Origin of the sequence: Streptomyces sp. NBC_01471, assembly GCF_041438865.1 — a bacterium.
Classification (GTDB): Bacteria; Actinomycetota; Actinomycetes; order Streptomycetales; family Streptomycetaceae; genus Streptomyces.
The window spans coordinates 3,385,293-3,500,635 of the sequence record NZ_CP109450.1 but is presented as its reverse complement, the minus strand read 5'-3'; the positions used below and the strand labels follow the sequence as shown (position 1 = coordinate 3,500,635).

Annotated in this window: 101 protein-coding genes, 2 tRNA genes and 1 pseudogene (2 of these 104 cut by a window edge); 49 read left to right on the top strand and 55 right to left on the bottom strand. The window is 69.7% G+C overall.

Annotated features, from left to right (window positions below):
• The 3 genes in view from OG285_RS15325 to OG285_RS15315 are tightly spaced (at most 38 nt apart) and all read right to left on the bottom strand, a layout consistent with a single transcriptional unit that may run on beyond the window.
• On the bottom strand, positions 1-445 hold the 5' portion of the coding sequence (locus OG285_RS15325; protein WP_371791256.1) for a tetratricopeptide repeat protein. Its footprint begins 872 nt before the window's first position; only the first 445 of its 1,317 coding nucleotides appear in the window; its start codon is at positions 443-445; its stop codon lies off the left edge, out of view.
• Positions 446-483: 38 nt separating this feature from the next.
• On the bottom strand, positions 484-1,209 hold the full coding sequence (locus OG285_RS15320) for a class F sortase (RefSeq protein ID WP_371791255.1): 726 nt from the start codon (positions 1,207-1,209) through the stop codon (positions 484-486).
• Positions 1,206-2,888 (bottom strand): DUF4331 domain-containing protein, encoded by a 1,683-nt coding sequence (locus OG285_RS15315; RefSeq protein ID WP_371791254.1) that lies wholly within the window; start codon positions 2,886-2,888, stop codon positions 1,206-1,208. The genes OG285_RS15320 and OG285_RS15315 overlap by 4 nt, the downstream gene beginning before the upstream one ends.
• Before the next feature lie 612 nt (positions 2,889-3,500).
• Here OG285_RS15315 and OG285_RS15310 point away from each other — a divergent pair.
• Together OG285_RS15310 and OG285_RS15305 are read left to right on the top strand one after the other, a co-directional pair.
• A complete protein-coding gene (locus OG285_RS15310; RefSeq protein ID WP_371791253.1) occupies positions 3,501-5,243 on the top strand; it encodes a nickel/cobalt transporter in 1,743 nt (580 codons plus the stop codon).
• Between the two features lie 14 nt (positions 5,244-5,257).
• Complete coding sequence (locus OG285_RS15305; protein ID WP_356826234.1) at positions 5,258-5,599, top strand: hypothetical protein; 342 nt, start codon at positions 5,258-5,260, stop codon at positions 5,597-5,599.
• 528 nt (positions 5,600-6,127) lie between these two features.
• Here the strand turns inward: OG285_RS15305 and OG285_RS15300 are convergent.
• From OG285_RS15300 to OG285_RS15285, 4 genes are all read right to left on the bottom strand, one after another.
• Entirely contained in the window at positions 6,128-6,328 is a 201-nt protein-coding gene (locus tag OG285_RS15300) for a hypothetical protein (RefSeq protein ID WP_371791252.1), read from the bottom strand.
• Positions 6,325-6,912, bottom strand: a complete 588-nt coding sequence (locus tag OG285_RS15295; RefSeq protein ID WP_371791251.1) for a hypothetical protein — start codon at positions 6,910-6,912, stop codon at positions 6,325-6,327. Before OG285_RS15295 ends, OG285_RS15300 begins: the two co-directional genes overlap by 4 nt.
• A 188-nt stretch (positions 6,913-7,100) precedes the next feature.
• Positions 7,101-9,257, bottom strand: a complete 2,157-nt coding sequence (locus OG285_RS15290; RefSeq protein ID WP_371791250.1) for a hypothetical protein — start codon at positions 9,255-9,257, stop codon at positions 7,101-7,103.
• A gap of 429 nt (positions 9,258-9,686) precedes the next feature.
• Positions 9,687-10,214: a hypothetical protein gene (locus OG285_RS15285; RefSeq protein ID WP_371791249.1), complete on the bottom strand. Its 528-nt coding sequence runs from the start codon at positions 10,212-10,214 to the stop codon at positions 9,687-9,689.
• Positions 10,215-10,407: 193 nt separating this feature from the next.
• Here OG285_RS15285 and OG285_RS15280 point away from each other — a divergent pair, with 193 nt between their 5' ends.
• The gene (locus tag OG285_RS15280) at positions 10,408-10,614 is read left to right on the top strand and encodes a hypothetical protein (protein ID WP_371791248.1); all 207 of its coding nucleotides are present in this window, start codon (positions 10,408-10,410) and stop codon (positions 10,612-10,614) included.
• Between the two features lie 252 nt (positions 10,615-10,866).
• Here the strand turns inward: OG285_RS15280 and OG285_RS15275 are convergent, their stop codons facing one another.
• The 7 genes from OG285_RS15275 to OG285_RS15245 all read right to left on the bottom strand — a co-directional run bounded on the left by OG285_RS15275 (position 10,867) and on the right by OG285_RS15245 (position 17,244).
• Complete coding sequence (locus tag OG285_RS15275) at positions 10,867-11,910, bottom strand: serine hydrolase domain-containing protein (RefSeq protein WP_371793542.1); 1,044 nt, start codon at positions 11,908-11,910, stop codon at positions 10,867-10,869.
• A 157-nt stretch (positions 11,911-12,067) separates the two neighbouring features.
• Positions 12,068-13,189: a glycosyltransferase family 4 protein gene (locus OG285_RS15270; RefSeq protein WP_371791247.1), complete on the bottom strand. Its 1,122-nt coding sequence runs from the start codon at positions 13,187-13,189 to the stop codon at positions 12,068-12,070.
• Positions 13,186-13,722, bottom strand: a complete 537-nt coding sequence (locus OG285_RS15265) for a deoxycytidine triphosphate deaminase (RefSeq protein WP_371791246.1) — start codon at positions 13,720-13,722, stop codon at positions 13,186-13,188. The genes OG285_RS15270 and OG285_RS15265 overlap by 4 nt, the downstream gene beginning before the upstream one ends.
• Entirely contained in the window at positions 13,719-14,258 is a 540-nt protein-coding gene (gene dcd / locus OG285_RS15260) for a dCTP deaminase (protein WP_371791245.1), read from the bottom strand. The genes OG285_RS15265 and dcd overlap by 4 nt, the downstream gene beginning before the upstream one ends.
• The gene (locus OG285_RS15255; protein ID WP_371791244.1) at positions 14,255-15,490 is read right to left on the bottom strand and encodes a metallophosphoesterase; all 1,236 of its coding nucleotides are present in this window, start codon (positions 15,488-15,490) and stop codon (positions 14,255-14,257) included. The genes dcd and OG285_RS15255 overlap by 4 nt, the downstream gene beginning before the upstream one ends.
• On the bottom strand, positions 15,487-16,770 hold the full coding sequence (locus OG285_RS15250; RefSeq protein WP_371793541.1) for a UDP-N-acetylglucosamine 1-carboxyvinyltransferase: 1,284 nt from the start codon (positions 16,768-16,770) through the stop codon (positions 15,487-15,489). The genes OG285_RS15255 and OG285_RS15250 overlap by 4 nt, the downstream gene beginning before the upstream one ends.
• A 39-nt stretch (positions 16,771-16,809) precedes the next feature.
• A complete protein-coding gene (locus tag OG285_RS15245) occupies positions 16,810-17,244 on the bottom strand; it encodes an ATP-binding protein (protein ID WP_371791243.1) in 435 nt (144 codons plus the stop codon).
• A gap of 176 nt (positions 17,245-17,420) precedes the next feature.
• Between OG285_RS15245 and OG285_RS15240 the strand changes: the two genes are divergently transcribed.
• Both OG285_RS15240 and OG285_RS15235 read left to right on the top strand, forming a co-directional pair.
• On the top strand, positions 17,421-18,692 hold the full coding sequence (locus OG285_RS15240; RefSeq protein WP_371791242.1) for a helix-turn-helix domain-containing protein: 1,272 nt from the start codon (positions 17,421-17,423) through the stop codon (positions 18,690-18,692).
• The gene (locus OG285_RS15235) at positions 18,689-19,246 is read left to right on the top strand and encodes a flavoprotein (RefSeq protein ID WP_371791241.1); all 558 of its coding nucleotides are present in this window, start codon (positions 18,689-18,691) and stop codon (positions 19,244-19,246) included. The genes OG285_RS15240 and OG285_RS15235 overlap by 4 nt, the downstream gene beginning before the upstream one ends.
• On the opposite strand, the gene OG285_RS15230 is transcribed toward OG285_RS15235, so the two are convergent.
• The 5 genes from OG285_RS15230 to OG285_RS15210 all read right to left on the bottom strand — a co-directional run bounded on the left by OG285_RS15230 (position 19,247) and on the right by OG285_RS15210 (position 24,551).
• On the bottom strand, positions 19,247-20,944 hold the full coding sequence (locus tag OG285_RS15230) for a mobilization protein (RefSeq protein ID WP_371791240.1): 1,698 nt from the start codon (positions 20,942-20,944) through the stop codon (positions 19,247-19,249).
• A gap of 4 nt (positions 20,945-20,948) precedes the next feature.
• On the bottom strand, positions 20,949-21,335 hold the full coding sequence (mobC, locus tag OG285_RS15225) for a plasmid mobilization relaxosome protein MobC (RefSeq protein ID WP_371791239.1): 387 nt from the start codon (positions 21,333-21,335) through the stop codon (positions 20,949-20,951).
• A 330-nt stretch (positions 21,336-21,665) separates the two neighbouring features.
• Positions 21,666-22,640 (bottom strand): DUF2637 domain-containing protein, encoded by a 975-nt coding sequence (locus tag OG285_RS15220; RefSeq protein WP_371791238.1) that lies wholly within the window; start codon positions 22,638-22,640, stop codon positions 21,666-21,668.
• 298 nt (positions 22,641-22,938) lie between these two features.
• On the bottom strand, positions 22,939-23,637 hold the full coding sequence (locus tag OG285_RS15215; RefSeq protein WP_371791237.1) for an ATP-binding protein: 699 nt from the start codon (positions 23,635-23,637) through the stop codon (positions 22,939-22,941).
• Positions 23,634-24,551 carry a hypothetical protein gene (locus OG285_RS15210; protein ID WP_371791236.1) on the bottom strand — a complete coding sequence of 306 codons (918 nt, stop codon included), beginning with the start codon at positions 24,549-24,551 and terminating at the stop codon, positions 23,634-23,636. The genes OG285_RS15215 and OG285_RS15210 overlap by 4 nt, the downstream gene beginning before the upstream one ends.
• A 625-nt stretch (positions 24,552-25,176) precedes the next feature.
• Here OG285_RS15210 and OG285_RS15205 point away from each other — a divergent pair.
• The 3 genes from OG285_RS15205 (at position 25,177) to OG285_RS15195 (ending at position 27,457) form a co-directional block, all read left to right on the top strand.
• The gene (locus OG285_RS15205) at positions 25,177-25,428 is read left to right on the top strand and encodes a helix-turn-helix domain-containing protein (protein ID WP_371791235.1); all 252 of its coding nucleotides are present in this window, start codon (positions 25,177-25,179) and stop codon (positions 25,426-25,428) included.
• Between the two features lie 118 nt (positions 25,429-25,546).
• Positions 25,547-25,909, top strand: coding sequence for a DNA-binding protein (locus OG285_RS15200; RefSeq protein ID WP_371791234.1), 363 nt, complete (start codon positions 25,547-25,549; stop codon positions 25,907-25,909).
• 30 nt (positions 25,910-25,939) lie between these two features.
• A complete protein-coding gene (locus tag OG285_RS15195; RefSeq protein ID WP_371791233.1) occupies positions 25,940-27,457 on the top strand; it encodes a LacI family DNA-binding transcriptional regulator in 1,518 nt (505 codons plus the stop codon).
• Between the two features lie 43 nt (positions 27,458-27,500).
• Here the strand turns inward: OG285_RS15195 and OG285_RS15190 are convergent, their stop codons facing one another.
• Together OG285_RS15190 and OG285_RS15185 are read right to left on the bottom strand one after the other, a co-directional pair.
• Positions 27,501-28,043, bottom strand: a complete 543-nt coding sequence (locus OG285_RS15190) for a hypothetical protein (RefSeq protein WP_371791232.1) — start codon at positions 28,041-28,043, stop codon at positions 27,501-27,503.
• 254 nt (positions 28,044-28,297) lie between these two features.
• Complete coding sequence (locus OG285_RS15185; protein ID WP_371791231.1) at positions 28,298-29,590, bottom strand: hypothetical protein; 1,293 nt, start codon at positions 29,588-29,590, stop codon at positions 28,298-28,300.
• A 283-nt stretch (positions 29,591-29,873) separates the two neighbouring features.
• Here OG285_RS15185 and OG285_RS15180 point away from each other — a divergent pair, with 283 nt between their 5' ends.
• Positions 29,874-30,293, top strand: a complete 420-nt coding sequence (locus tag OG285_RS15180) for an STAS domain-containing protein (RefSeq protein ID WP_371791230.1) — start codon at positions 29,874-29,876, stop codon at positions 30,291-30,293.
• A 20-nt stretch (positions 30,294-30,313) separates the two neighbouring features.
• On the opposite strand, the gene OG285_RS15175 is transcribed toward OG285_RS15180, so the two are convergent.
• The 4 genes from OG285_RS15175 to OG285_RS15160 all read right to left on the bottom strand — a co-directional run bounded on the left by OG285_RS15175 (position 30,314) and on the right by OG285_RS15160 (position 33,830).
• A complete protein-coding gene (locus OG285_RS15175) occupies positions 30,314-31,612 on the bottom strand; it encodes an SLC13 family permease (RefSeq protein WP_371791229.1) in 1,299 nt (432 codons plus the stop codon).
• Between the two features lie 12 nt (positions 31,613-31,624).
• On the bottom strand, positions 31,625-32,083 hold the full coding sequence (locus OG285_RS15170; RefSeq protein WP_371791228.1) for a CBS domain-containing protein: 459 nt from the start codon (positions 32,081-32,083) through the stop codon (positions 31,625-31,627).
• Positions 32,070-33,320 (bottom strand): cation:proton antiporter, encoded by a 1,251-nt coding sequence (locus tag OG285_RS15165; RefSeq protein WP_371791227.1) that lies wholly within the window; start codon positions 33,318-33,320, stop codon positions 32,070-32,072. The genes OG285_RS15170 and OG285_RS15165 overlap by 14 nt, the downstream gene beginning before the upstream one ends.
• A gap of 276 nt (positions 33,321-33,596) precedes the next feature.
• Positions 33,597-33,830 (bottom strand): hypothetical protein, encoded by a 234-nt coding sequence (locus tag OG285_RS15160; RefSeq protein WP_371793540.1) that lies wholly within the window; start codon positions 33,828-33,830, stop codon positions 33,597-33,599.
• 548 nt (positions 33,831-34,378) lie between these two features.
• On the opposite strand from OG285_RS15160, the gene OG285_RS15155 reads away from it, so the two are divergent.
• Positions 34,379-36,058, top strand: coding sequence for a chloride channel protein (locus tag OG285_RS15155; RefSeq protein WP_371791226.1), 1,680 nt, complete (start codon positions 34,379-34,381; stop codon positions 36,056-36,058).
• Positions 36,059-36,079: 21 nt separating this feature from the next.
• On the opposite strand, the gene OG285_RS15150 is transcribed toward OG285_RS15155, so the two are convergent.
• Positions 36,080-36,577 (bottom strand): nitroreductase family deazaflavin-dependent oxidoreductase, encoded by a 498-nt coding sequence (locus OG285_RS15150; protein ID WP_371791225.1) that lies wholly within the window; start codon positions 36,575-36,577, stop codon positions 36,080-36,082.
• 290 nt (positions 36,578-36,867) lie between these two features.
• On the opposite strand from OG285_RS15150, the gene OG285_RS15145 reads away from it, so the two are divergent.
• The 6 genes from OG285_RS15145 to OG285_RS15120 all read left to right on the top strand — a co-directional run bounded on the left by OG285_RS15145 (position 36,868) and on the right by OG285_RS15120 (position 42,738).
• Positions 36,868-37,866: a PP2C family protein-serine/threonine phosphatase gene (locus tag OG285_RS15145; RefSeq protein ID WP_371793539.1), complete on the top strand. Its 999-nt coding sequence runs from the start codon at positions 36,868-36,870 to the stop codon at positions 37,864-37,866.
• Positions 37,867-37,920: 54 nt separating this feature from the next.
• The gene (locus tag OG285_RS15140; protein ID WP_371791224.1) at positions 37,921-38,451 is read left to right on the top strand and encodes a MarR family winged helix-turn-helix transcriptional regulator; all 531 of its coding nucleotides are present in this window, start codon (positions 37,921-37,923) and stop codon (positions 38,449-38,451) included.
• Between the two features lie 214 nt (positions 38,452-38,665).
• Positions 38,666-39,889: a permease gene (locus OG285_RS15135; protein ID WP_371793538.1), complete on the top strand. Its 1,224-nt coding sequence runs from the start codon at positions 38,666-38,668 to the stop codon at positions 39,887-39,889.
• Between the two features lie 328 nt (positions 39,890-40,217).
• Entirely contained in the window at positions 40,218-41,507 is a 1,290-nt protein-coding gene (locus OG285_RS15130) for a molybdopterin-dependent oxidoreductase (RefSeq protein ID WP_371793537.1), read from the top strand.
• A 2-nt stretch (positions 41,508-41,509) separates the two neighbouring features.
• Positions 41,510-42,019 carry a hypothetical protein gene (locus OG285_RS15125; RefSeq protein ID WP_371793536.1) on the top strand — a complete coding sequence of 170 codons (510 nt, stop codon included), beginning with the start codon at positions 41,510-41,512 and terminating at the stop codon, positions 42,017-42,019.
• Positions 42,016-42,738 carry a class I SAM-dependent methyltransferase gene (locus OG285_RS15120; protein WP_371791223.1) on the top strand — a complete coding sequence of 241 codons (723 nt, stop codon included), beginning with the start codon at positions 42,016-42,018 and terminating at the stop codon, positions 42,736-42,738. Before OG285_RS15125 ends, OG285_RS15120 begins: the two co-directional genes overlap by 4 nt.
• A 118-nt stretch (positions 42,739-42,856) precedes the next feature.
• Here the strand turns inward: OG285_RS15120 and OG285_RS15115 are convergent, their stop codons facing one another.
• The 3 genes from OG285_RS15115 to OG285_RS15105 are packed head-to-tail and all read right to left on the bottom strand — an operon-like array spanning position 42,857 to position 46,616.
• Positions 42,857-44,215, bottom strand: coding sequence for a tetratricopeptide repeat protein (locus OG285_RS15115; protein WP_371791222.1), 1,359 nt, complete (start codon positions 44,213-44,215; stop codon positions 42,857-42,859).
• Positions 44,212-44,937: a class F sortase gene (locus OG285_RS15110; protein ID WP_371791221.1), complete on the bottom strand. Its 726-nt coding sequence runs from the start codon at positions 44,935-44,937 to the stop codon at positions 44,212-44,214. Before OG285_RS15110 ends, OG285_RS15115 begins: the two co-directional genes overlap by 4 nt.
• Positions 44,934-46,616, bottom strand: coding sequence for a DUF4331 domain-containing protein (locus OG285_RS15105; RefSeq protein WP_371791220.1), 1,683 nt, complete (start codon positions 46,614-46,616; stop codon positions 44,934-44,936). Before OG285_RS15105 ends, OG285_RS15110 begins: the two co-directional genes overlap by 4 nt.
• A gap of 592 nt (positions 46,617-47,208) precedes the next feature.
• On the opposite strand from OG285_RS15105, the gene OG285_RS15100 reads away from it, so the two are divergent.
• From OG285_RS15100 to sigK, 3 genes are all read left to right on the top strand, one after another.
• Positions 47,209-48,936, top strand: a complete 1,728-nt coding sequence (locus OG285_RS15100) for a nickel/cobalt transporter (RefSeq protein ID WP_371791219.1) — start codon at positions 47,209-47,211, stop codon at positions 48,934-48,936.
• Positions 48,937-48,950: 14 nt separating this feature from the next.
• The gene (locus tag OG285_RS15095; RefSeq protein ID WP_371791218.1) at positions 48,951-49,292 is read left to right on the top strand and encodes a hypothetical protein; all 342 of its coding nucleotides are present in this window, start codon (positions 48,951-48,953) and stop codon (positions 49,290-49,292) included.
• Positions 49,293-49,416: 124 nt separating this feature from the next.
• The gene (gene sigK / locus OG285_RS15090; protein WP_371793535.1) at positions 49,417-49,986 is read left to right on the top strand and encodes an ECF RNA polymerase sigma factor SigK; all 570 of its coding nucleotides are present in this window, start codon (positions 49,417-49,419) and stop codon (positions 49,984-49,986) included.
• 192 nt (positions 49,987-50,178) lie between these two features.
• Here sigK and OG285_RS15085 read toward each other — a convergent pair.
• Together OG285_RS15085 and OG285_RS15080 are read right to left on the bottom strand one after the other, a co-directional pair.
• Positions 50,179-50,252, bottom strand: a tRNA-Pro gene (locus OG285_RS15085).
• Positions 50,253-50,365: 113 nt separating this feature from the next.
• A complete protein-coding gene (locus tag OG285_RS15080; protein ID WP_356826194.1) occupies positions 50,366-51,304 on the bottom strand; it encodes a metallophosphoesterase in 939 nt (312 codons plus the stop codon).
• Positions 51,305-51,381: 77 nt separating this feature from the next.
• On the opposite strand from OG285_RS15080, the gene OG285_RS15075 reads away from it, so the two are divergent.
• The gene (locus OG285_RS15075; RefSeq protein WP_356826192.1) at positions 51,382-51,846 is read left to right on the top strand and encodes a GatB/YqeY domain-containing protein; all 465 of its coding nucleotides are present in this window, start codon (positions 51,382-51,384) and stop codon (positions 51,844-51,846) included.
• 184 nt (positions 51,847-52,030) lie between these two features.
• Here OG285_RS15075 and OG285_RS15070 read toward each other — a convergent pair whose 3' ends face one another.
• A complete protein-coding gene (locus OG285_RS15070) occupies positions 52,031-54,292 on the bottom strand; it encodes a transglycosylase domain-containing protein (RefSeq protein WP_371791217.1) in 2,262 nt (753 codons plus the stop codon).
• Positions 54,293-54,704: 412 nt separating this feature from the next.
• Between OG285_RS15070 and OG285_RS15065 the strand changes: the two genes are divergently transcribed.
• Positions 54,705-55,052 carry a WhiB family transcriptional regulator gene (locus OG285_RS15065; RefSeq protein WP_164258855.1) on the top strand — a complete coding sequence of 116 codons (348 nt, stop codon included), beginning with the start codon at positions 54,705-54,707 and terminating at the stop codon, positions 55,050-55,052.
• Positions 55,053-55,135: 83 nt separating this feature from the next.
• On the opposite strand, the gene OG285_RS15060 is transcribed toward OG285_RS15065, so the two are convergent.
• Entirely contained in the window at positions 55,136-56,593 is a 1,458-nt protein-coding gene (locus OG285_RS15060) for an ArsA-related P-loop ATPase (RefSeq protein WP_371791216.1), read from the bottom strand.
• Entirely contained in the window at positions 56,590-57,549 is a 960-nt protein-coding gene (locus tag OG285_RS15055) for an ArsA-related P-loop ATPase (RefSeq protein ID WP_356826186.1), read from the bottom strand. Before OG285_RS15055 ends, OG285_RS15060 begins: the two co-directional genes overlap by 4 nt.
• A gap of 71 nt (positions 57,550-57,620) precedes the next feature.
• On the opposite strand from OG285_RS15055, the gene OG285_RS15050 reads away from it, so the two are divergent.
• From OG285_RS15050 to OG285_RS15035, 4 genes are all read left to right on the top strand, one after another.
• Entirely contained in the window at positions 57,621-57,782 is a 162-nt protein-coding gene (locus tag OG285_RS15050) for a DUF4177 domain-containing protein (RefSeq protein WP_164258849.1), read from the top strand.
• Complete coding sequence (locus OG285_RS15045) at positions 57,779-58,246, top strand: RidA family protein (protein WP_356826184.1); 468 nt, start codon at positions 57,779-57,781, stop codon at positions 58,244-58,246. Before OG285_RS15050 ends, OG285_RS15045 begins: the two co-directional genes overlap by 4 nt.
• Positions 58,247-58,429: 183 nt before the next feature.
• Positions 58,430-59,299: an NUDIX hydrolase gene (locus OG285_RS15040; protein ID WP_371791215.1), complete on the top strand. Its 870-nt coding sequence runs from the start codon at positions 58,430-58,432 to the stop codon at positions 59,297-59,299.
• 94 nt (positions 59,300-59,393) lie between these two features.
• The gene (locus OG285_RS15035; RefSeq protein WP_356826180.1) at positions 59,394-60,224 is read left to right on the top strand and encodes an MBL fold metallo-hydrolase; all 831 of its coding nucleotides are present in this window, start codon (positions 59,394-59,396) and stop codon (positions 60,222-60,224) included.
• A 71-nt stretch (positions 60,225-60,295) separates the two neighbouring features.
• Here OG285_RS15035 and OG285_RS15030 read toward each other — a convergent pair whose 3' ends face one another.
• Entirely contained in the window at positions 60,296-61,978 is a 1,683-nt protein-coding gene (locus OG285_RS15030) for an IS1182 family transposase (RefSeq protein WP_371791214.1), read from the bottom strand.
• A 158-nt stretch (positions 61,979-62,136) separates the two neighbouring features.
• Positions 62,137-62,811, bottom strand: a complete 675-nt coding sequence (locus OG285_RS15025; RefSeq protein ID WP_164258843.1) for a Crp/Fnr family transcriptional regulator — start codon at positions 62,809-62,811, stop codon at positions 62,137-62,139.
• A gap of 330 nt (positions 62,812-63,141) precedes the next feature.
• Here OG285_RS15025 and nth point away from each other — a divergent pair, with 330 nt between their 5' ends.
• The 4 genes from nth to OG285_RS15005 all read left to right on the top strand — a co-directional run bounded on the left by nth (position 63,142) and on the right by OG285_RS15005 (position 67,958).
• Positions 63,142-64,242 carry an endonuclease III gene (nth, locus tag OG285_RS15020; RefSeq protein ID WP_371791213.1) on the top strand — a complete coding sequence of 367 codons (1,101 nt, stop codon included), beginning with the start codon at positions 63,142-63,144 and terminating at the stop codon, positions 64,240-64,242.
• Positions 64,243-64,405: 163 nt separating this feature from the next.
• Positions 64,406-65,116 carry a CoA pyrophosphatase gene (locus OG285_RS15015; RefSeq protein ID WP_371791212.1) on the top strand — a complete coding sequence of 237 codons (711 nt, stop codon included), beginning with the start codon at positions 64,406-64,408 and terminating at the stop codon, positions 65,114-65,116.
• 120 nt (positions 65,117-65,236) lie between these two features.
• Positions 65,237-66,442, top strand: a complete 1,206-nt coding sequence (locus tag OG285_RS15010; protein ID WP_371791211.1) for a MarP family serine protease — start codon at positions 65,237-65,239, stop codon at positions 66,440-66,442.
• 88 nt (positions 66,443-66,530) lie between these two features.
• Positions 66,531-67,958 (top strand): 6-phospho-beta-glucosidase, encoded by a 1,428-nt coding sequence (locus OG285_RS15005; RefSeq protein ID WP_371791210.1) that lies wholly within the window; start codon positions 66,531-66,533, stop codon positions 67,956-67,958.
• Between the two features lie 103 nt (positions 67,959-68,061).
• On the opposite strand, the gene OG285_RS15000 is transcribed toward OG285_RS15005, so the two are convergent.
• The 7 genes from OG285_RS15000 to OG285_RS14970 all read right to left on the bottom strand — a co-directional run bounded on the left by OG285_RS15000 (position 68,062) and on the right by OG285_RS14970 (position 78,304).
• Complete coding sequence (locus OG285_RS15000; protein WP_266854825.1) at positions 68,062-68,244, bottom strand: hypothetical protein; 183 nt, start codon at positions 68,242-68,244, stop codon at positions 68,062-68,064.
• Between the two features lie 210 nt (positions 68,245-68,454).
• Positions 68,455-69,381: an alpha/beta hydrolase gene (locus tag OG285_RS14995; protein ID WP_356826170.1), complete on the bottom strand. Its 927-nt coding sequence runs from the start codon at positions 69,379-69,381 to the stop codon at positions 68,455-68,457.
• On the bottom strand, positions 69,378-69,896 hold the full coding sequence (locus OG285_RS14990) for a phage holin family protein (protein WP_356826168.1): 519 nt from the start codon (positions 69,894-69,896) through the stop codon (positions 69,378-69,380). Before OG285_RS14990 ends, OG285_RS14995 begins: the two co-directional genes overlap by 4 nt.
• A 160-nt stretch (positions 69,897-70,056) precedes the next feature.
• Complete coding sequence (nhaA, locus tag OG285_RS14985) at positions 70,057-71,505, bottom strand: Na+/H+ antiporter NhaA (RefSeq protein ID WP_371791209.1); 1,449 nt, start codon at positions 71,503-71,505, stop codon at positions 70,057-70,059.
• Positions 71,506-71,858: 353 nt separating this feature from the next.
• The gene (gene acs, locus OG285_RS14980; protein ID WP_356826164.1) at positions 71,859-73,823 is read right to left on the bottom strand and encodes an acetate--CoA ligase; all 1,965 of its coding nucleotides are present in this window, start codon (positions 73,821-73,823) and stop codon (positions 71,859-71,861) included.
• Between the two features lie 286 nt (positions 73,824-74,109).
• A complete protein-coding gene (locus OG285_RS14975) occupies positions 74,110-76,797 on the bottom strand; it encodes a bifunctional SulP family inorganic anion transporter/carbonic anhydrase (RefSeq protein WP_371791208.1) in 2,688 nt (895 codons plus the stop codon).
• 517 nt (positions 76,798-77,314) lie between these two features.
• Entirely contained in the window at positions 77,315-78,304 is a 990-nt protein-coding gene (locus OG285_RS14970; protein WP_371791207.1) for an ATP-binding protein, read from the bottom strand.
• Positions 78,305-78,406: 102 nt separating this feature from the next.
• Between OG285_RS14970 and OG285_RS14965 the strand changes: the two genes are divergently transcribed.
• A complete protein-coding gene (locus OG285_RS14965) occupies positions 78,407-79,267 on the top strand; it encodes an oxidoreductase (RefSeq protein WP_356826158.1) in 861 nt (286 codons plus the stop codon).
• 367 nt (positions 79,268-79,634) lie between these two features.
• On the opposite strand, the gene OG285_RS14960 is transcribed toward OG285_RS14965, so the two are convergent.
• Positions 79,635-80,480, bottom strand: coding sequence for an HAD family hydrolase (locus OG285_RS14960; RefSeq protein ID WP_371791206.1), 846 nt, complete (start codon positions 80,478-80,480; stop codon positions 79,635-79,637).
• A 496-nt stretch (positions 80,481-80,976) separates the two neighbouring features.
• Here OG285_RS14960 and ssd point away from each other — a divergent pair, with 496 nt between their 5' ends.
• The 7 genes and pseudogenes from ssd to OG285_RS14925 form a co-directional block, all read left to right on the top strand.
• On the top strand, positions 80,977-82,080 hold the full coding sequence (ssd, locus tag OG285_RS14955; RefSeq protein WP_371791205.1) for a septum site-determining protein Ssd: 1,104 nt from the start codon (positions 80,977-80,979) through the stop codon (positions 82,078-82,080).
• Positions 82,081-82,106: 26 nt separating this feature from the next.
• Complete coding sequence (locus OG285_RS14950) at positions 82,107-83,267, top strand: TadA family conjugal transfer-associated ATPase (protein ID WP_371793534.1); 1,161 nt, start codon at positions 82,107-82,109, stop codon at positions 83,265-83,267.
• On the top strand, positions 83,228-84,109 hold the full coding sequence (locus tag OG285_RS14945; RefSeq protein WP_371791204.1) for a type II secretion system F family protein: 882 nt from the start codon (positions 83,228-83,230) through the stop codon (positions 84,107-84,109). The genes OG285_RS14950 and OG285_RS14945 overlap by 40 nt, the downstream gene beginning before the upstream one ends.
• A gap of 23 nt (positions 84,110-84,132) precedes the next feature.
• The gene (locus OG285_RS14940; RefSeq protein WP_371791203.1) at positions 84,133-84,909 is read left to right on the top strand and encodes a type II secretion system F family protein; all 777 of its coding nucleotides are present in this window, start codon (positions 84,133-84,135) and stop codon (positions 84,907-84,909) included.
• Between the two features lie 190 nt (positions 84,910-85,099).
• Positions 85,100-85,372 (top strand): DUF4244 domain-containing protein, encoded by a 273-nt coding sequence (locus tag OG285_RS14935; protein ID WP_371791202.1) that lies wholly within the window; start codon positions 85,100-85,102, stop codon positions 85,370-85,372.
• Positions 85,373-85,511: 139 nt separating this feature from the next.
• The gene (locus OG285_RS14930) at positions 85,512-85,919 is read left to right on the top strand and encodes a TadE family type IV pilus minor pilin (RefSeq protein WP_371793533.1); all 408 of its coding nucleotides are present in this window, start codon (positions 85,512-85,514) and stop codon (positions 85,917-85,919) included.
• Positions 85,916-86,212 (top strand): annotated as a pseudogene (locus OG285_RS14925) (Rv3654c family TadE-like protein); the annotation flags it as partial. The gene OG285_RS14930 and the pseudogene OG285_RS14925, both read left to right, overlap by 4 nt.
• Before the next feature lie 40 nt (positions 86,213-86,252).
• Here the strand turns inward: OG285_RS14925 and OG285_RS14920 are convergent.
• Entirely contained in the window at positions 86,253-88,865 is a 2,613-nt protein-coding gene (locus OG285_RS14920; RefSeq protein ID WP_371791201.1) for a DEAD/DEAH box helicase, read from the bottom strand.
• 80 nt (positions 88,866-88,945) lie between these two features.
• Between OG285_RS14920 and OG285_RS14915 the strand changes: the two genes are divergently transcribed.
• From OG285_RS14915 to OG285_RS14865, 11 genes are all read left to right on the top strand, one after another.
• The gene (locus tag OG285_RS14915; RefSeq protein WP_003967428.1) at positions 88,946-89,299 is read left to right on the top strand and encodes an STAS domain-containing protein; all 354 of its coding nucleotides are present in this window, start codon (positions 88,946-88,948) and stop codon (positions 89,297-89,299) included.
• Positions 89,300-89,383: 84 nt separating this feature from the next.
• Complete coding sequence (locus OG285_RS14910) at positions 89,384-89,851, top strand: ATP-binding protein (RefSeq protein ID WP_356826142.1); 468 nt, start codon at positions 89,384-89,386, stop codon at positions 89,849-89,851.
• A gap of 296 nt (positions 89,852-90,147) precedes the next feature.
• Complete coding sequence (locus OG285_RS14905) at positions 90,148-92,553, top strand: sodium-translocating pyrophosphatase (protein WP_371791200.1); 2,406 nt, start codon at positions 90,148-90,150, stop codon at positions 92,551-92,553.
• Between the two features lie 232 nt (positions 92,554-92,785).
• On the top strand, positions 92,786-93,355 hold the full coding sequence (locus tag OG285_RS14900; protein WP_356826138.1) for a small secreted protein: 570 nt from the start codon (positions 92,786-92,788) through the stop codon (positions 93,353-93,355).
• 148 nt (positions 93,356-93,503) lie between these two features.
• The gene (locus OG285_RS14895) at positions 93,504-95,015 is read left to right on the top strand and encodes a methyltransferase (RefSeq protein ID WP_371791199.1); all 1,512 of its coding nucleotides are present in this window, start codon (positions 93,504-93,506) and stop codon (positions 95,013-95,015) included.
• Between the two features lie 177 nt (positions 95,016-95,192).
• Positions 95,193-95,390, top strand: coding sequence for a hypothetical protein (locus tag OG285_RS14890; RefSeq protein WP_371791198.1), 198 nt, complete (start codon positions 95,193-95,195; stop codon positions 95,388-95,390).
• A 345-nt stretch (positions 95,391-95,735) separates the two neighbouring features.
• A complete protein-coding gene (topA, locus tag OG285_RS14885) occupies positions 95,736-98,582 on the top strand; it encodes a type I DNA topoisomerase (RefSeq protein WP_356826132.1) in 2,847 nt (948 codons plus the stop codon).
• A gap of 210 nt (positions 98,583-98,792) precedes the next feature.
• Entirely contained in the window at positions 98,793-102,131 is a 3,339-nt protein-coding gene (tmk, locus tag OG285_RS14880) for a dTMP kinase (protein ID WP_371791197.1), read from the top strand.
• Between the two features lie 170 nt (positions 102,132-102,301).
• Positions 102,302-103,513 carry a DNA polymerase III subunit delta' gene (locus tag OG285_RS14875; protein WP_371791196.1) on the top strand — a complete coding sequence of 404 codons (1,212 nt, stop codon included), beginning with the start codon at positions 102,302-102,304 and terminating at the stop codon, positions 103,511-103,513.
• 128 nt (positions 103,514-103,641) lie between these two features.
• Positions 103,642-105,210: an alpha/beta hydrolase gene (locus OG285_RS14870; RefSeq protein ID WP_371791195.1), complete on the top strand. Its 1,569-nt coding sequence runs from the start codon at positions 103,642-103,644 to the stop codon at positions 105,208-105,210.
• 97 nt (positions 105,211-105,307) lie between these two features.
• A tRNA-Thr gene (locus OG285_RS14865) sits at positions 105,308-105,381 on the top strand.
• A gap of 127 nt (positions 105,382-105,508) precedes the next feature.
• Here the strand turns inward: OG285_RS14865 and OG285_RS14860 are convergent.
• The 5 genes from OG285_RS14860 to OG285_RS14840 form a co-directional block, all read right to left on the bottom strand.
• Entirely contained in the window at positions 105,509-106,399 is an 891-nt protein-coding gene (locus OG285_RS14860) for a peptidoglycan-binding protein (RefSeq protein WP_371791194.1), read from the bottom strand.
• A 116-nt stretch (positions 106,400-106,515) separates the two neighbouring features.
• Entirely contained in the window at positions 106,516-106,779 is a 264-nt protein-coding gene (locus OG285_RS14855; RefSeq protein ID WP_356826123.1) for a hypothetical protein, read from the bottom strand.
• Entirely contained in the window at positions 106,766-107,050 is a 285-nt protein-coding gene (locus tag OG285_RS14850; protein ID WP_356826121.1) for a hypothetical protein, read from the bottom strand. Before OG285_RS14850 ends, OG285_RS14855 begins: the two co-directional genes overlap by 14 nt.
• Before the next feature lie 72 nt (positions 107,051-107,122).
• Positions 107,123-107,986, bottom strand: coding sequence for a peptidoglycan-binding protein (locus OG285_RS14845; protein ID WP_371791193.1), 864 nt, complete (start codon positions 107,984-107,986; stop codon positions 107,123-107,125).
• Positions 107,987-108,171: 185 nt separating this feature from the next.
• A complete protein-coding gene (locus OG285_RS14840) occupies positions 108,172-109,620 on the bottom strand; it encodes a phage tail protein (RefSeq protein WP_371791192.1) in 1,449 nt (482 codons plus the stop codon).
• Positions 109,621-109,741: 121 nt separating this feature from the next.
• Here OG285_RS14840 and OG285_RS14835 point away from each other — a divergent pair, with 121 nt between their 5' ends.
• The gene (locus tag OG285_RS14835) at positions 109,742-109,867 is read left to right on the top strand and encodes a hypothetical protein (protein ID WP_371791191.1); all 126 of its coding nucleotides are present in this window, start codon (positions 109,742-109,744) and stop codon (positions 109,865-109,867) included.
• Here the strand turns inward: OG285_RS14835 and OG285_RS14830 are convergent.
• The 5 genes from OG285_RS14830 to OG285_RS14810 all read right to left on the bottom strand — a co-directional run.
• On the bottom strand, positions 109,864-110,610 hold the full coding sequence (locus OG285_RS14830; protein WP_371791190.1) for a hypothetical protein: 747 nt from the start codon (positions 110,608-110,610) through the stop codon (positions 109,864-109,866). The genes OG285_RS14835 and OG285_RS14830 overlap by 4 nt on opposite strands.
• Before the next feature lie 3 nt (positions 110,611-110,613).
• Positions 110,614-111,738, bottom strand: coding sequence for a hypothetical protein (locus tag OG285_RS14825; RefSeq protein WP_371791189.1), 1,125 nt, complete (start codon positions 111,736-111,738; stop codon positions 110,614-110,616).
• Positions 111,739-111,748: 10 nt separating this feature from the next.
• Positions 111,749-112,954: a hypothetical protein gene (locus OG285_RS14820; protein WP_371791188.1), complete on the bottom strand. Its 1,206-nt coding sequence runs from the start codon at positions 112,952-112,954 to the stop codon at positions 111,749-111,751.
• Between the two features lie 110 nt (positions 112,955-113,064).
• Positions 113,065-114,018: a phage tail protein gene (locus OG285_RS14815; RefSeq protein ID WP_371791187.1), complete on the bottom strand. Its 954-nt coding sequence runs from the start codon at positions 114,016-114,018 to the stop codon at positions 113,065-113,067.
• A 196-nt stretch (positions 114,019-114,214) separates the two neighbouring features.
• Positions 114,215-115,343, bottom strand: partial view of a hypothetical protein gene (locus OG285_RS14810; protein WP_371791186.1) — the 3' portion only. 155 nt of this gene lie beyond the right edge of the window; the window shows 1,129 of its 1,284 coding nt (coding positions 156-1,284); the start codon falls outside the window, past its right edge; its stop codon occupies positions 114,215-114,217.

Below are 115,343 nucleotides of genomic sequence, written 5' to 3'. Positions count from 1 at the left end.
TCCCGTACAGCGGGGAGCTGTACGGGTTGACGGCGACGGCTTGCTCGGCCCAGTCCAGGGCTTGGGTGAAGCGGTGGCGGCCGGCTTCGAGTGCGGCCATCCCGCCCATGGCGGTGAAGTTGTCCTTCTTCTGGCTCGCCAGTGAGCGTGTGAGGACGCCTTCGGCCTTGGGGTAATACGTCGGGTCGGCAGTGGATTTCGCCTGCTGGACGTAGTCAAGGCCGAGAGTCGCCAGGGCCACCGCATCGCGTGGCGCCGTCCGCAGGTGCTGTTGGAGCCCGGCGATGTCCGCCGCCAACGGGTCGGCACCTGCGGTGGGGCCACTCGCCGCGCCGGCTGACCCTGCGCTCCGATCGCTCTGCGTCGCGTTCCAGGGGGCGAGCGCCAGGCCGCCGCCGAGGAAGAGGCCCACGCCGAGGACGGTGACGGTGCCGGCTGCCAGCAAGGTGCGACGCCGTGAGAGGTGTCGGGGACCAGAGGTGTTCAATTCCCGCTCCGGGTGGGGGTGGTGTGTCCTGGGGTGGTGAGGGTGGCGAAGACGACCACGTTGTCGCGGTATCCGCCGTGCTCCCGGTCGTAGGTGCCGCCACAGGTGATCAGCCGCAGGGCCGGGGCTCCGGTGGTGACGTAGACCTTGTCGTCGGGGAAGCCGTTCTTGTCGTACTGGCGCAGGGCCCGGACGGTGAAGGTGACGTGGGAGCGGTCGGCGCGGTCGATGGTTATCTCGTCGCCGGGGCGCAGGGCGGAGATGTTGTAGAACGCGGCGGGGCCGGTCATTGAGTCGACGTGGCCGACGAAGACCGCTGCTCCTGGGTCGCCGGGGCGGGGGCCGTCGCTCCACCAGCCGACCTGGCCCGGGTCGCCGGGTACGTCGAGGTGTCCGTCCTGGCCCACGTCGAGGCCGGTGAGGGAGTGGTCCAGGCTGATGCCCGGTATTCGTATGCGCTCGGGAACGGCCGCGGGCGATCCGGGTGAGGTCGGTGCGGTCTGCGGTGGCGGGAGGGCCCCGATGTCGGCCGCGGTGTGGCGGGGAGCCGGCTGTGTGCTGACGAGCGCGGAGGTGCCCGCGCCGGCCAGGCCCATGCCGGCGGCGACGGCGATGGCCGCGATCAACCGCCGGGGACGGGCCGGGTGGAAGCGGTGGATGCGCCGCGGCCGCCCGTCCTCCGCGGGGGAGGACGGGCGGCCCGGTTCGGCAGGGGTGCTCACATCCGGCTCGCACGCCGACGGCGCAGGACCAGTGCTCCGGCCAGGGCCAGCAGCGCGCCACCGGTCAGAGCCGTCACCGCTACGACGGGGAAGCCACCGGTGAGAGCGGTCCCGCCCAGCCCTGCCCCGACGCCACCGTCGGGGTGGAGGGAGTCGGCCTGGTTGACGGCGGCCGTATTGGGGAGCGCCACGTACGGGAACGATGAGGTCGGCTGACGGTAGGGGGCGTTGACGGCGTCCCCGGCGGCGAGCGCCGGCACGATCTTGCCCGACTGGGCGGCGCCCTCCAGCGCCTGGAGCTCGATGTCGACGACATCGTCGTTCAGGCGGCGGCCGTTGGGGAAGCCGGCCAGGTCCTTGGCGAGCACACCCAGCCGGTTGGGGTTGGCCGTCGTCGGGACGGCCATGTTCAGCCGCAGTTCCTCGGACGGGACGAAGCCGCTCTTCTTCACATCCGCGTTCAGCAGCTGCGAGTTGAGGTCCGCCTGGATGGGACCGCACGCCTTGCAGATCCCGGACAGGAAGATCTCGGAGAGATCCTTGCGGGGAGTCGCGGGAGCGGGGACGCCGTAGATGCTCTGGATGAGCTTGGGCACGATCGGATCGAGGACCGCGTTCACCACCGGTGTCACCGTGTGGTCCGTGTCCGGGGCGATCGAGTTGAAGGCGTCCTTGTACTTCAGCGGGACGACCACCTCATTGACCAGAGGATTTCCGAGCCGCGAGACCTGGTGCCACCCGGCCTGCCCCTGGTCGGGCGAGGGCGGACCGCCCTTGGAGTCACTGCCCACAGCCTGCGAACCCTCATTGCCCTTGCTGCTCTCCGCGCCCTTGCCGGAGGAGACGGCCGCACCCTTGCGGTCGGTGGTGGACCACACGCCGATGACGGGGTTGCGGGTGGCGTCGCCGTTGAGCGCCAGGTCCTTTTTCGGAACCTGGAGGGCGATGGTGTTGACGTTGTACCCGGCGAGCGTGTTGTGGCCGCTCTCCTTCAGGTTCCCGCCGTACAGCAGGTCGAAGACCCGCAGGTCGAGGAAGAACGGGTCCGATGCCTGTCCGGCGTAGGTCTGGCCGCCGTTCGGCAGCGACACCGTGGCCTGCTTGCGCAGGGACGCGTAGTCGGGCATCGACGCCTTGCCGACGTTCGAGGGAGCGGCGGGCGCGTCCTTGAGGAGCGTCTTGGTCTGACCGCCGGCGTCGGTCGAGGTCAGGGTGTACGTCTGGCGGAAGTTCAGAGTCTCGTCGTTGAGAGTCTTCACGACGCCCGTGTTGTACAGGAACTGATTCGCGGAGTCACGGATGTGGTCGGTGAACGCCCAGGTGTACGTGGTGTCCGGCTTGCCGTTGCCGTCGTTGTCGATCTTGATGTTGTAGCGCGCGTCATTGGCGAACGGATAGAAGTTCGGGCCGCCGTTGGGCTCCTCGAACGGGATCCAGTTGGCCACCAGCGTCACGGTGTCCGCGTTGTCGGGGCTGGTGAAGGCGTAGACGTCGGTGTTGTCGGCCTTCGGGTCGCCCGCGGTCAGCGGCGCCTCGCGGTGGCTGGAGGCGGAGCTTACGCCGGGCGCGAGTCCCGCCACGGTGCCGGCTGTGACGAGAGCGAGTATGCCGACGGACGCGAGTACGCCCTCGGCACGGCGGACCGCGGGCCGTCTGAGAGGCAGGCGGAAGGGCTGCATGATTGATCCGTTTCCGGTGGAGCCGTGCCTCCGGTGACAGGGGTCGCGGCAGCGTGCGGGAGGACGCTCGAAGCCCCACACGGACCACCTCGGGCGAGCCTGATGCTGACGTCGGGACTCAGCAAAGGTGTCTGCACTCAGCGAAGGTGTCCGCAATGCGGCTTAAGCTACGAATAAATCACCATGAACGACACCAGGCCGCCACGCTTGAGAGCCGAACGGGGCTACTCCGAAGCTCAAATGAACCCGGCCCGCCGCCGGCACCCCCGGGAGCAGTGCGGCGATACGCGTGGCGGCATTCGCCTTCCGTGCGCAGAGCCGGATCGCACTTCCTTATTGCGACCCTTGCGCAATAAGGCCGCAGGTGCACCTCTTCATCGGCTGCGAGGGCGACAAGAGGGGCCGACCGGGTGCTCCCGGTGCGCCAGGCGAGTGGAGGAACCGCTACCACCGGCGCGCGTACGGCAGAACCGGTAAGGAGTCAGGGTGTTGCTCCCGGCCGCCCGTCAGGTGTCCGGCCGTCACGAGTGACGCCTCGCGCACCCGGCTCCTTGCGGCCGTAGCGGTCTCGGACCGGCGCGGCCCACCCTCGGACGCCCCAGGAGGCAGACCATGACGCACCGCCGGCCCACCTGGCGAGTGGCGGCTGCGGTCGGCGGTGTCCTGTGGCTGCTCGGCGCATCGGCCCCCACCGCGCAGGCCCACCCCCTGGGTAACTTCTCCATCAACCACTACACCGGTTTCACCCTGCACCCGGACCACCTCGACGTCCTGGCTGTCACTGACACCGCGGAGATCCCGACCCTCCAGGCCGCACCGCGCGTCGACGCCGACGGCGACGGCACCCAGAGCCCCGCCGAACGCGCCGCCTGGGCGTCCGCCCGCTGCGCCGAGACGGCCGGAAACCTCAAAGTCACCGCCCCGCAGCGGCTGCACTGGCAGGTCGCATCGGCCACCTTCGCGTACCGGCCCGGACAGGCCCGTCTGCGGACCAGCCGGCTCGAATGCCGTTTCAAGGTGCCGCTGGACCTGACCGGCGGCCCGGTGGCTCTGCGGGTCGCGACCGGTGCGGACCGGACCAGGGTCGGCTGGAACGAGATCACCGCGAAAGGCCAGGGAGTGCAGCTCAAGCACTCCTCCGTGGCCCAGATGTCTTCCTCCGACGAACTGCGCGACTACCCCCGCGACTTGCTCCAGACACCGCGCGGAGACTTCAGCGCGCAGATCACCGCAGTCGCCGGCGACGGCCCCTCGCTCACCGCTGGGGCCGGATCCGGAGCCGGACAGGACGGTGGGCTCACCGGGCGGGTGGAGGCGCTCTCCCGGCACCTGACGTCACTCGCCGGGGCCCAGCGCCTGACCGTACCGGTCGGGCTGCTCGCGGTCCTGCTCTCCGTGGTCCTGGGCGCCGGACACGCGATGCTGCCCGGCCACGGCAAGACCGTCATGGCCGCCTATCTGGCGGGGCGGCGGGGCCGTACCCGTGACGCCATCACCGTCGGCGCCACCGTCACCATCACCCACACCGCGGGTGTCCTGGTCATCGGGTTGTGCCTGACCACGTTCTCCTCGCTCGCGGGCGACACCGTGCTGGGCTGGCTCGGCGTCGTCAGCGGTGCGCTGGTGGCTCTGGTCGGCGCGGGGCTGGTGACTGACGCCGTACGACGCCCACGGCGAACCGGCACACCGGGCCACGTGGCGGACGTCCCGTCACCAGGCGGCCCGCAGCCTGTGCTGGTCGGCGCGACCGAGCAGCCCGAGGCGGCCATCACCGCCGAGGCCCCGCACGCCCACACCCACGCTCATGGCCACACCCACCACCACGGTCTCGCACATGAGCCGGACCAGCCCCATGCGCACGAACCTCATCACGAACCGGCCCACAGCCACTCGCATCACGACACCTCGCACAGCCACACCCACGACCACAGTGACGGTCACGATCACAGTCATGCGGTGCCGCACCGCCACGGTCTGCTCGGGCGCCCCCACACCCATGCACCCATCAGCGCCGACGCTCAGCCCTTCACCCTCCGCGGACTGGTCGGCCTCGGCATCGCAGGCGGACTGGTCCCCAGCCCCTCCGCCCTGGTCGTACTCCTGGGCGCCATCGCCCTGGGCCGCACCGCTTTCGGCGCCACCCTCGTGCTGGCGTACGGGCTCGGCATGGCCGCCACCCTCACCGCGGTCGGCCTGCTGCTCGTCAAGCTCGGCAGCAGAGCCGGCAGACTCACCGACCGCCCGGTGTTCGCACTCGTCCGACGCCTGGCTCCGCACATGGCGATCCTGACCGCCTTCCTCGTCCTCATCGTCGGACTCGGCCTGATGGTCCGCAGCCTGCCGCCCGTCCTGTGACACCGGGAGCCCCCGTGAAAACCCCCCGCATCGCGTCCCTCAGCACCCTGCTCGCCATCCTGGCCCTCAGTGGTTGCTCGTCCACGCACGGCGGCTCGCTGGACGCCCAGTCCGGCACCCCGTCCCCCACCTGTCTGGTACATCAGACGAAACAACCCGCGAGCCGCTACACCGCCGGCTCCCGCTCCGATCCGCGCTCCGTCCTGGAACTGATGCACTACTACACAGCCAACGGGACCAAGACCTACTGCGACGGGAAGCCTCCCACCCGCACAGACCGACGCTGGATGGACCTCTACGGCAAGCTCGGCGGAGCACCGGGCCACCTATCCGCGAAGGATCACCGAGCGAGGTGAAGGGACGAAGCGCAGGCAGGGGAAATCTGCCGGGAGGCCCTGACCGAGGTCCGGCGCAAAGAGGTCCTGGAACTGGGAACTAGGAAATGGGAACTGGAGCGACCGCGCGCTGGGGACAAGCCGACCAAGATCTTCTCCCAGACCCCCCAACGATCTCCGGAGACGCAGGAAGGGCCTGACCCTCAGAGAGGATCAGGCCCTTGACCTGGTATTTCAGCTGTCGGGGTGGCGGGATTTGAACCCACGACCTCTTCGTCCCGAATGAGGTTCGAGCAAGATCGCTACCTGCGGGTCTTGCGAATCAGCAGGTCAGGGGATTGGTCTGAGTTGGTGCGGCGGTGTCTCGGTTGGCCTCCGAGGGAAGATCGTCTCCCAGATTTCTCCCAGGTGTGGAGGGCTGCGCACTTTTGGGTGCGTCTGGGCAACGTTTGCTGGCGCGAGTTTGCAGCTTCCGTCGGCCCGGGTGGCGATGGGGCGCCTGCCTGGCTGCGGGGTTCACGTTGGGAGATCGGGGAACACCGGATGCGGTCATGGTGGCTCGGTCACCTCCGTGGGGTCCTCCGGGAGATGGCCGTACAGGCGGTACCCCATCTCGTCAGGGTGCCGAGTGACGCGGGCCTGCCGCCAGGCTGCCTCGTACGACATACGTCCCTGGTTCTGGGTATGGAGCCGCACCGCCAGCAGGCTGGTGACCGGATCGAGAAGCCAGCGCAGGAGCATCACCTTCACTGGAACTCGCCGGCTATGGCGGTGAGGGCACGGGAGGCGTCCTCGTCACCGAACGCCTCGACGGTGCCTGCGAGTAGGACGAGTAGTTCCTTGCATCCTTCGGGGGTCAACTTGCTGACGAAATCGTGTATCACCTGAGCGACAACGACCCACCGCTGTCCGGGTTGCCACTGTCTGACTGTGCGGACCAGATCTTCGAGATCCGTACCGGCTGGCGGTCCGCCGAGGCGGGGCCAGTTCTCGGCTGAGCCTTCCAGAGCGGTGTAGAGCCGGGCGGCGGCGGGGCTGGCGAGGATGTGATCTTGGAGGAAGTCCTCGCGTGCTTTGGCCTGGCGACGGGCCAGCTCGTCCAGCTCTAGTTCGCGGCGCAGCAGCTCTTCCTGGCGACGGTGGTTCTGCTGCAGCTGTTCCGCGGCGAACGCGGCCTTCCGGGTTGATTCGTCCACCTCGATGCTCACGGTGGCACCCACGACGATTACGCCCACGCCGCCGAGGGGCAGGGCTTCGGCGAGTGCGGTGCCAATGTCCTGCTCGGCGGCGTCAGGACGGAGGACATCGCAGGCGGCGGCCGCCTCATCGATCACGGCTCTGACGAGCTGCCCGACTGCGTACGGAGACCCAGGGATGTGGGTGTCGTCCCGGCGCCGCCAGGTCGCTCGGACATGTGCGCAGAAGTGAAGCGTTGGGTCCGCGCTGCGTGGCCGGTCGGAGAAAGTGCAGACCCAGGTGGCGCCGCCCGGCTGGGAGGCGCCTTCGGGGGCGGGGCGGCGCTTCATTCGGCTTCGTGCTCCTCTGACTTGTCTGCCTCGGGGTGTTCCTGCAGCAGAAGCTTCTGGACCTTGGCCAGGTCGGCGTCGAGGAGAGAGGAGAGTTCGAGCTTCAGGCTTGCCCGGTCGGGCGAATACGGGCGGTCTTCGCTCTGGACCCACACCTGTGAGCAGGTACGCAGGGCCTCGCGCAGGGTCGGGCCTTCAGGGCCGCGGACGTCCACGGCCTGGCGAAGGGTGTCGAGGACGATCGGTCGTAGAGGGGGTCGCTCAAGGGCCGCATCGAGCCACAGGAAGATGGCCCGGTCGAGTTCGCGATCCCCCGCCGCGCCAGTCGCCTGACGCAGGAGAGTGCGCCACCCGGTGACAAGGCCGGCGACTGGAGGGCGGAAGTCTTCCTCTTCGTCGGCGTCCGGGCTGGTGTCGCTGTGGAGCACCAGCGGCACTCGGTCGGCTTCTGGTGCAGACGACGCGGCGAGAGCCGTGAACGTTCGGTGGCCGACGGTGTCCCGGATCTTCTCGTCACCGCACCAATCGACGACGTACCCGAAGAGCGTCTTCCGGACGGAGGTGTCCGCCCACAGCACCCGGATCGCTTCGCGCAGGCTGTCCACGACCTCCGTCAGCCCGATGTTGGCCACGTTCTTCAGACGGCGTAACGCCTTCCCGGTGTGACGCCGCCCGAACTGTCCGGTGCAGACCTCGACGACTGCCTGTTGGAGTGAGGGCTCTTTGCGCTTGGCCCATGACAGCAACAGGGAGTGCACGTACGGAGCGCTGGCTGCGTGGATCGCTGCGTTGTCGAGCAACTTCACAGCCAAGGGCCACAGCTCCTTGTCTGTGCCGTGGGCGTACCAAGCCGTGACAATCTCCTCTAATGGGTCTTGTCTGCGATGGCGTACGGCCCAGCGCAGCGCGAACTCACTGATGCGGCCTGCCAAGGCACGGCGGGCGTCCTTGGTGATGGTCTCCAGGGCTTCCTTGTTTGTTCCTGTGTCGTCGATGGGGACCTGGGCGAGCCACTTCAAGAAGGAGGTGCGGGCCAGCGGGCGATCGTTCCAGAAGTACTCGATCGCGGCGTCGTCCCAGTGCGCGCGGTTGAAATGGAGGGTCCCGTCTTCCTTGCGCCGCGCATCGATGGCCTTGGTCATGGCGATCACGCCCGGAGCCTGTTGCCCGTGGACGGGGACAGGGGTGTCGCGTTTGTCGAGGGTGTCGGTCAATTCGGCAGCTTTGGCGTACACATGGCCCACCGGGTCGCCGCGCAGGACCGCTGCGGTCAGGAGGAAGTTCCGTTCGAAGCTGGTCCGGACGCGGTTTTCTGGTTCGTGCCACTCGTAGAGCGCGTCCTCCCAGTTGCTGAGGACGGCCTCTACATTGGCGATCTGTTCGTCTAGGGAGCGGCGCCGCTCGGCAGAAGCCTGCTGCGCCGAATCGCGGGCTACGTCAGAGACGTCATCGGCCGCGAGTCGCTCGGCCTTCCGGTGCTCATCGAGCATGAGGGGAGTGACGTTCAAGATGTCCGTGGGTGTCATGCCGCCGATGAGGCGGCGTATGCCGGTGCTGCCGAGCCAGGTACTGACCGGGAACGCTGGCTCCTGTGCCAGCAGCCAGCGTGTGGCGATGTCGTGGGGGTGGATCTCGCCCAGATCCGGCGCGGCACTCGGCGGTGCACCGTGGCTGATTCGTCGCCACTGTTCCGGACGGGTCAGGACGATGAGTCGGTTGTCCCGTCGGGCCAGCTGCTCACCGAGCTTTCCCAGGCCGGAACCGAATGTGCCGGCTACCTGGAAGCCGTCTTCGTCTGGCGGGAGTTCGAGCAGGAAGCCGCACCGGTGGTCATGAGGCAGGCGTCGCGCGGGGAAGTGCTGGGAGCCGCCGAAGGAGAGTGGGCGTGCCTCTGTGATCAAGCCTTCTTCCACGAGCTGGTCGAGAAGGGCGTATGCAGTCGTGGTTCTGCTGCTGCTCGGCGGGCGGTTGATAACCAGTACGGAACCCGAAGGCCGCAGGATCTCAAGGGCCTGGGTGAAGGGGCTACTGGTCCGGTCTGTGTCCTCGGAGCGGGGCTTGGCATAAACCCTCCGGATCACTGCCAAGTATTCAGCGTCGATGGGCGCGTCTGCGTCCAGGGTCTGCTCGAACACGTATTTCGTGCCGATCATCTCGCCCAGGTTGATTAACGCGCGCTGGAGCGTGGCCGCCTGCCCGACGGCCTCGATCGCCTCGGGGGACGGTGGTGCCGTCCTGCCCTGCTCAGTTTCTCGCTGTGCTGCTGGTTCAGGGCTGTTCGGTGGGATGGCAGGGGGATACGACGGGAGCGCGGGTCCTGACTCTGAGCTCGCCAGCGCGGTCACCTCGGGGCGAGCGCGTGCTGCAGACTCGGCATTGGTCTCTGAGACTGCCGCGGGTGCGTCGGCGGAGGCGGCGGGGCCCTCCGTACGGTTGGTCTGGCCTTCGTCGCTGTACCGGTCGATTGGCGGTGGAAGCACGCGCGAATCTTCGGCAGCGCTGTACGGGTTTCCGGTAGCCGGAACGGACTGCTGCCGGGTGAAGTCGTGCTCATTGTCTAGAGCCATCGGTTGCGCCGCCTCTCAGCCGATGGTTCCGTCGATTTCGACGCCGACCTGTTCCGCCGCCGCCGCAATGACCTTCGCGGACTGGTCCACGCGCACGCGGCCCGTCCTGGAAATGTCCTGTGCGCGTACACCGACCTGGTTGCCGGTGAGTTGTTCCGCGCGCTGCGTGACGGAGACGCCGGGGCGCGAGGGCCGCTCCTCCTCGTCGCCGAAGGGCAGTTGTCGCCCGTAGATCTCCTCCAAGTCCAGGCGGAGTGCACCCAGCAGATCCCTGAGCCCCGGATCGTCTGCCTGCAGCAGCGCCGGACGTGTCAGATACACCTGGAGTGCACCGCGGGCCTCGGTGATGCGCTCGATCCGTACAGAGGAAAGTTCAGCCGGTCGGACGGCCAACGGACCTACCTGGCCTTCGACGTGCTCCGGTTCCTCCACGGGAACCCGACCCGCACGCCGATCGAGGACCGCTCCGGCTCGGTCGAACAGGAACTTGACCGCCTCAGTGAGTGCGGTGCCGGCAAGCATGGGAAACGTCAGTGGATCCACGGATGTGCCCTCCCCGTTGATTGCGCGTCCCGCTGTGTACGCGGGCGCAAAACCTGACTGACGGTACGGTTGGTGTCACTCAGAGAGAAGAGTTGTTCCGGTCGCCCACGGTGATGTCCCGAATGCGCCTGGCGTTCATGTGTGCGATGCCCTTGACGTGGGCGTGGTTCGATAGCGCCCGGCCGATATGCATATGGCAGACGCACTTCCGGCCGGAATCATGCGGAATGGCCCGCACGCGAGCTTCTTGGCGTGGCCGAAACGCGGAAAAGGAGCGTCCTTCACCTACACCGGCAGCAGCAGCGCAGAGGTCAGCGAAGAGCTGTGCAGCGATAGTGCCGCAAAGCTGTCCAAGGGCATCGGGAAGGTCTTCGACGCGATGCTCTCCTGCCCCTCCTAGCAGGTGACATTGGGCAGCACTGTCATCGACATGGGCACTCAGAAGTCGGCCGCGCCGAACTCGGCGACGGACAGTGGAGCCAACTGCTCGCCTTCTCCGCAGGCGGGTAGCGCAGCGTCGTCAAGCAGACGGCGATCCGCGCTAGCAACATCCTGGTGGTCGTCTATGGTGCTCCTGGCCTGGTCCCATCTGGCGACGGCTGTCGACAGGCTCACCCCGCAAGGGGCGCATGCCCGCCATGCCGCCTTCGCGTCAGTCGAAGGCCAGTCCGCGGAAGGTATTGCGGATGTCCGTCAGAGGCTGGCGGTCGCGGGTGTAGTAGAGCTTGTTGGTCAGGAGCAACGCCCATCGCCGTTGACGGGGCGAGATCCACATGCCGGTGCCGGTGAAGCCGTAGTGGACCCAGACGTCGTCGGAGGCGACGGTGCCGGGCGCGGGGTGCCAGAACAGTCCGCGTACGGGTTCCAGGGCTCCGGTCTGGACGGTCAGTGATTCTGCGGTCCAGGCCGGGCCGAACCCGGCGCGTGCAGGGGCGGTCGCGGGTTCGATCATGTAGTGCAGGAATGCGGCGAGGTCGTCGAGGACCGTGAAGACGCCCGCGATTCCGCATGCTCCGCCCAGCAGGCGGGCGGAGAAGTCGTGGGCGACGCCCTTGAGGTGTGTATCGATGTCTTGGTCGAGTTCGGTCGGCGCGCAGCGGGCGGCGACCTCGACTGGCAGCGGCCCGAAGCGGGTGGAGTGCATCCCGAGTGGCTGCCAAGTCCGTTCCGCGGAAATGCGGCTGAGGCTCTCGCCGGAGAGATGTTCGGCGAGGTAGCCGAGGACGAGGGCGGCTCGGTCGGTGTACTCGACGGCCTCGCCGGGCTGGCGGTGCGAGGCTTCATGCAGGACGCCGTCGCGGATGTCCTGGGTATCGGTGCCGTAGAGGTTCTTCAGCTGGGCCCGCAGTGGGAGGCCGGCGGTGTGGGTCAGTAGCTGTCGGGCGGTGGCCGCTCCGAGCGGGTATCCAATGACTTCGGGCCAGAAGGTGTCGAGCGAGATGTCGAGGTCGAGCTTGCCGTCCTCCCAGAGAGCACCGATCGAGGACCAGACGGCGAGGATCTTGGTGAGGCTAGCGGCATCGAAGACGGTGTCCAGGCGCATCGGAGCATCCGGCTCGTCGGGGTCAAGGACGCCTGTCGTGCCCGACGCACTGATGCCGACGGCATCGCCAATGGCCCACACAGCGCCTGGGTAGACCTTGTCTCGGACGCCTTGCCCCAGCAGCTGCTCGATGCGATCGGTGCGGTACGTCATGGTCTCCCTGTTCGCAGTCGGCATCCAGTCGTCAGCGTAGTGACGCGGGTGAAAGGTTCGGGGATGCTTCCGCCTTGGTGTCGGGTGACAACCAGGGACAGCGTGAGGCTGCGACCAAGCATCGGCTCTGCCGCAGCCTCGATCTGCCGGCCCCGCATTAGGTGAGCTGCTGACCAAGTGTGGTCAGGTCCTGAGCGGTCGCCGAGAGTGGATAGCGGGCGGCGTTCGCGTAGCCCGCCTGCCGAAGTGCGGGCAGTAGGCCCGGCGCGGTGCGCAGCCGACCCAGGTCGCGGGCGAGCGCGGCGGAGTGGGTGAAGTCGGTGGCCACTCCGGACGTGGCAAGGACCTCGTTGAGGCCGGGCACGGGCTGGTAGAGGACGGGCAGACCGCACGCTTGGGCCTCCAGCGCGACCAGCCCCATGGCCTCCAGGGTGGTGGACGGTATGGCCAGTACGTCGTGCTCGGTGAAGGTCCTCCACAGCTGTGGACGGCGGAGCCAGCCGAGATACCGGGCCCGTACTCCGGCCCGTTGAAGCAGCGGAGCCACGGCGTGGAACTGAGGTTGGGGGGCGGCGATGCTCAGCTCGATACCTGGTATCGGCGCCAGACTCCTGATCAGGTGCTCGACACCCTTCTCGACCGTCAGCCGCCCCGCGTACAGAACCCGCAGGTGACTGGCCGAGATTCGGGCGGGCCGGGTCGGCGGATCGGTGAGCAGATGGTCGGGAATGCCCCAGGGGATGTGGACGATCTTGCGGCGGTCGGCTTGCGGGGCGAGTTTGAGCAGGCGGTCGGCCATGGCATTGGTGGGGACCGCGATGGCGTCGGCCGCCCTTGTTGTCTCCTGCAGGACTTGGAGTTGGCCCCGGTGAGCTTCGGCGAAGATCAGGTCGGTGCCATGGACCAATGCGATCCTGGGGTGCGATGGCAGAGCCCGGGCTAACGCGGGGGTGGCGCCGAACGTGAGGTGCTGCAGATGCAGTACGCCGACCTGCGCTGGGTTGATCGCGGCAAGCAGGGCCTGGCGCAGGGCTGCGACGTAGCGGTTGAAGCCGGCGCCTTCCAGACACTTCCCCGAGACTGCCAGCAGGTCGAGCCCGGCCGGGAGACGGGGCCTGTGGCCGACAGGCGCCAGCATGAAGGCCCGTGCGGGGATGAGGGGATTGTCTCCCGTGTAGAGGTTTAGGAAGAGTTCGACGCTGCCGCCAGGACTTCCGGCCGGGAGGTCCAGGAAGGTGGCGGCCAGCGGACCTGTGGCCGGGCGTACGGCGGAACTCACAGCGCTCCTTGGGGGATCTCTTCGTACAGGCGGGAGATGTCGATGCCGTTCGTGGCCGCGTACTTGGCGCGTTGTTGCTGGTAGCTGGCCGGGGCGCCGAGGGCGGTGAGGAAGACGAGCTTGCCGAAGGTCATTCCCGGATAGATCCGGGCGGGCTTGGCTGCTCGGATCTCCAGGGTCCAGCGGATCGCGTGGCCCTGGTGGCCGAGCGGTGCGGAGACGTGGACCCAGATACCGAGGGCGCCGATGGTGCGGTCGCCGTTGAGTAGCTGTGCATACGTGTCTGAGCCGGTCTTCTCCAGAGTGACGCCGAGGTAGAGCGCTCCGGGATTCAGGACCAAGCCGGTGACGGGGATGGATTGTTCCGTGTACGCGGTGGGAGCGGCGGCATCCAAGTCGCCGTTACAGGTGCGGAGCGTATCGCCCAGCCGCCAGTCGTAGGCGTTGGGGGAGAGACGCGTGGGGTCGTAAGGGGAGATGGTGATCTCTCCCGCGGTGATGGCGGCGGCGATGGCGGGGCCCGTGAGAATCATGAGGCGACTGCCTGGATGCGTGCCGCGTCCCGCCAGTACCGAGAGGACTGCGGGCCGGAGGCACCCTGGTACTTGCCGCGGTAGAGGTCGACGTCACCAGTGGAGACGAAGAACATGATCTGCCCGATCTTCATGCCCGCGTAGACCCGCAGCGGGCGGATGGGCGAGAGCATCAAGGTCCACTGGCCGTGGAAGCCGATGTCTCCGATCGGCGCGGTGATTTCGACGAACAGGCCGAGGCGCCCGACCGAGGAGCGGCCGAAGAGCAGGGGGACGAAGACGTCGGAGCCGACCTCCTCGACGGTGTGGCCGAGGTACAGCTCGCCGGGCTGGAGGACGTACCCGTCCTCGCCGATCAGGACCGAGCGCGTGAGATTGACTTGGTGGGCGTCGATCACCTTGGCGGTGTACGTCAGCAGAGTCGGAGCGAGGCGGACGTTGTAGCTGTTGGGGTTCGTCTGGTCCGGAGTGAAGGGGGTGATCCGTAAGCGTCCGTCGGTCACGGCAGCGTTGATCTCAGGCCCGGTGAGGATCATTGCTCGCCTCTTTCTTGGGACTCGGTGGGGTTGGGGATTGGGGCAGTCAGGACGTGGCGTACGGCCTGACCGAGCCGGATACCTGCTGGGTGGGTTCGCCCGCCGAGGCAGGTGTCGGCGAGGTAGTCGGTGGTCAGTACGGTGCGGATCGCCGAGGGCAGGGGAGCAGGGGCGACGATCAGGGGACCGACCCGTTCGGTGAGGCGGTCGAGCAACTTGTCGTGGTCCTGGGCGTGTTGCTCGGGGAGGAAGGCGTGCACGAGCTGGTTACCGAAGGGCTCGATGGCCAGCAGATTCCCGACGGTGAGAGTGGTGCCGAGCTCCACGGAGCGCAGGGCGGTCTCGTTGAGCACGACCGCGTCAGCGCCGAGACCGCAGTGCAGTCGGCTGGCGATCTCTTCAAGGAGCCAGCGGCGGTCCAGGGGCGCGTTTCGGAAGGGCTCGTCCAGCGTGCCGAGGGGGCTCCGGAGCTGCTGTCCGACGGTCGCGATCTCGTCCAGCAGTGCGGTGAGGTGGCGGGGAGTGGCAGAGGCGTCAGGGAAAGCGCAGGTGCGGGCGGCCCAGCCGCTTCCAACGGGCTCGGCAGCGGCGTACCCGACTCCGAGTTCGCGTCCCTTGACCACGAGCGTGTCGCCGACGTGCACGGGGCCGAGGGTGTCGCTGTGGCAGTGCCCGGCGAAGACGACGTCGGCAAACGGGCAGGCGGCGGCCAGTTTCAGATCCTCCTTGAAGCCGGAGTGGGACAGCACTATCCAGGCGTCGGCGCGGTGGTGGTGCTCCAGCATCACCTCGCGCAGGGCCTGGGCTGGATTGCTGACGCGGTGGTCGGCGCGTTGGCCGACGGGGATGGTGTGGAACGCCTGCGGGCCCATGACGGCGGTGATTGCGACTCGGCGTCCGCCGATGTCCTGGATGCGTACGCGGTCGAAGAGCGGATTGCCGCTGTCGTCGCTCGTGTTCGCGCACACCGTCATCTGCTGGAGCTGCGGCTCGAAGTAGTGCGGCCAGCCGTGGTTTCCGGGCGCGATGAGGTCGTACAGGGTGGTGAGGGCTTCGCGTTCGATGCGTCCCTTGCCGAGGTGGTAGTAGCCGCTCCCCTCGAAGAAGTCGCCGCAGTCCACGATCAGGCTGTCGGGCCTGGCAGCGTGGAGGTAGGTGAGCATCGGGGTGGCCGAGTCGAACGCGGAGTGGACGTCGGTCGTGGCGATGATCTGCCGGAGTTGCCGGTTCACGGGAGTACCTCGCAGATGTCCGCTCCGAGGGTATGCAGCTTGACGGGCAGGTCGGCGTGGCCGCGGTGGAGCTGTTCGAGGCCGCCGAGCGTGGTGACGCCGTGAGCGGTGAGGCCGGCGATGAGGAGGGCGGAGCCTGTGCGGATGTCGGTGGCCTCCACTCCGGCACCGGTCAGCTGCTGTGGACCGGTGAAGCGGCACTGGGTGGGCGACAGCTCGTCGATCGTGGCGCCCAGGCGGGTGAGCTGGGGCAGCAGGTTGCCGTGGCGGCCGGGGTTGATGTCGTCGGCGAACAGGTGGTTGCCGGGGAGAGTGAGGGCCAGGGCAATCAGCGGTGGTTCGAAGTCTGCGTCCAGACCGCCGGGAGACAGGGATGCAATGGCTCGCAGCGGGCGGCCGGTGGGCTGGGCGCCCTCGGCCTGGACGGCGAGGGTGCCGTTCTGGGCCTCCGCGGGTATGCCGAGCCAGCGCAGTGCGTTGACCAGGGGCGCGATGTCGTCACTGTGTACGCCGAGGATCTGTGCGTTGCCGCCGGTCACCGCGACGGCGCAGGCCAGGGTGCCGGCCTCGATTTTGTCCCCGGGTACCTTCCACACGAGGGTGTCGCCGGAAGCGGAACGAGGCGGCTGAAGCGCAATGATGGTCTCGCTGATCCGGCACTCCCATCCGGATGTCTTCAACGCCTCCACGACGCTCAGTACTTCGGGCGACAAATTCGGTTGCCCCAGGCGCAGCGGCCGATCGGCGACGACCGCGCGGAGGAGGGCAGCGATGGTCGCGCCGCGAGACCGGAAGGGCAACATGATCGACACCGTGCCGTGTCCACCCACGGCCGCCTCTACGAGGTAGCCATGGTCATCGACAGTCGAGCGGTCGCCGAAGCGCTCATACACCTTGAAGTGCTGCTCCATCCCGCGTTCTCCGATGGCGCAGCCGCCCGGCCACGGCAGACGGGCTCGTCCGTATGCGCCGAGCAAGGCCGGAACCAGGTAGTACGAGGCCCGGATGCGGGCAGCGACCTGGGGATCCGGATCCGGCTGCAGTTTGTCGCTCGGCAGGATCACCGCGGTGTGGGGGTCGCTGACCGGGCGGGCCGCATGCCAGCCGGACTGCTGAAGAAGGGTGAGCATCGTCTCGACATCTGTGTTCGCCGGGACATTGCTCAGGTGCACAGGGCGGTGCATGGCCGCCGCGGCGGCCAGCAAGGGCAGGGCCGCGTTCTTCGATCCGTCAACGGTCACCGCGCCGGCAAGCGGAATGCTCGGTCGCACGGCGACCACTTCGGCGGCGACTGGGGGAATGCGTACGGCTGGCAACAGTCAACTCCTCTGTTGGGGTGTATGTGTTGCGACGGCAAGGAGCGGTGCACTGAACGCGAATTCGGCCCAGCAGCGCTTGCCTGAAGGCAGCGGGTCGAATCCGTGGCGGTCCGCGAGTGCGGTGACGAGGAACAGGCCGCGTCCGCCTTCGTCGTCCGTATCCGGCAGGCTGACTTCGGGGATGTCGGAGCTGGTGTCGATCACCGCGATCCGCAGTGCCTTGTTGTTGAGGGCGGCACTGGCCGCGATCGGGCCTCCGGGCGCGTGTCGAACCGCGTTCGTGATCAGCTCCGAGGCCACCAGCTCTGCCGCGTCCAGGACTTCAGACCCCAGGAGGGTGCCCCAAGCTCGTATCTCCTCCGCGATCCGTCGACGCGCGGACGCGGCACCGGCAGATGTGCCGGAGACGGAAATCCGGATGTGGTGCGCTTCCATGAGCGGCCTCCTGGATGGGTTCGGCCGCTCCACGTAACCGCTCCACCGGTCCTTCGAACCAGGACGTGTGCCGGTGCTGCATCGTCTATGCAGAAGCTGCATCACGGCGAACCACCAGTCCATTAGGCTCGGTTGAGCAGGCAGGATCGGCGACGGCGGGAGGAGCTGTGGCACAGATGGCCGAAGCGCAGAGCGAAGCGAGGCGGATCGGTGAAGTGATCCGTCAGGCACGCGTATTACAGCGGCGCTCGCAGAAGGACGTCGCCTCTGTCCTGGGATATCACCAGTCCAAGGTGAGCCGCCTGGAAAATGGCAGGGGCGCGGACGACGTCCGCATGCTGCGCGAGGTCGCGCAGGTGCTGGCGATTCCTACGCACCGCCTCGGCCTCGCCGCCGCTTCGGACATCAGCCCCTCCGATCCCGAGACAGAGGACATGCGCCGCCGTACCGTTCTCGCCGCCGGCATCGCCACGCTCGCGGCGCCGACCATCCCCTGCGCCGCCCACCAGGACCTGGTCCAGTCACTGCTGCCCGGAGCGGCCCGTCTGACGGCCGAACCGGTGCCGGATCTCCAGAACCTGCGGGGCCAAGTAGCCGACGTACGCCGCCTCTTCTGCACATGTGATTACACCCGGCTGGAGGGCGCGCTGCCTGTCTTGATCGGGCAGCTGCGACAGGGCACCAGAGATGCTCCTGGCTCGATTGACCTGTCCGGTCTCCTTGCCACGGCGTACCAGACCTCGGCGAGCCTGCTGCTCAAACAGAGCGACCAGGGCAATGCCTGGCTCGCGGTCGGGCGCGCCATGGCCGAGGCCGAACGCTCCGGCGACCCTGTCGTCCTCGCGTCCAGCGTCCGCGTGCACGCTCATGCCCTGGCCCGCGACAGGCACACCGCCCAGGCCGTCGCGCTCGTCCGCCACACCGCCGACCAGCTCACGGGCTCCTATGACCAGCGCTCCCCGAAGTACCTCGCGGCGCTCGGCCTGCTGCTTCTGCGCGGGGTCACCGCCGCCAGCAGCGGGGGTGACCGATCCGCCACGCAGGACTTCCTCACCGAGGCGAAGGACGTCGCCCGTTATGTCGCGCTCGACAGCCCCGATGCCTGGGCCAACTTCAGCCCGACCAACGTCGCCCTGCACGGACTCAGCGCGGCCGTCGTCTTTGGCGACGCGGGCGTCGCCCTGGACACCGCCCGACCTCTCATGCGCCGCCACATTCCCGTCCCCGAGCGCCGTGCCGCCCTGTGGATCGAGGCCGGCCGTGCCTACAGCCAGCAGGGCCGCCTGGCTGATGGCTACCAGGCCCTCCGTATCGCTGAGAGCTGTGCGGCCCAGGACATCCGACGCCCGGCCGTCCGCGAGCTGGTGGCCGACATGGCCGCCCGCGACCGCCGTCGTACGCTGCCTGAACTGCACCGCTTCAGTCGTCAACTGGGAGTCCCCGCGTGAGTGATCAGCCGGACCGGCAGACCAGGAAGCCCTTCTTGTACGTCGTCGTGTGCGCCTCCGGCATCGCCGGCGATGCCAGCAGGCTGATCACCGCAGCCCAGGAGACGAATTGGGACGTGGGCGTCGTTGCCACCCCGCAGGGCCTCGGCTTCATAGACGCCGAGGCGGTCGAGGCCCAGACCGGCTTCCCGATCCGCTCGGCCTGGTGCTCGCCCGGCGACCCTCGCCCGCTGCCGTCGGCCGATGCCATCGCGGTGGCCCCGGCCACCTTCAACACGATCAACAAATGGGCTGCCGGGATCTCGGACACCCTGGCACTGGGCATCCTGTGCGAGGCGTACGGCTTCGGTATCCCGACGGCCGTCCTGCCGTACGTGAACTCGGCGCAGGCCGCTCATCCCGCGTACAGCCAGAGCCTGGAGCGGTTGAGCGGGATGGGTGTCCTGATCGGCTCGTACGAACCCCATAAGCCGAAGGCTGGCGGCGGGGCGGACCGCTTCCGTTGGGAGGAGGCGCTGGAGCTACTGACTCCCGAGACGCCCGCACCGGCCTGATCAGCGCCGCCGTACTGATGGTGCCTGCGGAGGTGGGGCGGCTGCTGCCGGGTGGATCGGGGCGGCGCGCTGTGCAGTGCCCCGGGCCCTGGTTGCCTGGGCCCGGGGGCCAGGGGCGTGGCGTTCGCTGAGTCGGCGGATGCGCCAGGTCAGCGCGCGAGCGGGGCTGTGGGCGTCATCCAGGGTGCGGTGGCCGAGCGCCTGGTCCAGGACGATGGTCGCGTTGTGTCCGGCTGCCTCCGCTTCGGCGAGGACGGTGGTGAGTGCTTCCCAGGAGGGGTCGTTGAGGATGCGTTCGGCGTGTTCTGGCACGGCCTCCTGGAGGTGGTGAGCGAAGCGGCGCTTCATCTGGGCGCTGGGGGCGCGTCGCGCGAGGCCCGTAAGGATCGGCTCGGAGACCTGCGCGTATGCGGTCTGCAGGTGGACGAGGGCCTGTTCGGATGCCGCCTCCTGCTGGGCGTGCTGGTGTGTGCGGTGCCAGTGCATCGCGAACGCCACCGCTGTGAGCACGGTGTCCAGGAGCATTGCGAACCCGGCCCCGTCGCCGTCCGTGGGCCGGTCGCGCCAGATCGCTTGGACGCTGCGGCGCAGGACGCGGGTGCTGTCGAGGTCGGCGGCGATGCGGGAGCGGGTGGCGCGCTCGAAGATGGTGGCGGCTTCTTCGAGTTCGGCCTTCGCCGCGGCCGGTGCGGTGATCGTCAGGAGGTCCAGCGTCGCGCCGAGCGCGACCAGTTGCCCCTGGGCCGTCGGGTCGTCGTTCTGGGTGAGGTGGTGGGGGATGCGTTCGGTGGCGGCGGTGGCCTGGTGCCACGGGTCCCCCGGCCGGATGATGACCGGATCGGGGCTGGTGATGGCGAGGCTTTTGCGGATCTTGGGGAGGGACAGGTCGGGGGCGAGGGTGGAGCCCGCGTAGAACACCGGCTCGCCCTTGTCGTTGGTGTCGTCGGGCAGGGCGAAGTTACAGCCGAGTGCGTCGCCCGACGGACCAAGCTTGAAGCGCACGGTGACGCCCGTCGCCTCCAGCAGAGCGAAGAACTCGGTTTCGTCGGATGCAGCGGCGATGGCGCGGCGCACCCGCAGCCGCAGGACGTCACGGCTGGCGGCTTCCTGGCCCAGGCGCTTGGCCTTGAAGTGCTCCTTGCTCGTGGGGCGCTTGGCTCCGGTGCCGTCACCCGGCTTCAACCGCCTGAGCCCGTAAACGACTTCGATCTCGCGGGCCTCGCGCTGGACGGCACGCTGGTCGTAGCCGCGCTCGGGGCGGCGGCCGTCCTGGCGGACGAGGGTGGCGGCGATGTGTATGTGGTCGTCGGCGTGGCGGACGGCCACCCAGCGGCAGGCTTCCTCGTCCCCGGCCGGGGCGATGCCGGCGGCGGCCACGATGCGACGGGCGATGTCGGCCCACTGGGCGTCGGTGAGGAAGGGGTCCTCGGGCGCGGCGCGGACGGGGCAGTGCCACACGGTGTCCTTGGGTGCCTTGTCACCGAGCATCTTCACGGGCTGGTCGAGTTGGGTGACGAGCTGGGCCATCGCGTCCTTCTGGTCGCGGTGGGGGCTGCGGCCGGGGTCGGGTGCGAAGCCGTTCCAGGACGCCACGAGGTGCGGGTCGACGTGCTCGTTGGCCCGGCCCTTGCCGAAGAGATAGCCGATCGTGCGGTGCGTGGTGTTCGGGCCCGAACTGAGGATGATCTTGGGTATCACCCGCTCACCGCCCCTCAGTGACCTGAGCGATGGCGGTGTCCAGCTCTGCGACGGTCGCCTCGACGCGTTCCAGGAGCCGTTGGACGGTGACGGTGTGGGGCCAGGCGCCGTCCTTGTTGAGGTGGTGGGTGAGCTGGTTGAGGTTGTTGCCGATCTGGCCGAGTTTTCCGTTGGCTGTCATAAGCGCCTTGATCAAGGCGCGGTAGTCGGCGACGGCTGCGGTGGGGTTGTCGGAGCGGGCGGCGGCGAGCGAGCACTCGGCCACATAGCCGCCGATCGCCATGTGGCTCAGGACGGCGGCGTTCTTCATGAGGGTGAACTCGTCATCGTTGTAGCGGGGGTGGACGCGGCGCTCGCGAAGCTGCTTGTCGCGCAGACGGCGGCGGTGCACGGGCTTGTGCGGCGTGTTCGACGACGACTTGCTTGTCCCCGTCTCGGTCGGCTCCCCCGGGCCGGCCGACTCCGGTGCCGCCTCGGCACCGGATGCATCGGCCCACTGTGGGGCGGAGGCCGGGTAGGGACTCCTTACCCGACAACTTGCTGCGCTGTTGAGGACGGTGGGCATCTCCACTTGAGGGGTGTGAAGTTCATGGTGCGGGTCGTGCATGAGCTGGTTCTCCGGGGACGCGGGGGTGTCGGGTGTTTCGCTGCGCGCAGGCCCGTGCCTCCGTGTTTGCCTGCACGGGGACACGGGGCGCACCGAAAGGGCAGGGCGTGGAGGTCAGGTGGTGCTTGCGGGTGCCATGTCGAGTTCCTTCGGCTGCTGGGAGGGGGCTTCGTCGAGGCCGTCGAGAGACTCGGCCTCGAAGCCGTTGTGCGCGACAGGCTCGGCCTGGCCGGCGCGCTCGGCCCGCAGCTGGTCGCGCACGACGCGGGCTCGGATCTGGCCGATCCGCAGTTCGCTGCGCAGGCGGTCGGCGGTCAGCCGGTCGCTGCTCCAGTCGGTAGTCAGGTCCCGAGCCTCCTCAAGAATGTGGGCGTCGGTGCGGGTGCGGTCGACGGCCGACTCTGCGGCGGCGGTGACCCGACCGGTCGCCCGTAGCGGAGATGTTTCGGTCGATTCCGCCATGGCGGCCGACCGGGGCTCGCGGGTAGCGGGAGCCGACTCGCCGGCCCCGATCGGCTCCGTCGCGGACGTCTCGGCGACTTTCACGGGGGCCGGTTCGGACGCCTGCGCGGGGTCTGATTCGGCCTGGTCAGAGATCGACTTCGAGGGTGCGGGCTGTGCGCTGGCTGGCGAGTTGTCCAACTCGTCAGCTTGCTGGCCAGCCGACTGGGCAGAGGCCATTGGGGCAGAGTCGGTCGATTCGGGGGTGTGGTGCAGCACCTTCGCCACGAGGTCCGATCCGAAGTAGATCGAGCCGACCGGGAGTGAGGTCGCCAGCAGTACAAGGGCCCAGTTCACAGGGTCCCAGTCGGCCAGTCGGCCCCACCGGGTCGACTCGGTGTGCAGGGTCGGTACGAGGCCGTGGACGTAGTTCAGCAGGAGGCTGGAGATCGTGTAGGTCGCCAGGACCCGCAGCGCGAACTTCCGGTCGGTACCGGTCAGCACGAGTGTGGCGATCAGCGCGAGGGCCATCAGCCCGTCGACCACGATCGGGTAGAGCAGGGCGGCGGTGGAGTCGGCGCCGATGGTGCGGGCCACGTCGGAGAGAGCGTTCCACGAGACCCGGAAGGCCATGAGTACGACGGCCACGAGGCCGAGGACAAGGGTGGCGCGTGCGGAGTGTGCCCGGCGGGCATCTTCAGGATCGGCAGCGAGGTGACGCCGAGGCGAATCAGTTCGGCCGAGTAGGGCGGCGATACGGGCAAGCAAGCGGGTACTCCAGGTGGGCTTGGGTAGCGGCCTCGGCGCAGGGGAGAGCGGCGTGGACATGTGGATCGCCTCGTCGCGGGACACTCACTTGCCTCGCGCCGTTCTGGGCGGGGCCGGTCGCAGGCTTTGGCTCGGGGGATGACCGGAGCCCAGATGGCGAGAGAGTGGTCGCTCGGGGTCAGGGGGCGGGGTGGCGTCTGCGGTCTGCGCCGGTGAGGACGACGGTGGTGGTCATCTCGGCGAGGCGGGAGGCGACACGGTCGCCGACGGCGTCGCGCAGGGCGGCGGTCGGCAGGTTGGTGGTGAGGAGCGTGGGGAGGAGATGGGTGTACCGGTGGTTGATCAGCCGGTACGTGATCTCCTCGGTCCACTCCGACTGCTTGGCCGCGCCGAGGTCGTCCAGGATCAGCAGCGGGCAGCGGCTGAGCGTGGCGAGGTCGCGCTCGGCGTCGTGGCCGGCGCGTGGCCGAAGGCGGGCGTACAGGTCGGCCGTGGTGGCTGCCTCCCACCGCAGCCGCACTCCGGCAGTCAGCAGCGACCGCACCGCGCCGTACGCCTGGTGGGTCTTGCCGGTGCCGGTGGGCCCGGCGATGAGCAGAGATGGCCCGAGGGCGATGCCCCGGGTGCCGCTCGGGCCGGGTCGTGCTTCGTGGGTCACCTCGTCGACCCAGGAGGCGACTTGCCGGTGGCCGGCGAGGGCGCCGCGGTAGCGGGGTGGGATACGGCCTTCGGCCAGCTCCAGCGCGGTTACCCGCTCTGAAGGATCCTCGGTGGGCCCGGCGGTGGGGTCGATGCCCCGGTTGACGAGGATCGAATCGAGGCGGGCCGCAACGGTGTTGATGCGCTGCGGTTCACGGCTGGTGGTGGCTGTGGTCACAGCTGGCCTCCGTAGGCCGCCTCGACGTCAGTGGGCGCCGGGTTGGTCCACGCCCGGTGTTGTGCGGCAGCTGGCGGTGAGTCGTTCATTGCCTCGTTGACCAGGTCCGGCAGCAGGCTCACGGAGAGGCCCTTGGCGCGCATGCGGTCCAGCCCGGCCCGGATGTGATCGGCCGAGATGCCCTCGCCGAGCAATTTGCCGATCACCTGGCCGAGGCGGCCCAGCACGTCGCTGGGCGGGCGGTGTTCGCAGGAGGCGACGTACTCGCCGACCAGGTCCTTGGCTGAGACCGAGCCCGAGATGGCGTGCGGCGCGGGTGCGCTTGCGCTCCCCACCGGAGGTGATCCTAGATCCAGGATCCTAGGTCCTAGATCCGGACGTTGAGCCCTCACGTCATCCTCCTGCGGTTGCGGTGAGGGCTCACTGAATCGCTGCTGACCTGCGAGTTCGCGATTCATGGACGGCTCACGCCGTTCGCGTGAGCTTTCACGGTCTCCTCGGTGAGGGCTCACGGCCGGTTTACGGAGGACCGCGTGGACCGGCGTCGCGCATCCAGCAGGTCGGTCGCCCTGGTGGTGTGGGCAGGCTGGGCAGCGGCTGCCGCTGGGCCGGTTGATCTTCTGGTGGCGGGCCCAGGCGACGATGTGCAGGTACCGCTTGCCGTCATCGCCCTCGTAGCGGCAGATGAGATCGGCGCTGTCGAGCTGGTTGAGGTCGTCTTCGACCTCCAGCGGGCCGTGTTCGGGGCGCAGGGACCACAGGGCGCCGGCGATGACGGCGGTCTGATCGCGGAAGCGGCCGTGGTCGTCGGCCTGGGTGAGCAGTCCGAAGAAGGTCCGCTCCGCGTGGACGCTCACCGCCGCGAGCGACTCGGAGATGAAGGCTTCCGGTTTGATGGTGCGTATCCGCGCCATTCCTATCGCCCCGCCTTCGTCAGGCGGGTGGGGGAGGTGGGCGACGAGGATGTGACTACGGCCGTGAGGGCTGTAGCTTGGGGCATAGACGGTTCCTCACCCGGTGGCGTTGTGATCGCCACCGTCTTGATCGTTCAGGTACGGGCGACATCGGTAGGGGACTTCCTGGCCCCCGGCGTTGGCCCGCCGGGGGCTTTTCCATGCGCTCGCCACTTCCGTGGTTTCGGCGCATGGCCAAGACAGCCACACCCGCTCCGCACAAGTCCAGCATTCCGCCGAGAAAGCAAACAGCTCTCGGCGAACGTGGTGTGCACAGCAGCCCATTAACGGTAGACCCGAATCGCCGGTTGACGAAGAAGCGGCCTAAAAGGGGCAACCCACAAACCCATTACGGGGGGAATCCGGCACCTGTCCAGTGGGGTCGGGCGATGCGAGAAGCCCACGTCAAGCGCTACGTAGGGCCCCAACCAGTATGGCGGGTCCGAGCGGTTTGGTCATCGGTGGATTCCGGTCTATGTTGCGCCCCGCGCGGGCCCGAGGGGGACCAGACCTGACAAAAAAGAGGCGCAACATAGCAGCGGATCGCCGGTTAACCAAACCGGCGATCCAGAGCTACAACAGTCATATGAATCCAACGCCTCTGGGAATTGGCCCAGCCGGAATCCGGACTGCCCGCGCCATCGAGCGCACGCGCACGGCACGCGGGCTCGCCCAGCGTCAGCTGGCCGACCGGGTCACCGCGCTTGGCCGGCCCATGACCATCACGATGCTGTCCCGCATCGAGCGCAGACGACGCCGCTGCGACGTCGACGACCTCGTCGCCCTCGCAGCCGCCCTCGACATCTCGCCGCTCACCCTCCTCGCCGAGACGAGCTAGCGAACCGAGCCCTCACAGCACTCCCGGGTGGGCCAACACCCGTCAGCTGCTGCGTACATCACCTCGCCCGTGCCTGAACCACCAAGCCCGGCGCGCCCTGAACCACACCGCCGCGCCGATGAAGGAACCCCCATTGCGCCGAAAGGCCATACCCCCTGCTCTGCCCCGCCTCTACCGATCCGAGGAGATTGCCTCAGCCCTCGGCTGTTCGGTCTGGTGGGTGAAGGACCGTGCCCGCCGACGCCTCATCCCCTTCACCTACATCGGCGGTGCCTACCGCTTCACCGCCGACCATCTTGCGGAGATCATTCGCGCGCACGAGGACGGACCGGCTCGAAAGCCGCACCGCGCCAAGCCTGCCGTGCCGACCGCGCCACAGCCATCCGCCGTGCAGCAGCCCGAGACCCGGACGCCCGCTGTACGCCTCCAGGCCCGGACACCACGCCGCCTGCTCAAGTCCCAGTACGGCCCCGCCGCCTAGCGCAGCCCACACAAGAGAAGGGAGGGATCCGTGGGGTACGCGGAGAAGCGCGCCACCTACTGGCGCGGCCGCTACAAGATCGAGGACGGTAAGTACGGAACCGTCACCGACATGACCGGCGCGGTGGTCAAGTTCGCCACCAAGCGTGAGGCAAAACAGGCGGCAGACACCGAAGAGGTCACGGTCCGGCGCGGCACGTGGCGCGACCCGGGGCTCGGTCAGGAGACGTTCGGCCAGTACGCGAGCCGGTGGTACGCCGCCCAGGACCTGGCCGCGTCGACCATGCAGAACTATCGCCGCCATATCGAGGAGCACCTACTCCCCGATTTCGAGAACAGGGCGCTCGCAAGTGTCCTGCGCACAGACGTCGACCTGTGGGAGAAGAAGGAGAAGGCCGTGTACGCGGCCTCCAGCGTCAAGACCTGGCGCTCGACGCTACACCTGATCTTCGAGGACGCGATCGACGAGGGCCTGATCACCTCGAATCCAGCAGCCAGGCGACGCGGACGCGGCAAGCGTGCGGGTCGCTACCGCGACCGCGGCCCGGAGAAGGTCGTCACCGACGCGCTGGGTATTCTCCTGACCGCCGAGCGGGCCGCCCTGCTGTCCGGTCGGGACGACGAGTTCGTCGCCGTGGTCCTCAAGGGCTACACGGGTAAGCGGTGGGGTGAAGTCGTCGGCCTGGAAACGGAGTTTGTCCGGCCCGGCGGGTTTCGAGTCGAGTGGCAGCTGTACGAGCTGGACACCGGCGAGCTGGTGCGCTGTCCACCCAAGGACGACAGCTACCGGTCGATCGACTCGATGAGCTGGCTGACGTCCCTGGTCGTCGACCACATCGCCCGCACGAAGCCGACTCCCTGCCCCTGCCACGGGAGGGTCTACGTCTTCCGAGGGCAGGGGGCAGCGCGTAACGGTGGGCACCAGGGCGCCAAGCTCGCCGACGTCGCCCGGCTGGCCGGGGTCTCCAACGGGACGGTGTCCAACGTCCTCAACCACCCCGATCGTGTAACCGAAGCCATGCAGGTGCGGGTGGAGCAGGCCATCGCTGATGTGGGGTTCCTGCGGGGCGGCGAGGTGTCAGAACATGCATCCCACTGGCGCCGAAACGGCTTTGCGACCTGGCTGTTCACCCCGGCGGTCTCCGGTTGGTACCCCAAGAAGGCTCCGCAGGAGGCGCGGCCCGTACCGCTGCTGGGCGAACCGTGGCCCGGCATCCCGGTGCGAGGGCGCAACGCCGGCGGGAGGGCCAATGCCTGCTGGCTCCCGATCGCCAAGGGCCTCACCCCTCACGGCCTCCGCCACACTCACCGCACGATGATGGAGGATCTCGGCACCGAGAAGGTCCTTATGGACGAACGTATGGGCCACATCGACGGCTCCGTCTCCGCGCGCTACGCCCACGTCACCGCCGGCATGCGCCAGCGCCTCATCTTGGGTCTGACCGGGCAGTGGGAGGCGGCACTCGACGCCCGGCTGATGATGAGTCCGAGGTCGCCGGTCACCGTGCTTGACGCTTTGTTGCAGAAGAGGGGGCTGATAGTGGGCTAGACACTCCGGCCGCGGGAGCCCGCGCCGAAGCCCAACGGTGCCCCTAGCCGAGCTCCTCTGTCGTCGCCGTGCATGCGGATGCGCCCCCCTGTGGTTGCAGGCGCTGTTCGTTGCTTCGTGGTTGGTCGCACTCGATATAGAGCTGGCCTGCGGGGATCGGCGTGACGGCGCTGAGCGCCTGCTGGGTGTGGGGTCGATGCGCGAGGTGTGCGGTGACGGTGGGGTCGGTGCGGCCGAGAAATGCGAGGTGCCTGATCGCGTGGGCTGCTACGTGTTCCAGTTGGAGGGTGGGCGGTGTGGGGTGGGCGGGGCGGTCGCTGTGGGCGATGTCGTGCGGGTTCGCCAGGGGGAGGGCTGGCTGACCCGGATCAGGGTCTGGGTGGATGAGGTAGGTCAGAACGATGTGGCCGTTATCGGTGGCGCGCCAGCTGGTCGAGTGCACGAGATGGCGATCGTTGTCTTCCTGTAGGTGTGCGAGGAGGCGGGCAGTGTGGTCAGGGTTCGCGTGGCGTTCGAGCGGCGTGATCCGTCTGCGGTAGGCGAAGCCATTGGCCGGGTCGTGTCGCAGAAGCAGCGCTTCGATCATGACCGGCGGACATGTGGGCTCCCGTGCAGGATCCGCACTGTCGCGTTCCGTCGCGGGGGGTACGGCATCGGCCTGCGACCGTGAAGGGCGGGCCGTTCCGCGGAGGCGGGAGGGGGTTGCCTCATGGCCGGTATATGCGTCAGCGCCCATGCCGCGGCTCCAAGGTCGACAGGGCGGGTGACATCCCAGCCCCTCGCCGACCCTATTGCGATTAGCACGCACCTGCATGTTGAGGGCACTGCCGGTTCTGTCCGCTACGCCTGCGGCGGTACAGGGCTGCCGGGGGCGATCGGCTGGGTCGCTTCCCTTGGGGTGAACTGCCACCGGCTCCCCTCGGGAGCGTCGCGGATCTGGATGCGGCCCGCAGCGAGGGCGTCGCGCAACAGGTCGGCGAGATCGTAAGCGCCTTGGGCGCGGAGTCGTCGGCGCAGGTCGAGCAGGGGGTCGGCAATGAGTCCGATGGTCAAGTCCGGTTCCAGCATGCCTTGCTGGGCTGGCTGGGTGAGCTGGCGGATCATGCCGCGCAGGACGGTACGGGCCCAGTCCGCGCCGAGGTCCTCTTCCGTGTCAGTGGCCCATGCGGTGATCACGGTCTCCAGGGCGAGGATCGCATCGACCATGCCGCCTGCGTCGAGCGCCGTGCGGGCGGCGTCGAAGCGGGCCTCCGCGGTAGCCACGGCTTCCTGAAGAGTGACCGGCTGATCGGCGGCGTGCGTAGCTGCTTCAGGCTCGGTGGTGGGTTGCCGGGCGGCGGGGACTCCCCCTTGATCCGTACCGGCTGCGAGGGCTCGTAGCCGCTCCAGTGTCAGGGTGGTGCCTGAGGGGATGAGGGTGCTGACGCCGCGTCGGCGAACGGTCAGCACGCCGCGTCCCCACACCCGGGCGATGGCGGCATCAAGGTCGATGATGAGTGCGGTGTGCTCGTCGATGCCCAGTACGGCGGCCGTGTCGGGCAGCTGCGTTTCCATGGCGGCCAAGCGGGTTTCACCGAGGTAGCAGAAGCGTGTGTCGTGGGTGCCGCCCTCCGCGTTGTCGTAGTGCGGAATCACCGCGACGGGCAGGTCGAGGGCGCCGAGAAGATCCAGCCCATCCAGCCAGACCGGGGTGTGGCCCGCTTTGTAGACCTCGTAGACGGGGAGTGCGGCGAACCCGACGGTGCACGCGGCTGCGGAGGCCATGACCGTCACGCCGTGTCCGCGGCGCACCCGGTCGGCCAGGATCTGGCCCAGCCCCTGCTCCCGCCACCGGCCCAGTGCGTACGAGGGGCTGCCCGGCCCGGAGAACACCCAAGCCGCTCTTCGGACCTGATCGCGTATGTGGTCGAGCGAGTCTCCCGGCACGGTTCCCGCGTCCGCGTCGGACACGATCGTCGTAGTGAGACCGACGCTGCGGCGGAAGTAGTCCTGGGCGCGTGAGGAGATGTCGTCGCGGTTCACCTGGAACCCGTAGGGCGTCTCCAGGATGGCCGCGCCTGGATCGGCACTCAGGTGCGCCACCAGGTCCCGGTGCAACGTCACCATGGTGGGGCTGGTCTCACCCGAGCCCATCAACGCAAGGATTCCCCGATCAGCCTGCACCGCTCGCCTCCCCCTGGGGCGCCCGGCTGCAGAGTCCCGGTGTCTGCAGATCCGGACGGCCACGCAGCAGCCGTATGCGTACCCTGCGGAGACCTGGCTCATACCGGCGTGCGCGCCAATCTCATGTATGCCGGAATCACCGCGCAGCAGTGTTTCGCTGCGGTGTTCGCTGCTCGGCTCCGGTTAGTCTTCGCACGGTGCGCCGGGAAGCCTGGTCGGCAATGTGATCCTTTATGCCCAGGAGCGCCAGTGCTTGGACCCGATACCGTTCCGAACGCCTGATATGGCCGGTCGTCAGTTCCGTGACAGGCTTGCCGCCGTGTTTTTTCGGCTGCCGGGAAGCCGCATCAGAGTGCTGGAGGGCGAAAGCCCCCGTGTCCTGGTGCGGCTGTCCGGCCATGTCGTCGCAGCCAATGCCGAGAAGACGGGACAACGGCTGCGGGACGCGCTGTGGCCTGGAGTGCCGGTACTCGAAGTGGATCTTTCACGTGTGCGGTACGTGAGTGCGGATGGAATTGCGGCCTTCTTTATCGCGTTGAGGGCGGCCCGTGCTAACGGAACGCATCTGGCTATCACCCATGCCCAGCCCCCGGTCCAGAGCGTGATGCGTCAAGTTGGGCTGACTCGGGTGATTGCCGATCCTCACCGGAACCCGCCTCCCGTGCAGGGCTGACTGGTGCTGCGTTTCGGGCGTCACCCGAGGGTGAAATAGCGCAGCCAGATGTAGGCGGCGGAGATGAGCAGGGTTGCTGCGGTGACGACGAGTCCGTACTTGGTGAATTGCCAGAAGGAGATGGGGGTGCCGTTGCGTTCGGCGATGCCGAGGACGACGACGTTGGCGCTGGCGCCGATGGCGGTGGCGTTGCCGCCGAGGTCGGCGCCGAGGGCGAGGGCCCACCACATGACGTGGTCGCTGTCGCCTCCCAGACTGTGGACGAGGTCGGCCGTGATAGGCGCCATCGTGGCCACGTAGGGGATGTTATCGACGACGCCGGACAGGATGCCGGAGGCGCCGAGGATCAGCATGGAGCCGCCCTGCTCCTTGTCGCCGACCGCGTTGGCCAGAGCTTTGGAGACCTCGCCGATGACTCCGGTGTCGATGAGGCCGCCGATCATGATGAACAGACCGGCGAAGAACGCGAGGGTGGGCCACTCGACCTCGGCCAGGACCTCGCCGGTCTGCACGGTGGAGACGGCGACGAGCAGTCCTGCGCCGAGGAGGGCGACGATGCTCGGTTCGAAGTGCAGTACGGGGTGCAGGACGAATCCGACGATGACCAGGGCCAGCACGCTCAGGCCCTGGATGAGCAGGCGCGGGTCGCGGATGGCTTCCTTCTCCTCCAGTTCCATGATTTCGGCCGCGCGGTCTTCGTCGTAGCGGAAGGACTTGCGGAAGAGGAACCGGCACATCGCGATGAGTACGAGCGTCAGCAGGGCCGACAGCGGTGCCAGGTGGACGATGAAGTCGTTGAAGTTCAGTCCGGCGCGGCTGGCGATGATGATGTTGGGCGGGTCTCCGACCAGGGTGGCGGTGCCGCCGATGTTCGACGCGAGTACTTCCGCGATCAGGAACGGCGCGACGGGCAGCGCGAGCCGTTCGCAGACCAGCAGGGTGACGGGTGCGATCAGCAGGACCGTGGTGACGTTGTCCAGCAGGGCGGAGGCCGCCGCGGTGATGATGATCAGCATGGCCATGACCCGGAAGGGTTTGGCCTTCGCCTTCTTCACGGACCAGATGGCCAGGTATTCGAAGAGGCCGGTCTTCTTCAGTACACCGACGATCATCATCATGCCCAGAAGCAGGAAGATGACGTTCCAGTCGATGCCGGAGTCCTGGGAGTAGAACGCCGAGACATCGTCCGTCGCGCCGATCGCGAGCATCAGGCCCGCGCCGCCCAGTGCCGCGGCCACGCGGTGGACTTTCTCACTGATGATCAGGGCGTACGTGCCGACGAAGACGGCGATCGCCGCCCAGCTGTGCCAGTCACTCACAAAGGTCTCCAACTAGGGGTTTTCAAGCAGCTGATGAAGCAGGTGGGACGCGGTGATAACCCCCAGTAGGCGGGTGCTCTGCCGGTCCTTCTCTGCCACCGCCACCAGCGGGCTGCGGACCTGGGCCATGAGGGCGGCGACTTCCAGGGCGGTGTCGTCGGGTGCGGCGATGGGCGGCGGGCCGGCCTTGGCGGGAAGACAGTCGCCCACGCTCCGGCCGGCCAGGGCCCGGCCCAGCCGGTCGGCGTGCTTCTCGTCGATGACCGCGGCGAGGGTGGGGTCCTCGATCACGTAGCCGGGCACGAGTACCTTGACCAGCTGAGATGCGGGCATGACCGCTACGGGGGCTCCCGCCCGGTCCACCACCAGCAGGGCGGGCAGCTTCTGGTCCGCCATCAGGCGCGCGGCGTCCAGAGCATCGCTGTCGACCAGGACCGTCTCGTACTCCACTGCCAGATCACGTGCGCGCATGGTCGTCTCCCTCTTGCTGGTGCGGGCTGCCCTCGGCGTCATCGTCGGCGTCCGGGATTCCCACGAGGTCATTGACGTGGAACATACGGGCAACCGGGACATCGGTGCTGCTGTGCGCCACGATCGAGAAGGCGATGTATACGGCGATGAGCGTGTACGCCTGCTGGGCGTGCGGAATGCCCGACTGGAGCACCAGCAGCCCGTAGACCACGGAAGCGAAGCCCTTCGGCCCGAACCAGGCCGCGGCCAGCTTTTCCCGTCGGTCGATCCGCGTGCCGACCAGGGAGAGCAGCAGGGACGCCGGGCGGATGACCACGATCGCCAGCACCACGGCCACATATCCGCCGAGGGAGAGATCGCCGAACAGATGCGGGGTGAGCAGCGCCCCGAAAACCAGCAGCGCGGCGAACTTGGCCAGTTCGGCGAGCGATTCGCCGAGGGGTTCGAAGGCGCGTTTGGCCTCCGGGGATATGGAGGCGAGGACCGCACCGGCGGAGAACGCGGCGAGGTAGGGGTTGGCGTGGGTGAGATGGCACAGGGCGTAGAGGGTGACCCCGGTGGCCAGTGGCAGTAGCGGCTGGAGTTTGGGCTCCGCCCCGAGCAGCGGCAGGCGGGCAATGGCGTTGACGAGGAGCGGGATCACGATGCCCAGGACCAGACCGAGAGCGAGCTCAGCACCGATCTTCGAGGGCGACGCCTCCGCGTGGGCACCTGCCATGGGGCCGGCGGTGGCGATCAGCAGCAGCACGACGGGCAGGGCGAGTCCGTCGTTCACACCGCTCTCCACGTTCAGCAGCTGGCGCAGCCGGGCCGGAACCTCCTTGCGCCCCACGATCGCCGAGGCGAACACCGGGTCGGTCGGCGCCAGCACCGCACCGACCAGGAAGGACGTCGTCCAGTCCAGGCCCACCAGGTAGTGGGTGACCAGTGCCATGAAGACGAACGCGAGCGGCATGCCCAGGCCCAGGGCGCGGGCCGGGTTCTTCCAGGCGCGGCGCAGTGCAGGGAAGGACACGTGCATGCCGTCGGTGAACAGCACGGCGAAGAGTGCGAGGTCGGCGGTTACGGACACGATGTCGCTGTCCGGCGTGATGTGGATCAGCCCGAGGGCGCCATTGCCGACGAGAGCGCCGCCGGCGAGGAAGAGGAACGAGGTGGAGAGGACAGTACGGGCGGCGAGTCCGGACAGCAGGACCGCGACCAGCAGGGCGACACCGAATACGGCGATGAGTACCACGAGAACAGGCCCCCGATCGGCAGAGCTCTGAGCCGGAGATCCTTGGAGCGGATCTCCTTGCTCGCCGACCAGACTTCCCGGCACACCGTGGTGAACCGTACAGGCTCTTTACCCGTCCTTGGCACCCCTGTGGTCCGCAGAGGTGCCGGGTGCAGCCCTGCCGGGGTCCGGCAATATTTCGGACCGCCCTGTTTCCTGTGCGGGCCAGTTGAGAAGCCGGGCACCGATGGCGGCCACCTCAGCCAAGGTTCGCCCCGCCAGCGGCTTGACGCAGTATCAGCTGTCGTTCGGGCGAGCTCCGTACTGCCGGATTGTGGCCAGCTTCGCCTCGAACTTGGTGTCGTGCCAGCGGGCGGTGAAGGCACCCGGAACCGTGAGCGCCCGGCCCTGAACTCGGCGGACACGCACGTCCGACCACGTGCCACTCCGCCTTGTGCGGCAACGTTTCTCAACCCCCGTAACCTCGCTCCAAAGCACTGACCTGTGCCTGAAGAGGGTGCGTAACTCCATGCCCTGGGAGGTGAGGAGCGTCGCGCCCGTCCCTTGGCTGACCATGGTGATGAGTGCGAGCAGGTCGAGGACGGCGACCCCTCCGATCCACCACCACCGCTCCGGTGCCGGTTCAGTGAGCCCAGCCGCCACCGCCATTCCGGCGAAGGTCAGCATCACAGACCCAGTCCGCCACCAGTACCTGCGGCGCTCAGCGGCATCGAGTCGTATCCATGTGTGAGGTGGCACAGCCCGGATGCTACCGGCGACCGACGCTCCCGCCACCCCCGCTCAGTCGAGCATCGTGACAGCGCGAACGTTGCCCGCTGCGGCAATGGCTCTCCCGACCCGCGGCACGTCGCAGCCGGCCGGTACGCCGCTCAGAGGTGGCCCCGACTTGACAACGTTTGCATAATGCAAATGTAGAGAGAGGGGGCGCCGCGATGATCGGCACCAGAACAAAGGAGACACACGAGGAGGCCGCGCCAGGGGCGCCGCGTACTCGGTCGTGGAAGACTGCCGCTTTTGCAGGGGCCCGCGAGACGCACGGGGGGCTTGCGGTACTCGCCGTGCTGATCGGGGCGGGCGCAGGGCTGGGGTCGGTCGCTTTCCGCTGGCTGATCAAGGTCTTCACGGAGCTCTTCTCCGGGCATGCGGACTACGCGGGAGCGGGGCACGTGGCGAACCCGCATGTGCCATGGCTCGGGCCGTTCTTCGTGCTGCTCGCACCGGTCGTCGGCGGACTGCTGTACGGGCCGCTGGTCGACCGGTTCGCCAAGGAGGCGCGTGGCCACGGCGTGCCCGAGGTGATGCTTGCCGTCTCCCAGCGTGGGGGCCGCATCAACGCCAGCGTCGCGGTGGTCAAATCGCTGGCCTCGGCCCTGACCATCGGCTCCGGCGGGTCGGTCGGCCGCGAGGGGCCCATCGTGCAGATCGGCTCGGCGCTCGGCTCGACGCTGGGCCGGCTGACCAGGGTCACCGAAGGACGGATGCGGCTCCTGGTGGCCTGCGGAGCCGCAGGTGGGATCGCCGCCACCTTCAACGCCCCGCTGGCCGGGGTCTTCTTCGCGATGGAGCTGATCCTGCGGGACTTCGCGATCGAGTCGTTCGGGGCGGTCGTCCTGTCCAGCGTGACCGCGAGCGTGATCGGGCGGGCCGCGTTCGGCAATGTCGCGTTCCTGAACCTGCCCGCCTTCCATGTCGAACACGTCGTCCAGTACGGGCTGTTCGCCCTGCTCGGCGTCGCCGCGGGTGCGGTCGGCATCGGCTTCACACGCATTCTGTACCTGATCGAGGACGCCTGCGACTGGGCCTGGCGGGGCCCGGAATGGCTCCGCCCGGCGGCAGGCGGCCTGCTGCTCGGTGTCGTCCTGCTGGTGCTCCCGGAGATGTACGGAGTCGGATACCCGGTCCTGGAGAAGGCGACCGAGGGCGGATACGCGGCGGCATTCCTGCTGCTCCTGCTCGTGGGGAAGATCGTCGCGACCAGTGTGACCATCGGCATCGGCGGCTCGGGCGGAGTCTTCGCACCCAGCCTGTTCATCGGCGCCATGCTGGGCGCCGCCTACGGGGCCGGAGTCCACGCGCTGATGCCCGGCACGGGCGGCGAGGTCGGCGCCTATGCCCTGGTCGGGATGGGCGCGGTCTTCGCCGGGTCCGCGCGTGCCCCCATTACCGCCGTGGTCATCCTGTTCGAGCTGACCGGCGAGTACTCGATCATCCTGCCGCTGATGCTGGCCATCGCCACAGCGACACTGATCAGCAAGCTCCTCAGCCGCGACACCGTCTACACCCTCAAGCTCAGCCGCCGCGGCATCGACCTGGACGCACCGGCACCCGGTGCGGCCATCGGGTCCCAGCAGGTCGGCGAGGTCATGGAGAAGGCCCCCGACCCGCTGCCCGCGGCCACGAAACTGTCCGCCGCGGCGCTGCTGCTGTCCCACTCCGAGCACGGCGTCCTGCCCGTGTTCGACGCGGACGACCGGTACCTGGGCACCGTGACGGCCCGCGCCGTCGCGGAGGCCCTGGCCGAGACCCCCGACGGCGAAGCCGGAGCACCGGCCACCGCCGGCGACCTGACAGAGCTCCCTCAGCCGATAACAGCGGACATGCCGCTGGCCACCGCCCTGCGCTGCCTGGTTTCCGCGCCCGGCACGGGACTCCCGGTTCTCGACGCCGACCGGACCCGCCCCGTCGGCTGGATCAGCCACCAGAGCGCACTGCGTGTCCTGCACCCCGTACCCGTCTGAGCCCGTCGGGCCCCCGATGAGTTACCGGGGGCCCGACGCCTTCAGGCGGACGAAGGGGATGAGCTCGCCCGCCTGCTGGAAGCCCTGCCGGCTTCCGTCGCTGGGCAGCCCCATGTACCGGCAGAGAATCCGTGCCGCGCGGGGATGCTTCGGTGCGTACTCGGCCATGACCCGGCCGCCCTCCTCCGGGCTCAGGAAATGGGCGGTCACGGCGTGAAAACGGCGGCCGGTCTGAATGGTGGCCTGCGGGGTGTGGCGCAGATTCCGATACCACTGCGCCTCCGGTCCGAAGCCGGATGCCACGGTCCACGTGCGTTGCTCCGGGTCGTGCGTGACGACCTCGATGACGGCCCGGCGCTGCTGCCCCGAGACGCGGCCGGTGTGGACGAGCAGCAGCATCCTCCTGCCGAAGAGGGGCCCCAGGCCCATGCGGTAGAGGCCGACGGGCAGCCTCGCCACCGTCCGGCGCCATCCGGTGGGACGCCTGGGGCGGTGCGGTTCGTCAGGCTGGGAAGTCACAGACCACCTCTCGCATACACCAGTACCGTCGAGCCGAACGCGGTACGACAACGGAGCGACGCACGTAAATTACTTCAGCTAGAAAACCTTTGCACAGTCTAAATGTTGGAGAGGGTGGGCGGTCAATGAGGCGACGGGCAAGAGTGCTGATACGCGCCACGGGCTCATCCTCCGGCGCCCAGCAGGCTGAGACCGCCCCGCGGTCCGCAGCGCTGGAGCCGGCCCTGGCGGACGAGCAGCCTCCCGAATCACCTCTTCTGTGGCTGCTGGCTGTTCTGCCCTTTGCCGTCATGGCGGTGATCGCCCTGGTGGACGTGACCGCGGGACCGAGCGTCGGCCTGCTCCCGATGGTCTCTCTCGGGCCTGCGTTCGCCAGCCTGACCGGTGGGTGGCGGCGTACGGCGTGCATCGGCGTGCTGGCTCTCGCCCTGTGCGCGGCGCTCGGGCTGTACGACGGGCTCTTCGAGGAGCGCCGCGGGTTCACCGCTGTCGCATCCGTCGCCGGCGTGACCATCGCAGGGCTGGCCGCCACGGTGATCCGCCAGCGCCGCGAGAGCGAGCTCGCGAACATGCGGTCCATCGCCGAGGTAGCCCAGCGCGTGCTGCTGCGCCCGGTGCCGCGCGCCGCGGGACACCTGCGAGCAGCCGTCTCCTACACCTCGGCCGTCGCGGAGGCCAGGATCGGGGGAGACCTCTACGAAGTGGTCACCGCACCGACCGGGGTACGCGTGATCATCGGCGACGTCCAGGGCAAGGGCCTGGGAGCAGTCGAGACCGCAGCGGTGGTGCTCGGCGCCTTCCGAGAGGCTGCCCACGACGAACCGGACCTGACCGAGGTCGGAGCCAGAGTGGAAAGGGCCGCCGACCGCGCGCTGAACGGGGAGAAATTCGTCACCGCGATCATCGCCGAGATCAGCCGGGAACGCGGAGCGGTATTCCTCAACTACGGCCACCCGCCGCCCCTGCTCGTACGGACCGAAGGCACGGCCGTCTTCCCGGAGCCACCGGAGTACGCGCTGCCGCTGGGCCTGGGCATCCACGGTATGAACCCGCCGCAGCCCTTCCAGGTGGCCTTCGGCCCCGGAGACCAGTTGCTCCTCCACACCGACGGCGTCACGGAGGCCCGTGATCCGTCCGGAACGTTCTACCCACTGGGCGAACGAACCGGGCTGCTCAGGGATCCGGACCTCGACGTCGCGCTGGAAGCCCTCCACCAGGACCTGCTGGACCACGTAAAAGGACCGGTACACGACGACGCTGCCATGCTGCTGCTCCGCTACCGTGCATAGCACAGCGGGCCCAAGCAGACAGGGCCCGGACGCCGCGCGGTAGAAGAAGGAATCATGACCGAGCACGCTCAGCCCGCGCCAGGCATGGCCGACGTCGACGCCGTCGCCCGCGCGGTACTGACCTCGTCCCGTTTGCTGGTAGCCGTCTCAGCCCGCTCCCTCGCCGCTGTCGAAGACCGGGTCACCCTCCCGCAGTTCCGGCTGCTGGTAGCCCTTTCGACCCACGGGACCGCCAAACTCGTCGTCCTCGCCGAGCTGCTCGGTGTCAACCCCTCGACGGCGATGCGCATGCTGGACCGGCTCATCACAGCAGGGCTGGCGGACCGCCGCATCAACCCCGAGAACCGGCGCGAGACCCTCCTCGGCCTCACCGATGAGGGACGTCAGCTGGTGGAGGAGGTCACAGCCCGTCGCCGTATGGAGATCACCACCATCGTCGAGCGGCTCGCACCCGAACAGAGAGCGGCCCTGATCGACGCGCTGACCGCGTTCGCCGAGGCCGGGGGCGAACCCGCGGCCCCCGACGACGACGTCTCCCTGTACCCGCTGGGCTGGGCCGGCACGCAGGCAAGCCACGCCCACTGAGCCCAGGCACACGACGGCTCGACCGTGAGCCCTGGTCGGCCATGAACGCGGCAGCCGGGCGGTCTTCCGCTTGCACTGAGATCTTGCACGTCCTTATCGCTCAGGACGAAGTGGAGCCGGCTCCTCACGGCGGCCTCGCAGATTCTCGGCATCACGCGGGTGCGACGTGTCGGTAGGCCCCATGGCGTGCTCCTGCCGAAAGGCTCCAAGGATGATCCACGCCGTACTGCACGCACTGTCGATCACAGGTTCCATGACCTGGGAGATCACCTGGGCCCTGATCCTGGGCTTCATTCTGTCCGCGGTGGTCCAGGCCGTCGTCCGTAAATCCACCGTCGTGTCCCTGCTCGGCGACGACCGCCTCCGCACCCTCGCCATCGCCGCCGGCCTCGGCGCCGCCTCGTCCTCGTGCTCCTACGCCGCGGTGGCCCTGGCCCGCTCGCTGTTCCGCAAGGGCGCGAACTTCACCGCCGCGATGGCCTTCGAGATCGCCTCCACCAACCTCGTCGTAGAACTCGGCGTCATTCTTGCCCTCCTGATGGGCTGGCAGTTCACTGCGGCGGAGTTCGTCGGTGGCCCCCTCATGATCGTCGCCTTGGCCGTGCAGTTCCGTCTGTTCCTGCGGGACTCACTCCTGCGCCGGGCAAGGGAACAGGCCGAACGCGGACTAACCGGAGCCATGGAAGGCCACGCAGCGATGGACATGTCAGTCCAGCGCGAGGGCTCCTTCGTCCGCCGGCTGCTGTCCCGCGAGGGCTTCACCTCCACCAGCCACGTCTTTGTCATGGAATGGGCGGCGATCCTTCGCGACCTGGTGATCGGACTGCTCATCGCGGGAGCCATCGCAGCCTGGGTGCCTGACTCGTTCTGGCGCACGTTCTTCTTCGACGGCCACCCACTGGCCTCCAAGCTCTGGGGCCCGGTCATCGGCCCACTGGTCGCGATCGCCTCCTTCGTCTGCTCGATCGGCAACGTGCCCCTCGCGGTGGTGCTGTGGAAGGGCGGGATCAGCTTCGGCGGGGTGGTCTCCTTCGTCTTCGCCGACCTGCTGATCCTTCCGATCCTCAACATCTACCGGAAGTACTACGGCGGAAAGATGGCCCTGTTCCTGCTCGGCACCTTCTACCTCGCCACGGTCGCGGCCGGCTACATCGTGGAGTTCGTCTTCGCGGGGCTCCGTCTCATCCCCGACCAGGCCGATGCCAGAGTCCCCATGGATGGCGTCACCTGGAACTACACCACCTTCCTCAACATCGCCTTCCTCCTCCTGGCCACCGCTCTCCTCGTCCGGTTCTTCCGTACCGGTGGGCAAAGCATGCTCCGGATGATGGGCGGCGCTCCCAGCTCCGGGCACGACCACGAAAGCCCTGACAACGGCCACAAGGATGAGCACCACATCCATGATGCTGATGATCGTGGAGACCCCGGTCAGTCCTGACACTTCCGCGAGGCTTGGCAGCGCGGGCGGAGCGCAGATGGCTCGGACAGCACCACCCCAGCCACGGGATGGGTTCTCAGTTGGGCTATGTGGCTGACATGCGTCCGGATCGATCGCGCAAGCCGGAACAACTCAACAACTGGGCGTGAAGATCGATGGATGACCGGATCTCTTGTTGCAGTGGTACGGGACGGTGGGCGCCGTGGCCGGGGGCAGTGACGGCAGTGACGGCAGTGGCGACGACCACGTTCCGCGGCCTGTTCCGCCCGCGACCGGTGCGACCCCCTGGAGGCCGGAGTCGGGAACTGACGCCCGGCCGCGGAGCGGGCTGCTCGGCCGGGCCCGGGTCCTGGCCGGTACGGCGCCGCCCGGACCCTTCCGTCCCGCGTTCTGGCGCAGTCCGATCCGCGGGCCGTGGCTGACGGCGGTCCTCGGCCTTGTCCTGCTGTTCGGTATCACGGTCGTGTTCGTCACCGGCCTGCTGTCGTACGCCGCCTACAACCCGAACCTCGGGGCGCTCAACGACAAGACGCCCGGCAAGGGCCTGCTGGGCTTCTACCTGTTCACCTGGCCCACCCACCCCTACTGGCTCTACCGCCTCACCCAGGGCGTCCACGTCACCCTCGGGATCGTCCTCATCCCGGTGGTCCTCGCCAAACTGTGGTCGGTCATCCCGAAACTCTTCACCTGGCCACCCGCGCTCAGCCCCTCCCACGCCCTGGAACGCCTCTCACTGATCCTGCTGGTCGGCGGTGTCCTCTTCGAACTCGCCACCGGCGTACTCAACATCCAGCTCGACTACATTTTCCCCGGCTCCTTCTACACCCTGCACTTCTACGGTGCCTGGGTGTTCATGGCCGCCTTCGCCGCCCACGCGGTGCTGCGGCTGGGGCGGATGTGGCGGGCGGTACGCTCCCGCACCGTGCGCTCGGTCCTGACCACCGACGTGGCGCACACCGCACCGGAGCCGCCCGACCCGTACGGGCTCGTCGCCCCCGCACCGGCCCGCCCCACCCTGAGCAGACGCGGCGCGCTCGGACTGGTCGGCGCCGGATCGCTGGCCCTGCTCGTGGTGACCGCGGGGCAGAGCATCGGGGGCTCACTGCGCCGCACTGCCCTGCTCGCCCCGCACAACCGCGACCCCCTGCACGGCCCCAACGGCTTCCAGATCAACAAGAGCGCCGCCGCCGTCGGCATCAGAGCCTCCGACATCGGCCCCGGATGGCGCCTGGAGATCCGCGGAACACACAGACTCGCCTTGACCTATGCACAGTTGCTCGCCATGGAACAGCACACGGCCCGGCTGCCGATCGCCTGCGTGGAGGGCTGGTCCACCGACGACCAGCACTGGTCGGGGCTGCGCCTGGCCGACCTCGCCGCCCTCGCCGGGGCGCCGCACGCCACCAGCGTCCTCGTCGAGTCCGTACAGCGCACGGGCGCCTTCCGCCGCGTGCTCCTGGCCGGAAACCAGATCAGCAACCCGCTCTCGCTGCTCGCCCTGCACGTCAACGGAGCGCCCCTCTCCACCGACCACGGCCACCCCGCCCGCATCATCGTTCCCGCGAACCCCGGCGTGAACAACACCAAATGGGTCCGCCGCCTCACCTTCCGGACGTGACCATGAGCCTCTTCTCGCGCCGCTACGGCGCCCACCCCGTCCATCTCCTGGTCATGGCCTGCTGCTTCACCGTCGCCGGATACGCCGCGGTGCAGCTCCTCATGGGCCGCACCGTCGCCGTCGCCGTCTGGTTCATCGGTGCCGCGCTGCTGCACGATCTGGTCCTGGTGCCCGTCTACAGCGCCGCGGACCTCACCGCCCAGACCGCGCTCCCGCCGCACAAGGACCGCAAGGACCCTTCGGCCGGGCGCCGCCTGCTCAACCACCTGCGCGCCCCGGTGGCCCTGTCCCTGCTCCTGCTGCTGGTCTGGTTCCCGCTCATCCTGCGCAGGTCGGCCCCGTACCACCAGGACACCGGGCTCTCGGACAGCGTCTACCTCGACCGGTGGCTGCTGATCACCGCCGGGCTGTTCGCCGCATCCGCCCTCGCCGCCCTGATCAACATGGCCCGCCGACGCCACCGGACCCGCCCGCCGGTCTCCCCTGCGGAGCATCCCGGGCGGGAAGAATGAGCCAGCGCAGCGGTGGACAGTACACGTCCCCGTCACTCGCCCCCGAGGCGATGCGGGACCCATCGACACAGCAGTCCGCGGACGTCTACGTCGGTCCGCTGGATCTCTACGCCGATGCGCTGCACACCGAACAGCCGAAGCTCAGTCTCGGCTACCCCGACGGTCGGCAACTGCCTCTGGAGGTTCATCGCTGGCGGCAGGCAGCCGACGCCACGGACGAGGCTCTCCTCGACCACTGCACGGGCCCGGTGCTCGACGTCGGCTGCGGGCCCGGCAGACTCCTCATCGCACTGGCCCGACGTGGTGTTCCGGCTCTCGGAGTCGATGTCACCCGAGCTGCCGTGGACCTGGCGACGGCAGCAGGCGCCACGGTCCTGCACGCCTCGGTCTTCGACCCTGTACTGGACGAAGGCCACTGGCAGACCGCCATCCTCGCCGACGGCAACATCGGCATCGGCGGCGATCCACCGGCACTCCTGCGCAGGATCCGCCATCTCCTTGCCCCCGGAGGCACGCTGCTCCTGGAGACCGAACACGGCGACATCTACGAACAGGAACATCAGGTCCGGCTCGACGACGGAAGCGGACGACGCAGTGCCCCCTTCCGGTGGGCCCGGGTAGGAACCACCGCGGCCCGCACCATCAGCCTCCGGGCCGGATACCGCCCGCGCCAAGCATGGTCGGTCGGCGAACGGAACTTCCTGGCCCTCACCCGCTGAAGGCCCCCAACCCTCCCGCCATCGGGGACTGCCGCATCGGGGGCGAGGACGACAGCGTTTCGACCGGGAGCGATTTGCGTAGAGCCCTGCGCGAGGCGCTACCGCCCGACCCACAGGGTTATGCCGAGCCATTCAGCGTGGCGAGGGCCGCGCGTGCTTTGGGCGCGTACAGCGGGCTGAAGTGGGGGTTGATGCTCAGGGCCTCGGTCAGGTCTTTGCGGGCCGCCGTGGTGTCGCGGAGTGCTTTTTCGATCATGCCTCGGTGGTAGTGGAAGAGGGCGTTGCGCATGCCGGGTGCGAGTGCCTGGTCGGCCTCGTCGAGGGATTCCCGGTCTCGGCCGTTGACGTGGAGGGCCCAGGCGAGTGCGTCGTGGGTTTCCAGGAAGGGGCGGGTCTTGAGTCCTTTGCGGGCGATGGACAGGGCTTGTTGTGGGTTGCCGTGGTCGGCTTCGAAGAGGGCGGCGTCGGAGTCGAGGGCGACGCCGTTGGTGGTGAAGAGCTGCTGCTCGGCCCGGAAGATCCGGTACTGCTCGTCGGCCTGCTTGGTGCGGCCCAGGGACTGGTAGAGCTCGCCGAGCTGGAGGATGTACTCGGGTTGGGGAACGCGCTGCACCGCTCGGGTGAGGTCGGCGATAGCGGCGTCGGTCTTGCCGAGCGCTGTCTCGGCTCTGGCCTTCGCCTGGAACAGGGCGGTGTAGGAGGGCGCGACCCGCAGCCCCGCTTCGGCCTCTTTCAGCTCGGTGGCCGGATCCCCGTTGTTGAAGGCGAGTTCGCCGAGGTAGTAGTGGGCGAACGCCTGGTCCGCCGGGCCGGCCGAGTCGTTCAGAGCCCGGCGCATGTCGGTCTTGGCGGTCGCGACGTCGCCCCGCAGTTCAGCGACGTAGGACGCGCGGGACAGCGAGGGCGCTCCGGGCTTGAGGTCGACCATCCGCTGGGTCGCGCCGGCTGCTTCGGAGTAGCGGCCGAGCTGGGTGTACGCGTCGGCGAGTGTCCCGTACAGCGGGGAGCTGTACGGGTTGACGGCGACGGCTTGCTCGGCCCAGTCCAGGGCTTGGGTGAAGCGGTGGCGGCCCGCTTCGAGTGCGGCCATCCCGCCCATGGCGGTGAAGTTGTCCTTCTTCTCGCTCGCCAGTGAGCGTGTGAGGACGCCTTCGGCCTTGGGGTAATAGGTCGGGTCGGCCGTGGATTTCGCCTGCTGGACGTAGTCCAGGCCGAGAGTCGCCAGGGCCACGGCATCGTGTGGGCTCGTGCGCAGGTGCTGTTGGAGCCCGGTGATGTCCGCCACCAGCGGGTCGGCGCCGGCGGCGGGGCCGCTCGCCGCGCTGGATGACCCTGCGCTCCGGTCGCCCTGCGTTCCGTTCCAGGGGGCGAGCGCGAGTCCGCCGCCGAGGAAGAGGCCCACGCCGAGGACGGTGACGGTGCCGGCTGCGAGCAGGGTACGGCGGCGCGAGGGGCGTCGGGGGCCAGAGGTGTTCAATTCCCGCTCCGGGTGGGGGTGGTGTGTCCTGGGGTGGTGAGGGTGGCGTAGACGACCACGTTGTCGCGGTATCCGCCGTGCTCCCGGTCGTAGGTACCGCCGCAGGTGATCAGCCGCAGCGTGGGGGCTCCGGTGGTGACGTAGACCTGGTCGTCGGGGAAGTCGTTCTTGTCGTACTGGCGCAGTGCGCGGACGGTGAAGGTGACATGGGAGTGGTCGGCGCGGTCGATGGTTATCCGGTCGCCGGGGCGCAGGGCGGAGATGTCGTAGAACGCGGCGGGGCCGGTCTGCGAGTCGACGTGGCCGACGAAGACGGCTGCTCCTGGGTCGCCGGGGCGGGGTCCGTCGTGCCACCAGCCGACCTGGCCGGGATCCTCGGGGGCGCCGAGGTGTCCGTCCTGGCCCACGTCGAGGCCGGTGAGGGAGTGGTCCAGGCTGATGCCCGGTATTCGTATTCGCTCGGGAACGGCTGCGGGCGATCCGGGTGAGGTCGGTGCGGTCTGCGGCAGGGGGAGGGCCCCGATGTCGGCCGCGGTGCGGTGGCGGGCCGGTTGGGCGCCGACGAGCGCGGAGGTGCCGGCGCCGGCCAGGCCCATACCGGCGGCGACGGCGATGGCCGCGACCAGCCGCCGGGGACGCGTGGGGCGGAAGCGTCGGACGCGGCGCGGCCGCCCGCCCTCCACGGGGGAGGGCGGGCGGCCGGGTTCGGCGGGGGTGCTCACATCCGGCTCGCACGCCGACGGCGCAGGACCAGTGCTCCGGCCACGGCCAGCAGCGCGCCACCGGTCAGAGCCGTCACGGCCACGACGGGGAAGCCACCGGTGAGGGCGGTACCGCCCAGCCCTGCCCCGACGCCACCGTCGGGGTGCAGCGAGTCGGCCTGGTTGACGGCGGCCGTGTTGGGCAGCGCCACGTACGGGAAGGAGGACGTCGGCTGCCTGTACGGGGCATCGACGCCGTCCCCTGCGGCGAGCGCCGGCACGATCTTGCCGGTCTGCGCGGCGCCCTCAAGGGCCTGGAGCTCGATGTCGACGACGTCGTCGTTGAGACGGCGGCCGTTCGGGAAGCCCGCCAGGTCCTTGGCGAGCACACCGAGCCGGTTGGGGTTGGCGGTCGCCGGGACGGCCATGTTCAGCCGCAGCTCCTCGGACGGCACGAACCCGCTCTTCTTCACATCCCCGTTCAGCAGCTGCGAGTTGAGGTCCGCCTGAATGGGACCGCACGCCTTGCAGATCCCGGAGAGGAAGATCTCGGAGAGATCCTTACGGGGAGTCGCAGGCGCGGGGACGCCGTAGATGCTCTGGATGAGCTTGGGCACGATCGGATCGAGGACCGCGTTCACCACCGGTGTCACCGTGTGGTCGACGTCGGGGGCGATCGAGTTGAAGGCGTCCTTGTACTTCAGCGGCACGACCACCTCATTGACCAGAGGATTTCCGAGCCGCGAAACCTGGTGCCAACCGCTCTGCCCCTGGTCGGGCGAGGGCGGGCCGCCCTTGGAATCGCTGCCCACAGCCTGCGAACCCTCATTGCCCTTGCTGCTCTCCGCACCCTTGCCGGAGGAGACGGCCGCACCCTTGCGGTCGGTGGTGGACCACACACCGATGACGGGGTTGCGCTTGGCGTCGCCGTTGAGCGCCAGATCCTTCTTGGGGACCTGGAGGGCGATGGTGTTGACGTTGTACCCGGCGAGCGTGTTGTGTCCACTCTCCTTGAGGTTCCCGCCGTACAGCAGGTCGAAGATCCGCAGGTCGAGGAAGAACGGGTCCGATGCCTGTCCGGCGTAGGTCTGGCCGCCGTTCGGCAGCGACACCGTGGCCTGCTTGCGCAGCGACGCGTAGTCAGGCATCGACGCCGGGCCGACGTTCGAGGGCGCGGCGGGCGCGTCCTTGACCAGCGTCCGGGTCAGCCCCTTGGCATCGGTTGAGGTCAGGGTGTATGTCTGGCGGAAGTTCAGAGTCTCGTCGTTGAGGGTCTTCACGACGCCCGTGTTGTACAGGAACTGATTCGCGGAGTCGCGGATGTGGTCGGTGAACGCCCAGGTGTACGTGGTGTCCGGCTTGCCGTTGCCGTCGCTGTCGATCTTGATGTTGTAGCGCGCGTCGTTGGCGAACGGGTAGAAGTTCGGGCCGCCGTTGGGCTCCTCGAACGGGATCCAGTTGGCCACCAGTGTCACGGTGTCCGCGTTGTCCGGGCTGGTGAAGGCGTACACATCGGTGTTGTCGGCCTTCGGGTCGCCCGCGGTCAGCGGCGCCTCGCGGTGGCTGGAGGCGGAGCTTACGCCGGGCGCGAGCCCCGCGACAGTGCCGGCTGTGACCAGAGCGAGTATGCCGACGGACGCCAGGACGCCCTCGGCACGGCGGACCGTGGGCCTTCTGAGAGGCAGACGGAAGGGCTGCATGATTGATCCGTTTCCGGTGGAGCCGTGCCTCCGGTAACGGGGGTCGCGGCAGCGTGCGGGAGGACGCTCGAAGCCCCACACGGACCACCTCGGGCGAGCCCGACGCTGACGTCGGTACTCAGCAAATGCGTCCGCAATGCGGCTTAAGCTACGAATAAATCACCATGAATGACACCAGGCCGCCACGCTTGAGAGCCGAACGGGGGCACTCCGAAGCCCAAATGGGCCCAGTTCGCGGTCGGCGACCACGGGAGTGATGCCGCGAAAGGGGTATCGGCACGCGTCTTCCGTGCGCAGAGCCGTATTCCACTTCCTTATTGCGAGTCTTGCGCAATAAGGAAGTGGGTGCACCTCTTCACCGGCTGCGTGGGTGACATGAGGGCTGACCGGGTGCTCGAAGTGCGCCACGCGAGTGGAGAAGCTGCTCCCACCGGCGCGCGTACGGCAGAACCGGTAAGGAGTCAGGTCATTGCGCCCGGCAGCCCGCCCGGTGTCCGGCTGCCATGAGTTACGTCTCGCACTCGGTCCTTGCGGCCGTAGCGGTCCCGGACCGACCGGCACGGCCCACCCCCGACGCCTCAGGAGGCAGCTCATGACCTACCGCCCTCTCCCAAGGCGAGTGGCGGCTGCGGTCTGCGGTGTCCTGTGGCTACTCGGCGTATCGGCCCCGGCCGCGCAGGCTCACCCCCTCGGTAACTTCTCGATCAACCGCTACACCGGATTAACTCTGCACCCGGACCAACTTGACATCCTGGCCGTCACCGACACCGCGGAGATCCCCACCCTCCAGGCCGCACCCCGCGTCGACACCAACGGCGACGGCACCCAGAGCCCCGCCGAACGCGCCGCCTGGGCGTCCGCCCGCTGCGTTGAGACAGCCGACAGCCTGCAGGTTGCCGCCCCGCAGCGGCTGCACTGGAAGGTCGCGTCGGCCACTTTCGCGTATCGGCCCGGACAGGCCCGCCTGCGTACGAGTCGCCTCGAATGCCGCCTCAAGGCGCCCTTGGACCTGACTGTCGGCCCGGTGACGCTGCGGGTCGCGACCGGCGCGGACCGCACCAGGGTGGGCTGGAACGAGATCACCGCGAAGGGGCAGGGAGTGCAGCTCAAGGACTCCTCCGTCGCCCAGACGTCCTCATCCGACGAACTCCGCAACTACCCACGCGACTTGCTCCAGACACCGCGCGGAGACTTCCACGCGCAGATCACCGCCGTCGCAGGCGACGGCCCGTCGCTCACCGCTGCGGCTGGATCCGGAGCCGGACAGGACGGTGGGCTCACCGGGCAGGTGGAGGCGCTCTCCCGGCATTTGACGTCACTCGCCGGGGCCCAGCGCCTGACCGTACCGGTCGGGCTGCTGGCAGTCCTGCTCTCCGTCGTCCTGGGCGCCGGACACGCAATGCTGCCCGGACATGGCAAGACCGTCATGGCCGCGTACCTGGCCGGACGGCGGGGCAGTACCCGCGACGCCATCACCGTCGGCGCCACCGTCACCATCACCCACACCGCCGGAGTTCTGGTCATCGGGTTGTGCCTGACCACGTTCTCCTCGCTCGCGGGCGACTCCGTACTGGGCTGGCTCGGCGTCATCAGTGGTGCACTCGTGGCCCTCGTCGGGGCAGGACTACTGGCCGACGCCGTACGGCGCGCACGACGAACCACCCCGCCCGGCCGCGTGGTTGATGCTCCATCACCCGCCGACCTGCAACCCGCGCTGGTCGGCGCGACCGGTCAGGCAGAAGCGGACCTCACCGCCGACCTCCCGCACGGCCACGACCATCTCCACACCGATCACCACCACGGTCTCGCGCACGAGCCGGACCAGACCCACGCGCAGGAACAGCATTCCGAACCCGCCCACTCCCACCCGCATCACGACAGCGCGCACGGCCACACCCACGATCACAGCCACGGACATGCGGTGCCGCACCGGCACGGCCTGCTCGGGCGCCCTCACACCCATGCACCCATCAGCGCCGACGCTCAGCCCTTCACTCTCCGCGGGCTGATCGGCCTCGGCATCGCCGGCGGCCTGGTCCCCAGCCCCTCCGCCCTGGTCGTACTCCTCGGTGCCATCGCCCTGGGCCGCACCGCCTTCGGCGCCACCCTCGTACTGGCGTACGGCCTCGGCATGGCAGCCACACTCACCGCGGTCGGCCTGCTGCTCGTCAAGCTCGGCAGCAGAGCCAGCAGCCTCACCGACCGCCCGCTGTTCGCACTCGTCCGACGCCTGGCCCCGCACATGGCGATCCTGACCGCCCTCCTCGTCCTCATCGTCGGACTCGGCCTGATGGTCCGCAGCCTGCCACCCGTCCTGTGACACCTGGAGCCCTCGTGAAAACTTCCCGCTACGCGTTCCTCGGAGCTCTGCTCGCCGTGCTGGTCCTGACCGGCTGTTCGTCCGAGCATGGCGGCTCGTTGGACGCCCAGTCCGGCACTCCGTCCCCCAGCTGTCTGGTGCACCAGAAAGATGAGCCCGCGAGCCGCTACACCGCAGGCACCCGCTCCGATCCGCGCTCCGTCCTGGAACTGATGCGCTACTACACAGCCAACGGAAAGAGGGCCTATTGCGACGGCAAGCCCCCCACTCGCACCGACCAGCAGTGGGTGGATCTCTACAGCAGACTCGGCGGGGAACCCAGCCACCTGTCCACGAGGGATCGCCGAACACCGTGAAGTCGACGGGCCGGCCTGAACCTTGCACTCGGGCCTGCTGACGTCGTCGATGTACCCGTCAGCGCTCACTCGGGGCCTTCTCCTCTGGGAAGCTCTTCCTGTGGACAACACGACGAGTGAAAGCGTGCATGCGACATCGGGCGAAGTGTCCGACCTTAGCCCCGAGGTACTGCTTGCCCGTGTGGCGGAGGGCGATCAAGAGGCGTTCGCTCAGCTGTACCCGCTGATCGCAGGGCCTGCGCTGGGGCTTGCGCGCCGGGTAGTGAGAGACGAGGCGCAGGCGGAGGAGGTCTGTCAGGAGGCGCTGACCGAGGTCTGGTGCAAAGCACCCCAGTTCGACCCATCCCGCGGTGGTGCCTTCTCCTGGGCCATGACGATCACCCACCGCCGCGCCATCGACCGAGTCCGTTCAGTGCAGGCATCAGTCGATCGCGACCGCCAGGACGCGCTTCGCCAGCACCAGCCCGCGTTCGACGAAGTCAGCGAGGAAGTTGAGATCCGCCTGGAGCGCGAACAGGTGCGGCGCTGCCTTCAGGCGCTGTCGCCGCTCCAGCGCGAATCCGTACTCCTCGCCTACTACGACGGCTGCACCTACCGGGAGACCGCCGAACGGCTGGGCACGGCCCTGGGCACCATCAAGACCCGGATGCGTGACGGACTGATCCGCCTCCGCGACTGCCTCGGTGTCGCCTGATCAAGCTGCTCGGATTCGCGAACGCGTAGGTCTTGGCTGGGCAGCTGGTACCCGACATCGCTCATCGGAGATCGTGCGCTGGGGAGAAGCCGACCAAGATCTTCTCCCAGATTTCTCCCAAACGATCTCCGGAGACGCAGGAAGGGCCTGACCCTCAGAGAGAATCAGACCCTTGACCTGCTATTTCAGCTGTCGGGGTGGCGGGATTTGAACCCACGACCTCTTCGTCCCGAACGAAGCGCGCTGCCAAGCTGCGCTACACCCCGATTGTCGCTCGCGTGGCGGCGACATCAGTTACTTTAGCGGACCCGTGGCCTGAGACGAAATCCGGTTTCCCCTGGCGGGCGGGTGGTGCCGGATTCCGTACGCGGGGCCGGCCCTACCGCCTCGCGGTGAGCGTCAGCAGCGTGGCCTCCGGGGCGCACGCGAAGCGCACCGGGGTGTAGCGGTTCGTGCCGCAGCCCGCTGAAACGTGCAGGTAGGAGCGGTTGCCGCCGGACTCGTGGGCGGAGAGGCCCTTGACCCGGTCGGTGTCCAGGTCGCAGTTGGTGACCAGCGCTCCGTAGAACGGGATGCACAGCTGGCCGCCGTGGGTGTGGCCCGCGAGGATCAGGGGATAGCCGTCCGTCGTGAACGCGTCCAGGGTGCGCAGATACGGCGCGTGCACCACCGCCACCGAGAGGTCAGCGCCCGCTTCCGGGCCGCCCGCCACCTCGGCGTACCTGTCCCGTTTGATGTGCGGGTCGTCCAGACCGGTGAAGGCGATCTCCATGCCGTCCACCTTCAGCCGGCCGCGCGTATTGGTGAGGTTCACCCAGCCCGCCGCGTCGAAGCCGTCCCGCAGGCCCTCCCACGGGTTGTGCACCACGCCCACCGCCGGTGCCTTGCCGTTGAGGCCGTGCTTGCCCTGCGCCTTCTCGAAGAGGTAGCGGGCCGGGTTGCGGAACTTCGGGCCGTAGTAGTCGTTCGACCCGAACACGTACACACCCGGGAACTCCATCAGCGGCCCCAGCGCGTCCAGGACCTCCGGTACGCCCTCCGGGTCCGAGAGGTTGTCCCCGGTGTTGACCACGAAGTCCGGCCGCAGCCCCGCCAGGGACTGGAGCCAGCGCTGTTTCTTGCGCTGGCCGCCGACCATGTGGATGTCCGAGACCTGGAGGACGCGTACGGGCCGGGCGCCGGGCGGCAGTACCGGCACGGTCACCCGCCGGAGGCGGAACGAGCGCGCCTCGAATCCGGCGGCATAGGCGATGCCTGCCGCGCCAACGGCCGTGATTCCTGCGGTGACTTTGAGGGGGATCCCATAGCGTGCGCGCATACCTCCATCGTCGCAGACAGCGGGTCACCGCAAAATCTGCGGGCGGTGCGGAGGCCGTACCTGCGACACTTGGCCGCATGACCACGCTCAAGTCCAAGCTGCACGCAGAACTCACCGAGGCCATCAGGGCGCGCGACGAGCTGCGCTCCTCGACGCTCCGGCTGACCCTCTCCGCGATCACGAAGGAAGAGGTCTCGGGCACGTCGGCACGTGAGCTGACCGACGACGAGGTGCTGAAGGTGATCGCCAAGGAGGCGAAGAAGCGCCGAGAGGCGGCCGAGGCCTTCGAGCAGGGCGGCCGCACCGAGAGTGCCGCGCGGGAGAAGGCGGAGGGCGAACTGCTTGCCACCTATCTGCCGAAGCAGCTGAGCGACGACGAGCTGAGCGCGATCGTCACGCAGGCCGTCGACGAGGCCAAGGCCTCCGGAGCCGAGGGGCCGCGTGCCATGGGCGCCGTCATGAAGATCGTGAACCCGAAGGTGGCCGGGCTCGCCGACGGCGGCCGGGTGGCCGCCGAGGTGAAGAAGCGGCTCGCGGGCTGACCCGGACAGCCACCCGCTCGCGCGCACCACGAAGCACGCCACAAACGGCACCACAAAGTGCACGCGGAGCGCACCGCGGAGAAACGGGACGCACCGCAGAAGAACGGGAGGGGCGCCCGGTGAACCCACCGGGCGCCCCTCCCTGCGTCATCGCACCTACCGCGGCATCCGCCGGGTCGTGCCGCTATCTCCGGTGGTGGCCGTCGTTGCCACCGATGAAGCCGGGCGGGAACGAGATGCCGCCACCGTCTCCGGGCTGGCCGCCGTTCCCCTGGTCGCCGCCGTCCGTACCGCCGTCGGTGCCCCCGCCGTCGGTTCCGCCGTTGCCCTGGTCGCCGCCGCCGCTGGGGGCGTGGCTCTTGCCGCCCGAGGAGTGACCGCGCGGGACACCCACCTTGTTGAAGGACGGCGTCTCCGACGGTGACAGGGCGCCGGTCATCGCTGTCTTCCAGATGGGGCCGGGAAGACAGCCACCACAGACCTCGTCGTAGTAGTGGCCGCCGATGTTGATGTTGGTCATCGGGATCTGCCGCGCTCCGTCGCTGCCGACCCAGACGGCCGTGGCCAGGTTGGGCGTGTAGCCGACGAACCACGCGTTCTTGCGCTCGTCGGTGGTACCCGTCTTGCCCGCGTTGTCGCGGTCGGTGAGTCCGGCCTGCTTACCGGTACCGTCCGCGACCACGCCCTTCAGCATCTGGTTGATGGTGTCGGCGGTGTGCTCGCTCATCGCCGAGGCGCAGGTCGACTTCGGCACCGGGATCTGCTTGCCGCCCGGCGCGGTCACCGACTCAAGGGCGATCGGCGAGCAGTACGTCCCGCGATTGGCGAAGGTGGCGTACACCGAGGCCATCGCCAGCGGGGTCGACTCCTGGCCACCGAGAGTGGTGGAGGGCACCGTCTGGAGCGGCTTGTTGTTGCCGCGGATGTAGCCGACCTTGTTGGCCATCGAGATCGTCTCGCAGAGGCCGGTCTTCTGCTCCAGCCTCGCGAAGTACGTGTTGATCGACTTGCCCAGCGCGCTGGTCATGTCGAAGGTGCCCTTCTCCGACGTGAGCTCGTTCTCGACCGACCAGGGGCTGCTGTCGGCCGGCTGGTTCTGGCAGTTCCTGAAGCTCGTACCGGGAAGGGAGATGTGCGAGCCCGTCGTGAAACTCTGCGCCGGGCTGATGCCCTTCTCCAGTGCGGCGGCCGCGGTGATCGGCTTGAACGTCGAGCCCACCTGGAAGCCCGCGTACGTACCGCCCATCTTGTTGTCGACCGAGAGGTTCAGCACCGTCTCGTGCTTCGACGGGTCCAGGCCGTACGGACGGGACTGGGCCATCGCGAGGATCTTCCCGGTGCCCGGCTGGACCTGCACCACCGCGTCCGCGATCTTGTCGTCCTCGTTGACCCGGGAGGTGGCCGCGACATTGGAGGATGCCTGCGCCTTGGGATCCAGGGTGGTCTTGACGGTCAGACCGCCGACCGACCAGAGCTTCTGGCGCTCCTCCTTGGTCTTGCCGAACGCCGGATCCGTCAGGAACACCTTGCGGACGTAGTCGCAGAAGAAGCCCGCGCCCTTGACCGCGGTGATGCACCCGCTCTTGGGCCTGGTCACCTTCAGCTTGATCGGCTCGGCCATGGCCTTGTCGGCCTGGGGCTGCGAGATGTCATGGACATCGGCCATCCGCTGCAGCACGGTGTTGCGCCGCTTGGTGGCCTCTTCCATGTCGTTGATCGGGTCGTACCGGCTCGGCGACTGCACGAGACCGGCCAGCAGCGCGGACTCGCCGATCGTCAGGTCCTTCGCGGACTTGGAGAAGTAGCGCTGGGACGCCGCCTCGACGCCGTACGCCTGCTCGCCGAAGAAGGTGATGTTGAGGTAGTTCTCCAGGATCTTCTTCTTGCCGAGCGACTGCTCGACCTGGATCGCGTACTTGAGCTCGCGGACCTTGCGGCCGAGGCTCTTCTGCTGCGCCTCGGCGACCTTGGTCGGGTCGTCGCCCGCCTCCTCGACGAAGACGTTCTTGACGTACTGCTGGGTGAGGGTCGACGCCCCCTGGGCCGCGCCGCCCTCCTGCGCGTTGCGGTTGAGCGCGCGCGCCACGCCCTTCACGTCGATCGCGCCGTGCTGGTAGAAGCGCGCGTCCTCGATCGCGACGAGCGCCTTCTGCATGTACGGGGAGATGTCCTGGAGCTTCACCACCGTGCGGTCCCGCTCGTAGACCGACGCGAGCTGGTTGTTGTTCGCGTCCAGGATCGTGGTCCGCTGGCTGAGTGGCGGTGTCTTGAGGCTGGCGGGGATGTCGTCGAATCCGTTGACGGTGCCCTTGGCCGCGAGCCCCAGCGCTCCGGCTGCCGGCAGCGCGATGCCCGCCAGTACAGCTCCGGAGAGCGCGGCGACACCGAGGAATTTGGCGGCCTGCTGGGTCTTGGTGAGACCCCCGCCGGAGCGCTTCTTTGGCATGAGGGCAGCCTACGTTGTGGAGAAGGAGCAGCTTCATTCGCCGGACACGCGGATATGCCTTGGCCTAAGCTGCACCTAACTGTCACAGCAGTGCCCTCCCGTATCAAGCCCCCTGGCGCGATGTCACCCTCCCCGAATGGGGTGAATGCGCGTCCGAATGTGCCGCATGTGTAACCCGGCGTCCGATGTGGCGTGGATGAACTGCCCTGGTTCGCCCGGGTTGTCAGGAATGTCCTGCGCTCACTCCGTTGGGTGATCTGCCGCGTACGCATAGTCCGTTCGGACCATTCAAGATTGGGCCCGAAGGGGGTGTTGCGCTGTGCCCACCTTCCGTAACGTCCTCAACTGGCAGCGGTGAATATGCCGCTGCCGCCGTGGGGGAGCCTCGAATTCGGGAGAGGACGGCGCCGGGATGGGCTGGGTAACTGACTGGAGTGCGCAGGCAGCCTGCCGCACTACCGATCCGGACGAACTGTTTGTACAAGGGGCAGCGCAGAACAGGGCCAAGGCGGTGTGCACCGGATGCCCGGTGCGTACGGAGTGCCTGGCCGACGCGCTCGACAACCGCGTCGAGTTCGGCGTGTGGGGTGGCATGACCGAGCGGGAACGGCGCGCACTGTTGCGCCGGCGTCCCACCGTCACCTCATGGCGTCGGCTGCTGGAGACCGCACGCACCGAGTACGAGCGCAGCACGGGCATCCTGCCCGCGATCGTCGCGGACGACGAGGCGTTCGAGGAGACGTACGCAGCCGTGGGGTAGCCCACGTGAGAGGGACCTCAGGGGCCCCGTTGGGCGGAGCGCGCGATGGGCGCCGCGCGCACCCCGGGGCGAGCAGGGCGGACTCAGGCCGGAGAACGACCGGTCGCGAGGCGATCACCGATGGCCCGGAGCCCTGCCAGGTCATGGACATCACCGGGCAGCGCGGCCACCTCGGCCACGGCCACCTCGGGGTGGAGCGCCGTGAAGCGGTCGCGGGTGCGCTGCTCACGGGCGAGCACCTGCATGCGTTCGGCGTGCAGTCGGAGCAGGCCGGCGGTCAGTGCATCGACCGTCGGCTCCGGCATGGCTCCTGCCGGCTCGGGTGCGGCGTCTGGCGTGTCGGCCTCCGGGGAAGTCTCAGCAAGCTCAGCAGATCCAGCAGGCTCAGCAGGTGTGCCGGGCTCGCCGGTCTCTTCGGCCTCTTCGGTTTCTTGGGCCTCTACGGGTGCACCCCCGTCTGTGGCGGTCTCCGCGTGGGGCGTCTCGGGGGATGTGTCAGCGGTCTCGGCAGGCTCGGCGTGCTCCGCGGTTCCGGGCTCGGGAGAGGGGCCCGTGGAGTCACGAACTGCTTCATTCCCGGCCTCCTGATCCACAATGCCGCCGGCTTCAAGATTTTCCGCGGCGGCCAGCGCCCGCTCCGCCGTGAGCCGCGCGGCCCCGCTGCCGTGCACCCGGTTGAGTACGAGGCCGGCCAGCGGCATTCCGTCGGCGTCCAGCCGCTCCACGAAGTACGCGGCCTCCCGCAGTGCGTCCCGCTCCGGCGCCGCGACCACCAGGAAGGCCGTGCCGGGCGCCTGGAGCAGCCGGTACGTGGCGTCGGCGCGGGTGCGGAAGCCGCCGAACATGGTGTCCATCGCCGTGACGAAGGTCTGCACGTCGCGCAGGAACTGACCCCCGAGCAGCTTGCCGAGGGTGCCGGTCATCATCGACATGCCGACGTTGAGGAACTTCATCCCGGCCCGGCCGCCGACCTTCGCCGGGGCCATCAGCAGCCGGATGAACTTGCCGTCGAGGAACGACCCGAGCCGCTTCGGCGCGTCCAGGAAGTCGAGCGCCGACCGCGACGGCGGGGTGTCCACGACGATCAGGTCCCACTCGTCACGGGCCCGCAACTGGCCCAGCTTCTCCATCGCCATGTACTCCTGCGTGCCGGCGAAGCCCGCGGAGAGCGACTGGTAGAAGGGGTTGTTCAGGATCGCGGCGGCCCGCTCGCTGTCCGCGTGCGCCTCGACGATCTCGTCGAACGTCCGCTTCATGTCCAGCATCATGGCGTGCAGTTCACCGTCGCCGGTGGCCTTGATGCCCGCCACCCGGCGCGGGATGTTGTCGAGCGAGTCGATGCCCATGGACTGGGCGAGCCTGCGTGCCGGATCGATGGTCAGCACGACGGCCCGGCGCCCGCGCTCGGCCGCCCGCACCCCCAGTGCGGCCGCGGTCGTGGTCTTGCCGACGCCGCCCGAGCCGCAGCACACGATGATGCGGGTGGCCGGGTCGTCGATCAGCGGGTCGATGTCGAGGAGGGGCACGCTGTCCAGGGTCATGACGTGGTGTGCCTCCGCAGTTCGGTCGCCAGCTGATAGAGCCCGGCCAGATCCATTCCGTCGCCGAGCAGCGGGAGTTCGTAGGTGGGAAGCCCCAGTTCCGCCAGTACGGCGCGCTGTTCGCGCTCCAGCTCCACCCGCTCCGCGTGGTCGGCGGCCTCGGTGAGCAGCGGGGTCACCAGCTTCGCCGCGCCGCTGACGCCCGCGCGGGTCAGCGCCTTGGCGACCTCCTTGCGGCGGTCGCCCGACACGGTCCGTACGGTCTGCTCGTCCAGGAGCGCGGGGCGGACCATGTTCACGATGACGTTCCCCACGGGGAGGTCGGCGGCGCGCAGTTCGGCGATGCCGTCCGCCGTCTCCTGCACCGGCATCTCTTCGAGCAGCGTCACGAGGTGCACCGACGTCTCGGGGGACTTGAGGACGCGCATCACGGCCTGCGCCTGGTTGTGTATGGGCCCGATCTTCGCGAGACCGGCCACCTCGTCGTTCACGTTGAGGAACCGGGTGATGCGGCCCGTCGGCGGTGCGTCCATGACGATGTGGTCGTAGGCGAAGCGGCCCTGCTTGTTCTTGCGGCGTACGGCCTCGCAGGCCTTGCCGGTGAGGAGCACGTCCCGCACCCCGGGCGCGATGGTCGTGGCGAAGTCGATCGCGCCGAGCTTCTTCAGGGCCCGGCCCGCGCTGCCCAGCTTGTAGAACATCTGGAGGTAGTCGAGCAGGGCGCGTTCGGCGTCGATCGCGAGGGCGTACACCTCCCCGCCGCCGGGTGCCACGGCGATCTTCCGCTCCTCGTACGGGAACGCCTCCGTCTCGAAGAGCTGGGCGATGCCCTGGCGGCCCTCCACCTCGACGAGGAGAGTGCGCTTGCCCTCCGTCGCGAGGGCAAGCGCCAGCGCGGCGGCGACCGTGGTCTTTCCGGTCCCGCCCTTGCCACTCACGACCTGAAGCCTGCTCACGTATTCGAGCCTAACCAGTCGGGCACGGTGGTACGCCCGAGGCGGTCAGTGACAGCGGCTACAGTCGCCGTATGGCCAAATGGGAATACGCGACTGTGCCGCTGCTGGTACACGCGACGAAGCAGATTCTGGACACCTGGGGCGAGGACGGCTGGGAGCTCGTCCAGGTCGTGCCCGGACCGAACAACCCCGAGCAGCTCGTGGCGTACCTCAAGCGCGAGAAATCCGCATGAGCGGGGCCGTCGAAGCGCGCCTTGCCGAGCTCGGGCTGACGCTTCCGGACGTCGTACCGCCGCTGGCCGCGTACCAGCCGGCCGTGCGGTCCGGTGTGTACGTGTACACGGCGGGCCAGCTGCCGATGGTGGAGGGCAAGCTTCCGCTGGTCGGGAAGGTCGGCGCGGAGGTCACCGCCGAGGACGCGAAGGACCTGGCGCGTACGTGTGCGCTGAACGCGCTGGCGGCCGTGAAGTCGGTCGCCGGTGACCTGGACCGTATCGAGCGGGTCGTGAAGGTCGTCGGATTCGTGGCTTCGGCCCCGGACTTCAGCGGTCAGCCCGGCGTGCTCAACGGCGCGAGCGAGCTGCTGGCCGAGGTGCTCGGCGACCGCGGTGTGCATGCGCGCAGCGCGGTGGGCGTCGCGGTGCTGCCGCTGGACGCACCGGTCGAGGTCGAGATCCAGGTCGAGCTGAAGGCGTGAGGGCTCGCCGGCGGGGGGCGGCTGAGGGGCCGCAGGGCTGAAGGGGCTGGGGCTCGGCGTCGGCACGCGCGGGCGGGCGCCCTGTCCACCTCTCGGGCCGGCGGGTGCCCCACCCACGCCTCGGACCGGCGGGCATCGCGTCCACCCCTCGAACATCGACGCGAGAGCGGTTAGCCTCCGGCCATGCCCCAAGGTCAGTGGTACCCGCCGGAATGGCCCGACCGTATCCGCGCCCTGGCGGCCGGCGAGCTCACCGCCGTCGCACCGCGCAGGGCCGCGACCGTCATGCTGCTGCGCGACACCGCGGCCGGTCCCGCCGTCCACATGCTGCGCAGACGCGCCTCCATGGCCTTCGCCGGAGGCGCGTACGCGTATCCGGGCGGCGGTGTCGACCCCCGCGACGACGACCGCCCGGTCGGCTGGGCGGGGCCGCCGCGTGACGTGTGGGCCGCGCGGCTCGGCGTGGACGCCGCATCCGCCCAGGCCATCGTCTGCGCCGCCGTCCGGGAGACGTACGAGGAGGCCGGCGTGCTGCTCGCGGGCGAGACCGCGTCCACCGTCGTCGGCGACCTCTCGGGCGACGACTGGGAGGCGGACCGCGCCGCGCTCGTCGACCGCGACCTCTCCTTCGCCGACTTCCTGGACCGGCGGGGGCTCGTCCTCCGCTCCGACCTGCTGGGTGCGTGGGCCCGCTGGATCACCCCCGAGTTCGAGCCGAAGCGGTACGACACCTGGTTCTTCGCGGCCGCGCTGCCGGACGGGCAGCGCACCCGCAACGCCTCCACCGAGGCGGACCGCACGGTCTGGGTCAGGCCCGTGGAGGCGGCCGCGGCGTACGACAGGGGGGAGCTGCTGATGATGCCCCCGACGATCTCGACGCTCCGCTCGCTCCAGCCGTACGGGACGGTGGCCGACACCCTGGCGGGCGCGGCGGAGCAGGAGCTCGCCCCGGTGCTGGCACGGGCCCGGCTGGAGGCCGGTGAGCTGGTGCTGAGCTGGCCGGGTCATGATGAGTTCACCCGGCGGCTTCCGGCGGCCGGGACGCCGGAGTGACCGGCCGGGTCCCCGAAGCGACGGCCCGCGTGACAGCCCGAGTGACAGACCGAGTTGCGGCCCCAGTGACGGCCAGGACGACAGGAGCCCCCGCGTGAGTGATGCCGCAGCCCTCCCCGGCCAGCCCAGGGGCGGGGTCCTGTCCGGGCCCGCCACCTCACGGGCAGTCAATGTCCTGGCGCCGAACGCGTCCGCGATGACGCTCGACGGCACCAACACCTGGATCGTCGCCGAGCCGGACTCCGACCTGGCGGTCGTCATCGACCCGGGACCGCTCGACGACACGCACCTGAAGGCCGTCGTCGCGACGGCGGCGGGTGCGGGCAAACGCGTCGCGCTGACGCTCCTGACGCACGGCCACCCGGACCACGCGGAGGGCGCGGCCCGGTTCGCCGAGCTGACGGGGACGTCCGTACGGGCGCTGGATCCCGCGCTGCGCCTCGGTGACGAGGGACTCGGAGCCGGGGACGTCATCACCACCGGCGGCCTGGAGCTCCGGGTCGTACCGACGCCGGGGCACACCGCCGACTCGCTCTGCTTCCACCTCCCGGCCGACCGGGCGGTGCTGACGGGCGACACGGTCCTCGGCCGCGGGACGACGCTGGTCGCGCATCCGGACGGACGGCTCGGCGACTATCTGGACTCGCTGCGGCGGCTGCGCTCGCTGACGGTGGACGACGGGGTGCACACGGTGCTTCCGGGACACGGGCCCGTACTGGAGGACGCGCAGGGGGCCGTCGACTTCTACCTCGCGCACCGCGCCAACCGGCTCGCCCAGGTGGAGACGGCCGCCGAGAACGGCTTCACGACGGCTTCGGAGGTCGTCGCGCAGGTGTACGCGGACGTCGACCGGTCGCTCTGGCCCGCGGCCGAGCTGTCGGTACGGGCGCAGCTGGAGTACCTGCGGGAGCACGGGCTGATCTGAGCGGGGCGGCCGAGGGCTGAGCCTGCGCGGACCTACGTCGAGGGGGCGCCCCACTCCGGGGATGCTGTTGGTCAATTCCGTCCCTGGTGCTTCGCCCCGTCGGCTGGTTGGTCGGCGGGGCGAAGTTTTGCGAAGTGGCTGACGCGGGTGCGGGCTCGTGGGGCGTCGGTGTGGTGGGCGTCGATGCGGATGAGGTTGATCGCGGCGCCGGTGAGTTGGTGCTGGAGGCTGGTTTTCGTCAGCCCGCGGTAGCGGGTTCTGCGCAGGTCGCAGCGCCCGACTGCTTGGGAGATGGTGCCTTCGACGCCGGCGCGGACCTGGTAGCGCTGCTTCCAGGCGTCGGTGTGCTGTTCGGCGCGGCGGTCGTGGATCGCCTGGTGTTCCTCGCGGGGACGCAGCATGATCTCGCGGCGTTGTCCGGTGGGTGAGCCCAGGCAGTCGGTGCGGTGCGGGCAGGGGCGGCATTCGCTGTGGCGGAACCGGACGCGGATCACCGCTCGGCCGCCTGAGTCGGTGCGGGGATACCACTGGGTGGTGGTGACGTCGCCGGGGCAGGTCACCTGTTCTCCCTCCCAGTCGATGGTGAACGCGTCAAGGCTGTAGGGGCCGTCGGACTGGGTGGTGGTGTTGTCGGCGAGGGGTCCTTGCAGGTCGACGCCGTGGGTGTGGCGGGCGGTGACGATCTGGGCGGCATTGGGGTAGCCGGCGTCCACCCAGTGCTCGGCTGGCAGGCAGCCCCGGTCCGCCAGGGCCGCGTGGATGTCCGCCGCCATGATGCTGTCGGGCACGGTGGCCACTGTGGTGGCCACGTTGGTGATCAGATTCGGGACACCGGGCTCGCAGGTCTCGGTGAGGTGGACCTTGTAGCCGTCCCACATCGTGTCCCGCTTGACCCCGACACGGGCCTCCGGGTCATAAGGGTTGACCAGGCGCAACGCGCCCGGCGGGCGGTCTTTTGGGCCCCGTCGCCTCACCTCGCCCTCCACCCGGTGGAAGTGCTGGACCCAGACCTGGCGCAGGATCTCCACCTCGTCCAGTGCGCGCACGGCCGCGGGCGCGTCAGCAGCGAAGACCGCTTCCAGCAGGAGGGTGCCGTCCCGCCCGATTCGCGACCCCACCTCGTCCCGCTTGGTGCGGGCCTTGGGGAACCTGGTGTCCTCGGCCCTGGCCGCGTAGTGCCTGAACCAGTCCGGCTCCGCAACCTCGGACAACCAGCCCGGAGCGGCCTGAGCCAGCGCGTTCAACGCCGCCCGCAGCGTCTCGGCCACCTGCTCCAGCCAGCACAGTTCACGCGCCGACGACAGCACATGCGTGGAGTCGGTACGGGCCCGGCCCGCGCTCTTCAGCAGCCCCTTCTCCCGGGCGGCAGCCAGCACACCATCCAAGACACGGCGCCCGCCATCCGCTCCAGCCAGCCGGTCCCGGAACTCCGACAACACCGAGAAATCGAAGCCCGGATCGTCCAGCCGCAGCCCGAGTGCGTACTTGTAATCGATCCGTGCTCGCACCGCCTCCGCGGCCTGCCGGTCGGTCAGTCCTTCCACGAACTGCAACACCGACACCAGCCCCAGCCCGCCCGGCGACCAAGCAGGCCGGCCCCGCGAGGCAAACAGGTCCGCGAACTCCTCATCCGCGAACAGCACCCCCAGCTCGTCCCGCACCCGGATCGCCAGACTCCCCTTCGGGAACGCGGCCCGGGCCACCCGCACTGTCTCTACCGGAATCTCCCCCGGCCCCTTCGGCTGCATCGACATCAACATCCACCCCATACGACAACGTCGGCCTTCAAGACCACAACCAGGTCTTGAAGGCCGACGTCACGCAGAGGGACGGAATTGACCAACAGCATCCACTCCGGGCGGGCGCCCCCTCAATGTAGGTACGGGCTTATCTACGGGCGGAACGGGCCGGGCTAGCGGGACCGCTTCGCGAGGCGCTCCACGTCCAGCAGGATCACCGCACGGGCCTCCAGCCGGAGCCAGCCACGGCCGGCGAAGTCGGCGAGGGCCTTGTTGACCGTCTCTCGGGAGGCGCCGACCAGCTGGGCCAGTTCCTCCTGGGTGAGGTCGTGGACCACGTGGATGCCCTCTTCCGACTGCACACCGAAGCGGCGTGAGAGGTCGAGGAGCGCGCGGGCGACCCGGCCGGGGACGTCCGAGAAGACCAGGTCGGACATCTGGTCGTTGGTCTTGCGCAGGCGGCGGGCGACCGCGCGCAGCAGCGCCGTGGCCACCTCGGGGCGCACATTCAGCCAGGGCTGGAGGTCACCGTGGCCCAGGCCGAGCAGCTTGACCTCGGTCAGCGCCGACGCCGTGGCGGTACGCGGGCCCGGGTCGAAGAGGGACAGCTCGCCGATCAGCTCGCCGGGGCCGAGGACCGCCAGCATGTTCTCGCGGCCGTCGGGGGAAGTGCGGTGCAGCTTTACCTTGCCCTCGGTGACCACATAGAGGCGGTCGCCGGGGTCGCCCTCGTGGAAGAGGGCGTCGCCGCGGGCGAGCGTCACCTCACTCATCGAGGCGCGCAGCTCAGCAGCCTGCTCGTCATCGAGCGCCGCGAAGAGCGGGGCGCGCCGCAGAACGTCGTCCACGAGTTCTCTCCTTGTCGACCTGCTCAGGGAACTGGCTGGTTCCCATCATGCCGGACGGGTCAATCAGTGTGATCAGTCACAAGTTTGACGTACTGACGCTGCGGCTTGTGCGGGAGGGGGCCGATTGGGTTGGGAATTGGCTGTGACCGGGGCGGTTGTCGGTGTCTGGCTCTAGGCTGGCCGGGTGTCCAAATCGCCGGTGAGAGCAGAGGGTCAGGGGGCTGAACGAGTGTCTCCGAGCCGTAATTCTGCTGTGGGCGAACAGTCGCCCACCCGGGCGAAAAAGGCCGCAAACGCGATGAAACCGGTGAACCGGTGAAGGGGGCCGAGATGGCAGAGGCGGCTGGACCGGCGGAGGAAGCCGGGAAGCAGGTTGCGAGAACGGCCGCGAAGAGGGCCGCGCCCGCACGGAAGGCCGCGCCTGCTGAGAAAGCTGCTGCGGCTAAGAAGACTGCGGCGGCAAAGAGCGTTGTGCCCGCGAAGAAGGCTGTGCCCGCGAAGAAGGCCGCGTCCGTGAAGAAAGCCGCGCCTGCCAAGAAGGCTGTGCCTGCGAAGAAAGCCGCGTCCGCGAAGAAGGCCGCGCCTGCCAAGAAGGCCGTGACGGGGAAGAAAGCCGCGCCTGCCAAGAAGGCCGGGCCTTCGCCGGACGCCGTCAAGATTCCCCGGTCCGAGTCCCACGCCGCCCTGGTCCGCCGGGCGCGCCGGATCAACGACGAGCTGGCCGAGGTCTATCCGTACGCCCATCCCGAGCTCGACTTCGAGAACCCCTTCGAGCTGCTGGTCGCGACGGTCCTCTCCGCCCAGACCACCGACCTCCGGGTCAACCAGACGACGCCCGGACTCTTCGCGAAGTTCCCGACACCGGAGGACATGGCTGCGGCGGACCCCGAGGAACTGGAGCAGATCCTGCGGCCGACCGGGTTCTTCCGGGCGAAGGCGAGGTCGGTCCTGGGGCTGTCCACCGCCATCAGGGACAACTTCGGCGGTGAGGTGCCGGGTCGGCTCGAAGACCTGGTGTCGCTGCCCGGAGTCGGTCGGAAAACAGCAAATGTTGTTCTCGGCAATGCTTTCGGAGTCCCGGGAATCACTGTGGACACCCATTTCGGACGGCTGGTGCGCCGCTGGAAGTGGACCGAGCAGGAGGACCCGGAGAAGGTCGAGGCGGAGATCTGCGCGCTCTTCCCCGAGAGCGACTGGACGATGCTCTCGCACCGGGTCGTCTTCCACGGCCGCCGGATCTGCCACGCCCGTAAACCGGCCTGCGGCGCCTGCCCGATCGCGCCGCTCTGTCCTTCGTACGGCGAGGGCGAGACGGACCCGGAGAAGGCGCGGAAGCTGCTGAAGTACGAGAAGGGCGGGCAGCCCGGACAGCGGCTGAAGCCTCCGGCGGACTATCCCGGGCAGCCTGCTCCACCGATGGCGGCCGGGTGACGGCGGCGCGCACCGGCCCACAGGGCCGGAGTCACCCCGGCGTGCGGAACAGCCCCGGCGTGCGCAATCAGCCCGGCTTGTGCGAGCACCCCGGCGTGCGGAATCACCCGTCCGTGCGGAACGATCAGGCCCGCCGCAGGCGTTGGAAGGGGCGGGGGTGCCGATGACGCGCGCTGGAGAGAGACACACGGACCGGACTCAGGAGAGCCCGGTCGCCGTGACGCAGTCCGGGCTGCCCGAATGGCTGGCACCCGTGGCGCGCGCGGCCGACACGGTGCGTCCCGAGCAGCTCAGCCGGTTCCTGCCACCCGAGAGCGGCGGCGGGCGGCAGTCCGCCGTGCTGGTCCTCTTCGGCGAGGGCCCGGCCGGGCCCGAGCTGCTGCTGATGGAGCGGGCCTCCAGCCTGCGCTCCCACGCGGGACAGCCCTCCTTCCCCGGCGGTTCCCTCGACCCCGGCGACGGTGACCCGCAGACCACCGGCCCGCTGCGGGCGGCGCTGCGCGAGGCTCAGGAGGAGACCGGTCTCGATCCCGCGGGCGTGCAGCTCTTCGGCGTGCTGCCCCGGCTCTACATCCCGGTGAGCGGCTTCGTCGTGACGCCGGTGCTCGGCTGGTGGCGCGAGCGCACTCCGGTCCGGGCCGTGGACAGCGGCGAGACGGCCCGGGTCTTCACGGTTCCCGTGGCGGATCTCACGGATCCCGCCAACCGGGTGACGACTGTGCACCCGCGCGGTCACCGGGGCCCCGCATTTCTGGTCGAATCCGCCCTGGTCTGGGGCTTCACTGCTGGCGTGATCGACCGAATTCTGCACTTCGCGGGCTGGGAACAGGCCTGGGACCGCTCCAGACAGGTCCCGCTCGACTGGCGCGCATGACAGGGTGGCCGACGTACTGGGCCACTCGGGCGACGCTGCGAACCACTGCGGCTCACCGACGGGCCGCACCACCGGCCGGCGGACCGTGACCGGCGGCGACGAAAAGCGAGGCTCCCGACGGTGAACGTGCTGGACATCCTGCTGCTGCTGGCCGCTGTGTGGTTCGCGGTCATCGGTTACCGCCAGGGTTTCGTCGTCGGCATCCTGTCGGTGATCGGCTTTCTCGGGGGCGGCATCGTCGCCGTCTACGTACTGCCCATCATCTGGGACGAGCTGACGGAGAAGTCCGAAGTCTCCACCACAGCCACGGTCGTCGCGGTCATCATCGTGATCGTGTGCGCCTCGGTCGGCCAGGCCCTCACCACCCACCTGGGCAACAAACTGCGCCGCTTCATCACCTGGTCACCCGCGCGCGCACTCGACGCCACCGGTGGCGCGCTGGTGAACGTGGTGGCCATGCTGCTGGTCGCGTGGCTGATCGGATCGGCCCTGGCCGGTACGACTCTGCCGACCCTCGGCAAGGAGGTCCGCACCTCCAAGGTGCTCATCGGGGTCTCCCGGGTGGTGCCGTCCCAGGCCAGCACCTGGTTCACGGACTTCACCTCCGTCCTCGCGCAGAACGGCTTCCCCCAGGTCTTCAGCCCGTTCGCCAACGAACCGATCACCGAGGTCAAGCCGCCCGACCCGGCGCTGGCCGACAGCCCGGTCGTGACGAGCGCCAAGAAGTCCATCGTCAAGGTCGTCGGCACGGCGACCGGGTGCAGCAAGGTCCTGGAGGGCTCCGGCTTCGTCTTCGGCAACCACAGGGTGATGACCAACGCCCACGTCGTCGGCGGTGTCAGCGAACCGACCGTGCAGATCGGCGGCGAGGGCAAGCTGTACGACGCGAAGGTCGTGCTCTACGACTGGTCGCGCGACATCGCCGTCCTGGACGTGCCGGACCTGCACGCGCCCGCGCTGAAGTTCACCGACACCCACCACGACGCGCACAGCAATGACAGCGCGATCGTCGCCGGCTTCCCCGAGAACGGCGCGTACGACGTCCGCTCCGCCCGGGTCCGCGCCCGGATCAACGCCAGTGGCCCGGACATCTACCACCGCGGGACGGTCACCCGGGACGTCTACTCCCTCTACACGACCGTCCGGCAGGGCAACTCCGGCGGCCCCCTGCTGACCCCCGAGGGCAAGGTGTACGGAGTGGTCTTCGCCAAGTCGCTCGACGACAGCAACACTGGATACGCGCTCTCGGCCGACGAGATCCGCCAGGACATCGCCAAGGGCCGCACCGCGAACCAGCAGGTGGACACTCAGGGTTGCGCGCTGTGACCGCGGCACGGGGGCTGGACACGGGGCTGGACACAGGGCTGGACACGGTGGGGAAGGCGTACTCGGTGAGGACAGCGGGAGGCGCACGGTGAGGCTCACGATTCTCGGCGGCGGTGGATTCCGGGTGCCGCTGGTGTACGGGGCGCTGCTGCGCGACCACGCCGCGGGCCGGGTCACCCACCTCACGCTCCACGACCTCGACCCCGCCAGGCTGGCGGCCGTGGCGCGCGTCCTCGCCGACCAGGCGGCGGGCGTGGCGGACGCGCCCGAGGTCCGTACCACCACCGACCTCGACGACGCCCTGCGCGGCGCCGACTTCGTCTTCTCCGCGATCCGGGTGGGCGGGCTCGCGGGCCGTGCGGCCGATGAGCGGGTGGCGCTGGCCGAGGGCGTTCTCGGCCAGGAGACCGTCGGCGCGGGCGGTATCGCGTACGGGCTCCGGACGGTCCCGGTCGCCGTCGACATCGCCCGCCGGGTGGCCCGGCTCGCCCCGGACGCCTGGGTCATCAACTTCACCAACCCGGCGGGTCTTGTCACCGAGGCGATGGCCGCCCACCTCGGACGCCGCGTCGTCGGGATCTGCGACTCGCCGGTCGGTCTCGGCCGCCGGGTCGCCCGGGTCCTGGGCGCGGACCCCGGATCGGCGCGGCTCGACTACGTGGGGCTGAACCATCTGGGCTGGCTGCGCGGGCTGTACGTCGGCGAGCAGGACGTGCTGCCGCGGCTGTTCGACGACGAGCGCCTGCTGACTTCCTTCGAGGAGGGCAGGCTCTTCGGGGCGGAGTGGCTGCGCTCGATCCGCTCGGTCCCCAACGAGTACTTGCACTACTACTACTTCAACCGCGAGACCGTCGCCGCCTACCAACAGGCGGGGCAGACCCGCGGCGCCTTCCTGCACGACCAGCAGGCCCGGTTCTACGACGAGATGACGCACCCGTCGACGCCCGCGCTCGCGGCCTGGGACCGTACCCGTGCGGAGCGCGAGGCGACGTACATGGCGGAGAACCGCGAGGCGGCGGGGGCGGGCGAACGGGAAGCTGACGACCTGGAATCGGGCGGGTACGAGAACGTCGCGCTGGCCCTGATGCGGGCCATCGCGCGGGACGAGAGCGCCACCCTCATCCTCAACGTCCCCAACGGCAACGCACCCGATGGCCACGCACCGGGCGGCAACGCACCCGGTGGCAACGCCGCCCATGACGACGATGCCGTCGCCGCCGGCCGTACGCTCGCGGTGCTCGACGAGGCCGCCGTCATCGAGGTCCCGTGCCGGGTCGACGCGAACGGACCTCGCCCGCTGCCGGTTTCACAGCTGACGGGGCATGAGGCAGCCCTGGTGGCAGCGGTGAAGGCGGTGGAGCGCTCCGTACTGGAGGCGGCGGAGAGCGGATCGGCGCGGGCCGCGGTGCGGGCATTCGCCCTGCATCCGCTGGTCGACTCCGTGAATGTGGCGGGAAGGCTGCTCGACGGCTACCGGAACGTGCATCCGGGCCTCGGCTACCTCACGAAGAGCTGAGAGCACGAGCCCTTGAGTGCCCGTGGTGGCGGGTCGGCCGGGTCGCTCCGCCACGGTCTTCGCCGGGCGCCCTCGGGCCCACCCGGACCTCCACGAGGATTCCTCACGGCCTGGAGTGCCGTAAACGCGCCGACACCCAGCGGGCCCGGCGGCGGATGATGCGCGGAATGCCGAGACGTGGATCGTCGTCCTCCCCGTCGTGTGATCCGCCTCTCTCGTACGTGCTCAGGCCCGTGGCCGAGCGGCGGTTGCGTGCTGCGTCACCGTAGTCGTGCGTCCAGCCCATACCACCGTGTTTGCCCGTGCCTCATGGTCGGTAATCGCGTCCCATGGGGCCAATTGGCCTATGCGTCAGGCATTTGGCTGTTCGTAGGACAAGCGTTCCCGTCCCGGCCGCCGAACCGGCTCTGACGGCCCCCCCGGTGGTCGACGGAGGGCAGTGGAGGGCAGTGAAGGTCGAGGGAGGTCGGTGGAGATCGAGGGAGGTCGGTGACGGTCAGCGGTCGGGCTCGGGGTCCTTCAGCCAGTTGATGAGTTCCGCCGAGAAACCCTCGGGGTCCTCCTCCTGAGGGAAGTGCCCCAGACCGTCGAACAGCCGCCAGCGGTACGGCGCTTCGACGTACTGCCCCGACCCGGCCGCGCTGCGGGTGCGCATCACCGGGTCGAGCGATCCGTGCAGATGCAGCGTCGGCACCCGCACCGGCCGCTTCATCCGGCGGTTGAACTGAATACCGTCCGGCCGCGCCAGCGACCGCACCATCCAGCGGTACGGCTCGATGGAGCAGTGCGCCGTGGACGGGATCGACATGGCACGCCGGTACATCTCCACGGCGTCGTCCTCCGGCCCGACGGGCCCGGACCACTCGCGTACCAGCTCACCGACCAGCGCCGCGTCGTCGGCGACGAGCTGCCGCTCGGGGATCCAGGGCCGCTGGAAGCCCCAGACGTACGAACCGGCCCGGGACTGCGAGAGGTCGGAGAGCATCGCCGATCGCCAGCGGCGCGGGTGCGGCATCGAGGACACGGCAAGCCTGCGCACCAGCTTGGGCCGCATCACGGCCGCCGTCCACGCCAGATATCCGCCCAGGTCGTGCCCGACGAGCGCGGCGTCCGGCTCCCCGAGGGAGCGGATCACGCCGGTGACGTCGAGGGCCAGGTTGGCGGGGTCGTACCCCCTGGGCGTGCGATCGCTGCCGCCCACGCCCCGCAGATCCATCGCGACGGCCCGGAACCCGGCATCGGCGAGCGCGGTCAGCTGATGGCGCCAGGTCCACCAGAACTGCGGAAAACCATGCAACAGCAGCACCAGCGGCCCGTCACCGGCCTCCGTGATGTGGAAGCGCGCGCCGTTGGCGGCGACGTCGCGGTGGGTCCAGGGCCCGTCGATTCGTACGACGGAGCCCATTTCGGCAGAAGCGGTCATGCCGACGAGCGTGCCACAGCTGACGGCTCGCCGTTGACCGTGAGGGCGGCATCCGCGGGGACCAGTACGGCCGCTTTGTCGAGCGCCGGACGGGGGTGCGGCTTGACGCCCTGGATGACGGCCGCCGTCTCCTTGGCGGACGCGACGACCTTCTGCGGGCCCTTGCCCTTCTTGGCCTTCTTGAGGAACACGGTCCCGATCAGGGCGAGGATGCCGGCCACCAGCACGTTCGCCGCGAAGGACAGGACGAAGCAGATCGCCAGGTTCCAGTGGCTCCAGGTCCGGATGCCGTAGGCGAGGGCGAAGCTCAGCATGGGCAGGGAGAAGAGGAGCACGATCCCGGCCGCAGAGAACGCGGCGCTGCCGACGGCGCCCCGCTTGACGTCCTGGCGGAGCTCGGCCTTGGCCAGGGCGATCTCGTCGTGCACCAGTGCGGACATCTCGGCGGTCGCCGAGGCGACCAGCTGACCGAGACTGCGGTCGGCGGTGCCGGCTGGGCTGCTGGGGTGGCTCATCGCTGAATCCCTCTTCTCTTGCGCGAGCGTTCGTCTGTGCGAGCGATCATCCGCGCGGGCATCGTCTTGGGCATCGATTCGGACATCGGTTCCGACATCCGTTCGAGCATCGACTCGGGCATCGTCACAAACGGTCTGTTCGGAGTGATCTGACTTCAGATCATGCCGGACCGTCCTCGTCCTCGCTTGCTGCCCCCGCCCGTTCGGCGAGACGGCGGTGCTCGGCCGCCTTCCCCTCGAGGATCGCAGCCATGCGCAGATGGTGCGCGGGTTCATCCTCCTCGTAGACGTCCGGGATGCCGTCGTGGTCCTCGTCGCGCTCCTCCTCGTCACACAGGGACCGGTACCGGCGGTCGCGCATTCTGAGCAGGACGGACGAGAGCGCGGCGGCGATCACCGAGCCCAGCAGCACCGATGCCTTGATCTCGGCGGTCGTCGTGGGGTCTCCGTCGAAGGCCAGTTCGCCGATGAGGAGCGAGACGGTGAAGCCGATCCCGGCGAGGGAGGCCACCGCGAACACGTCGGCCCAGGCCAGGTCCTTGTTGAGCTCGGCCTTGGTGAAGCGGGCGGTCAGCCACGTACCACCGAAGATGCCGATCGCTTTGCCGACGACCAGCCCCAGGACGACGCCCAGCGTCTCCGGCCTGCTGAACACGTCGGTGAGGGCCCGGCCGGACACCGAGACGCCGGCGGAGAACAGCGCGAACAGCGGTACGGCGAGGCCCGCGGAGAACGGCCGGACCACATGCTCGATGTGCTCTCCGGGGGAGTGCCGCTCACCCTCGCGGCGGGTGCAGCGGAGCATCAGGCCCATGGCGACACCGGCGATGGTGGCGTGCACGCCGCTGTTGTACATCAGCCCCCAGACGACCAGCCCGAGCGGGACGTAGATGTACCAGCCGTGTACGTCGAAGCGCAGCAGCAGCCAGAAGAGGGCCAGGCCCGCCACCGCGCCGCCGAGCGCGGCGAAGTTGATGTCGCTGGTGAAGAACACCGCGATGATCAGGATGGCGAAGAGGTCGTCGACGACCGCCAGCGTGAGCAGGAAGGCGCGCAGTGCGGAGGGGAGCGAGGTCCCGATGACCGCGAGGACCGCCAGCGCGAAGGCGATGTCGGTGGCGGTCGGTACCGCCCAGCCGCCCAGCGAACCGCCGCCGACGACGTTGACCAGCGTGTACACCAGGGCCGGTACCGCCATCCCGCAGACCGCCGCGATGACCGGCAGCGCGGCGGCCTTCGGATCACGCAGCTCACCCGCGACCATCTCGCGCTTCAGCTCGATCCCGGCGACGAAGAAGAAGACCGCGATCAGTCCGTCGGCCGCCCAGTGCTGGACCGAGAGGTGCAGGCCGACGGCTCCCGGGCCCAGATGGAAGTGGCTGACGGAGTCGTAACTGCTGCTCAGCGGAGTGTTCGCCCAGACGAGGGCGGCAATGGCGGCGACGAGGAGAAGCAGACCCCCGACGGTCTCGGTGCGCAGTGCGTCAGCGAGATAGGTCCGTTCGGGGAGGGGAAGCCGCCCGAGGAACGCCCTGGGCCGCGACTGCTGTGACTTGGGCGACTGCTGCGACGTGGACTCGGGCTTGGGCTTCGGGGCGGGCGCGGCCACGAGGGGGACCTCCGGTCAGATGGACAGCACAGAACACATGCCGACCAGACTTCCCGGCGCACCCGTTTACCTACTTCGTCAGCTCTACGGTATCCGAGGCGGGGCAGCGCTTTGTGCAGAGGCGGGCGGCTCTGTTGTCAGAGGTGGAGCGGGTCTGCGGGTGGCAGGGAGCATCCGGTGATCGTCTCCCCGTCACTCTGATCGCCACCTTACGGACAGAACGCCGGACGGGCATATCAAGCCCGTCCGGCGTTCCGCTGCCGCGCTCGCCGTCACGCGGGTCGTGCTGTGCTGCTCCCGGCCTTTGTACTGCTTCCCGCGTTGCTGTACTGCTCGCCGGGAGGGGCTCCGGGTCAGTCCTCGCTGGAAGCGCTCGGCAGCTTCGTCTGGATCAGGCCCATCACCGAGGCGTCGGTGAGCGTGGAGACATCTCCGAGCTCGCGGTCCTCCGCGATGTCACGCAGCAGCCGCCGCATGATCTTCCCGGACCGGGTCTTGGGCAGCTCGGCCACGGGCAGGACGCGCTTCGGCTTCGCGATCGGCCCGAGTACCGCGCCCACGTGGTTGCGCAGCTCCGCCGAGAGGTCCGCCGATTCCTCCGCCGTGCCCCGCAGGATCACGAAGGCCACGATCGACTGACCGGTTGTCTCGTCGGCAGCGCCCACGACCGCCGCTTCGGCGACCGCCGGGTGCGAGACGAGTGCCGACTCGACCTCGGTGGTCGAGATGTTGTGCCCGGAGACCAGCATCACGTCGTCGACCCGGCCGAGCAGCCAGAGATCGCCGTCCGTGTCCTTCTTCGCACCGTCACCCGCGAAGTACTTGCCCTCGAAGCGCGACCAGTAGGTGTCGATGAAGCGCTGGTCGTCGCCCCAGACGGTGCGGAGCATCGAGGGCCACGGCTCGGTGATGACCAGGTAGCCGCCGCCTCCGTCCGGTACCTCGCGCCCCTCGTCGTCGACGACCGTCGCGGAGATGCCCGGCAGCGCACGCTGCGCGGACCCCGGCTTGGTCTCCGTCACTCCGGGCAGTGGCGAGATCATCATCGCGCCGGTCTCGGTCTGCCACCAGGTGTCCACGATCGGGCACTTGTCGCCGCCGATGTTCTTCCGGTACCACATCCAGGCCTCGGGGTTGATCGGCTCACCGACCGATCCGAGGATCCGCAGCGACGACAGGTCGAACTTGGCGGGGATGTCGTCGCCCCACTTCATGAACGTACGGATCGCGGTGGGCGCCGTGTAGAGGATCGAGACGCCGTACTTCTGGACGATCTCCCAGAAGCGGCCCTGGTGCGGGGTGTCGGGCGTGCCCTCGTAGATCACCTGGGTCGCGCCGTTGGCCAGTGGCCCGTACGTGATGTACGAGTGGCCGGTCACCCAGCCGATGTCGGCCGTGCACCAGTAGACGTCCGTCTCCGGCTTGAGGTCGAAGACCGCCTGGTGGGTGTATGCCGCCTGGGTGAGGTAGCCGCCCGACGTGTGCAGGATGCCCTTCGGCTTCCCCGTCGTGCCCGAGGTGTAGAGGATGAAGAGCGGGTGCTCGGCGTCGAACGCCTCGGGGGTGTGTTCGGTGGACTGGCGTCCCACGAACTCGTCCCACCAGACATCCCGGCCCTCGGTCCACGCCGTGTCCTGGCCGGTACGCCGCACGACGAGCACGTGCTCGACCTGCGGGCACTTCGCCACGGCCTCGTCGATCGCGGGCTTGAGCGCGGACGGCTTGCCGCGCCGGTAGCCGCCGTCGGCGGTGATGACGAGCTTGGCGTCGGCATCCTGGATACGGGAGGCGACGGCGTCCGCGGAGAAGCCGCCGAACACCACCGAGTGCGCGGCACCGACCCGGGCGCAGGCGAGCATCGCCACCACCGCTTCGGCGATCATCGGCAGGTAGACGGCGACCCGGTCGCCCTTCACGACGCCCAGCTCGGCGAGCGCGTTCGCGGCCTGCGACACCTCGTCCTTGAGCTGCGCGTAGGTGATCGACCGGCTGTCCCCGGGCTCACCTTCGAAGTGGATGGCGACGCGGTCACCGTTGCCGGCCTCGACGTGCCGGTCCACGCAGTTGTACGCGACGTTGAGCTCACCGTCGGCGAACCACTTCGCGAACGGCGGGTTCGACCAGTCGAGCGTCTCGGTGGGCTCGGTGGCCCAGGTGAGCCGCCGGGCCTGTTCGGCCCAGAAGCCCAGCCGGTCCGCTGCCGCCTGCTCGTATGCCGCCGCTGTGACGTTGGCGTTCGCGGCCAGCTCGGCGGGCGGCGCGAAGCGTCGCTCCTCCTTGAGCAGGTTAGAGAGTGAGCTACGTTCGCTGTCCGACATGGCACCGTCCCCGGGTGGTATAGACCAATCTGTATTGGTCGATTGTCTGGCGACCGCGGAAATGGGTCAACCCCCAGACGAATCCTGACACCCGGTGGGGCCCACCTTCTACGTACCAGACCCTCAGGTTCTCACTTGGGCGGGAACGGGCAGTAGAACACCCCCGGTACGGCAGAGACCCCGTGCCGGGGGCGTTCCACCCGGGCGTTTATGGGCCACTGGATCGGGCGGCGAGCCAGTGGCCCATCCAGTGGCCCATCCAGTGGCCCATTGCACACAAACCCTGTCAGGCCGGAGCCACCTGGGCGAAAACTCCGTCCAGCTCATGAGAGTCGGTGAGCAGATACGCCTGAGCTTCGCCGACGTGGAAGTACATGCCGTGCAGTTCCAGCGTGCCTTCCGCGAGCCGGCGCGCCACCGATTCGTGCGCCCTCAGATGCTCCAGTTGCTGGATCACATTGGTCAGGCAGAGCTGCTCCACCGCATCGGCCGGCATCCGCCCGGAGATCCGCGCCCAGGAGTGATGACGGCTCAGCATCCGGTCCAGACTGGGCTGCCCATGCCGCAGCCAACGCCGCAGAGGCGTACTCGCCGCAGTGCTGGTGCCGGCACCGGTGCTAGTGGTGTCCGGCGCGTTGTCTGCGTTGTCTGAAGCGTTCGCATCGGCCGTCTCCTTCACCTCCTTCGTCCCCTTCGCGTCGTTCGCGTCGTTCAGGAGAGCAGTCATGGCACCGCAGCCGGAGTGCCCGCAGACGGTGATCGACTCGACCCGCAGGATGTCGACCGCGTACTCGATCGCTGCCGCCACCGAGTCGTCGGAAGCCTCCGCGCCGGGCAGCGGTACGAAATTGCCCACGTTCCGCACCGTGAACAGATCGCCGGGGCCGCTCGACGTGATCATGCTGGTGACCAACCGGGAATCGGCGCAGGTGAGGAAGAGCTGCGAAGGCTGCTGGCCCTCCCGGGCGAGACGCGCCAGTTCGTCCCGCACCAGCGGGGCGGTGTCACGCTGGAACGAACTGAGACCACTGGCCAGTTGACGGCTCCCCGGCCGCCGGGACGTGAGGGATCCGGCGGACACGGTGGCGGGTGACCCGTCGTGGAGCGCGGGGGAGTGGGGTTCATGGGCGCGGGGGGCGGTGGCGTGGGGCATCGTCTTCTCCGGCGTGGTAGCTCGACGTACGGCGGTACCTCGATGTACTGCGGTGCGGAGTGCCGCCGAGCGGGACGCCGTACCGGGAGGGGTGGATCCGGGTCCGGGTCCGGGTCCGGGATCGGGATCGGGATCGGGCGAGCCGGCCAGGGAGGCCGGATTGCCGGAGCCCGCCGAGTCAGGGGCGCGGTCGTCGCAGTGGTGGTTGCGCCAGGGGGTCCAGGGGCGGCAGCAGGTATGCGCGGCGGACGTGGGCTCGGCGATCCGGCTGCCTTCCCGGCCTGTCACATCAACCGTGCCGCCCCGGGCGACGTGCGCCTCCTGCCAGTGCTGGAGCGTCTCGTATGCCGCGTGGTCCATGAACGAGCCGTCCAGCTCCACCACCGCGTTCGCCCCGGGCGGGATCTGCCCGAGTGTCCGGCTCAGCCGGGGCACAGCCAGAAACGTCAACTGACCGCGCGCCAGCAGCCGGTGGACACCGCCGTCCTCATGGAGAGCGATCCGGGTCCTGGCCAGCCGGTGCAGTGCCACGCCGACCGCGACGGCGATTCCTGAAGTCACCCCCTCCAGTACACCGAAGCCCACGACACCGGCAACCGTGGCCCCGTACACCAGGAACTCCCGGTGTTTGTGGACATTGCGGATATGCGCGTAACTCACCATCTGGAGGCCGACCACCATCACCAGTGCGGCCAGTGCGGCCAGCGGCATCCACTCCAGGACGCCGACCAGCAGCCCTGCGGCGAGCAGCATCCACACGCCGTGCAGCACGGTGGAGGCGCGACCGGTGGCCCCAGCTCGGACATTCGCCGTACCGCGCACCGCACCGCCGGACACCGGCAGGCCGCCGAGCAGCCCGGACACCGCGTTGGCGATGCCCTGACCGCGCAGTTCGCGGTCGAGGTCGGTGCGTCGCCCCGTGGTCCCGGGGCGGTCAGCGGTCAGCTTGTCCACAGCCATCGCCGACAGGAGCGACTCAAGACTTGCCACCAGCATCACGGTGAATACGGCGCCGAGCAGACCGAGTACCGGGCCGTGAGGCAGTTCGGGCAGGGCGTGTGCCCGCCAGGAAGGCAGGTCGACGCGCGCGATCCCGGGCGCGGCGACGGCGGCCAGCGCGGTGGCGGCCGCGACCGAGGCGAGGGCGGCCGGGATTCTGCGCAGCGCCCGACCCGTGCGCCCCGGAATCCGCGGCCACAACACCAGTACGGCGATGGTGAGCCCGCCGATCAGCGGTGCGGCCGGGGCGACGCGGGCGAATTGGCCGGGCAGGGCGAGGGCGTTGGCGACGGCCGAACTCTGGGGCGTACCACCGAGCACAATATGGAGTTGGGCCAGCGCGATGGCGACACCGATGCCGGCGAGGGTGCCGTGCACGATGGCCGGGGAGACGGCGAGCGCGCTGCGGGCGGCGCGCAGCGAGCCCAGGACCAGCTGGAGCAGGCCCGCGCCGACGGTGATGGCGCAGGTCGTACGCCATCCGTAGTTCTGGATCAGTCCGGCCGTCACCACGGTCAGTCCGGCTGAGGGGCCGCTGACCTGGAGCGTGGAACCCCCGAGCAGTCCGGCGACGATGCCGCCGACGGCCGCTGCGAGCAGTCCGGCTTCGAGGGGGGCGCCGATGGCTACGGCGAGCCCCAGGGACATGGGGACCGCGATCAGGAAGACCGTGATCGAGGCGGACAGATCGGCTCCGGAAATCCGGAAGCGGGGTCGGTGGCCATCTCCGCCCGGAGGCGGCCCGTGCGAGGGGCGGATACGAGTGGTGGGTGAGAAGCCGGAAGGTGCGTTCTCAGTTCGGGTGGGGATGCAGGCAGGCATGGTTCCCGTCTCCTCCGGGGCAGCGCGGTCGCGGAACAAGGGGGACGCGGCCGTGGGTCACGGCGTGCAGCGGCGGGATCATCAACTCTCGGTAAATAGATCGTAATCCAGAGTAAAGGCCAAGAATAGACATTAGGTGCAAATGGTCGAGTGGTTCACTCGAACCGGTGATTGGGAAGCTCGACAGCACGTCAGTTCGAAGAACCGTCGGCGCGTAGGCGTGGTGCTGCTGCGGCCGTCACGCATGGAACCGGGGTGGAATCCCCTGCGGTTCGTGGCCCTTCTCCGGGCCGGGCCGGCCGGCTGTGACCGGGGCGAGCGGAGGGCTGCGCCTGACGGGGCCTGGCGCGGCCTGACGGTCCGGGCCGTCCGTATCGAGGCGCGCAAGCCCGAAGTGGCGAGGTGTCGGAAAGGTGCCTGGCGTGGGCCAGGGGAGGGGGCGGGGCGAGCTGTTCGCCCCGCCCCCTCCCCTGGCCCGTCTGTCTCGTAGCCTCCCGGTCTTCCCCCGGAGGGAGCGTCAGGAAGCTGTGCTGACTTCGGCGTACCGCTCGCTGAGTACGAAGGCGGGGTCGACCTGGGAGGCCAGGTCGGCGCCCGTCCTCTCGTTCCCCCAGCTCTCCGCGTTCTTCAGATGGAAGTGCACCATCTGGCGGGTGTAGCGCTCCCAGTCGCGGTGTGCGTAGCTGTCCTCCGCGGCGTTCTGGAGCGACTGAAGTGCCAGCCGGTTCCCCGCTTCCAGCATCTCGAAGCGCGGCGGGCGGCCCTTCTCCATCGCGCGGACCCAGTCGGAGTGGCCGACGGTGACGAGCAGGTCGTCACCTGCCTCGGCGCGCAGGAACTCCAGATCGTCCTCGTCGCGCACCTTGTTGCCGACCACCTTCAGCGCGACGCCGAAGTCCCGGGCGTAATCCTTGTACTGCCGGTAGACGGAGATCCCCTTGCGGGTCGGCTCGGCCACCAGGAACGTCATGTCGAATCGGGTGAACATGCCGGAGGCGAAAGAGTCCGAACCGGCTGTCATGTCGACCACGACGAACTCCTCCGGTCCGTCGACGAGATGGTTCAGGCAGAGCTCGACCGCGCCCACCTTGGAGTGGTAGCAGGAGACGCCGAGATCAGACTCGGTGAACGGCCCCGTCGCCATCAGCCTGATTTCGCCGTCGTCCAGCGTGACGGGACGGGCGCACGCGTCGTACACCGGATTGTCCTCGCGGATCCGGAGCAGCCGGGAGCCGGCGCCCGGCGGAGTCGTTTTGATCATCGTCTCGGCGGAGGCGATCCGCGGGTTGGAGCCGCGGAGATACTCCTTGATCAGCGGGAGGTGCGCGCCCATCGCGGGCAGCGCGGCGCACTCCGCGTCGTCGAGACCGAGTGCGGCACCGAGGTGCTGGTTGATGTCGGCGTCCACAGCGAGGACGGGTGCCTCGTTGGCGGTCAGGTGGCGGATGAAGAGAGAGGACAGCGTGGTCTTGCCGCTGCCGCCCTTCCCTACGAAAGCGATCTTCATGTTCACAAAGGGTAGTGGGGTGAATGCGGTGCGTGGGTGCGGTGAGTGAAGAAGACCACTCCAAGGTGGGGCGGGTGCCAGGGACGCGTAGCCTCGCTTTTTATGACTGCGTTCTCCCGGAAGGCGGCCGCCGGAGCCCCGGTGACTCCTCCAGATCACTCAGATCCTCTTGCCGCACTGGGCCAGCTGCCGGGTGTCGGTGCCGCTGTCGACTCCGTGCGTAAAGCCGTCGACCGGGTCTACGGGCACCGCGTCATGCGGCGGCGCAGCACCGAAGTCACCGGCGAGGCCGCACTGCGTGCCGCACGCGGGTCGGCGGCGCTGTCGGGCGCGGACTGGGCGCTGGAGGAGGTGCGCCGGCGGACCGACTTCGGTGGCGACCCGGAGGCACTCACCGTCGGTGCGGCGCTGCGGCTGTCCGCCGAGGCGGGTCAACTGCTCTCCATCTGGCGGCAGTCACCGCTGCGCGTGCTGGCGCGGCTGCATCTGGTGGCGGCTGCGGATTCCGGCGACGCGGTCGGCCGGCCCCGGCTGGCGGGAGAGCAGGCTGACGAGCCGTTGATCGAGCTTCCGCTGCCGGGGGCCGACGAGGTGTCCGCCCGGCTTGAGGGCCTTTCGCAGCTGGTCATCGCTGGCAGCGCGGCTCCGGCGCTGGTGACCGCGGCCGTGGTGCACGGTGAACTGCTCGCGCTGCGCCCCTTCACTTCGTACAACGGCCTGGTCGCGCGGGCCGCTGAGCGGGTCGTGCTGATCAACAGCGGCCTCGACCCCAAGTCCGTCTGCCCTGCGGAGGTCGGCCACGCGGAGCTGGGACGCGCGGCGTACGTGGCGGCGCTGGACGGTTACGCGTCGGGGACCCCGGAGGGCATGGCCGCGTGGATCGTGCACTGTGGTCGCGCGGTCGAGCTGGGCGTCCGGGAGTCGACAGCCGTGTGCGAGGCGCTTCAGCGCGGGGCGGCCTAGCCGGCACCTGCTGGGACGGAACGGGGTGCAGGGTACGGGGGCCGACTGCCGGTGGGCGGTTCCGGCTCGCTCCAAGAAAATGCGGCGGCACCGACAGGTGCCGCCGCTGACACGTCCACCGGGTTACCAAGCGTCCTCGAATAATTGCCCATCAGGCCGGGAGCTTCGCCCGTCACCTGGTGCGGCTGGCCCGTAATCGACGGGTCGACGTCGCGTGGGTACTCAGTTTTCGTGCTCGGTCCGTGGGGCCTTCTGCGGTATCAGGTGATCCTCTCGGATGGCCTTGGTCTCGCGGGCCGTTGATTCCTTTGTACTCCTCTTCGCGGGGACAGGGGAACCCCTTGCTCCACTTCTTTTGCTTTTGGCATCAAACCCGGACATAAGGCCCACCTCGGGCGCCGCCGCGGCCGCCCCTGTTCACGTACCAGACGAGGCCGGCTGTGGCTGCCGCGGCGCCGACTGCGGCAGCCGCGACCAGTGCGGGCCGCGGCGGCATGCGCAGGGCGGGCAGTCGCTGCTTCAGTCGCACCGGCCGGTTGAAGACGAGAATCGGCCAGTCACGGGCGCCCGCTTCTCGGCGCAGCGCCCGGTCCGGGTTGACGGCGTGGGGGTGGCCGACCGACTCCAGCATGGGCACATCGGTCACCGAGTCGCTGTACGCGTAGCAGCGCGCCAGGTCGTACCCCTCGGAGGCGGCGAGCTCCTTCACGGCCTCGGCCTTGGTGGGGCCGTAGGCGTAGTACTCCACCTCACCGGTGAAGCACCCGTCGGCGCCCACCACCATGCGGGTGGCGACCACCCGGTCGGCGCCGAGGAGCTCGCCGATCGGCTCGACCACCTCGGCGCCCGAGGTGGAGACGATCACCACATCGCGCCCGGCGGTGTGGTGTTCCTCGATGAGGGAAGCGGCCTCGTCGTAAATGATCGGGTCGATCAGATCGTGCAGGGTCTCGGCGACGATCTGCTTGACCTGTCGCACGTTCCAGCCCTTGCACAGGACGGAGAGATACTCGCGCATCCGCTCCATCTGGTCGTGGTCTGCGCCACCTGCCAGGAATACGAACTGGGCGTACGCGGTGCGCAGTACGGCCCTGCGGTTGATCAGGCCGCCTTGATGGAAGGACTTGCTGAAGGTCAGCGTCGACGACTTGGCGATGACTGTCTTGTCGAGGTCAAAGAAGGCAGCGGTACGGGGCGACGAGTGGTTTTCCACGACTCAGAGCATAGGTGCCCGCCATTCGGCTTACGCGGCGGCGCGTGGGTTTGCCTGAGAAGGCTCTCGGGTACACCATGGAAGTCACGGATCGTTCGCGACCGTGTTATCCCCGTCCGGCTCCTCCCCCCCCGAGTCGGACGTGGGGACGACCCCAGCTCTCCCCCCCGGCTGGGGTCGTCGCATGTCCGGACACGTTTTCGGGCGTGCCCTCTGCTTCGGTGGCGGTTCGGTGATCATCCGCGGCACTCTCCCCCGGTCGGCTGTCATGGTCCTCAACACTGGATACGCGTAACACTGTGTAGTCGTTGCACTCCTCTCCGGAAGTCACCGATAAGGGTGGCGGAGATATTCACAACCGGTGAGTTGTCCACAGTTTTCGAGCAAGATCCACTTAATTTCCCGGATCTCTGCACGGTGATTCCCAACGAGAAGTCAGCGGCCGTTCGCTGCGACTTCGCGGCACGAAGGAATCACTGCAGAGGGAGGCGGGATCGTGGCTGGATCCATCACACCTGATCGGCTGCCGACGGCCGAGAGGCGGCGGGGCGGGCCGCTCATCGTCACCGAGGACGCCGTGCTCCTCGACGACCTGCTGCGGCTGTGCGCCGCGGCCGGCGCCGAGCCGGAGGTCCATCACGGGGTGCCCGAGCACAAGGGCGGCTGGGAGGGCGCGCCGCTGATTCTCGTCGGGGACGACGCGGCGACCCGGGTGCGCGGGAGCACTCGCAGACCAGGGGTGTACCTCGTGGGAAAGGACCAGGACGACCCCGATGTCTGGCAGCGGGCCGTCGAGATCGGAGCGGAGTACGTGCTGCGGCTCCCGGACGCCGAGGGCTGGCTCGTCGAGCGGATCGCGGACGTGGCCGAAGGGGCGGGGGATCAGGCGCTCACCGTGGGGGTGATCGGCGGCCGGGGCGGCGCCGGGGCATCCACGCTGGCGTGTGCGCTGGCGGTCACCGCGGCCCGGAGCGGACAGCGCACTGTGCTCATCGACGCGGACCCGCTCGGCGGCGGGCTCGATGTGCTGCTCGGCGGCGAACACGCACAGGGCAGACGATGGCCGGATTTCGCCCGTTCCAAGGGGCGGGTGGCCGGGAGCGCACTGGAGGAATCCCTGCCGGAATTGCACGGGCTCCGCGTCCTCAGCTGGGACCGGACGGATGCGGTGGTGATCGCGCCGGAGGCGATGCGCGCCGTTCTGGCAGCCGCGCGCAGGGGCGGCGGGGCAGTGGTCGTGGATCTGCCCAGGCGGGTGGACGAGGGCGTCGCGGAGGCGCTCGCCCAGCTTGATCTCGGACTCCTGGTGGTGCCAGGGGAGCTCCGGGCGGTCGCTGCCGCGGCCAGGGTGGCATCGATGGCCGGCATGGTCCTCCAGGACCTGCGCGCGGTGGTGCGCGGACCCTATGCGCCGGGGCTTGACGAGGAGTGGGTGGCGCGGGCACTGGAGCTGCCTCTCGCGGGTGAACTGCCGTCCGAGGACGGGCTGCTCGCGGTACAGAGCGGCGGCGTCCCGCCCGGTGGCCGGGCCCGGGGACCGCTGGCCAGGTTCTGTACGGAGTTCTGGGCGCAGGCACTGGCCGGGCGAGGTATCTCGTGATCACGACACCGCCGTCCGTCGGGGCGCTGCCTCCCGCCGGTACGCCGCCGCTGCTCGACGCCGTACGGCAGCGACTCGCGGAGAGCGGGGCGGAACCCACGCCCGCGCGAGTGGCAGCGGCGCTGCGCGCTCAGGGGAGGCTGCTGGGGGACGCCGAAGTGCTGGGGCACGCCGAGGAACTGCGGTCCGAGCTCGTCGGCTCGGGAAGGCTGGAGGCACTGCTCGCCGATCCCGCGGTGACAGATGTGCTGGTCGCCGCGCCCGACCGGGTCTGGGTGGACCGTGGTGCCGGGCTCGAACTGACGGATGTGGCCTTCCCGGACGCGGCCGCGGTGCGCCGCCTGGCGCAGCGGCTCGCCGCCGTGGCCGGGAGGCGGCTCGACGATGCCAGGCCCTGGGTGGACGCACGACTGCCCGACGGGACACGGATGCATGCGGTGCTCGAACCAGTGGCCGTCGGGTCGACGTGCCTCTCGCTGCGGGTGGTGCGGCCGAAGGCCTTCTCACTGGAGGAGCTGGTGGCGGCGGGCACGGTCCCGCCGGGCGGCGACCAGGTGCTGCGGGCGCTGATCGACGCCCGGCTGTCCTTCCTGGTCAGCGGCGGCACCGGCTCGGGCAAGACCACGCTCCTGTCGTCCCTGCTGGGGCTGGTGGGGCCCGCCGAGCGGATTGTGCTGGCGGAGGACTCCTCGGAACTGCGCCCCGACCACCCGCACGTCGTCCGGCTGGAGTCGCGGCCGCCGAACCAGGAGGGCGCGGGCCGGGTGACCCTGCGGGATCTGGTGCGCCAGGCCCTGCGGATGCGGCCCGACCGGTTGGTGGTGGGTGAGGTGCGCGGCGCCGAGGTCACCGAGCTGCTGGCCGCGCTGAACACCGGACATGAAGGAGGTTGTGGAACTCTGCACGCAAATGCCGCATCCGACGTGCCGGCCCGCCTTGAGGCACTCGGGACGGCCGCCGGGCTCGACCGGGCCGCTCTGCACAGCCAGTTGGCCGCGGCACTCGCGGTGGTGGTGCATCTCGTACGGGATCGGAGCGGGCGGCGCCGGGTCGCCGAGGTGCATGTGCTGGAGCGGGACACGACGGGGCTGGTGGTGACCGTACCCGCGCTGCGCTGGGGCACGGAGGGCTTCAGTGAGGGACCGGGATGGCCCAGGCTGCGGACCATGACCGGAGGCGCGTTGTGACGGCTCTGGTGTTCCTGGCCGTGCTCTGTGCGGGGGCGGGCCTGTGCGTGCTGAGCGCGCGGGAGCGGGGGCTGCGCAGGGGGCGGCTGCTGTTCGCGGGTGGTTCGGGGAAGAGCGTTGCCCCGTGGGGTGTTTCGCTCCGCGGCCGGGTGAGCGACCGTCTGCGGCCGGAGTGGATCTGTCTGGTGCTGGGTGGCGCTGTGGCGGTGCTGGGCGGATCGGTGCTGCCGCTCCTGGTGGGGGCGCTGGCGGTGCCATTGCTGGGCCGACGGCTGCGGACCGTGGCTGCGGCGCGGGACCGGCTGGCGCGGGCCGACGCGGTGATCACCCTGTGCGGGGCCGTGGCTGCCGAACTGCGGGCCGGGAAGCAGCCCGGAGAGGCGTTGCTGGCTGCTGGCCGGGGTTCGGGTGCTCTGGGTGCCGCAGAGGCCGCGGTACTGGCAGCAGCGCGGTTCGGCGGGGACGTGCCCGAGGCCCTGCGGCGCGCGGCACGAGAGCCGGGAGCGGGCGGCCTGCGCGGTGCGGCCGCTTGTTGGCGAGTGTCGGTGGACGGGGGCGCGGGGCTCGCGGCCGGACTCGAAGGGCTGGAGGGTGCGCTGCGCGCCGAGCGCGACCAACGAGCCGGTCTCCGGGCGGAACTGGCCGGGGCGCGGTCGACGGTGCTGGTCCTCGCATTGCTTCCAGCAGGCGGTCTGTTGCTGGGCACCGCGCTCGGGGCCGATCCACTGCGGACCTTATTGCACACTCCGGCGGGACTGTGCTGCCTGCTCGCGGGCGGGGTGCTGGAGAGCGCCGGGTTCTTCTGGGCAGGGCGGATCGTTCGCGCCGGGGAGGACGTATGACCGGGGGCGCAGGGGGAGGCGTCATGGCGGGTGAAGTTGTCCACAGGCTGGGGGTGGTGCTGTGCGTGGTGGCAGCAGCAGCCCGACTCGGCCTCGCCTGGACAGGGCGGCGGCACGAACAGCTGTCACGCAACAGGGCCGCCGCACTCCTGGCCGTGGCACCGGGGAGGGCGGCGCGGCGCCCCGAGTACCGGGTGTGGGTCGTCCGGTGGGGCGCTCCGCTGGCCGCGGTGGCCACCGGTTGCGTCCTGGTGGGGGGATGGGTCGGATGCGCGTTCGGCCTTGCCGCCGGGTACGGGGTGCGGCGCTGGCAGGGCAGCCGTTCGTCGTCAGGAGCCGACGAGGCCCTGGCGAGGTCCACCGAACGTGAACTGCCGCTTGCCGCAGAGCTTCTGGCGGCGTGCATCGCGGCCGGGGCAGGACCCCGTGAGGCGGCCGAGGCGGTCGGGGAATCGCTGGGCGGACCGGTCGGCGACGCTCTGGCCCGGGTGGCGGCGGAGCTGCGGCTCGGCAGCGAACCCGCATCGGCCTGGGGGCGGTTCGGGTCGATACCTGGGGCGGCAGCCCTGGCCCGCTGCCTGGAGCGGGCCGCGTCGACCGGGGCACCCGCAGCTGATTCGGTCGCCCGGCTCGCGGCAGGCATCAGAGCCGGCCGGGCCAGGGCGGCGAAAGACAGGGCGGGCCGGGCGGGCGTTCTGATCACCGGACCGGTCGGCCTCTGCTTCCTGCCTGCGTTCCTGGCAGTCGGGGTGGTGCCGGTGGTCATCGGGCTGGCAGGCCACCTCCTGAAGGCGAGCTGACGAACTCAGCTGAGAGCGGGGGAAGCCGCTGGAACGACTCGATCAACTGGCATGACTCGAATGAAGCGAATCGGCTGCATCAGATCCATCAGATCAATGGGCTGAATCGCGTGAACAGAGCGAAAGAGGAGTGTGAGCCGGGGGTCCTTCCCGGCTCACACGAACAGCATCGGGAAGCACGGGGGTTGACATGGTGAACGTACGGAAGCTGCCGAACGGATCGGCTGCGCCGCAGAAGTCCGGTGAGCCGGGCGGTTCAGGGGCTTGGACGTGGATGCGGGCCCGATGGCATCTGCTGGGGTTCGGTGCCGGCAGGGACGCGGGGATGTCCACGTCCGAGTACGCGATGGGGACGATCGCGGCGTGTGCGTTCGCGGCGGTGCTCTACAAGGTGGTTACCAGCGGACCTGTTGCTGCGGCGCTGCAATCGGTGGTCGAGAAGGCGCTCCATGCGAAGTTCTGACACTGATGAGAGGCCGGACGGCAGCGGGCCGGTCGGCAGGGGGCCGGTCGGGAGCAGGCCGGCCCACGCGGGGCAGGCCGACCGGGGGTCCGTTTCGGCCGAGGCCGCGGTGGTGATCCCAGCGCTGGTGCTGTTCACGATGGCGCTGGTCTGGGCTCTGACCGCGGCAGCCGCCCAGATCCAGTGCGTCGATGCGGCGCGGGTCGGTGCGCGGGCGGCCGCCAGATCGGAACCAAGGGCTGCCGCGGTCGCCGCCGCCCGTTCGGCAGCCCCGCGCGGCGCACGCGTCACAGTGGGCCGCGCGGGGGAGTTGTGGAGGGTTCGGGTGCTAGCCCCGACGCCGGGGCCCGGCCCCCTCACGCTGACGCTCAAGGCGGAAGCGGCGGCGCTCGACGAGGGCGAAGTGGGCGGCCCCAGCAGCCCCAGCGACGCCAACGACCCCGGCGCCCCCAGTAGTGCCAGTCACCGGAGCAACACCGGGACGGTGATGAGTCCACGGATGAGCCCACAGCGGAAGCGGCCCGACGGCTCGGCGGTGCGGACATGAGGAGGTCGGGCGGAGGTCGGGGACGTGCGGGAGGTCTGAACGACCGCGGCTCGGCGACGGTGTGGGTGGCCATGGCGATGACCTCCCTCTGCGTGGTCTTCGCGGCCCTGCTCGCGATGGGTCAGGGCGTGGCAGCCCGTCACCGGGCGGGCGGTGCAGCCGATCTGGCGGCCCTGGCGGCTGCGGACCGGGCGCTGCAGGGGCAGGAAGCGGCGTGCGCTGCAGCGGTGAGGGTGGCCGGGGCGCAGGGGGCCGGAGTGGTGCGGTGCGTGGTGAGGGGCGAGATCGCCGATGTGACGGCCGAGTCGCGGTTCGGTCCGTACACGCCGGAGGTCAGAGCTCGGGCCGGTCCACCGGGCGGGGCGGACCGGATCGGCGCCCTTCCAGATCCGGTGCCGACGCCGACGTCTCTGCCGCCGGGTGGCCCGTTTCGGTCGTCGCCGGGTGGGGGCTTTCCTCCACAGCCTTGGGGCGATTTCCCCGTTCGGGTGAATCGTTGGCGGGAGCTTCCCGGAGAAGTTCCGTGAGGAGGCGTACGGCGCCTCGTTTGTGGAGCGGGTCGTTGCCGTTGCCGCATTTCGGCGACTGGATGCAGGAGGGGCAGCCCGCTTCGCACTCGCAGGAGGCGATGGCTTCCCGGGTCGCGGTGAGCCATTCGCGGGCCGTGTGGAAGGCCCGTTCGGCGAAGCCGGCCCCGCCGGGGTGGCCGTCGTACACGAAGACCGTCGGCAGCAGGGTGTCCGGGTGCAGCGGGATGGAGACGCCCCCGATGTCCCAGCGGTCGCAGGTGGCGAAGAGCGGCAGCATGCCGATGGAGGCGTGTTCGGCGGCATGCAGGGCGCCCGCCAGCTGTTCCGGGTTGATCCGGGCGGCATCGAGCTGGTCCTCGGTGACCGTCCACCACACGGCTCGGGTGCGCAGGGTGCGGGGCGGCAGGTCGAGCTTCGTCTCGCCGAGTACCTCGCCGGTGATGAGTCTGCGGCGCAGGAAGGAGACGACTTGGTTGGTGACCTCGACGGACCCGTAGCAGAGCCGCCCGGTGCCCCAGGGGATTTCGGTGTCGGTCTCCAGGACGGTGATGGCGGTGGTGTCCCGCGCGGTGGTCGAGTACGGCGGGCCGGCTTCCTCGACCAGGGCGGCGGAATCCTCCAGATCCAGGTGCTTCACCACGTAGGTGCGTCCCTGGTGGAGGTGGACGGCGCCCTCGTGGACGGTGGTGTGGGAGGAGGCTTCGTCGACCGTGCCGAGCAGTCGTCCGGTGCCCGCCTCGACGATCTGGACAGGGCGGCCGCCCTCGCCCCGGATGTCGGTGAGGTCGGCTGCCCGCTCCCGCCGGGTCCAGTACCAGGACTTTCCCCGCCGGCGCAGCAGCTTCGCGGTCTCCAGCTGCGGCATCAGTCCAGCGGCCGCCGGGCCGAAGAGTTCCAGATCGGACACGGTCAGCGGCAGTTCCGCTGCGGCCGCGCACAGATGGGGGGCAAGGACGTACGGGTTGTCCGGATCCAGGACGGTGGATTCCACCGGCTGCTGGAAGAGGGCCTCGGGGTGATGGACGAGATAGGTGTCCAGTGGATCGTCCCGCGCCACCAGGACGGCGAGGGCGCCGCCGCCCGAGCGGCCGGCACGCCCCGCCTGCTGCCAGAGGGACGCCCGGGTGCCGGGGTAACCGGCGATGACGACGGCATCCAGCCCTGAGACGTCGATGCCGAGCTCCAGGGCGGTGGTGGCGGCGAGGCCGAGCAGTTCGCCGGAGTGCAGGGCGGCTTCGATGGCGCGGCGTTCCTCGGGGAGATAGCCGCCCCGGTAGGCGGCGACCCTGGAGACCAGCGAACGGTCGACCTCGGCGAGGCGTTCCTGGGCGATGACGGAGATGAGCTCCGCTCCGCGCCGGGATCGCACGAAGGCGACCGAGCGGACGCCCTGCACGGTCAGATCGGTGAGGAGGTCGGCGGTCTCGGCAGTCGCGGTACGGCGTACGGGCGCGCCCTGTTCGCCGTGGAGTTCCGTGAGCGGCGGCTCCCAGAGGGCGAAGACCAGTTCGCCGCGGGGCGAGGCGTCGTCGGCCACCTCGTGCACGGGGAGGCCGGTGAGGCGGCCCGCGGTCACGGCGGGCTCCGCCGCGGTGGCGGACGCGAGCAGGAAGACGGGATCGGAACCGTAGCGGGCGCAGAGGCGCCGCAGTCTGCGCACTACCTGGGCCACATGCGAGCCGAAGACGCCCCGGTAGGTGTGGCACTCGTCGATGACCACGTACCGCAGAGCGCGCAGGAAGGAGGCCCATCGCGGATGGGAGGGCAGGATTCCGCGGTGCAGCATGTCCGGGTTGGTGAGGACGTAGTTGGCGAACTGACGTACCCATTCGCGCTCTTCGACGGGTGTGTCCCCGTCGTACACGGCCGGTCTGATGCCCTTGCCGAGCGGTGCGGCGAGTTCCCGGAAGGAGCGCCGCTGGTCGGCGGCGAGGGCCTTGGTGGGAGCGAGGTAGAGAGCTGCGGTGCCCCGCCCGTTGGGCGCCTCCGAGCCGTCGAGGAGAGCCGAGAGTACCGGCGCGAGGTAGGCGAGCGACTTGCCCGAAGCGGTGCCCGTGGCGATGATCACAGATTCGCCGTCGAGCGCGTGCTCGGCAGCTGTGGCCTGATGGGCCCATGGATGTTCGATGCCACGTGCCCGAATGGCGGCAATCACTTCAGGCCGGATGCGATCGGGCCAGACGGCATGACGCCCCGCACGCGGGGGCAGGTGCTCCGTATGAGTGATGCGCGAAGCCCGGCTCTGCCCTGCGGAGAGACGCTCGAGTATCTGCCGTGGACCGGGTCGTGGACCCGTGTCTCCGGCGGGTTGCCTGGAGCGTTGGTTCTTGGCCATCGGTACCGAGTGTGTCACTGGCATGACGGACAATGGGCTCAAGGCGTCGTGCATGCCTGCTGGTAAGTGATTGAATGCCATCGCGGCTGGCGATCCGTTCCCTGGCTCCGCCGGGGAGACCACGTGGGGCGGCCGCTCGATAGCAAGGTGCTGGAGGATCCGTGGACCTGTCCCTGTCGACTCGCAATGTGTCCGGGCCTGGTGGCGACCGTACGGTCGTCGAGGTCGGTGGCGAGATTGATGTATATACCGCGCCCAAGCTGCGCGAGCAGTTGGTCGAGTTGGTGAACGACGGCAGTTACCACCTGGTCGTCGACATGGAGGGCGTGGACTTCCTCGACTCCACCGGACTCGGCGTGCTCGTAGGCGGCCTGAAGCGCGTGCGTGCCCATGAGGGCTCGCTGCGCCTGGTCTGCAACCAGGAGCGCATTCTCAAGATCTTCCGTATCACCGGTCTGACCAAGGTGTTCCCGATCCACACCACGGTCGATGAAGCCGTCGCGGCAACCGACTGACGGCTCCGGAGGAAGAACGCAGGGGTACCGGGCTCCCAGCCCGGTCCCCCCGAGAAGCACGCCCGTACGTCTGAGGGGGATCGCATGGCCACCGTTGAACTCCGTTTCAGCGCCCAGCCCGAACATGTGAGGACGGCTCGCCTGGTGGCGGCCGCCGTGGCACGCCGGGCCGGGGTCGATGAGGCCGTGCTGGACGAAGTGAGACTCGCGGTCGGCGAGGCGTGTTCCCGTGCGGTGGGTCTCCACCGCGGCAACGGCATTTCGGCCCCCGTCCGGGTCGTACTGATCGAGGAGGAGAAGTCCTTCTCGATCGAGGTCGGGGACGAGGTGCCCAGTACGGGTGGTGGTGCGGCCTCCGCGGATTCCGGGGTGCTCGGCGCTCCGGCCGTGGGGGGCGCCGATCCGTCCCTCGACGGGTCGGCGGACGGTGACGACGAGATGGGCCTCGCGGTCATCAGCGGTCTCGTCGACGATGTGGAGGTCACTTCCGGCGAGTCCGGGGGAGTCATCCGCATGACCTGGCCGACGACATCGGCAACGGCGATGCCCTGACGGGGCCCTGCCCTGACTGCTGACTGCTGACTGCTGACTGCTCCGTTCGGATCTCATCTCCTATCCCTTTATCGGCCCTGCTGAGCAGGGCCTTTTTTGTTTTCCTTGATCCTTGAGTCGTATTGCGGGTCGCACCGTACGTCCCATTGAATGCCTCTGCCCCATTACTTTCCCTTTGCATCCCTCGGCAGGTTTATTCAGGCAAGGGTCAATTCCGTTTACCGCGCACTGTTTTGATCAGGATCCGCTCCCTACAATCCGTCCACATCTTGAGCTCTGAGCGTCAAGGAGGACGAATGGCGGGGCTCTTCAACCCACAGCAGTCCGAACACTCCACATCCCTCGCAGCCGCGGCACTCACCGACGGCAACCGGATCATCGTGATCGTCATCGCCGTGGTGGCGCTGGCGGCCCTGCTCGTAGCCCAGCTGCTGGTACGTCAGGTGCTGGCCGCGGGTGAGGGCACCGAATCCATGAAACAGATCGCGGCAGCTGTGCAGGAAGGGGCGAATGCCTATCTGGGCCGGCAGTTGCGCACACTCGGCATCTTTGCCGTCGTCGTGTTCTTCCTGCTCTTCCTGCTTCCGGCCGACGACTGGTCCCAGCGCGCGGGGCGTTCTGCCTTCTTCCTGGTCGGCGCGATTTTCTCGGCGATCACCGGATACATCGGCATGCGGCTCGCGGTAAGAGCGAATGTGCGCGTGGCGGCGGCAGCCCGGGAAGCCACTCCCGGGGAGGGGGAACCGGAAAAGGATCTCACCGCCGTCTCGCACAGAGCAATGAAGATCGCTTTCCGTACGGGCGGCGTGGTCGGCATGTTCACAGTGGGTCTCGGCCTGCTCGGTGCCTCCTGCGTCGTCCTCGTCTACGCCGCCAACGCACCCAAGGTGCTGGAGGGCTTCGGCCTGGGCGCCGCGCTGATCGCCATGTTCATGAGGGTCGGCGGCGGTATCTTCACCAAGGCGGCCGACGTCGGGGCCGACCTGGTCGGCAAGGTGGAGCAGGGCATCCCGGAGGACGACCCGCGTAACGCCGCGACCATCGCGGACAATGTGGGTGACAACGTCGGCGACTGCGCGGGCATGGCCGCCGACCTCTTCGAGTCCTATGCCGTCACGCTCGTCGCGGCCCTCATCCTCGGCAAGGCCGCCTTCGGGAATTCCGGGCTCGCCTTCCCCCTGATCGTCCCGGCGATCGGTGTGGTCACCGCGATGATCGGCATCTTCGCGGTCGCGCCACGGCACTCCGACCGCAGCGGGATGTCCGCCATCAACCGCGGATTCTTCATCTCCGCGGTGGTCTCCCTGGTCCTGGTGGCCGTGGCGGTGTACAGCTATCTGCCCGGGTCGTACGGCGACCTGGACGGCGTCACCGACGCGACGATCCGGGCGCACAGCGGCGACCCGCGGCTGCTCGCCCTGGTGGCCGTCGCCATCGGGATCGTCCTGGCCGCCCTCATCCAGCAGCTGACCGGGTACTTCACCGAGACCAGCCGCCGCCCGGTCAGGGACATCGGAAAGTCCTCGCTCACCGGCGCCGCGACGGTCGTGCTCGCGGGCGTCGCCATCGGGCTCGAATCCGCCGTCTACACCGCGTTGCTCATCGGGCTCGGTGTGTACGGGGCGTTCCTGCTCGGCGGCACGTCGATCATGCTCGCCCTCTTCGCGGTGGCCCTGGCCGGCACCGGGCTGCTCACCACCGTCGGTGTCATCGTCGCCATGGACACCTTCGGCCCGGTCGCCGACAACGCGCAGGGCATCGCGGAGATGTCCGGCGACGTCGAGGGCGCGGGCGCCCAGGTGCTCACCGACCTGGACGCGGTCGGCAACACCACCAAGGCAATCACCAAGGGCATCGCCATCGCGACGGCGGTGCTGGCGGCCTCGGCGCTCTTCGGCTCGTACCGCGACGCGCTCGCCACCGCCGTCGACGACGTACACGCCAAGGCGGGCGAACTCGGCCTGAGCATGGACATCTCCCAGCCCAACAATCTGGTGGGCCTGATGTTCGGCGCCGCGGTCGTCTTCCTCTTCTCCGGGCTGGCCGTCAGCGCGGTCTCGCGGTCGGCCGGGGCCGTGGTCTACGAGGTCAGGCGGCAGTTCCGCGAGCACCCGGGGATCATGGACTACACCGAGAAACCCGAGTACGGCCGGGTGGTCGACATCTGCACCAAGGACGCCCTGCGCGAGCTGACCACGCCGGGCCTGCTCGCGGTGATGGCGCCCATCGCGGTGGGATTCACCCTCGGTGTGGGTGCGCTCGGCTCGTTCCTGGCGGGTGCGATCGGGGCGGGCACCCTGATGGCCGTGTTCCTGGCCAACTCCGGCGGTGCGTGGGACAACGCGAAGAAGCTCGTCGAGGACGGCCACCACGGGGGCAAGGGCAGTGACGCCCACGCGGCGACCGTCATCGGTGACACGGTCGGCGATCCGTTCAAGGACACGGCGGGCCCGGCGATCAACCCGCTGCTCAAGGTGATGAACCTGGTGGCGCTGCTGATCGCGCCCGCCGTGGTGAAGTTCAGCTACGGCGACAACGCCAGCGCTCCGGTGCGCGCCGTGGTGGCGGCGGTCGCCATCCTGGTCATCGTCGGCGCGGTGTACGTGTCGAAGCGGCGGGGGATCTCCGTGGACGAGGAGGGCGGAGCCCCCGAGGCCGGCGAAGTGGCGGGCCCGGCGGTGGCCACCCAGGACGGGCCCTAGTACCGATGTTCCGGTAATGGCCCATCAGGCAAGGGGTGGACAGACCGTGCTGACGGCCCGTCCGCCCCTCGTCGTGTGCCGTCGCACGGTCCCGTGCCCGTGAGCCTTGTCTCTCCCCTCTCGTCTTGGTGCAAACGGCTTCAATATGGGACAAAACGGTCTTACGACACGCGAATGTCGCCCACTTGGCGTGTATGTTCCGGGGCCGAGAGCCTTGGAAGGGACCAATCCGGTGAACAAGAAGCTTGCTGCCGCACTGTCCGGCGGTGCGGTACTGGTACTGGCGTTGTCGGGCTGCAGCGACAACAGCAGCGACAAGACGAACGACTGGGCCAAGTCGCTCTGCGGCGACATCGGGCCCCAGCTGACGAAGATCAACAAGGCCAACCAGCAGATCACCGCCGTGGCGGCGGACGGCAAGCCGGCGGACATCCAGAAGGCCGACTCGGCCGCGTTCCAGGATCTGTCCTCGGCCGACGCGGCCATCGCCGCCGGCCTCAAGAAGGCCGGGCCGCCGCCCGGTGACGACGGGAAGAAGATCCAGCAGGACGCCATCACCGAGCTGAACACCAACTCGAAGGCGTACGCCGACCTGAAGAAGCAGGTCGACGCGTTGAACGTCAAGGATCAGCAGAAGTTCTCGGACGGTCTCAAGAGCATCGGCGAGAACATGAAGAAGATCGACGAGACCGCCTACAAGAAGCTCTTCTCCGGCGACACGGGCAAGGCGCTGCTCAGCCAGGACGCGTGCAAGGTCGCGACGTCCTCGCCGTCCCCCACCGTCGCGCCCTCCAAGGCGTAGCACAGCGGGGACCGACGGAGCGGCCGACGACCGCCGATGGCCGGCACACCGACTCCTGTCGGGTGTCTTCATCGGCGGTTTTCCGCTGTCCGCGTGTTCGCGGGCGCTCGGTGCGGGTGTTGTCAGTGGGAGCAGCCACAATGGGCGGGTGAGTACGACCAGTCTTCCCGCGCCCGACCACTCGCCCCTGCTCCGCGAGGCACTGCTCGCCGCGGCCTTCACCGCGGACGGCCTGCTCGATCTGCTCGGCGCGCCCGCGTACGCCGCGCTGGCCCGCAGCGAGACGGTGCCCGCCCTGCGTGCCACGCGCGGTGGGACGCCGCTGGAGACGCTGGTGCGGCTCTTCCTGCTCCAGCAGCCCGTCCCCGCGGAGGAGGCGGCGGCCGCCCTGCCGTTCGAGGAGTGCGTCGCGGACGGCTGGGTGGCGCGTGCGGACGACGGCGTACGGGCGACGGTGGACGTCAGGCCGTACGGAGGCCCGGAGGGGCAGGACTGGTTCATCGTCTCGGATCCGGGGTGCGGGGTCGGTGGCGCCGGCGGCATCGGCAGCCGTGACGAAGGCGTCGTGCTGGGGGTCGGCGGGGCGTCCACCACGCTTGCCGGGATCACCGTTCGTACGCCTGTCGGGCGAGCGCTCGACCTCGGTACCGGATCCGGTATCCAGGCGCTGCACGCCGCGCAGCACGCGACGGGTGTGACGGCCACCGACCTCAACCCGCGGGCGCTCGCCTTCACCCGTCTCACCCTCGCGCTCTCCGGGGCCCCCGCGGCGGACCTCCGTGAGGGCTCGCTCTTCGCGCCGGTGGCGGGTGAGACGTACGACCTGATCGTCTCCAACCCGCCGTTCGTCATCTCGCCCGGGGCCAGGCTGACCTACCGGGACGGCGGGATGGGCGGGGACGACCTCTGCCGCTCACTCGTCTCGGAGGCGGGCGCCCATCTGAACGCGGGCGGATACGCGCAGTTCCTGGCCAACTGGCAGCACGTGGAGGGCGAGGAGTGGCAGGACCGGCTGCGCTCCTGGGTGCCGCGCGGCTGCGACGCGTGGATCGTGCAGCGCGAGGTGCAGGACATCACGCAGTACGCGGAGCTGTGGCTGCGCGACAGCGGCGACCACCGTACGGACCCGGACGCCTACGCCGAGCGGTACGAGGCGTGGCTCGACGAGTTCGACGCCCGCCGGACCAAGGCTGTCGGCTTCGGCTGGATCACGCTGTACAAGTCGGGATCCGACCGTCCGTCGATCGTCGTGGAGGAGTGGCCGCACCCGGTGGAGCAGCCGCTCGGTGAGACCGTACGGGCGCACTTCGAGCGCCGGGACTATCTGCGGGACCACGACGACGCCGCCCTGCTCGCCGGCCATTTCAAGCTCGCGCCCGAGGTGGTGCAGGAGCAGGTGGGCATGCCGGGTGCCGAGGACCCCGAACATGTGATCCTCCGGCAGAACCGCGGTATGCGCAGGGCCACCAAGGTCGACACGGTGGGTGCGGGCTTCGCGGGAGTGTGCGACGGGACGCTCTCCGCCGGGCAGATCCTGGACGCGATCGCCCAGTTGCTGGGCGAGGACCCGGTGGTGCTCAGGGACCGCACCCCGCAGTCCATCAGACTGCTGGTCGAGGAGGGCTTCCTCGCTCCGGTGGGCCCGCCCGCGTCCGTCTGACGTCCCCCAGCGTCCGCCCGCGTCCGTCTGACGTCCGACCGCCTGCGTCCGACGTCAGCCCGGCCCGCTTCGCTGATTCCCATGTGTCCGCGCCCGTCGTTCATCCGTCGTTCGCGCCGGTGTGGTCCAGGGGTGCCAGCCTCACCGTCCTGGAACTCGGGACAGGATGGTACGGACATGGAGAGCGTGCCCGCGGTCTTCGGCGGAACGACATTCGCACTGTTCGGAGGCGCGCTGCTGCTGTGGACCGGCGCGCGGACCCTCCGTCGTGCGCCGGTGGCACAGGGGGTGAATCCCACGCGCGCCCGCACCCTGGCGCTGGCGTTCGGCGTGGTGTCCCTCGCCCTGGGAGTGTGGTGCTTCACCCGCCTCTGACACGGGCCCCGGTCCGCGGCCGAATTGGCCCCCGCACCACCCACCCCGCATTCTCTCCGGCACCGGCTCCGGCATCGCCTCCGGAATGGGTCGCACCGGCACATGGACGCACCCGGCGGCCCACCCGCCGAGCCGCCGGAGGGAACTCCGCACGGGAGTCCCGGCGGGGCGCGAGCGAAGCCCCGGGGAGGGCAGTGGGCCGATCCGGGCGGCAGAAATGCCGGTAGTCGGGTTACCGTTCCAGTGGCCGTTGCGGGCTTTCGCCGTTTGACACGGGGACGGGATGTACCGTCACACTCCGCAGCGAGCATGACCACCGAGTGCCGACCGGAGAGAAGAGCCACGTTGTCCCCGACCAGCGAGACCGCACACGGCGGCCGCCGACTCGTCATTGTCGAGTCGCCCGCCAAGGCGAAGACGATCAAGGGCTACCTCGGCCCGGGTTATGTCGTCGAGGCGAGCGTCGGGCACATCCGCGACCTCCCGAACGGTGCCGCTGAGGTGCCGGACAAGTACACCGGCGAGGTGCGCCGCCTCGGAGTGGATGTCGACAACGACTTCCAGCCCATCTATGTCGTCAACGCCGACAAGAAGGCGCAGGTCAGGAAGCTCAAGGACCTCCTCGCGGAGTCCGACGAACTCTTCCTCGCGACCGATGAGGACCGCGAGGGCGAAGCCATCGCGTGGCACCTCCAGGAGGTCCTGAAGCCCAAGGTCCCGGTCCACCGGATGGTCTTCCACGAGATCACCAAGGAAGCGATCAGGGCCGCAGTCGCCAACCCGCGCGAGCTCAACAAGCGCATGGTCGACGCCCAGGAAACCCGCCGGATCCTCGACCGCCTCTACGGCTACGAGGTCTCCCCGGTCCTGTGGAAGAAGGTCATGCCGCGCCTCTCGGCGGGCCGCGTGCAGTCCGTCGCCACCCGCCTGGTGGTCGAGCGGGAACGCGAGCGCATCGCCTTTCGTTCTGCTGAGTACTGGGACCTCACCGGTACGTTCTCCACCGGCCGCCAGGGTGACGCCTCCGACCCGTCGACCCTCGTGGCCCGGCTGAATTCGGTGGACGGCCGCCGGGTCGCCCAGGGCCGTGACTTCAACTCCACGGGACAACTCAAGAGCGACGTCCTGCACCTCGACGAGGCCAATGCCCGCGCGCTCGCCGCCGCGCTGGCCGACTCGTCCTTCGCCGTGCGCTCGGTCGAGTCCAAGCCGTACCGCCGCTCGCCGTACGCCCCGTTCCGTACGACGACTCTCCAGCAGGAGGCCAGCCGCAAGCTGGGCTTCGGTGCGAAGTCGACCATGCAGGTGGCCCAGAAGCTGTATGAGAACGGCTTCATCACCTATATGCGTACGGACTCCACGACCCTCTCGGACACCGCGGTCGGCGCGGCCCGCGCGCAGGTCACGCAGCTGTACGGCAGCGACTACCTGCCGGACAAGCCGCGCACGTACGCTGGGAAGGTCAAGAACGCGCAGGAGGCGCACGAGGCGATCCGTCCCTCGGGCGACCGGTTCCGTACGCCGGCCGAGACCGGTCTCTCCGGTGACCAGTTCCGGCTGTACGAGCTGATCTGGAAGCGGACCGTCGCCTCCCAGATGAAGGACGCGGTCGGTAACTCGGTCACCGTGAAGATCGCGGGGACGTCGTCCGACGGCCGGGTCGCCGAGTTCTCGGCCTCCGGCAAGACGATCACCTTCCACGGCTTCATGAAGGCGTACGTCGAAGGTGCCGACGACCCGAACGCCGAGCTGGACGACCGCGAGCGCAGGCTGCCGCAGGTCGCCGAGGGCGACGCGCTCTCCGCCCAGGAGATGACCGTCGACGGCCACTCCACCAAGCCGCCGGCCCGTTACACCGAGGCCTCGCTGGTCAAGGAGCTGGAAGAGCGCGAGATCGGCCGTCCGTCGACCTACGCGTCGATCATCGGCACGATCCTCGACCGCGGCTACGTCTTCAAGAAGGGCACCGCGCTGGTGCCCTCCTTCCTCTCCTTCGCCGTGGTCAACCTCCTGGAGAAGCACTTCGGGCGGCTCGTCGACTACGACTTCACCGCACGGATGGAGGACGACCTCGACGGCATCGCGCGGGGCGAGGCGAAGTCCGTGCCGTGGCTGAGGCGGTTCTACTTCGGTGAGGGTGACGCGGGCGCCGCGGCCGCCGCGGGCAACGGCGACGGTGATCACCTCGGCGGTCTCAAGGAGCTCGTCACCGACCTGGGGGCCATCGACGCCCGGGAGATCTCGTCCTTCCCGGTCGGCGAGGGCATCGTGCTGCGCGTCGGCCGGTACGGCCCGTACATCGAGCGCGGCGAGAAGGACTCCGAGAACCACCAGCGCGCCGACGTCCCCGACGACATGGCGCCCGACGAGCTGACCGTCGAGTACGCCGAGGAACTGCTCGCCAAGCCGAGCGGCGACTTCGAGCTGGGAACCGACCCGGAGTCCGGCCACCAGATCGTGGCGAAGGACGGCCGGTACGGCCCCTACGTCACGGAGATCCTTCCCGAGGGCACCCCGAAGACCGGCAAGAACGCGGTGAAGCCGCGTACCGCCTCCCTCTTCAAGTCGATGTCGCTCGACACGGTCACGCTGGCCGAGGCGCTCAAGCTGATGTCGCTGCCGCGGGTGGTCGGCACGGACGCCGAGGGCGTCGAGATCACCGCGCAGAACGGCCGGTACGGCCCGTACCTCAAGAAGGGCACCGACTCGCGCTCCCTGGAGACCGAGGACCAGCTCTTCAACATCACGCTCGACGAGGCGCTGGCGATCTACGCCCAGCCCAAGCAGCGCGGGCGTGCCGCGGCCAAGCCGCCGCTCAAGGAGCTGGGCACGGACCCGGTCAGCGAGCGGCCCGTCGTCGTGAAGGACGGCCGGTTCGGCGCGTACGTCACGGACGGCGAGACGAACGCGACGCTGCGGACCGATGACAGCGTGGAGGACATCACTCCCGAGCGCGGATACGAACTGCTCGCCGAGAAGCGTGCCAAGGGACCGGCGAAGAAGAAGACCGCCAAGAAGGCTCCGGCCAAGAAGGCTGCGGCGAAGAAGACAGCGGCCAAGAAGACCACCACGGCCGCGAAGAAGACCGCAGCGAAGAAGACCACCGCGACGGCGAAGAAGGCTCCGGCCAAGAAGGCGCCTGCCAAGAAGGCCACGCAGAAGACGGGCGCCACGGCCTCCGCCGACGAGTAGGACGCGCATCGCGGTCCGGTGGTGCTGCCGGTGCTGCGGGTGAACCGGTGTGCTGTGCACCGGAGTCCGGGCCCGCCGCAGTGCGGGTGCGCGGGAGCACCGATGGATCGAACGGCCGGTACGGCGCGTGCGGAATGGGCGCGGCGTGCCGGCCGTCCAAATGTTCGGGGGCCCCGGCATGGATGTGGACCTTCCGGATAGGCTGGTCGGATGACGCGAGCCGAGCAGCCAACGGTCGTGAGCCCCACCTCCGACGAACTAGCCGCAGACTCACGCGAGCGTGCCGTCCGAGCCCTGTTGCGCATCCCCCCGCTCCGGCGGTTGTGGAGCGCCCAGCTCGTCGGCAATATCGGCGATACCCTCGCCCTCCTCGTGCTGTTGCTTCTTTCGTTGCAGGCGGCGGTCACGCAAGAATCCTTCGGGGGCGGGTACCGCGGTGCCGCCTTCGCCGTAGCGGCCGTATTCGGCGCGCGGGCCCTTGCCACCCTGCTCTTCGGCGCCGTACTGCTCGGCCCGGTGGCCGCGCTGACCGCGCCGAACGGGCCGCTCGACCGGCGCTGGACCATGATCGGCGCGGACGGCCTGCGGGTCGCGCTGCTGATCATCGCCCCGCTGTGGGGCAACTGGACCCCGGCCAACGCGCCTGCCGCGCTTCTGGCCACGGTCTTCGTCGCGGGTGTCGCCGAACGTTTCTGGACGGTGGCCAAGGAGAGTGCCGCACCCGCGCTGCTCCCGAAGCCTCCGCCCGAGAGCGTGGCGGTGCGCGGTCTGCCCGACCATCTCGAAGCGCTGCGCAGGCTCTCGCTGCGCACGGCCTTCCTCGCCATTCCGGCGGCCGCCGCCGCCCTGCTGGTCGCCATGCTGATCAGCAGGCTGCTGGCATCGGGCATCGACTGGTTCTCGCTGCACCAGGCGGCGCTCGGCTCCTACGGCGCGGCCGGTCTCTTCGCCGCGTCGGTGTCGACGCTGTACTTCCTCGAACTGCCCGACGGCCAGACACCGCGCGCCCGTTCCCCGCTGGAGGGGCTGCGCCGTCCGGCGGGTACCAACGGCCCTGACAAGGGCCGCACGGGCAGTGTCCCGCTGCTCATCCTGGCGGCCGCCGCGGTCGCCGGAGCCATTGCTTCCGCCGTTGCCGTCGTCGTACTGGACGCCATCGACCTGGACGGCGGACCGGTCGCCTTCGCGCTGCTCGTCCTGGTCCTGACCGCCGGCACGGCCGCCGGTATCCGCACCGCGCCCAAGATCCTGCCGGGGCTCTCCCGCCGCAGGCTGCTCGCCCTGGCGATCACCCTGACCGGTGTGGCGCTGCTGGTGATGGGCCTGGTCCCGGACACGGCGACCGTCGTGCTGATCGCGGCACTCGCCGGCTGGTCGGCCGGTGTCGCTGCGAACACCGCGCACACCCTGGTCGACCAGGAGACCGAGGACAGCAGGCGCGCCCGGACCACCGGGCACCTCCAGGCGGTCGTACGGGTCGCCATCGCGCTGGGCGCGATCGTGGCCCCGCTGGTCGCCGCCCTGATCGGCCCGCACCACCTCGGCAACGGCGGCTTCGTCTTCGCCCACGGCGGTGCCGCCTTCACCCTGATGCTGGTCGGTGCGCTGCTGCTGCCGGTGGCCGCGCTCGTCCTGGTCAAGGCGGACGACCGTACGGGCGTACCGCTGCGCCACGATCTGCGCGACGCGCTGCGCGGCGGCGCCGACCCGGTCCAGGCCCCCGCGGCGACCGGCTTCTTCCTCGCCTTCGAAGGCGGCGACGGGGCCGGCAAGTCCACCCAGGTCGAGGCGGTCGCGGAGTGGATCCGGGCCAAGGGCCACGAGGTCGTCGTCACCCGCGAACCGGGCGCGACGCCGGTCGGCAAGCGGCTGCGTTCGATCCTGCTGGACGTCGCGTCCGCCGGTCTCTCCAACCGCGCGGAGGCGCTGCTGTACGCGGCGGACCGCGCCGAGCACATCGACTCGGTCGTCCTGCCCGCCCTGGAGCGCGGCGCGATCGTCGTCTCCGACCGCTACATCGACTCGTCCGTTGCCTACCAGGGCGCGGGCCGTGAACTGGCGCCGACCGAGATCGGCCGTATCAACCGCTGGGCGACCGGCGGTCTCGTACCGCATCTGACGGTCCTGCTCGACGTCTCCCCCGAGGCCGCGCGCGAGCGGTTCACGGAGGCACCCGACCGGCTGGAGTCCGAGCCGGCCGAATTCCACCAGCGGGTGCGGAGCGGGTTCCTGACGCTCGCCGCCGCTGACCCCGGCCGCTATCTGGTGGTGGACGGGGCACAGGAACCGGACGCGATCACCACGGTCGTACGCCACCGTCTCGACCAGCTGCTCCCGCTCTCCGAAGCCGAGGTCAAGGCTCAGGAGGAGGCGCGGAGGGCGGCCGAGGAGGAGGCCCGCAGGAAAGCCGAGGAGGAAGCGGCCCGCAAGGCGGAGGAGGAGCGGCTGGAGCGCGAGCGCCAGGCGCAGCTCGCCAAGCTCCGGGCCGAGGAGGAGGAGCGCAAGCGCCGCGAGCTCGACGAGGCGCGGCGGCGTGAGGAGGAGCGCCAGGCCGAGGAGGCGCGCCGGCAGGCCGAGGAGGCCAGGCGGCTCGCCGAGGAGGAGCGGCTCCGCCGCGAGGCCGAGGAGCAGGCGCGGGAGCAGGAGCAGGAGCGGCTCCGCAAGCAGAAGGAAGAACAGGCGCGGCTCCGCGCGGAGGCCGAGGAGCGCCGCAAGGAGAAGCAGCGCAAGGCCGAGCAGGCGCTGCTCCGGGCCGAGGAGGCCCGCAGGCAGGCCGAGGCGGAGGCCGCCGAGGCGGCGAAGGCGGCAGCGGCTTCCGGCGATACGTCGGCCGGCACATCGGCCGATGCCTCGACCGATCCCTCTTCCGGTCCTTCGGCTGACGCTTCGGCTGACAACGAGACGACCGTCGAGACGCCCATGGTGGGCGCCAACGAGGTGACTCAGCCGGTCGCGGTGCGGCCCACGCCGTCGTCGTCCGACTCCGACGAGACGACGGTCATCCCGAAGCTCGCCGGGACTCCGGAGGATTCCGGGACGTCCGGTGGCTCCGCCGGCTCCGGGACGTCCGGCTCTTCGGGGGATTCACGGTCCTCGGGGGCTCGCTCCTCCCGGTCTTCGCAGCCGGAGGGTTCCGCGCGATCCGGGCGGTCCGCAGGTCCTTCGTGGGCCGCGAGGCCGTCGGAGCCGGCGGACGGGGCCGGTTCCGGATCCCGGTCCGGGGCCGCGGGCTCCACCGAAGACTCGGAGGAGACGACGGTTCTGCCGCAGGCCCAGCTGCGGGGCGCCACCCCCGCGGACCGGGTGCCGCCCGGCTACTTCCGGGACGAGCACCAGGAGCAGCCGCGCCAGGCACCGCCGGAGAACGCGAACGAGCGCACCCGCGAGCTCCCGCAGATCGATCCGGACCGCCCGCGACGGCGCTCGGACTGGGCGGAGGAGACTCCGCTGGACGACCTGCCCTCACTGGCGGACGAACTGCTCGGCCCGGACCGCGAGGACGAGGACCACGACAACAGGGGCAGAGGCCGGGGCAAGGGACGGCGCTGACCCACACCGCGGGCCCGGAGGACATCACCGTCCTCCGGGCCCGCGGTGCTGTGGTCAGCCGCCGGGAGGGCGCAGGGCCGGCGGCCCAGGGGCTACGGGACCGGGCCGTACTGTCGGACCCCTGCGTCACAATGGAAGCCGCACCGGCAAGAGAAGAGGGGGGCGACCGCATGCCCGTATGGGACGACCTCGTCGGCCAGGACCGCGTCCAGACGCAGCTCGCCGCCGCCGCCCGTGACGCCGACGCGCTGGTCACCGCCACCACCGAGCAGACCTCCACCGACGGCATGTCGAAGTCGACCATGACGCACGCCTGGCTGTTCACGGGCCCGCCCGGTTCCGGCCGGTCCACCGCGGCCCGCGCCTTCGCGGCGGCCCTCCAGTGCGTCAGCCCGGACCGTGCGCTCGGTGGAGTCCCGGGCTGCGGCTTCTGCGAGGGCTGCCACACCGCCCTCGTCGGTACGCACGCGGATGTCGAGGTCGTCCGCACCGACCAGCTCTCCATCGGCGTGAAGGAGACCCGGGAGCTGGTCCGCCGCGCTCAGCTCTCGCCGGCGGTCGGCCGCTGGCAGGTCATCGTCATGGAGGACGCGGACCGCCTGACCGAGGGCGCGGGGAACGTACTGCTGAAGGCCGTCGAGGAACCCGCTCCCCGTACGGTGTGGCTGCTCTGCGCGCCGTCCCTGGAGGACGTGCTGCCGACCATCCGCTCCCGCTGCCGCAATCTGACCCTCCGCACACCGCCCGTGGAGGCGGTGGCCGACATCCTGGTCAGACGGGACGGCATCGAGCCGCAGGCGGCCATGGACGCGGCCCGTGCGACGCAGGGCCACATCGGCAGGGCGCGCCGCCTGGCCACGGACGAGCGCGCCCGCGCCCGGCGCGCCGCCGTGCTCAGGATGCCGCTGCGCGTCGAGGAGATCGGCGGCTGTCTGAAGTCGGCGCAGGAGCTGATCGACGCCGCGACCGAGGACGCCAAGGAGGTCGCGGAGGGGACCGACACCAAGGAGACCGAGGACCTCAAGGCGGCGCTCGGCGCGTCGGCCGGCGGGCGGATGCCCCGGGGCACGGCAGGGGCGATGAAAGAGCTGGCCGACCGGCAGAAGCGCCGCTCGACCCGTACCCAGCGGGACACGCTCGACCTCGCGCTGACCGACCTGACCGGCTTCTACCGGGACGTGCTGGCGCTCCAGCTGCGCTCCAGGGTGGCCATCGCCAATGAGGACGTCAGGGACTCGCTGGACCGGATCGCACTGAGTTCGAGCCCGGAGAGCACCCTGCGCCGGATCGAGGCCATCACCGCCTGCCGCCAGGCGCTCGACCGGAACGTTGCACCGCTGCTGGCGGTCGAGGCGATGGCGGTATCGCTGCGCGCGGGCTGACGGACGGTGTGACGGTGTGACGGGAGGGGGGGAGCTGATCCGGCCTGAACGGCGCAACGCGGGTTGACGGCTCACTCGTACGGGCCGGAAAAGAGGGCCTTCGGCCGGGGCCGGACTACGCTCCGGGAATGGACTTCAGGCGTCTGCTCTCCACTCCGGTCACTGTGCTGGCCATGGCCGGTCTGCTTGTTTCGGGCTGCTCGTCGGGTGGCTCGGCGCCCACCGCGTCGCAGGCCGGGGCCGCGGCGTCCGGCGCCGGTACGGCCGGGGCAGCGAAGTCCGCACCGGCCGCGGATCTGGCCAAGTACTACAGCCAGAAACTGACGTGGCGTTCCTGCGGCGCCCCCGGATTCCAGTGCTCCACGATGAAGGTGCCGCTCGACTACGCGAAGCCCTCGGACGGCGACATCAAGCTCGCCGTCTCCCGCAAGAAGGCCACCGGCCCCGGAAAGCGGATCGGCTCCCTGCTGGTGAACCCGGGCGGCCCGGGCGGCTCGGCGATCGACTACCTCCAGGGCTACGCGGGAATCGGCTACCCCGCCGCGGTGCGTGCCCGCTACGACATGGCGGCCGTGGACCCGCGCGGAGTGGCCCGCAGCCAGCCCGTCGAATGTCTTACGGGCAAGCAGATGGACGCCTACACGGAGGTCGACCAGACCCCGGACAACGCGGGCGAGACCAAGAAGCTCACCACGTCGCTCAAGGGCTTCGCGCAGGGCTGCGAGAAGCACTCGGCCAGGATCCTCCCGCATGTCTCCACGGTCGACGCCGCCCGTGACATGGACATCGAGCGCGGAATCCTCGGCGACAAGAAGCTGAACTACGTGGGCGCCTCGTACGGCACCTTCCTCGGCGCGACGTACGCGGGACTCTTCCCGGACCGGGTGGGCCGCCTGGTCCTGGACGGTGCGATGGACCCGTCGCTGACATCGCTGCAGATGAACCGCGACCAGACCGCGGGCTTCGAGACCGCCTTCAAGTCCTTCGCCGCCGACTGCATCAAGCACAAGGACTGCCCGCTCGGCACCACGTCCACCGCCGACGCCTCGCACCGGCTGGAGGCCTTCTTCCGCCGGCTGGACGCCAAACCGATCTCCACCGGTCAGAGCCGCAAACTGGGGGAGCCGCTCGCCACGACCGGCGTGATCTCGGCCATGTACGACGAGGGGTCCTGGCCCCAGCTGCGCACCGCGCTCACCCACGCCATGGCAGGCGACGGTGCGGGCCTGCTCGCTCTGTCCGACTCGTACTACGAGCGGGACAGCAAGGGGAAGTACGCGAACCTGATGTTCGCCAACGCCGCCGTGAACTGCCTGGACCTGCCCCCGGCCTTCAAGGGCCCCGCAGCCGTCACCAAGGCCATCCCGTCCTTCGAGAAGGCGTCGCCGGTCTTCGGCAGGGGTTTCGCCTGGGCGACCCTGAACTGCACCTACTGGCCGTTCCACGCCACCGGCAGCGCCCACCGCATCACAGCGAAGGGCGCGGCCCCGATCGTGGTGGTCGGCACGACCCGCGACCCGGCGACCCCGTACAAGTGGGCGAAGTCCCTGGCGGCCCAGCTCTCCTCCGGCACGCTCCTCACCTACGACGGTGACGGCCACACCGCGTACGGCCGCGGCAGCGACTGCATCGACACGGCGATCAACAGGTACCTCCTGGACGGCACCCCGCCGAAGAACGGAAAGAAGTGCTCCTGACCTGCACGGAGTGGCTCAGCGGGGGGCTGTCCGGAGCACCCCCGGAAACTGTGTAGACTTGGCGTCGCTGCTGACCGCACCATGGTCAGGACGGCGCGCCGCCTTAGCTCAGCTGGCCAGAGCAACGCACTCGTAATGCGTAGGTCTCGGGTTCGAATCCCGAAGGCGGCCCGGAATTACCCCAGGACTCACTCGCCGTGACCTGGGGTTTTTTCATGCCTGGGGCATGGCGGGCCGCACGTCGGGGCTTTCTCCCGGTCGGGGTGCGGACGGCCGGCGACCCGCACCCCGGCTCTCATCAGGACGTGGGGATCCGCAGGGCCTTCCACGAGGTGGCGCCCGGCCAGCCGTCCGCGTCGGTGCCGCTGTAACCCAGCTTGCGCTGCCACTTGGCGTACGAGGCGCGGTCCGCGTCCGTCCACTGGGGACCCGGGCCGGAGCGGTAGGCGGAGCAGCCCTCGGCGGTCAGGCGCTTGCCCATCGCGGTGACGACGGCCGACTTCGGCTTCTTCCTGAACCAGTCGGCGCCCGGGAACGGCTGGTAGGCAGGGCCCGAGCCCGAGTTGCCCGATGAAGGGGATCCGTGGGATGCGCCGGAGGCCAGGCGGGTCGCGATCCGGGTGCGCAGGGAGGCCATCGTGAAGCCGGCCGGGTCGATCTTGGTGTTCGTCCACTCCTTGTGCCCGATGACGGAGGCGGCGCTCCAGCCGTGGGCACGGCAGATCGCGGCGGACGCCTTCGTGATCGCCGTGAGCTGGGCCTCCGGCCAGGGGTCCTTGCCGTTGCCGAGGTTCTCGCACTCGAAGCCGTAGAAGTGCGTGTTGCCGTCGGTGCTCTGCTGGTTGGGGGCCGGCAGCGTGCTCCGCTCGGCGACGGTGGCGGCCAGCACGTCCGGGTCACCGGCGCCCGCGTGGTTGGCGCGGCCGTTGCCGACCAGGTGGACGGTGCCGTCCTTCGCGATGACGCCGTGGCAGAGCGGTCCCGGCAGGTCGGACCGGCCGTTGTAGCAGAGGGCCACGGTGGCGGTGGTGCCCAAGGTGACGGTGTGGTGGATCATCACGCCGTTCACCGGGCCCCAGGCGCCCTTCGCGTTGCGGTTGTGGGTGCGCCAGCCGGCGTGTTCGACGACGGTGACGCCTTCCTTCTTCAGAGCCGCGACGAGAGCGGCGGCGGAGAGCGGGGTGGCCATCGGATTCCTCCAGGAGGGCGCGAAGTTCGCAGGAAGGGGGGTGTGCACGGGAGGCCGCCGTCGTCCCGTCCCGGAGGACGGCGGCGGCCCGCGGTGGTGGTCGGAGGTGGCGGCGGTCAGCGCGCCAGCACTTCCCACAGGGTGAGGGTGGCGACCGCGACACCGGTGAAGGCGCCGATGCTGGTCAGTGGCCAGCGGGCGCGTTCCAGGGCGTCGAGGCGGGTTTCGTGGTCGGCGAGTTGCCGGTCGGTCTGGTCGCTGCGCTGCACCAGCAGGGCCAGGGAACCGTCGGCGCGGGCGAAACCCGCCTCCATGGTTCCCCTGAGCCGCTCCAGTTCGCGGGCGATGGCGACCGGGTCGTTTGCGTCAGTCGGCGGCATGAGCGGCCGGAGCGGGCGCCGGTGCGGTGGTGGTGTCCGGGGCCCCGGACACCGGAACGCTGTCGGAGGTGGTCAGCCACGCCGGGAGCAGGGACTGTACGGCGGGCACGGCCATGACGCGGGACAGCAGGCCCGAGACGGTGAGGGCCGCGCCCACCCAGGGCAGCGAGCGGGGCAGGGTCCCGCTGTCGACGAGGGCGGGGAGTGCGATGGCGATCCCCACGGCGGTCTGGACGACCGTGCGCAGGGCACGGATGGTGGTTGGGGTCATGCGAGCGCCTTTCGCGCGATGGTGCGGCCGGGCGGGGCGGGTGGTGCGGTTGCGCGCCCGGCCCGGCAGGGGTCAGGCGGTGTACGGGACCTGCAGGGCGTTCCACGAGGTGGCGCCCGGCCAGCCGTCCGCGTCGGCGCCGGTGTAGCCGAGCTTCTGCTGCCACTTGGCGTACGAGGCGCGGTCGGCCTCGCTCCACTGCGGGTCCGGGCCGTCGGTGTAGGCGGAGCAGCCCTCGGCGACCAGCCGGCCGCCCATCGCGGCCACGATCGTGGAGTGGGGCGCGGACAGGAAGTAGGCGACGCCCGGGAACGGCTGGTAGTGCGTGGCGCTCGCGCCCGGCGTGCCGGCCAGCAGGGCGGCAACCCGGGTGCGCATCGACACCATGCTGAAGCCCTTCGGGTCGATCTTCCGGCTGGTCCACTCCAGATGGCCGATGACCGATGCGGCGTGCCAGCCGTGCGCACGGCAGATCGCGGCGGACACCCGGGCGATGGCTTCCAGTTGCGCTTCGGGCCACGGGTCGGAGCCGTCCCCGAGGTTGACGCACTCGAAGCCGTAGAAGCGGGTGTTGCCGTCGGTGCCGTCCTCGTCCGGTGCCGGCAGCGCGGTCTCGTTGATGACGGCGGTCAGCACGTCGTCGTCGCCCAGACCGGCGTGGTTGGCCCGGCCGTTGCCGACCAGGTGGACCGTGCCGTCCTTGGCGATGACGCCGTGGCAGAGCGGGCCGGGCAGTTCGGAGTCGCCGTTGTAGCAGAAGGCGACGGAACTGTCGGTGCCGGAGGTGACGGTGTGGTGGACGATGACGCCGTTGACGGGGCCCCAGGCGCCCTTGGTGTTGCGGTTGTGGTTGCGCCAGTCGCCGTATTCGACGATCCGGACGCCTTCGGCGGTCAGGGCACTGACCAGGGCGTCGGCGGTGAGCGGGGTGGCCATGGTGGTGACTCCTCGGGCTGGGAATCGGGCTGGGAATCGGGCTCGGAATCGGAGAGGGAATCAGGCGGGGACTCGGGGCGGGGAGATCCTGGCGGGGATCGGGAGGAGGGGCCCCGCGGCCGGGCAGGCCGCGGGGCCCCTGTACGGCCGGGCCTCCCGTACGGGAATTGGCCGGGGCGCCCGGGTCAGGAGACGGCGGCCCAGATGGCGTTGGCGTCCGCGACGATGGTGGAGGGGGTGAACGAGGCGGGCAGCGAGGTCTGTCCGGTGGCGGCGAGCCGCGCGTGCCGGACGAACGCGCCGGGCATCCGTGCGCTGCCGCCCGGGTAGTTGCCGACGCTGGCGCCCACCATGAAGGCGGGGCCGTTGGTCTTCGGATCGGGCCCGTTGACCAGCAGCGCCACCCAGTAGTTGCCCGCGGCGGCGGCGTAGGCCGTCGTCAGTTTCAGGACAAAAGTGGTGCCCCCGGTCGTGGTGATCAGCTTGTCGAGTGTGCCGGTGACGCCGACCCGCACGCCGGCGCTGGTGTACAGACCGGCGTAGGACGTGGCGGCGAGGCCGCCGCCCGCGTAACCGGGTACGTAGAAGACGACGTTGGTGACGGTCGCTGCCGTCGTCAGCGGTACGCCGATCAGGTAGACGGTGCCGTTGATGCAGTACTGCGGGTTCGTCACGGAGGACGTCGCCGGGTCGAACGCCCAGGACTTGAAGCCCAGGGCGGCCGGCGTCCATGTCCCCGACGAGGCCACGGTGTCCACGTAGGAGCGGCGCACCAGCTGGTTGGCGTTGGCCGGGTCGGCGGTGACCGTGGGGACGGTGGAGAACGTCTTGGCACCGGCGATGGTCTGGCTGCCGGTGAGCAGGACGGCCTGGTCGGCGGAGACGGCGGACAGGTCGGCTGCCGTCAGGGTGACCGTGCCGGTCTGCCCGTTGACGGAGAGGACGGGCGCGGCGTCGACCGCCAGGTACCGGGCATCGCCGGAGGCCTGAGTCAGCGCGCCCAGGTCGGCGGCGGCCAGGGTGACGGCACCGGTCCTGCCGTTGACGGAGGTGACGCCTTCGCCGGTGCCGTCCGGCAGCTGGTTCAGCGGCACCTTGCCGTCGGCGTCGAGCTGGGCGACTCCGCCGGCCTGCCCGGCCGCCGACGTGGCCAGGGCGCTGATCTCGGCGGCGGTCAGGATGATGTCCGCCTCGGTGTGGCCGTTGACCGAGCGGACCGGTCCGGCCGGCCCCTCGGGTCCCGGCTCGCCCTGCGGCCCGGTGGGGCCCGGCACGGTGACGTACTGGGCCCCGGCCGGGTCGGCAGGGGCGATGTCAGCGAGGTCGACCTCGGGGGCGGTCACCGACAGGGCGATGTGGTAAGTCCGGCTCCTGCCGACCCCGTTGAGGCGCTCGGTGACGGTGTACGTCCAGCCGAACGGGTTCCAGCCCTCGGCGTCGGTGGCCGGGAGCACCACATCGAGACGGCCCTCGGAGTCGAGGTTCGCGGTGGCCGGGCCGCCGACGAACAGGTCGGCCTCGGAGTGGGTGAGCAGAGCCGGTGGCTGGAACTCGACGCTTCCGCTCAGCGGGTGGCCGTCGAGGGAGAGGTACTGGGCGGTGAGCCGGACGGTCGGGATGGATTCGGGCAGCACGGAAACTCCGATGGGTCGGGTGGCATACGGGAATACGGAAAGGGGTGGGCCGGCCGTCTCCGCCGGAACGGGGCGGGGCGGTCGGCCCGGGAAAGGCGGCATGACGGGGGCATGACGGGGTGTGGCAGCACGGAGCGGGCAGAACGCCGGCCGGTACGACACCGGCCCGTACGACGCCGGCCGGTACGACACAGGCCTGTACGACACCGGCCGGTACGACACCGGCAGGGCGGACGAGTGTCCCTAGGACTGCACCCCGTACAGTCCGCGCGGCTGGCAGGCGACGGTGGTGCCGGCGGCCGGGGCCTTCGCCTGGATCTCGAAGGACACCGTGTCGCCGAAGGAGGCGGGGAGGTCCTCCACCAGGGTCACGGTCAGGGCCACCGTCTGCCCGGCGGCCCCGGCGAGGGTCTGTTCCGCACCGACCACCTCACCGTTGACCAGCAGCCGGACGGCTGCTCCCACGGTCCCGGAGACGGCGATCGCGCAGTACACCTTGGGGTGCTGGGCGAAGCCGGGGCCCGCGTAGAGCGTGGTCCAGTCGGTGGCGCCGGTGGTCTCCCAGCCCGCCGTGCCCACCGGCACCGGGGTCGGGAACGGCAGGTAGGGGCGGGCCAGGCCGCCCCGGCCCGAGTCGGTCGCCAGGACCGTGTCGCCCTTGTGGTCGAGGACGCGCAGCGCCTGCACCGGGGAGTTCGCCGGGTCGGCGGTGACCAGGGACAGCGCCAGCGAGCCGTCGTCGCGCCGCAGTTCGAGCCCCTGCTGGTACTGCTGGGTCTCGCTGTCCCGGTCCGGCTGTACCCGGCCGGCCAGCAGCAGGTCCTCGCCCAGCGAGGTCCGGACGCGGACGCGGCCCTGGTCGCCGACGACGATGTCGCCGTTGCCGACCTGGTTCATCGGCGGACTGCTGTTGGCGCTCGCCATCAGCCCGCGGATACGGCGCTCGATGTCCCGGATGCGGTCCAGGAGATCGGTGGGGATGGTGGCCATGTCTCATACCCCTTCCAGATAGAGGGTCGCCGTCTCGGCCTTGGTGCGCTGCGGGGGCTCCACCGCGATGCCGACGATCCGGTACCGCTCGTCCTGCGGCTCCTGGTGCCACAGGTCGCGCAGCCGCAGCCGGATGCCCGCGCCCAGCAGCGCCGGGCTGATCCGGCCGTCCAGCCGCACGGTGATCTCCGGGATGACCTCCGGCATCCGCTGACGGGCCAGTTCCGCCCCGGCCAGGGAGCGCAGCGTGGCCTCGTCGGTGACCCCGCTGTGGTCCGACGTGGACTCCAGACGCGGCCAGCCGTCCGCCAGGTCCCCGGGCGACTCCACGGCCACGGTGAGCGGCTGGGACTCCTCCGACTGGTCCGTGTTGGGCGAGTCGCCGCGCGCCACCCACACATCGGCCTGCACGGTCGAGTCGGCCGGCAGGCTGTAGGTGATGACCTGGCCCGGATGGTCGAGGACGATGTCGAAGGAACTGGTGGTGATGGTCGGGTGCCCGAGCTGGAGCCGCTTGGCGCGGCGGCCCTCGGCGTCCCGGTAGCAGTGCACCCGCCACTCGAAGCCGTCCGCCAACTGGGCCTGTTGGTCGAGCAGTTCACGGATCCGGGTGAGTGAGGAGTAGGCGAGGACGCAGTCCCGGGCCACCCCGGACATCTCGTGCCCGAGCTGGATGCCGATGTCACCGCCCGGCTGCTCCTGGGCGTGTGCCACCAGCAGCCGGGCGATCTCGAACTGGTCCAGCGCCGTGTACGAGACGTCCTGCGCGAGGATGCGGTGGTCCAGGTAGGAGTCGAAGGTGCCGGCCTGGAACTCGACCTGGACCCGGCCGCGTTCGTCGGACGACGGGGTGCAGGTCCACAGCACCCCGCCCCACCAGATGTCGCCGTCGCGCTCCAGCCACACCGCGGTGCGGCCGGGCACCAGCGCGGCGCGGGCCCGGCCCGCCAGCGCGGCGTCCGGCAGCGGGACCGTCGCCGACAGCGAGCCCGACTTGCCGATGTAGTCGTCGAACTTGGTCTCCGTGAGCGGCAGTACGTCCAGGACACGGTCGGTGCGCAGGTCGCAGAAGACCGCCCGGTAGACAGGGGTGAGCGGGGTGTACGCCGTACGGGGCGAACTCGTCACGCCGCCCTCCTCAGAGCATCGGGTCGACGCGGACGAACCGGTTGTCGAACCAGTGGTTGTTGGTCGTGGCGCTGGAGGAGTACGCCGAGACGGCCGCGTACTGGGCGCCCGCCACCAGCCCGGTGACCGGGAAGACGGTGCTCACCGACTGGCCGCCCCGGCCGGTGTCGATGGCGGAACGGGTCTCGTCGGCACCCAGGCCGGTGACCAGGACGCCGTCCTTGCGGATGTTCGCGGACATCCGGCCCCAGCCGGCGTCGATGGACGGCTGGCCCTGGAAGCCCACGGTGACCAGGACCTTCCCCGACACCGGCGCGGTGAAGGTGGCGGTCACCGTCGGACCGGTGGTCGCGGTCAGCGCCTCGGACCAGGTGGTGGTCTTGCAGTTGCCGCCGTCGTTGTTGTACGCGAACGCCGGGCTCGGCATGGCGAGGGTCCAGGCAGTGCCGCTCCAGCGCTCCAGACGGCCGTTGTTGTCCCGGTACTGGCCGACGTAACCGCCGGTGGCGAGCTGCCCGGCCGGGGCGATCCCGCAGGTCTGGCTCGGGTAGCTCACCCACTGCGAGCCGTCCCAGCGCTGGAGCTGGCTGCTGATGTCGCGGTACTGGCCCGGGTACGCGCCCCCCTCGGCGGTGTTCCCGTACAGCGGCAGGATGCCGCCGGCGGCGACGGTGCTGGTGCGGAGGTTCGCCACGGCGCTCGCCCAGGCGATGCCGCCGGTGCCGACCGACGCGCCCGCCGGGATCTGCACGGTCGCCAACGGCAGGGCGGCGTCGGGCGCCGCCGGGGCCTGCGGGGTGCCGGCCGGGCTGCCCTGGACGATCTCCAGGACGGCTTCGGTGCGGCCGGTGTTGTCGTACTGCGCGTCGTAGATCCGCAGCACCACCAGGTCGACGCGCGGGTTGTTGGCGTCACCGTCGGCGAAGACGACGGTGGTGTAGTCGGTGAGCACGACCGGGTAGGCGCCGGCCGCCGCGGTGCCCTGGACGACGGCCCGGCCGGGGGCGACGGTCGCGGTCATGCCGGCGGTGGAGCTGAAGACGTAGAACGCGGACATCAGGGACTTGCCGTCGGGCGAGCCCGGGATGATGCCGCCGCGGCTGGTGAGTCCGCTCGTCGGGGTCATGGTGCCGGTCGGGGCGAGCCGGGTGTCGGAACGGGACTGGCCGGACTCGGCGTCGGTGCGGTTGACGAGCCATGCGCTGCGCACGGGCATGAGGTCCTCCTGGACGGGGCTGCGGGACAGGGCGGAAAGAAGCGGAATGCGGTGAGGGAGAAGTGGGAGAGAAACGGCGGAGCGCAAGAGGGAGGCGGCGGGCGGGGTGGTCACCAGTGCCCGTCGCGCCAGCGGACGGTGACCGAGGCGCCCGGGGACGGGGTCGTGTCGTCCGAGCGGAACGCCAGGTCGGTGGTGCCCGGCTCCAGCTGGAACAGCTGCTCGGGTGAGGAGTCGGGGGTGGCGGTGTAGATACGGGACGCGGTGTCGTTGAGCAGCACCGTGCCCGTCTCGGTGTCCACCGTGAGGACGTCCCCGGCACCGAGCGCCAGGTCGTACTGGAGCTGGCGCCCGTCGGAGAGCCGGGTCAGCGACGGCCGCTCCACGGGGCCGCGGAACTCCACGACGGGCCGTACGGAGGCGCCGCCCCCGTTGACCGCGGTGATCGATCCGGCCGCGCCGGCCGCGCCCCAGTCCAAGGGCCATCGCAGGCCGGAGCCCGCGGTGTCGTCCCAGGTCAGACCGGACTCGCCGACGGGCAGCCCGGTGACCGCGTCGTGCAGCACGGTGCCGTAGCGGCGCGGGTCGGTCGCCGTCCACTGGAGGCTGACCTTGGCGAACCCCTGGAGGGCGTACGAGCGGTCCTGCGGGACGACCCTGCGGCTGACCCGGGCGCGGACCGCCAGGGTCTCGCCCAGCAGCCGGACGGCGAGCCAGCGTTCCTGGCCGTCGGGGCCGGTCGCGGAGCGGAACGCCCTGGCGGTGGCGAGCGGGTCGGTGCCCGCCGGTGGGGCCAGCCAGACGGTCGCGCCGATCAGCCGGGGCTGGGCCCAGCGGTCGCCGGGCCAGGCGCCGTGCTGGTCGGGCCTGAGCACGTCGCCGAGGTCCAGCTCGGGCAGGTCGTCCCAGCCGGTGATGCCGGTGCGGTCCACCGGGTAGGGCGTACCGGTGCCCATGAGGAGCCCGCCCCACTGGATCTGGCCGTCGAGGGTGATCAGGGAGCCGGGAGTGGAGTCGTCGGAGAGGGCGTTGACGGGCGGGAGGGTGGAGACGGTATCGGCCATGTCGGGCCGTCACCTCGCTTCGGGCTTGGTGTACGGGCGGGGGCGCCGCCGGGACGGGACGGGGCGGGTGCGATGGGGCGCGGGGCGCGGTGGTGCAGGGGTGTGCGGCACCGGCCGGTGGAGTACGGCGGGTGTGGCTGGGGGTACGTGGTGCGGGCCCGGGACGCAGGTGGTGGTGCGGGGCGCGCCCCGGGTGTCAGGCTGCGGTGCGGTGCAGGAAGAGCAGGTCGTCCGCGATGGTCAGCGGGCTGCTGCCTTCGCGCTCCTCGTAGACGCGGGCCCCGGGGCGGCCTGCGAAGAAGGCGGGCCCGGTGGTGGCGGAGGCGCCGGACGGCGCGGGGAGGAAGCGGCCGAGCGAGCTGAGCGGCTGGACGGCGGAGGCACCCGGCACGGCGGCCGGCAGGACGACGCCACCCTCGGCGAGCTGCGGGATCTTCGACAGGTGCACGCCGAACTTCTTGCCGAAGAAGCTGAAGCTCAGGTGGTTGAGCCCGTCGATGATCCAGTTGGCGAAGGCGATCAGGCCCTTCACGGGCCCGGTGATGACCCCGGCGACGGTCTGGATGCCGGTGGACAGGAAGTTCCCCATTCCGTGCAGCGTCTTCGACATGGCGTCGCGTACCCGGGTGAAGGCGGAAGGGAGCGTCTTGGCCAGCCAGTTGAGGACCGGCTGAATGACACCTTTGAAGCCGTTCCAGGCGCCCTTGACGATTGAGGTGACGGCGTGGGTCGCTGCGGAGATCGCGTTTTTCGCGCCGTTGATCCCGGCGCTGATCGTGGAGCCGAGCGTCTTCAGCACGGATCCGACGGTCTTCTGTACGCCGTCGAACACCTCGGAGACGGTCTTCGCCCAGCCCTCGATGACCGGTGCCATGAACGCCCAGGCCACCTTGAAGCCGTCCAGCGCGGCCTGGAAGACCTGTTGGATCACCTTCTGGCCGGTGGACGAGTTCACCGCGTAGTCGACGAGATAGGCGACCAGCGGGGTGAGGACACCGAGAATGAACCCGAGCGGGTTCGCCTTCATGGCCGTGTTGATCGCGGTCATGGCGATGGAGCCGAGCGTCATGGCGGTGCCGAAGAGGGTCATGAACTTGGTGATCTGCGGGGTGTGACTGCCGAGCAGATCCGTCACCGAACCGAAGACCCCGGCCCCGGAGGCGAGGGCTCCGAGCACGCCGAGCGGGCCCCGGATCCTGGTGGCACCGGCCCGGATGCGGGTGGCGGCGGTAACGGCCGATGTGCCGGTCCTGCGGACGGAACGGCCGGCCTGCGTCGTTGCCGTACGCAACTGGCGCAGCGCCGGTGCGGTGGCGGCTGCCCGT

Coding starts and splice junctions, on each gene's coding strand:
- OG285_RS15315 (WP_371791254.1), bottom strand. CDS start 2,888: ATGCAGCCCTTCCGCCTGCCTCTCAGACGGCCCGCGGTCCGCCGTGCC.
- OG285_RS15310 (WP_371791253.1), top strand. CDS start 3,501: ATGACGCACCGCCGGCCCACCTGGCGAGTGGCGGCTGCGGTCGGCGGT.
- OG285_RS15290 (WP_371791250.1), bottom strand. CDS start 9,257: ATGATCGGCACGAAATACGTGTTCGAGCAGACCCTGGACGCAGACGCG.
- OG285_RS15280 (WP_371791248.1), top strand. CDS start 10,408: ATGGCAGACGCACTTCCGGCCGGAATCATGCGGAATGGCCCGCACGCG.
- OG285_RS15275 (WP_371793542.1), bottom strand. CDS start 11,910: ATGACGTACCGCACCGATCGCATCGAGCAGCTGCTGGGGCAAGGCGTC.
- OG285_RS15265 (WP_371791246.1), bottom strand. CDS start 13,722: ATGATTCTCACGGGCCCCGCCATCGCCGCCGCCATCACCGCGGGAGAG.
- dcd (WP_371791245.1), bottom strand. CDS start 14,258: ATGATCCTCACCGGGCCTGAGATCAACGCTGCCGTGACCGACGGACGC.
- OG285_RS15245 (WP_371791243.1), bottom strand. CDS start 17,244: ATGGAAGCGCACCACATCCGGATTTCCGTCTCCGGCACATCTGCCGGT.
- OG285_RS15240 (WP_371791242.1), top strand. CDS start 17,421: ATGGCCGAAGCGCAGAGCGAAGCGAGGCGGATCGGTGAAGTGATCCGT.
- OG285_RS15210 (WP_371791236.1), bottom strand. CDS start 24,551: ATGGCGCGGATACGCACCATCAAACCGGAAGCCTTCATCTCCGAGTCG.
- OG285_RS15205 (WP_371791235.1), top strand. CDS start 25,177: ATGAATCCAACGCCTCTGGGAATTGGCCCAGCCGGAATCCGGACTGCC.
- OG285_RS15200 (WP_371791234.1), top strand. CDS start 25,547: ATGAAGGAACCCCCATTGCGCCGAAAGGCCATACCCCCTGCTCTGCCC.
- OG285_RS15190 (WP_371791232.1), bottom strand. CDS start 28,043: ATGATCGAAGCGCTGCTTCTGCGACACGACCCGGCCAATGGCTTCGCC.
- OG285_RS15185 (WP_371791231.1), bottom strand. CDS start 29,590: ATGGGCTCGGGTGAGACCAGCCCCACCATGGTGACGTTGCACCGGGAC.
- OG285_RS15170 (WP_371791228.1), bottom strand. CDS start 32,083: ATGCGCGCACGTGATCTGGCAGTGGAGTACGAGACGGTCCTGGTCGAC.
- OG285_RS15160 (WP_371793540.1), bottom strand. CDS start 33,830: ATGGAGTTACGCACCCTCTTCAGGCACAGGTCAGTGCTTTGGAGCGAG.
- OG285_RS15145 (WP_371793539.1), top strand. CDS start 36,868: ATGGCGGTGATCGCCCTGGTGGACGTGACCGCGGGACCGAGCGTCGGC.
- OG285_RS15140 (WP_371791224.1), top strand. CDS start 37,921: ATGACCGAGCACGCTCAGCCCGCGCCAGGCATGGCCGACGTCGACGCC.
- OG285_RS15125 (WP_371793536.1), top strand. CDS start 41,510: ATGAGCCTCTTCTCGCGCCGCTACGGCGCCCACCCCGTCCATCTCCTG.
- OG285_RS15120 (WP_371791223.1), top strand. CDS start 42,016: ATGAGCCAGCGCAGCGGTGGACAGTACACGTCCCCGTCACTCGCCCCC.
- OG285_RS15105 (WP_371791220.1), bottom strand. CDS start 46,616: ATGCAGCCCTTCCGTCTGCCTCTCAGAAGGCCCACGGTCCGCCGTGCC.
- OG285_RS15100 (WP_371791219.1), top strand. CDS start 47,209: ATGACCTACCGCCCTCTCCCAAGGCGAGTGGCGGCTGCGGTCTGCGGT.
- OG285_RS15080 (WP_356826194.1), bottom strand. CDS start 51,304: ATGCGCGCACGCTATGGGATCCCCCTCAAAGTCACCGCAGGAATCACG.
- OG285_RS15075 (WP_356826192.1), top strand. CDS start 51,382: ATGACCACGCTCAAGTCCAAGCTGCACGCAGAACTCACCGAGGCCATC.
- OG285_RS15070 (WP_371791217.1), bottom strand. CDS start 54,292: ATGCCAAAGAAGCGCTCCGGCGGGGGTCTCACCAAGACCCAGCAGGCC.
- OG285_RS15065 (WP_164258855.1), top strand. CDS start 54,705: ATGGGCTGGGTAACTGACTGGAGTGCGCAGGCAGCCTGCCGCACTACC.
- OG285_RS15060 (WP_371791216.1), bottom strand. CDS start 56,593: ATGACCCTGGACAGCGTGCCCCTCCTCGACATCGACCCGCTGATCGAC.
- OG285_RS15050 (WP_164258849.1), top strand. CDS start 57,621: ATGGCCAAATGGGAATACGCGACTGTGCCGCTGCTGGTACACGCGACG.
- OG285_RS15045 (WP_356826184.1), top strand. CDS start 57,779: ATGAGCGGGGCCGTCGAAGCGCGCCTTGCCGAGCTCGGGCTGACGCTT.
- OG285_RS15040 (WP_371791215.1), top strand. CDS start 58,430: ATGCCCCAAGGTCAGTGGTACCCGCCGGAATGGCCCGACCGTATCCGC.
- OG285_RS15030 (WP_371791214.1), bottom strand. CDS start 61,978: ATGTCGATGCAGCCGAAGGGGCCGGGGGAGATTCCGGTAGAGACAGTG.
- nth (WP_371791213.1), top strand. CDS start 63,142: ATGGCAGAGGCGGCTGGACCGGCGGAGGAAGCCGGGAAGCAGGTTGCG.
- OG285_RS15015 (WP_371791212.1), top strand. CDS start 64,406: ATGACGCGCGCTGGAGAGAGACACACGGACCGGACTCAGGAGAGCCCG.
- OG285_RS15000 (WP_266854825.1), bottom strand. CDS start 68,244: ATGGGCTGGACGCACGACTACGGTGACGCAGCACGCAACCGCCGCTCG.
- OG285_RS14995 (WP_356826170.1), bottom strand. CDS start 69,381: ATGACCGCTTCTGCCGAAATGGGCTCCGTCGTACGAATCGACGGGCCC.
- OG285_RS14990 (WP_356826168.1), bottom strand. CDS start 69,896: ATGAGCCACCCCAGCAGCCCAGCCGGCACCGCCGACCGCAGTCTCGGT.
- acs (WP_356826164.1), bottom strand. CDS start 73,823: ATGTCGGACAGCGAACGTAGCTCACTCTCTAACCTGCTCAAGGAGGAG.
- OG285_RS14975 (WP_371791208.1), bottom strand. CDS start 76,797: ATGCCTGCCTGCATCCCCACCCGAACTGAGAACGCACCTTCCGGCTTC.
- OG285_RS14970 (WP_371791207.1), bottom strand. CDS start 78,304: ATGAAGATCGCTTTCGTAGGGAAGGGCGGCAGCGGCAAGACCACGCTG.
- OG285_RS14965 (WP_356826158.1), top strand. CDS start 78,407: ATGACTGCGTTCTCCCGGAAGGCGGCCGCCGGAGCCCCGGTGACTCCT.
- OG285_RS14945 (WP_371791204.1), top strand. CDS start 83,228: ATGGCCCAGGCTGCGGACCATGACCGGAGGCGCGTTGTGACGGCTCTG.
- OG285_RS14940 (WP_371791203.1), top strand. CDS start 84,133: ATGGCGGGTGAAGTTGTCCACAGGCTGGGGGTGGTGCTGTGCGTGGTG.
- OG285_RS14935 (WP_371791202.1), top strand. CDS start 85,100: ATGGTGAACGTACGGAAGCTGCCGAACGGATCGGCTGCGCCGCAGAAG.
- OG285_RS14930 (WP_371793533.1), top strand. CDS start 85,512: ATGGCGCTGGTCTGGGCTCTGACCGCGGCAGCCGCCCAGATCCAGTGC.
- OG285_RS14920 (WP_371791201.1), bottom strand. CDS start 88,865: ATGGCATTCAATCACTTACCAGCAGGCATGCACGACGCCTTGAGCCCA.
- OG285_RS14910 (WP_356826142.1), top strand. CDS start 89,384: ATGGCCACCGTTGAACTCCGTTTCAGCGCCCAGCCCGAACATGTGAGG.
- OG285_RS14905 (WP_371791200.1), top strand. CDS start 90,148: ATGGCGGGGCTCTTCAACCCACAGCAGTCCGAACACTCCACATCCCTC.
- OG285_RS14890 (WP_371791198.1), top strand. CDS start 95,193: ATGGAGAGCGTGCCCGCGGTCTTCGGCGGAACGACATTCGCACTGTTC.
- tmk (WP_371791197.1), top strand. CDS start 98,793: ATGACGCGAGCCGAGCAGCCAACGGTCGTGAGCCCCACCTCCGACGAA.
- OG285_RS14875 (WP_371791196.1), top strand. CDS start 102,302: ATGCCCGTATGGGACGACCTCGTCGGCCAGGACCGCGTCCAGACGCAG.
- OG285_RS14870 (WP_371791195.1), top strand. CDS start 103,642: ATGGACTTCAGGCGTCTGCTCTCCACTCCGGTCACTGTGCTGGCCATG.
- OG285_RS14860 (WP_371791194.1), bottom strand. CDS start 106,399: ATGGCCACCCCGCTCTCCGCCGCCGCTCTCGTCGCGGCTCTGAAGAAG.
- OG285_RS14855 (WP_356826123.1), bottom strand. CDS start 106,779: ATGCCGCCGACTGACGCAAACGACCCGGTCGCCATCGCCCGCGAACTG.
- OG285_RS14850 (WP_356826121.1), bottom strand. CDS start 107,050: ATGACCCCAACCACCATCCGTGCCCTGCGCACGGTCGTCCAGACCGCC.
- OG285_RS14845 (WP_371791193.1), bottom strand. CDS start 107,986: ATGGCCACCCCGCTCACCGCCGACGCCCTGGTCAGTGCCCTGACCGCC.
- OG285_RS14830 (WP_371791190.1), bottom strand. CDS start 110,610: ATGGCCACCATCCCCACCGATCTCCTGGACCGCATCCGGGACATCGAG.
- OG285_RS14820 (WP_371791188.1), bottom strand. CDS start 112,954: ATGCCCGTGCGCAGCGCATGGCTCGTCAACCGCACCGACGCCGAGTCC.
- OG285_RS14815 (WP_371791187.1), bottom strand. CDS start 114,018: ATGGCCGATACCGTCTCCACCCTCCCGCCCGTCAACGCCCTCTCCGAC.